Origin of the sequence: Curtobacterium sp. HSID17257, from assembly GCF_003989515.1 — a bacterium.
Classification (GTDB): domain Bacteria; phylum Actinomycetota; class Actinomycetes; order Actinomycetales; family Microbacteriaceae; genus Curtobacterium.
The window spans coordinates 1-81,333 of the sequence record NZ_RBLU01000003.1 but is presented as its reverse complement, the minus strand read 5'-3'; the positions used below and the strand labels follow the sequence as shown (position 1 = coordinate 81,333).

At 70.3% G+C, this 81,333-nt stretch carries 74 protein-coding genes; 29 read left to right on the top strand and 45 right to left on the bottom strand.

Going from position 1 to position 81,333, the window contains the following annotated elements; all coding sequences use genetic code 11:
* Positions 1–1,090, bottom strand: a 1,090-nt coding sequence (gene purM, locus D8M35_RS01410; protein ID WP_126890193.1) for a phosphoribosylformylglycinamidine cyclo-ligase, incomplete at its 3' end; no start/stop codon positions are given.
* 71 nt (positions 1,091–1,161) lie between these two features.
* Here purM and purF point away from each other — a divergent pair.
* Positions 1,162–2,619 carry an amidophosphoribosyltransferase gene (gene purF / locus D8M35_RS01405; RefSeq protein ID WP_126890192.1) on the top strand — a complete coding sequence of 486 codons (1,458 nt, stop codon included), beginning with the start codon at positions 1,162–1,164 and terminating at the stop codon, positions 2,617–2,619.
* An 85-nt stretch (positions 2,620–2,704) separates the two neighbouring features.
* Here purF and D8M35_RS01400 read toward each other — a convergent pair whose 3' ends face one another.
* Positions 2,705–3,133 carry a hypothetical protein gene (locus tag D8M35_RS01400; RefSeq protein WP_126890191.1) on the bottom strand — a complete coding sequence of 143 codons (429 nt, stop codon included), beginning with the start codon at positions 3,131–3,133 and terminating at the stop codon, positions 2,705–2,707.
* 202 nt (positions 3,134–3,335) lie between these two features.
* On the opposite strand from D8M35_RS01400, the gene D8M35_RS01395 reads away from it, so the two are divergent.
* Positions 3,336–5,927: a LuxR C-terminal-related transcriptional regulator gene (locus D8M35_RS01395; RefSeq protein ID WP_126890190.1), complete on the top strand. Its 2,592-nt coding sequence runs from the start codon at positions 3,336–3,338 to the stop codon at positions 5,925–5,927.
* Positions 5,928–6,229: 302 nt separating this feature from the next.
* Here D8M35_RS01395 and D8M35_RS01390 read toward each other — a convergent pair whose 3' ends face one another.
* Positions 6,230–6,592 (bottom strand): sterol carrier family protein, encoded by a 363-nt coding sequence (locus tag D8M35_RS01390; protein ID WP_126890189.1) that lies wholly within the window; start codon positions 6,590–6,592, stop codon positions 6,230–6,232.
* A gap of 57 nt (positions 6,593–6,649) precedes the next feature.
* Between D8M35_RS01390 and purD the strand changes: the two genes are divergently transcribed.
* Together purD and D8M35_RS01380 are read left to right on the top strand one after the other, a co-directional pair.
* A complete protein-coding gene (purD, locus tag D8M35_RS01385; protein WP_126890188.1) occupies positions 6,650–7,918 on the top strand; it encodes a phosphoribosylamine--glycine ligase in 1,269 nt (422 codons plus the stop codon).
* The gene (locus tag D8M35_RS01380; protein WP_126890187.1) at positions 7,915–8,784 is read left to right on the top strand and encodes a phosphoribosylaminoimidazolesuccinocarboxamide synthase; all 870 of its coding nucleotides are present in this window, start codon (positions 7,915–7,917) and stop codon (positions 8,782–8,784) included. The genes purD and D8M35_RS01380 overlap by 4 nt, the downstream gene beginning before the upstream one ends.
* 244 nt (positions 8,785–9,028) lie before the next feature.
* Here D8M35_RS01380 and D8M35_RS01375 read toward each other — a convergent pair whose 3' ends face one another.
* The gene (locus tag D8M35_RS01375; protein ID WP_126890186.1) at positions 9,029–10,225 is read right to left on the bottom strand and encodes a PP2C family protein-serine/threonine phosphatase; all 1,197 of its coding nucleotides are present in this window, start codon (positions 10,223–10,225) and stop codon (positions 9,029–9,031) included.
* A 145-nt stretch (positions 10,226–10,370) separates the two neighbouring features.
* Here D8M35_RS01375 and D8M35_RS01370 point away from each other — a divergent pair, with 145 nt between their 5' ends.
* Positions 10,371–10,691: a hypothetical protein gene (locus D8M35_RS01370; RefSeq protein WP_126890185.1), complete on the top strand. Its 321-nt coding sequence runs from the start codon at positions 10,371–10,373 to the stop codon at positions 10,689–10,691.
* Positions 10,692–10,760: 69 nt separating this feature from the next.
* Here the strand turns inward: D8M35_RS01370 and lepB are convergent, their stop codons facing one another.
* Positions 10,761–11,390, bottom strand: coding sequence for a signal peptidase I (lepB, locus tag D8M35_RS01365; protein ID WP_209679981.1), 630 nt, complete (start codon positions 11,388–11,390; stop codon positions 10,761–10,763).
* Positions 11,387–11,911 (bottom strand): hypothetical protein, encoded by a 525-nt coding sequence (locus tag D8M35_RS01360; protein ID WP_126890184.1) that lies wholly within the window; start codon positions 11,909–11,911, stop codon positions 11,387–11,389. The genes lepB and D8M35_RS01360 overlap by 4 nt, the downstream gene beginning before the upstream one ends.
* Positions 11,912–12,020: 109 nt before the next feature.
* Here D8M35_RS01360 and D8M35_RS01355 point away from each other — a divergent pair, with 109 nt between their 5' ends.
* From D8M35_RS01355 to D8M35_RS16490, 3 genes are all read left to right on the top strand, one after another.
* Positions 12,021–12,812 (top strand): SDR family oxidoreductase, encoded by a 792-nt coding sequence (locus D8M35_RS01355; RefSeq protein ID WP_126890183.1) that lies wholly within the window; start codon positions 12,021–12,023, stop codon positions 12,810–12,812.
* A gap of 42 nt (positions 12,813–12,854) precedes the next feature.
* Positions 12,855–13,727: a VOC family protein gene (locus tag D8M35_RS01350; protein WP_126890198.1), complete on the top strand. Its 873-nt coding sequence runs from the start codon at positions 12,855–12,857 to the stop codon at positions 13,725–13,727.
* Positions 13,728–13,852: 125 nt separating this feature from the next.
* The gene (locus D8M35_RS16490; RefSeq protein WP_161972554.1) at positions 13,853–14,419 is read left to right on the top strand and encodes a GNAT family N-acetyltransferase; all 567 of its coding nucleotides are present in this window, start codon (positions 13,853–13,855) and stop codon (positions 14,417–14,419) included.
* Between the two features lie 134 nt (positions 14,420–14,553).
* On the opposite strand, the gene D8M35_RS01340 is transcribed toward D8M35_RS16490, so the two are convergent.
* Entirely contained in the window at positions 14,554–16,080 is a 1,527-nt protein-coding gene (locus tag D8M35_RS01340) for a catalase (RefSeq protein WP_126890181.1), read from the bottom strand.
* A 113-nt stretch (positions 16,081–16,193) separates the two neighbouring features.
* On the bottom strand, positions 16,194–16,637 hold the full coding sequence (locus D8M35_RS01335) for a Fur family transcriptional regulator (protein ID WP_126890180.1): 444 nt from the start codon (positions 16,635–16,637) through the stop codon (positions 16,194–16,196).
* 206 nt (positions 16,638–16,843) lie between these two features.
* Here D8M35_RS01335 and D8M35_RS01330 point away from each other — a divergent pair, with 206 nt between their 5' ends.
* Positions 16,844–18,184 (top strand): acyltransferase, encoded by a 1,341-nt coding sequence (locus D8M35_RS01330; protein WP_126890179.1) that lies wholly within the window; start codon positions 16,844–16,846, stop codon positions 18,182–18,184.
* Positions 18,185–18,439: 255 nt separating this feature from the next.
* Positions 18,440–19,261, top strand: a complete 822-nt coding sequence (locus tag D8M35_RS01325; RefSeq protein ID WP_238638044.1) for a cytochrome c oxidase assembly protein — start codon at positions 18,440–18,442, stop codon at positions 19,259–19,261.
* 333 nt (positions 19,262–19,594) lie between these two features.
* On the opposite strand, the gene D8M35_RS01320 is transcribed toward D8M35_RS01325, so the two are convergent.
* Positions 19,595–21,139, bottom strand: a complete 1,545-nt coding sequence (locus D8M35_RS01320) for a DHA2 family efflux MFS transporter permease subunit (protein ID WP_126890178.1) — start codon at positions 21,137–21,139, stop codon at positions 19,595–19,597.
* Positions 21,136–21,744 (bottom strand): PadR family transcriptional regulator, encoded by a 609-nt coding sequence (locus tag D8M35_RS01315; RefSeq protein ID WP_126890177.1) that lies wholly within the window; start codon positions 21,742–21,744, stop codon positions 21,136–21,138. The genes D8M35_RS01320 and D8M35_RS01315 overlap by 4 nt, the downstream gene beginning before the upstream one ends.
* A 146-nt stretch (positions 21,745–21,890) precedes the next feature.
* Between D8M35_RS01315 and purS the strand changes: the two genes are divergently transcribed.
* From purS to D8M35_RS01295, 4 genes are all read left to right on the top strand, one after another.
* Entirely contained in the window at positions 21,891–22,142 is a 252-nt protein-coding gene (purS, locus tag D8M35_RS01310; protein WP_066652126.1) for a phosphoribosylformylglycinamidine synthase subunit PurS, read from the top strand.
* Positions 22,143–22,147: 5 nt separating this feature from the next.
* Positions 22,148–22,843, top strand: coding sequence for a phosphoribosylformylglycinamidine synthase subunit PurQ (purQ, locus tag D8M35_RS01305; RefSeq protein WP_066657734.1), 696 nt, complete (start codon positions 22,148–22,150; stop codon positions 22,841–22,843).
* Between the two features lie 38 nt (positions 22,844–22,881).
* Positions 22,882–25,263: a phosphoribosylformylglycinamidine synthase subunit PurL gene (purL, locus tag D8M35_RS01300; RefSeq protein ID WP_238638043.1), complete on the top strand. Its 2,382-nt coding sequence runs from the start codon at positions 22,882–22,884 to the stop codon at positions 25,261–25,263.
* A gap of 170 nt (positions 25,264–25,433) precedes the next feature.
* Complete coding sequence (locus D8M35_RS01295; RefSeq protein WP_126890175.1) at positions 25,434–26,354, top strand: 2-hydroxyacid dehydrogenase; 921 nt, start codon at positions 25,434–25,436, stop codon at positions 26,352–26,354.
* A 59-nt stretch (positions 26,355–26,413) separates the two neighbouring features.
* On the opposite strand, the gene D8M35_RS01290 is transcribed toward D8M35_RS01295, so the two are convergent.
* Genes D8M35_RS01290 through D8M35_RS01280 form a run of 3 tightly spaced genes read right to left on the bottom strand, consistent with a single transcriptional unit; the run spans position 26,414 to position 28,274 of the window.
* A complete protein-coding gene (locus D8M35_RS01290) occupies positions 26,414–26,839 on the bottom strand; it encodes a GNAT family N-acetyltransferase (protein ID WP_126890174.1) in 426 nt (141 codons plus the stop codon).
* Positions 26,836–27,957, bottom strand: a complete 1,122-nt coding sequence (locus tag D8M35_RS01285; RefSeq protein WP_126890173.1) for a beta-propeller fold lactonase family protein — start codon at positions 27,955–27,957, stop codon at positions 26,836–26,838. Before D8M35_RS01285 ends, D8M35_RS01290 begins: the two co-directional genes overlap by 4 nt.
* Positions 27,954–28,274, bottom strand: coding sequence for a chorismate mutase (locus D8M35_RS01280; RefSeq protein ID WP_058729807.1), 321 nt, complete (start codon positions 28,272–28,274; stop codon positions 27,954–27,956). Before D8M35_RS01280 ends, D8M35_RS01285 begins: the two co-directional genes overlap by 4 nt.
* A gap of 88 nt (positions 28,275–28,362) precedes the next feature.
* Here D8M35_RS01280 and D8M35_RS01275 point away from each other — a divergent pair, with 88 nt between their 5' ends.
* Positions 28,363–28,770 (top strand): DUF1304 domain-containing protein, encoded by a 408-nt coding sequence (locus D8M35_RS01275; RefSeq protein WP_174234669.1) that lies wholly within the window; start codon positions 28,363–28,365, stop codon positions 28,768–28,770.
* 291 nt (positions 28,771–29,061) lie between these two features.
* Here the strand turns inward: D8M35_RS01275 and D8M35_RS01270 are convergent, their stop codons facing one another.
* Positions 29,062–30,078, bottom strand: a complete 1,017-nt coding sequence (locus tag D8M35_RS01270; protein ID WP_238638042.1) for an iron-siderophore ABC transporter substrate-binding protein — start codon at positions 30,076–30,078, stop codon at positions 29,062–29,064.
* A gap of 58 nt (positions 30,079–30,136) precedes the next feature.
* Here D8M35_RS01270 and D8M35_RS01265 point away from each other — a divergent pair, with 58 nt between their 5' ends.
* Positions 30,137–31,003 carry a shikimate dehydrogenase gene (locus D8M35_RS01265; protein ID WP_126890172.1) on the top strand — a complete coding sequence of 289 codons (867 nt, stop codon included), beginning with the start codon at positions 30,137–30,139 and terminating at the stop codon, positions 31,001–31,003.
* 44 nt (positions 31,004–31,047) lie between these two features.
* Here D8M35_RS01265 and D8M35_RS01260 read toward each other — a convergent pair whose 3' ends face one another.
* Positions 31,048–31,431 (bottom strand): YchJ family protein, encoded by a 384-nt coding sequence (locus tag D8M35_RS01260; RefSeq protein ID WP_126890171.1) that lies wholly within the window; start codon positions 31,429–31,431, stop codon positions 31,048–31,050.
* Between the two features lie 70 nt (positions 31,432–31,501).
* On the opposite strand from D8M35_RS01260, the gene D8M35_RS01255 reads away from it, so the two are divergent.
* The gene (locus D8M35_RS01255) at positions 31,502–32,233 is read left to right on the top strand and encodes an SOS response-associated peptidase (RefSeq protein ID WP_126890170.1); all 732 of its coding nucleotides are present in this window, start codon (positions 31,502–31,504) and stop codon (positions 32,231–32,233) included.
* A gap of 255 nt (positions 32,234–32,488) precedes the next feature.
* Positions 32,489–37,393 carry a tandem-95 repeat protein gene (locus tag D8M35_RS01250; RefSeq protein ID WP_126890169.1) on the top strand — a complete coding sequence of 1,635 codons (4,905 nt, stop codon included), beginning with the start codon at positions 32,489–32,491 and terminating at the stop codon, positions 37,391–37,393.
* Between the two features lie 90 nt (positions 37,394–37,483).
* On the opposite strand, the gene D8M35_RS01245 is transcribed toward D8M35_RS01250, so the two are convergent.
* Entirely contained in the window at positions 37,484–37,813 is a 330-nt protein-coding gene (locus D8M35_RS01245; RefSeq protein WP_126890168.1) for a hypothetical protein, read from the bottom strand.
* On the opposite strand from D8M35_RS01245, the gene D8M35_RS16300 reads away from it, so the two are divergent.
* Positions 37,812–37,958 (top strand): hypothetical protein, encoded by a 147-nt coding sequence (locus D8M35_RS16300; RefSeq protein ID WP_153257420.1) that lies wholly within the window; start codon positions 37,812–37,814, stop codon positions 37,956–37,958. The genes D8M35_RS01245 and D8M35_RS16300 overlap by 2 nt on opposite strands.
* Here D8M35_RS16300 and D8M35_RS01240 read toward each other — a convergent pair.
* Complete coding sequence (locus D8M35_RS01240; protein ID WP_126890167.1) at positions 37,939–38,265, bottom strand: hypothetical protein; 327 nt, start codon at positions 38,263–38,265, stop codon at positions 37,939–37,941. The genes D8M35_RS16300 and D8M35_RS01240 overlap by 20 nt on opposite strands.
* 271 nt (positions 38,266–38,536) lie before the next feature.
* Between D8M35_RS01240 and D8M35_RS01235 the strand changes: the two genes are divergently transcribed.
* Together D8M35_RS01235 and D8M35_RS17160 are read left to right on the top strand one after the other, a co-directional pair.
* Complete coding sequence (locus D8M35_RS01235; protein ID WP_161972552.1) at positions 38,537–39,427, top strand: VanZ family protein; 891 nt, start codon at positions 38,537–38,539, stop codon at positions 39,425–39,427.
* A gap of 52 nt (positions 39,428–39,479) precedes the next feature.
* Positions 39,480–39,608, top strand: coding sequence for a hypothetical protein (locus D8M35_RS17160; protein ID WP_274542755.1), 129 nt, complete (start codon positions 39,480–39,482; stop codon positions 39,606–39,608).
* Positions 39,609–39,686: 78 nt separating this feature from the next.
* On the opposite strand, the gene D8M35_RS01230 is transcribed toward D8M35_RS17160, so the two are convergent.
* From D8M35_RS01230 to D8M35_RS01170, 12 genes are all read right to left on the bottom strand, one after another.
* A complete protein-coding gene (locus tag D8M35_RS01230) occupies positions 39,687–40,244 on the bottom strand; it encodes a sortase (RefSeq protein ID WP_126890165.1) in 558 nt (185 codons plus the stop codon).
* A gap of 432 nt (positions 40,245–40,676) precedes the next feature.
* Entirely contained in the window at positions 40,677–42,437 is a 1,761-nt protein-coding gene (locus tag D8M35_RS01225) for a DUF4012 domain-containing protein (protein WP_161972551.1), read from the bottom strand.
* A gap of 131 nt (positions 42,438–42,568) precedes the next feature.
* On the bottom strand, positions 42,569–43,030 hold the full coding sequence (locus D8M35_RS17155) for a DapH/DapD/GlmU-related protein (protein WP_126890163.1): 462 nt from the start codon (positions 43,028–43,030) through the stop codon (positions 42,569–42,571).
* A gap of 651 nt (positions 43,031–43,681) precedes the next feature.
* Positions 43,682–44,845, bottom strand: a complete 1,164-nt coding sequence (locus tag D8M35_RS01210; protein WP_161972550.1) for an oligosaccharide flippase family protein — start codon at positions 44,843–44,845, stop codon at positions 43,682–43,684.
* A gap of 62 nt (positions 44,846–44,907) precedes the next feature.
* Positions 44,908–45,999, bottom strand: a complete 1,092-nt coding sequence (locus D8M35_RS01205) for a glycosyltransferase family 4 protein (protein WP_161972549.1) — start codon at positions 45,997–45,999, stop codon at positions 44,908–44,910.
* A complete protein-coding gene (locus D8M35_RS01200; protein ID WP_238638046.1) occupies positions 45,992–48,295 on the bottom strand; it encodes a glycosyltransferase family 4 protein in 2,304 nt (767 codons plus the stop codon). Before D8M35_RS01200 ends, D8M35_RS01205 begins: the two co-directional genes overlap by 8 nt.
* Complete coding sequence (locus D8M35_RS01195) at positions 48,288–49,682, bottom strand: O-antigen ligase family protein (protein ID WP_126890158.1); 1,395 nt, start codon at positions 49,680–49,682, stop codon at positions 48,288–48,290. The genes D8M35_RS01200 and D8M35_RS01195 overlap by 8 nt, the downstream gene beginning before the upstream one ends.
* A gap of 26 nt (positions 49,683–49,708) precedes the next feature.
* Positions 49,709–50,635: a glycosyltransferase family A protein gene (locus D8M35_RS01190; protein WP_126890157.1), complete on the bottom strand. Its 927-nt coding sequence runs from the start codon at positions 50,633–50,635 to the stop codon at positions 49,709–49,711.
* Entirely contained in the window at positions 50,632–51,780 is a 1,149-nt protein-coding gene (locus D8M35_RS01185) for a glycosyltransferase (RefSeq protein WP_126890156.1), read from the bottom strand. Before D8M35_RS01185 ends, D8M35_RS01190 begins: the two co-directional genes overlap by 4 nt.
* Entirely contained in the window at positions 51,780–53,246 is a 1,467-nt protein-coding gene (locus D8M35_RS01180) for a sugar transferase (RefSeq protein ID WP_238638041.1), read from the bottom strand. The genes D8M35_RS01185 and D8M35_RS01180 overlap by 1 nt, the downstream gene beginning before the upstream one ends.
* Before the next feature lie 13 nt (positions 53,247–53,259).
* The gene (locus D8M35_RS16295; protein WP_153257419.1) at positions 53,260–54,207 is read right to left on the bottom strand and encodes a hypothetical protein; all 948 of its coding nucleotides are present in this window, start codon (positions 54,205–54,207) and stop codon (positions 53,260–53,262) included.
* A 15-nt stretch (positions 54,208–54,222) separates the two neighbouring features.
* Positions 54,223–55,671, bottom strand: a complete 1,449-nt coding sequence (locus D8M35_RS01170) for a polysaccharide biosynthesis tyrosine autokinase (protein WP_126890155.1) — start codon at positions 55,669–55,671, stop codon at positions 54,223–54,225.
* A gap of 153 nt (positions 55,672–55,824) precedes the next feature.
* Here D8M35_RS01170 and D8M35_RS01165 point away from each other — a divergent pair, with 153 nt between their 5' ends.
* Complete coding sequence (locus tag D8M35_RS01165) at positions 55,825–56,544, top strand: CPBP family intramembrane glutamic endopeptidase (protein WP_126890154.1); 720 nt, start codon at positions 55,825–55,827, stop codon at positions 56,542–56,544.
* 95 nt (positions 56,545–56,639) lie between these two features.
* Positions 56,640–57,638 carry a nuclease-related domain-containing protein gene (locus D8M35_RS01160; RefSeq protein ID WP_126890153.1) on the top strand — a complete coding sequence of 333 codons (999 nt, stop codon included), beginning with the start codon at positions 56,640–56,642 and terminating at the stop codon, positions 57,636–57,638.
* Between the two features lie 63 nt (positions 57,639–57,701).
* Here D8M35_RS01160 and D8M35_RS01155 read toward each other — a convergent pair whose 3' ends face one another.
* Both D8M35_RS01155 and D8M35_RS01150 read right to left on the bottom strand, forming a co-directional pair.
* Positions 57,702–58,259, bottom strand: a complete 558-nt coding sequence (locus tag D8M35_RS01155; protein ID WP_238638045.1) for a low molecular weight phosphatase family protein — start codon at positions 58,257–58,259, stop codon at positions 57,702–57,704.
* Between the two features lie 2 nt (positions 58,260–58,261).
* The gene (locus D8M35_RS01150; protein WP_126890151.1) at positions 58,262–59,566 is read right to left on the bottom strand and encodes an adenylosuccinate synthase; all 1,305 of its coding nucleotides are present in this window, start codon (positions 59,564–59,566) and stop codon (positions 58,262–58,264) included.
* A gap of 184 nt (positions 59,567–59,750) precedes the next feature.
* On the opposite strand from D8M35_RS01150, the gene D8M35_RS01145 reads away from it, so the two are divergent.
* Positions 59,751–59,924, top strand: coding sequence for an antitoxin (locus D8M35_RS01145; protein ID WP_126890150.1), 174 nt, complete (start codon positions 59,751–59,753; stop codon positions 59,922–59,924).
* A gap of 58 nt (positions 59,925–59,982) precedes the next feature.
* On the opposite strand, the gene D8M35_RS01140 is transcribed toward D8M35_RS01145, so the two are convergent.
* From D8M35_RS01140 to D8M35_RS01120, 6 genes are all read right to left on the bottom strand, one after another.
* Positions 59,983–61,116, bottom strand: a complete 1,134-nt coding sequence (locus D8M35_RS01140) for a hypothetical protein (protein WP_126890149.1) — start codon at positions 61,114–61,116, stop codon at positions 59,983–59,985.
* On the bottom strand, positions 61,113–62,177 hold the full coding sequence (locus D8M35_RS01135; RefSeq protein WP_161972547.1) for a polysaccharide pyruvyl transferase family protein: 1,065 nt from the start codon (positions 62,175–62,177) through the stop codon (positions 61,113–61,115). The genes D8M35_RS01140 and D8M35_RS01135 overlap by 4 nt, the downstream gene beginning before the upstream one ends.
* Positions 62,174–63,064 (bottom strand): glycosyltransferase family 1 protein, encoded by an 891-nt coding sequence (locus D8M35_RS01130; RefSeq protein ID WP_202976507.1) that lies wholly within the window; start codon positions 63,062–63,064, stop codon positions 62,174–62,176. The genes D8M35_RS01135 and D8M35_RS01130 overlap by 4 nt, the downstream gene beginning before the upstream one ends.
* A 131-nt stretch (positions 63,065–63,195) precedes the next feature.
* The gene (locus tag D8M35_RS17265) at positions 63,196–64,299 is read right to left on the bottom strand and encodes a glycosyltransferase (RefSeq protein ID WP_126890146.1); all 1,104 of its coding nucleotides are present in this window, start codon (positions 64,297–64,299) and stop codon (positions 63,196–63,198) included.
* A 119-nt stretch (positions 64,300–64,418) separates the two neighbouring features.
* A complete protein-coding gene (locus D8M35_RS16290) occupies positions 64,419–64,589 on the bottom strand; it encodes a hypothetical protein (RefSeq protein ID WP_153257418.1) in 171 nt (56 codons plus the stop codon).
* A 139-nt stretch (positions 64,590–64,728) separates the two neighbouring features.
* Positions 64,729–68,388 (bottom strand): S8 family serine peptidase, encoded by a 3,660-nt coding sequence (locus tag D8M35_RS01120; RefSeq protein WP_126890145.1) that lies wholly within the window; start codon positions 68,386–68,388, stop codon positions 64,729–64,731.
* Positions 68,389–68,547: 159 nt separating this feature from the next.
* On the opposite strand from D8M35_RS01120, the gene D8M35_RS01115 reads away from it, so the two are divergent.
* The 3 genes from D8M35_RS01115 to D8M35_RS01105 are packed head-to-tail and all read left to right on the top strand — an operon-like array spanning position 68,548 to position 72,019.
* Complete coding sequence (locus D8M35_RS01115; RefSeq protein ID WP_238638039.1) at positions 68,548–69,240, top strand: TetR/AcrR family transcriptional regulator; 693 nt, start codon at positions 68,548–68,550, stop codon at positions 69,238–69,240.
* Positions 69,237–69,953, top strand: a complete 717-nt coding sequence (locus tag D8M35_RS01110) for a hypothetical protein (RefSeq protein ID WP_126890143.1) — start codon at positions 69,237–69,239, stop codon at positions 69,951–69,953. Before D8M35_RS01115 ends, D8M35_RS01110 begins: the two co-directional genes overlap by 4 nt.
* A complete protein-coding gene (locus D8M35_RS01105) occupies positions 69,950–72,019 on the top strand; it encodes a YhgE/Pip domain-containing protein (protein ID WP_126890142.1) in 2,070 nt (689 codons plus the stop codon). Before D8M35_RS01110 ends, D8M35_RS01105 begins: the two co-directional genes overlap by 4 nt.
* Positions 72,020–72,226: 207 nt before the next feature.
* Here D8M35_RS01105 and D8M35_RS01100 read toward each other — a convergent pair whose 3' ends face one another.
* Complete coding sequence (locus tag D8M35_RS01100; protein ID WP_161972546.1) at positions 72,227–73,129, bottom strand: endonuclease domain-containing protein; 903 nt, start codon at positions 73,127–73,129, stop codon at positions 72,227–72,229.
* A 280-nt stretch (positions 73,130–73,409) separates the two neighbouring features.
* Here D8M35_RS01100 and D8M35_RS01095 point away from each other — a divergent pair, with 280 nt between their 5' ends.
* Positions 73,410–74,429 carry a LacI family DNA-binding transcriptional regulator gene (locus D8M35_RS01095; protein ID WP_126890140.1) on the top strand — a complete coding sequence of 340 codons (1,020 nt, stop codon included), beginning with the start codon at positions 73,410–73,412 and terminating at the stop codon, positions 74,427–74,429.
* A 34-nt stretch (positions 74,430–74,463) separates the two neighbouring features.
* Here D8M35_RS01095 and D8M35_RS01090 read toward each other — a convergent pair whose 3' ends face one another.
* The 4 genes from D8M35_RS01090 to D8M35_RS01075 all read right to left on the bottom strand — a co-directional run bounded on the left by D8M35_RS01090 (position 74,464) and on the right by D8M35_RS01075 (position 77,212).
* Positions 74,464–75,165 (bottom strand): TrmH family RNA methyltransferase, encoded by a 702-nt coding sequence (locus tag D8M35_RS01090; protein WP_126890139.1) that lies wholly within the window; start codon positions 75,163–75,165, stop codon positions 74,464–74,466.
* 70 nt (positions 75,166–75,235) lie between these two features.
* Positions 75,236–75,547 (bottom strand): DUF4190 domain-containing protein, encoded by a 312-nt coding sequence (locus D8M35_RS01085; RefSeq protein ID WP_126890138.1) that lies wholly within the window; start codon positions 75,545–75,547, stop codon positions 75,236–75,238.
* 58 nt (positions 75,548–75,605) lie between these two features.
* On the bottom strand, positions 75,606–76,472 hold the full coding sequence (locus D8M35_RS01080; protein ID WP_126890137.1) for a DUF3592 domain-containing protein: 867 nt from the start codon (positions 76,470–76,472) through the stop codon (positions 75,606–75,608).
* On the bottom strand, positions 76,469–77,212 hold the full coding sequence (locus tag D8M35_RS01075; protein ID WP_126890136.1) for a TetR/AcrR family transcriptional regulator C-terminal domain-containing protein: 744 nt from the start codon (positions 77,210–77,212) through the stop codon (positions 76,469–76,471). The genes D8M35_RS01080 and D8M35_RS01075 overlap by 4 nt, the downstream gene beginning before the upstream one ends.
* 137 nt (positions 77,213–77,349) lie before the next feature.
* On the opposite strand from D8M35_RS01075, the gene D8M35_RS01070 reads away from it, so the two are divergent.
* On the top strand, positions 77,350–78,147 hold the full coding sequence (locus D8M35_RS01070; RefSeq protein ID WP_126890135.1) for an HAD-IIA family hydrolase: 798 nt from the start codon (positions 77,350–77,352) through the stop codon (positions 78,145–78,147).
* 69 nt (positions 78,148–78,216) lie between these two features.
* Here the strand turns inward: D8M35_RS01070 and D8M35_RS01065 are convergent, their stop codons facing one another.
* From D8M35_RS01065 to D8M35_RS01055, 3 genes are all read right to left on the bottom strand, one after another.
* On the bottom strand, positions 78,217–79,638 hold the full coding sequence (locus tag D8M35_RS01065) for an NAD(P)/FAD-dependent oxidoreductase (protein WP_126890134.1): 1,422 nt from the start codon (positions 79,636–79,638) through the stop codon (positions 78,217–78,219).
* On the bottom strand, positions 79,635–80,531 hold the full coding sequence (locus tag D8M35_RS01060) for a UbiA family prenyltransferase (RefSeq protein WP_126890133.1): 897 nt from the start codon (positions 80,529–80,531) through the stop codon (positions 79,635–79,637). The genes D8M35_RS01065 and D8M35_RS01060 overlap by 4 nt, the downstream gene beginning before the upstream one ends.
* An 81-nt stretch (positions 80,532–80,612) precedes the next feature.
* Positions 80,613–81,333 (bottom strand): L,D-transpeptidase (locus D8M35_RS01055; protein WP_148113326.1); only part of this gene is annotated, 721 nt, incomplete at its 5' end.

Genomic DNA, 81,333 nt, shown 5'->3' with positions numbered 1-81,333 from the left:
AGGAACCGACGAGCCGGACCGCGCCGCCGTCGACGCCCTTGGCACCCTGCTCGAACCCGTCCAACTCGCGCGCCGAGGTCGACACGGTGCCGACCGTCCACGCGGGCAGCCCGGCGGCACGCAGGTCCTCGAGCACCGCCGACGCCGAGGCCGCGTCCACGACGGCGAACATCCCGATTCCGAGGTTCCACGTGCCCTCGGTGTCCTCGACCGGCGTCCCCGCCATGTCCGCGAGCACCCGGAACACCGTCGGGGGCGTCCACGTCGAACGGTCGACCTCGACCCAGGTGCCGACGGGCAGCACGCGCGCCAGGTTCGCGGCGATGCCACCGCCCGTCACGTGGGAGAGCGAGTGGACGACACCGGGTCGGGCGTCGAGCAGGTCGAGCAGCGGCGCGGTGTACAGGCGGGTGGGCTCGAGCAGGGCCTCGCCCACGGAGACGCCCGCGCCGAACTCCGGCAGCTGGTCGGTGTAGCCGATGCCCTTGCCGGACAAGATGTGCCGCACGAGCGAGTACCCGTTCGAGTGCAGCCCGGACGACTCGATCGCGACGACGACGTCACCGTCCTGCACCAGGTGCGCACCGAGCTGCCGGCCGGCCTCGACGACACCGGTCGCGGCACCGGCCACGTCGTAGTCGTCCGGCCCGAGCAGCCCCGGGTGCTCGGCGGTCTCGCCGCCGACGAGCGCGGTCCCGGTCGCCGAGCAGCCGCGGGCGATGCCGGCGACGATGTCGGCGATGCGGTTCGGCACGACGCGGCCGCAGGCGATGTAGTCCGTCATGAAGAGCGGCTTCGCACCGACCACGACGATGTCGTCGACGACCATCCCGACCAGGTCCTGGCCGATGGTGTCGTGCTTGTCGATCGCCTGCGCGATGGCGACCTTCGTGCCGACGCCGTCGGTCGAGGTGGCGAGCAACGGTCGCGCGTAGTCCTTCAGGAACGAGACGTCGTAGAGCCCTGCGAAGCCACCGACGCCACCGAGCACGGAGGCGTTGTGCGTCGCCGAGACGGCGGACTTCATGAGCTCGACGGCCAGGTCACCGGCGGCGGTGTCGACGCCGGCGGCAGCGTACGGGTTCGGCATGCGTGGTCCTCCGCGGAGCATGGCAGACTTGTTCGGTACCACCCGATCCTACGGTCTGGAGCACTCCGCGAATGTGCGGCATCGTCGGCCTCGTTGCGCAGGGGCCCGTCAACCAATCCATCTACGACGCCCTGTTGCTCCTGCAGCACCGGGGCCAGGACTCGACGGGCATCGCCACGGTCGAGGGTCGCGTCCACCACATGCACAAGACCCGTGGGCACGTCCGCGAAGCATTCCGCACCCGTGACATGCGTGCCCTGCTCGGCACCATGGGCCTCGGGCACGTCCGGTACGCCACGAAGGGTGCCGCGAGCAACGAGGAAGAAGCCCAGCCGTTCTACGTGAACGCGCCCTACGGCATCGTGCTCGTCCACAACGGCAACCTCACGAACACCCGCGAGCTCACCCGCGAGCTGTTCGACATCGACCGCCGTCACCTGAACACCACGAGCGACACCGAGCTGCTGGTGAACGTCCTGGCGCACGAGCTGCAGGGCCAGGTCCGTGGCAGCGAGCTCGACGCCGGTCAGGTGTTCGACGCCGTCGAGCGTGTGCACGAGCGCGTCGAGGGCTCCTACGCGACGATCGCGACGATCGCGGGGCACGGCCTGCTGGCGTTCCGCGACCCGTACGGCATCCGACCGCTGATCCTCGGGCACAAGTTCGACGAGGCCGGGCAGCCGGAGTGGGTCGTCGCGAGCGAGTCGCTCGTGCTCGAGTCGGGCGGCTACGAGATCGTCCGGGACATCGCCCCGGGCGAGGCTGTCTTCATCGAGATGAACGGCCAGATGCACGCCCGGCAGTGCGCGAAGGACCCGCGTCTGGTGCCGTGCTCGTTCGAGTACGTCTACCTCGCACGTCCCGACTCCGTGATGAACGGCATCTCGGTGTACGACGCCCGCCTCCGCCTCGGCAACCGCCTGGCGGACACGATCGCGCAGTACGCCCCGACCGGGGACATCGACGTGGTGATGCCGATCCCGGACTCGTCGCGCCCCGCCGCCATGCAGGTCGCGCAGAAGCTCGGCATCGACTACCGCGAGGGCTTCTTCAAGAACCGCTACGTCGGCCGCACGTTCATCATGCCCGGGCAGGCCGAGCGCAAGCGTTCGGTGCGCCAGAAGCTCAACGCGATGTCGTCCGAGTTCAAGGGCAAGAACATCCTGATCGTCGACGACTCGATCGTCCGCGGCACCACGAGCCGCGAGATCGTCGAGATGGCCCGTGCCGCCGGTGCGAACGAGGTCACGTTCACGAGCGCCGCTCCCCCGGTCCGCTACCCGCACGTGTACGGCATCAACATGCCGACGCGCGCGGAGCTCATCGCGCACGACCGGAAGATCCCGGAGATCAACCGCGTGCTCGGCAGCGACCACCTCATCTACCAGGAGGTCGCGGACATGCGTGACGCGATCATCGAGGGCTCGGACGTCACCGACCTCGAGATGAGCTGCTTCACCGGCGAGTACGTCACCGGCACGGTGAGCCCGGAGTACCTGTCGTGGGTGGAGGCGAACCAGCTCAGCTGAGTCGCGTCCCGACGCGCCACGCATCGAACGGGAGGCCCGGTACCAGCTGGTACCGGGCCTCCCGTCCGTCGTGTGGTGGCGACCGTCAGCAGTCGGTGCGCTCCACGGGTCCGCTCGCGTCGCCGTGCTCCTCGACCTCGCCGTCGACGGTCTCCTCCGCCGGCTCGACCTCGACGCGCTCCGCCGTCAGGCGGGCGGCGCGGCGGGCGAACACCCGGTCGAGCACGATCGCCACGACGGCACCCACGAAGGCGCCGATCGTGACGCCCCAGAGCGAGAAGTAGCCGACCAGCGTGCCGAAGTCGGCGTCCTGCTGGTCGCCGCGGTCGATGTCCATGGTGAGCGTCACGACGAGCAGCGTCGCGAGGAAGCCGAGCACCGCGCCGCCGACGATGAACACGCCGAACTTCGGTGCGCGTCGGATGGTGACCTCGTCCGGCGAGCTGACGGCGCTCGGAGCCGGCGTCGCGGCCGGCGCTGCCGGGCGGTCTTCGGGTCGGTCGGTGTCGCTCACCAGACCATTGTCCCCCACTGTGGGAGGTGCCGCGGCCTGTTGCTCGTCGGCCGATCCAGGGCATGATGTCCCTACCGGTCGGTATCCACGGAACGCATCCCGTCGGACTCCGACCGCCCGGTCGAGGACGATGTCGGAGCCCGGGAACGGGATCCGCGAGCCGGGGGGAGCAGGCGGACGACCAGGAGCGGGAGGTGACGGGGTGCACGAGCAGTCCATCCGCGGGCGTCGCCGGACCCGCACGCCCGGACGTGTGCCGTGGCCGATCGTGCAGCGCCGCGAGGAGGACCGCGCGGTCTCCGTCGTCGCCGAGCACCGCTGGAGCGTCGCGATCGTCGGCGCACCCGGCCTCGGCAAGACCTCCACGGCCGCCCGCGTGACCGACCGGGTCGCCCGCCGCGACACCACCGGTCGCACCGTCGTGGTGCCGATCACCGCGGTCGCCGCCGGCCGGTCGATGCCGTTCGGTGCCGTCGCGGACCGGTTCGGCGAGCTGCCGGCCGCCCTCGCGGACCTGGTCGACGACGCCTCGGCCGCGCAGCGGTTGCGCGACACGCACGACCTGGCCGACCGCGACGTCGTGCTGCGCGTCGACGACGCCGACCACCTCGACGCAATCTCGGCGCGCTACGTCGCCTGGCTCGTCCGTGACCAAGGTGCGCGCCTCGTGCTGACCTGCCGCGACTTCACCGCGCTGTCGGACCCGCTCCGCGCGCTGTGGCAGGACGACCTGCTCGAGCGCATCGACCTCGCACCGCTCGACCTGCACGAGACGGGCGAGGTCGTCGCGCAGGCACTCGGCGCGCAGCTCGAGACCGCCTCGACCGAGCGCGTGCACCGGGCGACGGCCGGCAACCCGCTGTACCTGCGCGAGGTGGTCCGCGCCGCACTGACGTCCGGGGCGCTCGACCAGACCGCGACGGGCTGGTACTGGCGCGGTCGGGTGACCGCGTCGAACAGCCTGGCCGACATGTACCGCACGGAGCTCGGCGCGCTGCCCGAGGACCTCCGCGACGTCGTCGACATCGTCGCGCTCGCCGACCCGATCCCGCTCGCCCGCCTGCTCGGCCTGGTGTCCGGCGGTGACGTCGACCGGGTCGTCGCGCTCGGGCTGGTCGCCGTCGACTCCGCCGAGGACGGCACGAGCATCGTCCGGCCGTCGCACCCGCTCGTGGGCGAGGTCGTCCGTGGGCTCGTCCCGGTCGCTCGGCGCACGGCGCTGTTCGCCCGGGCCAACGCCTTCCGGACCACCCGGCCCGAGGGTGCGCCGCCCGCCGCTCGGCTCCGCGCCGCGCTCTGGTCGCTCGAGTGCGGTGTGCTCCCCCCGGTCGGCCAGCTGCTCGACGCCACGCAGGTCGCCGTCCGGCTGCAGGAGCACGAGAGCGCCGTCGCCCTGGCCTCCGCTGCACTCCGCACCGCGCTCACGGCCACCGAGCGGGTCACCGCACACTGCCTGCGGTCGATCGCGCACTCGTACAGCACCGGTCGCGAGGCCGGTCGGGTCGACGCCGAGGCCGCGTGGGACCTCGCCCGGAAGCGCGCCGGCGAGATCGACGACGCCGTCGTGGTCGAGGCGTGCGAGACGCTGGCGAACATCCGCCAGTTCCACGACGACGACGTCGACGCCGCGGTGGCGCTGACCGAGGCGCTGATGCCGCTGGTCGGACCGGAGACGGCCGAGCACGTGCGGCTGCTCCGGCTCGCCCACCTGGGGTGGGGCGGTCGGTTCGCCGGGGTCCGCGAGGAGATCGAGCGGTCCCGCATCCTGCAGCAGCCGACGGTCCCGGTGTCGTTCCTCTGCATCGCGCCCTGCGTGACGATGGCCCTCGCGACCGAGGGCCGACTCGAGGAGGCCGCTGCCTTCGCCCGTCGCGCGATCGCCACGGCCGTCGAGCACGTCGAGGCCGCTCCCTGGGGTGTCGGCGAGAACGTCTCGGTGCTCCACCAGGTGCAGGTGTGGCGCGGGGACATGGCCGACCTGGTCACCGAGATCCCGGTCCGGCGCGGGAGCCCGTTCCTGAAGTACGACTTCACGCTCGAGCTCATCGGGCTCGGCAACCACGCGATCGGGCAGCGCCGGTGGGACGACGCGATCGCCGCGTTCTCCGCCGCGTGCGAGCGCTACGACGTGGCCGACCACGGCGGGTTCGCGGCGTACCCCTGGGCCCGCCTGGCCATGGCGTACGCCTACGCCGGCGACGCGGAACGCGCTGCCGAGGCCCTCGAGCGCGCCCGCACGACACCGGGCCGTGCCATGCGGATCACCGGCGAGCAGGTCGCGGTGTCGATCGCCTGGACCGAGACCGTGCTCGGGAACCCGGCGGGGCTGCGGCACGCCGACGAGATCATCGAGCGCAGCACCCGTGACGGGTCCTGGCTGCACGTCATGTACGCGACGACGCAGTACTACACGCACGACATGACGACCGGACGGGACGCCACCGCGTCGCTCGTCCGCATGCGTGAGGCCGCTGTCCGGGTCGACGGGCCCCTCGCCGCGGCGGTCGTCGAGTACGCGGACGCCGTGCTCGCCGACGACCGGACGCGGATCGTGGCGGCGCAGGGGGTGCTCGCGTCGCACGGCATGGCGGTGTCCGCCGGCCGGGTCCGTCCGCCGCTGACGAACCGGGAGTACGAGGTCGCCGAGCTGGCCGCGCAGGGCCTGAGCAACCGACGGATCGCGGAGATGCTGAGCCTGAGCGTCCGGACGGTCGACGCGCACATGTCGCGGATCTTCGCGAAGTGGGACGTGCACGCCCGGTCGGAGCTCGTCGAACTGCTCGGTGCCCGCTGAACGGGCCGACTCCCCGCCGCAGAACCTGACGTCCGATCAGGAAAGGTCCCCGAAGGGACCACGATCGTTGCGGTTTGCAGCACGACTCGCCGCACCGGTTGACAACGAACGCAGTATGTCGCGTACCTTTGACCCTGTCGCCGGGTTCGGACCCGTTCGGGTCGGGTCCGAATCCCGGCGGCTTCAACGCTACGCGGCGGCTCCTCCCGATCACATCGGTAGGACCTACCTAAGTCAGTGAGCCAGGCTGCACGACCGCGCCGGCTCGACCGTCAGGCCGCCAGGTGTCAGGCCGCCAGGTGTCAGGCCGCGGTCCGGACCGGCAGGAACGCCGTCAGGTCCGCGCGCGACCCGGACGCACTGACCCGTGCCGCTGCGAGGGCCTCGTCCCACCGCAGCTCCCCCTGCGCCAGGGCCAACCACGTCACGGCGTCGGTCTCCACCACGTTCGGTGGTGTCCCGCGGGTGTGCCGCGGCCCGGGCACGGCCTGCACCGCGGCGAACGGCGGGACGCGGACCTCGACGCTGTTCCCGGGGACGTCGTCGGCCAGCCGCTGCAGGGTCCAGCGCACGGCCGTCGCGACGTCCGACCGGACCGACGACCCCGCACGGACGGCCGCGAGCGCGGCGCGCCCCTCGGCGTCCTCGATCCTCCTCGGCGGCATGTCCCCAGGCTAGCCCTCGCATCGCGGGCGGCGTGTCGCGCTCGGTAGGCTTGCCGCGTGCGAATCCTCGTCCTCGGTTCCGGTGCCCGCGAGCACGCGATCATCACGGCCCTCCTCGCGGAGCAGGCCGGACACGTCATCACGGCAGCACCCGGCAACGCCGGCATCGCCGCCGACGTCGAGACCGTGTCGCTCGACCCCACGAACGGCGAACTGGTCGCCGAGTACGCGATCGAGAACGGCGTCGAGCTCGTCGTCGTCGGGCCCGAGGCACCGCTCATCGCCGGCGTCGCCGACCCCCTCCGGACGCGGGGCATCCCGGTGTTCGGGCCGAGCCGGGCCGCCGCGCAGCTCGAGGGGTCGAAGGCGTTCGCCAAGCGCATCATGTCCGAGGCCGGGGTCCCGACCGGGCGCCCGGTCTCCGCCGGCACCGTCGACGAGGCAGTCGCCGCGATCGACGAGCTCGGCGCTCCGCACGTGGTCAAGGCCGACGGGCTCGCCGCGGGCAAGGGCGTCCTGGTGACGGAGGACCGCCAGGCGGCGATCGACCACGCCACCTACTGGCTGCAGCACGGCCGCGTCGTGGTCGAGGAGTTCCTCGACGGCGAAGAGGTCTCGCTGTTCTTCCTGAGCGACGGCCACGACGTCCGTGCACTCAGCCCCGCGCAGGACCACAAGCGCCTGGGCGACGGCGACACGGGGCCGAACACCGGTGGCATGGGTGCCTACTCCCCGCTGCCGTGGCTCGCCGACCGGTGGGAGTCCGAACAGGCCTTCGTCGCCGAGGTCACCGAGCTCGTCGCGCTCCCCACCGTCCGTCGGCTCGAGCACGAGGGCACGCCCTTCATCGGCCTGCTCTACTGCGGGCTCATCGTGACCGAGCAGGGCGTGCGCGTGATCGAGTTCAACGCTCGCTTCGGCGACCCGGAGACCCAGGTGGTGCTCCCCCGGCTGACCACGCCGCTCAGCGCCCTGCTCACGGCAGCGGCGACCGGCCAGCTCGCGTCGGCGCCGCAGCCGACGTTCAGCGACGACGTCGCGGTCACGGTGGTGCTCGCGAGCGAGGGCTACCCGGAGAACCCGCACACCGGTCGGGTCATCACCGGCATCGATGCCGCCGCAGCGCGCGAGGGCGTGTCCGTGGCGCACGCGGCGACCGCCGTGCTCGACGACGACCTGGTCGCGACCGGCGGCCGCGTGCTGAGCGTCGTCGCGACCGGCGCCGACTTCGCCCAGGCCCGCGAGCGCGCCTACGCCGGGGTCGGCGACATCGCGCTCGAGGGCGCGCAGTACCGCACCGACATCGCCGCGAAGGTCGCCCGGTGACCGCCGCACCGGAGCTGCCCGGCTGGCGGCACGTCTCGTCCGGCAAGGTCCGCGAGCTCTACGTGCCGGCCGGTGTCGACGACGTCGCGAGCGCGTCCGAGCTGCTGCTCGTCGCCTCCGACCGGGTCAGCGCCTACGACTTCGCGCTCGAGCCCCCGATCCCCGGCAAGGGCGAGCTCCTGACGCGGCTGTCGCGGTTCTGGTTCGACCGGATCGCCGACGTCCCGAACCACCTGGTGGCGCCGGGCACGGGCGGCACCGCGGTCCCCGACTCCGTGGCCGCCCGGTCCATGCACGTGCTCCCGCTCGACATGTTCCCGGTCGAGTGCGTCGTCCGGGGGTACCTGGTCGGCAGCGGTTGGGCGGAGTACCGCGAGACGCAGAGCGTGTGCGGCGTCCCCCTGCCCGCCGGGCTCTCCGAGGGCGACCGGCTGCCCGAGCCGATCTACACGCCGGCGTACAAGGCGCCGCAGGGCGAGCACGACGAGAACATCTCCTTCGAGCAGACCGTCGAGCTCGTCGGGCGCGAGGACGCCGAGGCCCTCCGCGAGCTCTCGCTGCGCGTCTACGGCGAGGCAGCGGTGATCGCCCGGGAGCACGACGTCGTCATCGCCGACACCAAGTTCGAGTTCGGACGCGATGCGGACGGCACGATCCGGATCGCGGACGAGGTCCTGACCAGCGACTCGAGTCGCTACTGGGACGCCCGTTCCGGCAACCGCACGGACTCGTTCGACAAGCAGATCGTGCGCGACTGGCTCAGCGCGAACTGGGACCGCCAGGGCACGCCACCGGTGTTGCCGCAGGAGATCGTCGACCGCACGGCGGCGCGCTACGCGGAGCTCATCGAGCGCCTCGGCGCCTGACCGCGACGTCGGCAGACCTCGCCGGTCGGACGGATCGCGGATCGGCGTGTGCTCGGCCGGGCCGTGCGATCACCGGTCGCACCCCGGTACGGACGTCGCATCCCGTCACGTCGGGGTGCGACGTCCGCAGCGGGGCGCGACGCGACCATCTGACGGTCGGGAGGCGCGTGGCGGGGCCGCCCTGCGCCTCCCGTCCGTCGGCCCGTTCCGTCCGTTCGCGTGGCGGGGCCGTCAGCCTCGCGCGTCAGTCGCGGACGAGCACCACGACCGTCAGGTCGTCACCGGGGTCGTGCTCGAGCGCCCGGGCGCGCACCCGGGCGAGGAACGCGTCGATGTCGGGCTCCTCGCGCCACAGGGCCCCGAGCCGCGAGAGCGACGTCAGGGTCGAGTCCCAGAGCTCGAGCGCGCCGTCGCTGACGATCACGAGCACGTCGCCGGGCTCGAGCTCGAGCGACCCGGAGGACCGAGCGAAGCCCGCGGGGTGCAGGCCGATCGGCAGGTCGTTCGACAGGAGCGTCCGCTCGCGGCCGTCGGCGCGCATCTGCAGCACGAGCCCGTGGCCGGCGTCGACGAAGTCCATGCGGCCGCTGGCTGCGTCGAGCCGACCGTGGAACATCGTCGAGAACGACTCGGCGCGGCCGAGGTCCGGCCCCACCTGCTCGTCGAGCGCGGCGACGACGCGCTCCGGGTCCTCCGCCGGCCGAGCGAGCAGGGCACCGCGGATCGTCGCGGCCAGCAGCCCGGCGGACATCCCCTTGCCCATCACGTCGGCGACGGTCAGGTGCAGGGCGTCGCCGACCAGGTGCCACTCGTGCAGGTCACCGGAGACCACCCCGTGCGGGACGGACATGCCGCCGATCCGGTAGCCGGGCACGGTCACCGGCGTCGGCTGCAACCCGGCGAGGACGCCGCGGAGCCGGTCCTCGTCGGCGCCGGTGGCGAGTTCGCGCTCCGCCCAGACGCCGAGTTCCTCGAGCAGCGCCAGGTCGTCGGCCTCGAGCGTGCGGGGCTGCGGGTCGACGAGGCAGAGCGTGCCGACCTTGACGGCGTCGTCGCCGACGCGGAGCGGGACGCCCGCGTAGAAGCGGACGTTCGGGTCCTCGACCACCATCGGCATGTCCGCGTACCGGTCGTCGGCGCGGGCGTCCGGGACGACCACCGGTCCGGCCTGGTCGAGCGTGCGACCGCAGAAGGTGTCCTGCAGCGGGATGGTCGGGCCGAACACGGCGTCGCTCTGCTGCGACTTGATGGTGAGGACGTCGGTGCCCGCGAGGTTGAGGAAGGAGCCCGAGACGCCGAACGCCTCGCGGGCGATGCGGGTGATGCGCTCGAAGCGTTCCTCGGGCCCGCTGTCGACGACGTCGAGCGCGGCGACGAGGGCAGCGCGGCGCACGGCGTCTGGTGCTGATCCGGTGGAGGTCGGTGAGGTCCCCTGGTGCATGCCGTCCACGGTACTGGTCCCACCCGGCAGCGCCCCTCCCCAGAACGGTGGACCCGGAGAGTGGAACCAGGACGGCGGACGCGGGACGGTGGGCCCAGGGCGACCGTGTCGGGTGGCCTCGCCGGACGCGCGTACCCTCGGCACGGTGATCCGTCGTGTCCCGCTCGTGCTCGCCCTCGGCGCCGCTGCCGCACTCTCGCTGACGGGCTGCGGCGCCCACGACTCGACCGGGCAGATCTCGGTGACCGTGTCGTCGAACGCGGGCGAGCGCCCGTACGAGGTGGAGGTCTTCGCCTCGACCGGCAAGCTGTCCGAGCACCAGCGGGTGTTCCCCGGGGGCACCGCGGACTTCGCCGGCGTCCCGCTCGGCGACGTCACCGTGCGTGCGGGGAACCTGTGCCCGGTCCGGACGACTGTGTCGAACGACGACGTGGCGCGGGTGACGCTCACCACGACCGGCTGCTGACCGGACGCGACCCACCCGGTCACCGCGGTCGGGCACCCTCACCCGGTCACCGCGGGTAGGCCCACCCCGTCACCGCGGGTCGGGCACCGCGTCCCACTCGTCGCCGTACCGCCCGAGCACACCCCACCGCGTGACCGGCCACGTCACGACGAACGCCCGCCCGACGACGTCCGCCGTCGGCACGGTCCCGTGGATGCGCGAGTCGGCGGACTCGTACCGGTTGTCGCCCATCACCCAGACGTGACCGGCCGGCACGGTGACGTCGAAGTCCTCCGCCGACACGCGGGTCACGTCGGCTGGCCGCACCACGTAGGGCTCGTCCACCGCGTGCCCGTTCACCGACAGACGCCCCTGCGCGTCGCAGCACGACACCGTGTCCCCGGGCAGCCCGATCACCCGCTTGATGAGGTCGTCGCCCTGCTCGCTGGTCAACCACCCGCCCGGGTCGCGGAACACCACGACGTCCCCCCGCCGGAGCGGCACGGCGCCCGGCACGAGCTCGTTCACCAGCACGTTGTCCCCGATGAGCAGCGTCCGCTCCATCGACCCGGAGGGGATCGAGAACGCCCGCACCAGGTAGGCCTTCACCAGGAACGACGCCAGCAGCGCCACGACCACGATGATCGCCAGGTCGCGCAGGAACCGCCACCCGGACCGTGCAGGCCGTTCGGCGCGGGACTCGTCGGTCTGCTCGCTCAATGCGTCAACACCACCTTCACCAGGCCGATCACGAAGGCCAGGGCGGCCAGGACGATGCCGCCCCAGAGCCCGAGGAACGTCGGACGCCGCCCGCTGAACCGCTGCAGGAACACCCCGACCATCCCGATGCGGACGACGAGGATGACGATCGCCGCCGTCTGCGCCCACTGCGTCGGCAACCAGCCCGCCCACGCCACGGCGTAGAGCACCGCGGGGATCAGACCGGAGGTCGCGATCGGGTTCGCGTCGCGCAGGATCGCCCCGATCGTCTCCCGGTGCTCGGCGTCGTCCCCCGTGTCACCGATGGTGTGCGCGACGAGGTGCGACAGGACGTGCGCCAGGTACGTCAGCACCGCCGTCGCGAGCACCGTCAGCACCGCCGCCCCGTGCTCGATCTGCTCCGGTCCCACCGCGATCGCGACGGCGAGCACGGTGATGTTGCCGTAGATGTACGACGACATGCGGTCGCGCAGGCGGTCGACGGGGAACGTCGCCGGGTCGGGTCGGCGGGAGGGCGGCATCCTCCCATCCTGGCCCTGCGCCGCCGTGCCGTGCCGTCAGGACACCGGGTGCGATGCCATCCTGGTCGGGCGGCGCACCGAGGCGCCGACCGGACGGGAGGCACGACCCATGACCGCCAGACAACCCACCAGCAGACCGCTCGCCCTGGTGACCGGTGTCGGTCGCCGCGCCGGTATCGGTGCCGCGATCGCCGCACGGCTCGCCTCCGACGGCTGGGACCTCGCGATCTCCTGGTGGGGACCGTACGACGAGCGCGTGCACGGCGGAGCCGACCCGGACGGGGTGGACGCGGTCATCGCAGAGGCCGAACGTGCGGGGGCGCGGGTGACGCGCCTCCCGGTCGACCTGGCCGACCCGGCACAGGCGGCCGCGCTCGTCGGCCGCGCCGAGGCGGAGGCGGGTGCCCCCGTGACCGCCGTCGTGATGTCGCACTGCGAGTCGGTCGACTCGGACTTCGCGACCACGACAGTCGAGTCCTTCGACCGGCACCTCGCGGTGAACGTCCGCGCACCGTTCCTCGTCGTGCAGGCGTACGCGCGGCGCCTCCGCGAGGGTGCCGCCGCGCCGGAGGACCGTCGGCGGATCGTGGCGCTCACCAGCGACCACGTCGGGTACAACCTGCCGTACGGCACGAGCAAGGGCGCCCTCGACCGCTTGATCGTCGGGGCAGCCATCGAGCTCGGCGACGTCCGGGTCAGCGCGAACCTCGTCAACCCGGGCCCGAACGACACGGGCTGGATGACCGAGGAGATCCGCGAGGCCGCGGTCGCCCAGACCCCGCTCGGACGGCCGTCGATGCCGACCGACACGGCTGCGCTCGTCGGCTTCCTGCTCGGGCCGGACGGCGGGTGGGTGAACGGGCAGCTGCTGAAGACGGACGGCGGGTTCAGCGCGAAGTGACGTTTGGTTGACGCGTCAACCATTCCGGCGCACACTGGGGGCATGCACACGCAGGACCTGCTCGCAGCCGACACAGGGATGGGCGCCGTCACGCTCCGGGTCGCCGATCTCGACACGATGGTCGCCTACTACCGCGACGGCGTCGGTCTGGCGGTGCTGACGAACACGGGCGGCACCGCGGTGCTCGGCCGCGGGACGACCCCGATCGTCGTCCTCGAGCACGCCCCCGCGATGCGGCACGCCGCGCCGCACGAGGCCGGGCTCTTCCACACCGCGATCCTGTTCGACACGCAGGCCGACCTGGCGGCGGCGCTGTACTCCGTCGCGACGAAGTACCCGCAGACGTTCACGGGCAGCGCGGACCACCTCGTGAGCAACGCGTTCTACTTCACCGATCCCGAGGGGAACGGCGTCGAGCTGTACTGGGACCGCGACCGCACCGAGTGGTCGTGGACGCACGGCATGGTCGACATGGCGACGATCTACGTCGACCCGAACGCCTTCGTGCAGGAACACCTGACCTCCTCGGCGCTCGAGTCGGCCAGCACGCGCCCCGGCCGTGTCGGGCACGTGCACCTGTCCGTCGGCGACGTCGCGACCGCGAAGGCGTTCTACGTCGACCGGCTCGGCTTCGCGACCACCGCGGCGATGGGCGACCAGGCGCTGTTCGTCAGCGCTGGCGGGTACCACCACCACATGGCGATGAACACGTGGAACTCCCGCGGAGCCGGGCGACGGCAGCAGGCCCTCGGGCTCGGGCTCGTGCGGATCGAGGTGCCGGGGACGGACGACCTCGGCGCGCTCGTGGCGCGGATGCACGACACCGGGGTGCAGACCGCCGACGACGGCCGGACCGTGGCGTTCGAGGACCCCTGGGCGAACCGCATCGAGGTCACGGCGCCCGGTCGCGGCTGAGCGGGCCGCTGTCCGAGACTCGGGCTGAGCGACACCTCTCGGGCTCGGTGGCACGAGGACTGTCGCTGCGCGCGAGACTCGGCCTGCCCTGCCGCACGTGCAGGGGGACCCGGCAGGATGGGACCGTGAGCGAAGACATCCGGTGGGAGGTGGTCGAGGAGAGCGCCCTGACGCTCCCCGACCACGAGGCGATCGCAGCGATGCTCGGGCAGGCGTTCCCGAGCTGGTCGCACTGGTACGTGGGCGGCCGTGACTACGCCGGCATGCAGCCCGAGCGCCGGGTGGTCGGCTGGGGTGCGGACGGCACGGTCCTCGCACACGTCGGGATCCGCCGCATGTTCGTCACGGTCGGCGGGCAGGACGTCCTCGTCGGCGACACCGGCATCGTCGCCGTCTCGCCGAAGCTGCAGGGCACCGGCGTCGGCCGGGAGCTCCTCGTCCGCACCCGCGCCGTCCTCGAGGGACTCCGCGTGCCCTACGGCTTCCTCGGTGCCGGCGAGGACCGCATCCCCTTCTACGCACACATGGGCTGGCACGAGCTCGACGGGGCCGTCGGCACGTTCTCGGCCTTCACGGCCGACGGGGTCGGCGTCAACGAGACCGAGCAGGGCGGCTGGATGGTCCTGCCGGTCGAGGCGCAGCTGGAGGACTGGCCGACCGGCGAGATCATGCTCAACGGCCAACAGGTCTAGACGAGAGGACCGGGCCCCGCCACCAGCCGGGCGAGACCAGGCGCAACGGCCAACAGGTCTAGGAAGCACTGAATGACGGACGGGAGGCCCGGTACCAGCTGGTACCGGGCCTCCCGTCCGTCAGGTGGTGGCGACTACGCCTCGACCGCGACCTTCTCCGGGTCCTCGTTCGAACCGGGCGCGCTCGGCGCGACCGCGGCGCGCACGCGCGCACCCAGGTCGGCGTCGACGCTCGTCCAGTAGGCGAACACGCGCTCGCGCAGGTCGTCGCGCGTCACCTTCGAGACGTGCCCGGCGATGTTGCCGACCAGGCGCTCACGAGCAGCGTCGTCGAGGACCTCGCGGTAGAGCGTGCCCGCCTGGCCGAAGTCGTCGTCCTCCGGGTGCAGCGTCGCAGCGGAGCGCTGCAGCGCGCCGTCGGACTCCCAGCCCGGGACGTCGTCCGTGGCGGTCGGGTCGGCGTGCGCGCCGCCCTGGGTGTTCGGCGCGTACACCGGCACCTCGGCCTTCTGGAAGTCGAAGCGCATGGCGCCGTCCTTCGAGTACGAGTGGACCTCGTTCTTCGGGGCGTTCACCGGCAGCTGCGCGTGGTTCGTGCCGACGCGGTAGCGCTGCGCGTCCGCGTAGCTGAAGATGCGCGCGAGGAGCATCTTGTCCGGGCTCGCCGCGATGCCGGGCACGAAGTTCGACGGCGCGAACGCGGCCTGCTCGATCTGCGCGAAGTAGTTCTCCGGGTTGCGGTTGAGCTCCATCGTGCCGACCTCGATGAGCGGGTAGTCCGCGTGCGGCCACACCTTCGTCAGGTCGAACGGGTTGAAGCGGTAGCCCTCGGCGTCGGCGTAGGGCATGACCTGCACCTTGAGGACCCACTTCGGGAAGTCCTGGCGCTCGATGGCCTCGTAGAGGTCGCGGATGTGGAAGTCGGCGTCCTCGCCGGCGATGCGGTCGGCGTCCTCCTGCGTCAGGGTCTTGTGGCCCTGCTGCGTCTCGAAGTGGTACTTCACCCAGAAGCGCTCACCCTCGGCGTTGATCCACTGGTAGGTGTGCGAGCTGAAGCCGTCCATGTGGCGCCAGCTGGACGGGAGGCCCCGGTCGCCCATGAGCCACGTCACCTGGTGCGCCGACTCCGGGGAGAGGGTCCAGAAGTCCCACTGCATGTCGTGGTTCCGGAGGTGGCTGCCCGGCAGGCGCTTCTGCGAGCGGATGAAGTCCGGGAACTTGATGCCGTCGCGGATGAAGAAGACCGGGGTGTTGTTGCCGACGAGGTCGTAGTTGCCCTCCTCGGTGTAGAACTTCAGCGCGAAGCCACGGGGGTCGCGCCAGGTGTCCGGGGAGCCCTGCTCGCCGGCGACGCTCGAGAAGCGGGCGAGCATCTCGGTCTGCTTGCCCGGCTGCAGGAACGCGGCGCGGGTGTACTGGGACACGTCGTGCGTGACGGTGAAGGTACCGAACGCACCGCCGCCCTTGGCGTGGACGACCCGCTCCGGGACGCGCTCGCGGTTGAACTGGGCGAGCTTCTCGACCAGGTAGTGGTCGTGCAGGGCGAGGGGGCCGTCGGCGCCGACACCCATCGAGTGCTGGTCGCTCGAGACGGGGGCGCCGGAGTTGGTCGTCGTGGTGGGGGTGCCGGCGGGGCCGGTGGGCGTGTTCTGGTCGGACACGGTTCCTCCTCAGGTGGAACGGTTGGTTCGGTCAGGGTGGTTCGGGTTGCTCGTGGGGCGCGTCGGGTGGTCGTGGCGCGCGGGGTCGTCGGGTCCGCAGGGGCCCGTCGAGGTCAGGCGGTGACGGCCTCGACGTCGTCGCGTTCCGCTGCTGCGCAACGCTCGCAGATGCCCCAGTAGGTGACCTCGGCGGTGGTGACCGCGAACCCGTGGGTCTCCGACGGCGTGAGGCACGGGGCGTGGCCGACCGCGCAGTCGACGTCCTCGACCGCGCCGCACATCGTGCAGACGATGTGGTGGTGGTTGTCCCCGGTGCGCCGTTCGTACCGGGCAGGGCTGCCGGCGGGCTCGATGCGGCGGACCAGTCCAGCCCCGGTCAGCGCGCCGAGGACCCCGTAGACGGCCTGGTGACTCGTCGTCGGGAGCTCGGCCGAGACCGCGGTGAGGATGTCGTCCGCGGTGGCGTGCGGCATCGCCCCGGAGGCACGCAGGACCGCCAGCCGCGGCGTCGTCACCCGCAGGCCGGCGGCCCGGAGCAGGTCGGCGTCGGCGTCCATCGGTCTCTTTCTCTTGCATCGGTCAAGACAAGCTCCACCGTACACCGTCGTCGGGTCGGAGCCCAGGGCGGTGGTGGACTGCGCGTGTCGGAGCGCCATGGCTCCGTCCGCTGGTGCATTCCGCTGCCGGCATGCGATGTGTCACGATCCGGTCGCGATCCGCTGGGACGACGCTGATCCCCGCGGTCCGGCGCTAGCGTCACGGCATGTCCACGAAGCAGGGGCCTTCGTCGCGGATGCATTCCGTGCCGGCCGACAGCGCTCAGGACGTCCGGGGGATCATCGCGCAGCGGGACCTGGTCGTCGACCTCATCCGGACGGCGTGCGTCGTCCTCGTCGTCGTCGTGCACGTCACGATGGTCGGTGTGGCGGTGTCGCCCGACGGCATCGGCGTGACGAGCCCCCTGCAGGACGCGGCCTGGTACGTCCCCGCGACCTGGGTGGGGCAGGTCATGCCGCTGTTCTTCGCCGTCGGTGGCTTCGCGAGCGCGGTCGGCTGGCGCAACACACTCGCCCGGGGCGGGGGCGCGCGCGACTTCGTGGCGACCCGGCTCGTGCGGCTCTTCCGCCCGGCGGTCCCGCTGTTCGCCGTGCTCGCGGTCGGTCTCGGGATCGCGACCGCACTCGGCACCCCGGCAGAGCTCCTCGCCGAGGTCGCCGTCGGCATCGGCTCACCGCTCTGGTTCCTCGCCGCGTACGGCATCACGCAGTGCTGCGTGCCCGTGATGGCACGCCTGCACGAACGGGCACCGTTCCGCACGCTCGGCGTCCTGCTGCTCCTCGCAGCGGCAGTCGATGCGCTCCGGTTCGCGACGGGGACCGCCGAGGTCGGGCTCCTCAACCTCGGTCCGGTGTGGCTGTTCGCGCAGCAGCTGGGGTTCCTCTGGGCCGACGGCTGGTTCGCCCGTCGCTCGAAGGTGCTGCTCGCGGTGGTCGCCCTCGCCGGCTACGCCCTCCTCGTCCCCCTGACGTCGGTCGGGCTCTGGGCGCCGGACATGCTGCAGGACCTCAACCCGCCGATGCTCCCGTTGGCGCTGCTCGCGGTCTCGCAGGTCTGCCTCGTGCAGCTCGTGCACCGACCCCTTACCCGGCTGATGCAGACCCGACCGACGCAGGCGGCGGTGTTCGTGCTCGGCCGGGACGGCATGGCGGTCTACCTCTGGCACCTGCCGCTCTACATCGCGCTGAACGGGGTCGCGCTGGTGCTCGCGGTGCCGTTCCCCGAGCCCGGTTCGGTGTCCTGGTGGGCGACGCGGCCGATCGCGCTCGTCGTCGTGCTGGCCGCGGCGATCGGTGTGGCCAGGGCACTGCGCCGGTGGGACCGTCCGCTCCCCCGGTTGTCGGACGGGACCGACCGGCCGGGGTGGCCCGTCGTGGCCGCTGCTGCCGTCTGCACGATCGGCCCGGCGTTCGTCGTGATGCAGTGGCACCTGTCGTTCGGCGTCGCGGTCCTCGGTGCGGTCGCCGTGCCGATCGGCGTGTGGCTGCTCGGACGGACCAGGCCCGCCGGGGTCGCTCCGGCAGCCGGGCGGACCACCCACAGCTGAGTCGATCCTCACCGCTGCCGCCCGTCAGCGCGGTCGTCGCGGGGGTCGAGGGGCGGAGGATGACGGTGCCGGCCCGTCTCGCGTTCCCGGCCCGTCCGGCTCGCCCTGCGCGTCCGGCCCGTCCGGCCCGCTCTGCGCGTCCGGCCTGGCCGGCCCGTCTCGCGCGTCCGGCCCGTCCCGCTCGCGACCAGGAGGCACCCCACGCCCGAACCCGCCGAGTTCTGGAGCACCTGGCAGGTCGATCCCCTGGCCGCGGTGCTGCTGGCGATCGCCGCGGTGACCTACGGCTGGTGGCTCGTCGGGGCTCGACGCCGCGGGGCCCGGTGGTCCACCTGGCGGTCCCTGTCGTTCCTGGTCGCACTGCTGCTCTTCGCCGTGCTCCAGTTCGGCGTCGTCGGCCGGTACGACCAGGAGCTCCGGTGGGCCTTCACGCTCCGGCTCGCGCTGCTGTTCTTCGCGGTGCCGACCTTCGCCGCGCTGGCCGCCCCGGTGTCGCTGCTGCGGCTCGGCGGCCCGGCACGGTGGTCCGCCGCCGCTGACCGGGCCATGCACTCGCGGCCGGTCCGGGTGCTCGGCAACGCGATCGTCGCCCCCGTGGTCGGCCTCGTGCTGTTCGCGGTGCTGCTCACCCCACTGTCGGCGGTCGTCCGCGAGTCGGGGGTCTGGGCAGCGCTCATCACCGTGCTCGTGCCGGCGCTCGGGTTCACGGTGCTCGGGCCGCTGTCCGAGCCGGGGGTCCTGCGGAGTTCGACCTTCGTGACGGTCGAGTTCCTGCTCGCCTTCGTGGAGCTGCTGCTCGACGCGGTTCCCGGCATCGTGCTCCGGGTGTCGAACCACGTGCTCGACGGGTCGCTCGTGCACGCCGTCGGGCAGTCGTGGTTCCCGTCGCCCCTGCGCGACCAGCACCTGGCGGGCGACCTGCTGTGGTTCATCGCCGAGGTCGCCGACGTCCCGGTCCTCGTGATGCTGTTCGTGCGGTGGCAACGGACGGACCGCCGCGAGGCCCGCTCGGTCGACGCCCTGTCCGACGAGGAGATGGCCGAGCTGACCCGGGCGCACCTGCAGCGCCGGGGGTGAGCGGGGCCGGCGGCGTGCGGCGCGCGGCGCGGCCGGCGTGCGCGGCGTGCGGCGTGTAGGGCCGTCGGTCTGCGGCGCGGTCGTACGACAGATGCGCTGTCGTACGACGACGATCCTGTCGCACCAGTCCCCGCCGTTCCGCGCTCTTCCGCCCTGGGCGGCAAGAACGACAGATGCGCTGTCGTACGACAGCGGTCGTGTCGTTCTGCATCGGCACAACGCGGACGGCTGCCCCACACGAGCAAGCCGCATGACCGACACACGAGCGGACCCCGGCGCCGCTCGACCGAGCGGGACCGGGGTCCACCGTGTGACGACGTCAGCGCAGCAGCGTCAGCGCGCCGCGGCCTCGGGCTCGGCCGCGTCCGGCTGCGTCTCGACCGCCCCGGTCTGCTTCCACGCTGTCGTCTGCTTCGGCTTCGCCAGGAACAGCGCCGCGACGATGGCCGCCACGAGCACCACGGCCGGCAGCACGAGCGACTGCCCCATCGCCGTGGCGAACGGCTGCTGCAGGAACTCGGGCAGCGCTCCGACCTGCTGCTCCGCGCCGCCCGAGCCCGTGCCCGCACCGGACGGGAAGTTCGCCGTGATGCGCGCCTCGATCAGCGCAGCGATACCGGCAGAGCCGAGCACCGCACCGATCTGCCGCGTGGTGTTGTAGACGCCCGACCCGGCACCCGCGAGCGCCGGCGGCAGGTTGCGCGTGGCCGACACCGAGAGCGGACCCCACATGCAGGCGTTGGCGAGCCCGAGGAGCGCGCTCGGCAGCAACGTCCAGCCCCAGCCGGCACCCGACCAGAGCAGGGCGCCGAACCAGAACAGCCCGCCGGAGAAGCACGCGAGGCCGAACGAGCCGACCCACCGCGGGTTCCACTTGTTGAGGTTCTTGCCGACGAGCGGTGCGAGCGCGGCGGACAGCACGGCCTGCGGCACGAGCAGCAGCGCGGCCTGGGTCGGCGAGAAGCGCAGCACGTCCTGCGCCCAGAGCATGATCGGCAGCGCGAACGACGAGATCGCCACGCCGACCGCCGTGATGGCGATGTTCGCGAGCGTGAAGTTGCGGTCCTTGAAGAGGCCGAGCGGCAGCAGCGGCTCGCCCTTCTGCACGCCCTGCCACACCACGAAGGCGGCGAGCACGACGATGCCGGTGATGATCAGCGACCACACCGAGATCGGCCCCGTGATGGTGCCCCAGTCGTAGGTCTCGCCCTCCTGGATGCCGAAGACGAGCAGGAACATGCCGACGGCGCTGAGCACGATGCCCAGGTAGTCGAACCGGTGTCCGTGCCGCTCGAAGCGAGGGACGAAGCGCTGTGCGAGCACGAACGCGACGACACCGACGGGGACGTTGACGAAGAAGATCCACTCCCAGCCGAAGCCGTCGACGAGCAGCCCGCCGACGATCGGCCCGACCAGCGAGGCGACACCGGCGACGGCGCCCCACAGGCCCATGGCTGCACCGCGGTTCTGCGGCGGGAAGATGCGCGTGATGACCGCCATCGTCTGCGGGGTCATCATCGCGGCACCGAGGCCTTGCACGACGCGGGCGACGATGAGCACCTCGATGGAACCGGCCAGACCGCACCACAGGCTCGCGAGGGTGAACACCACGAGCCCCGCCTGGTACAGCACCTTCGGGCCGAAGCGGTCACCGAGCCGCCCGGTGATGAGCAGCGGCACGGCGTAGGCGAGCAGGTACGCGCTGGTGACCCAGATCACGGCGTTGATGTCGGCGTCGAGCGCCTGGGCGATGGTGGGCGTCGCGACCGACACGATGGTCGAGTCGACGAGGATCATGAAGAAGCCGACGACGAGTGCCCAGAGCGCGGGCCACGGCTTCTGCCCGTGCTGCAGGTCGGCGGACGTGGTGGAGGTCATCGAGTGGAGTCCTGGTCCTTCTGTGGTGCTGGGTCGGGGACGGCGGGGCCGTCCCAGGGGATGTCGCCGCTCGCGATGCGGTCGGCGGTGGCGGTCAGCCACTCGATCTGCGCGGTGAGCATGCCACGGACGTACGACACGTCGAGCCAGTAGCGCTCGGCGAGCTGCTTGGCCTGGAGGCCCGTGGCGGCTTCGTCGTACCCCGCGCGTTCCGCACGGAGCGCCTCGGCGCGGGCGCGCAGCGCGGTCGCCGCATCCGTCGCGGTCAGGTTGTCGACGTGGGAGACCGCGAGCTGGAACTCGGGGTACTCGTCGGCGGGCTCGGCGATCATGCGCCGGAGCCCGGCGTCGAGCTCCGCACGGCCGTGGTCGGTGATGGCGTACGTGGTGCGCTCGGGCCGGTTGCCCTCGCGCGCGGTCCCGAGGGCCTCGGCGTACCCGAGGTCCACGAGCCGCCCGATCTGGTGGTAGAGCGTGCTCGGCCGGACCTTCACGTTCTGGTCCTCGTGCCGGTGGAGCATCGTCTGGAACATCTCGTACGGGTGCATGGGCGCCTCTGCGAGCAGGCCGAGCGCGGCGAACGCGAGGGGCGTGAGTGACGCCATCCGTGCCTCCAGACCGTGTTCCCGAGCGATTATTCGACTTGGAACATACGCTTTCGACGACTTCTCCACAAGCGGCCCGGCGCGCCGCGCGCGGCCCGTAGACTGGTGCCGTCCCACCCAACCCACCCAAGCGCTGGAGTGAACACGTGCCAACCATCGTCGTCGAGGTCATGCCCAAGGCAGAGATCCTCGACCCCCAGGGCAAGGCGGTGGGCAACGCCCTCGCCCGTCTCGGCAAGGCCGACCTGACCGACGTCCGCATCGGCAAGCGCTTCGAGATCGCCGTCGACGGCCCGGTCGACGACGCGAAGCTGGCCGAGGTCCGCGACATCGCGGCCGACGTCTTCTCGAACGCCGTGATCGAGGACGTCGTGTCCGTCACCGTGCAGGACGCGTGACGCGGATGCGCATCGGCGTCATCACGTTCCCGGGCTCGCTCGACGACCGCGACGCCCAGCGTGCGGTCCGCCTGGCGGGAGCCGACCCCGTCGCGCTCTGGCACGGCGACCACGACCTGCAGGGGGTCGACGCGATCGTGCTCCCCGGCGGGTTCTCGTACGGCGACTACCTCCGTGCCGGCGCCATCGCGGCGAAGGCCCCGATCATGGCCGAGGTCATCGACGCCGCCGGCAAGGGGATGCCCGTGCTCGGCATCTGCAACGGGTTCCAGATGCTCGCCGAGGCCCGCCTCGTACCGGGCGCGCACACCCGCAACGCGCACCAGCAGTTCATCCGCCGCGACCAGAAGCTCCGGGTCGAGACCGCCGGCACCGCCTGGACCTCCGGGTTCAGCGCCGGGCAGGAGATCACGATCCCGCTCAAGAACGCCGACGGCCGCTTCGTCGCCGACGCCGACGAGATCAAGCGCATCGAGGACAACGGCCAGGTCGTGTTCCGCTACGTCGGCGTGAACCCGAACGGGTCGATCGACGACATCGCCGGCGTCTCGAACGAGCGCGGCAACGTCGTCGGGCTCATGCCGCACCCCGAGCACGCGACGGAGCCCGGCTTCGGCCCGGACACCCCCGCGGCGATGGCCTCCGGCACGGACGGCCTCACCTTCTTCACCTCCGTGATCGAGTCGACGCTCGTCAAGTGACGACGGACACGACTCCAGTGACAGGGAACGACAACACCGTGACGACCCACGTTCGCCCGAAGCCCGACACCGTGCAGGACGCCGCTGCGACGCCCGACAAGGAGCAGCCGTACGAGGCGCTCGGGCTCAAGGCCGACGAGTACGCGAAGATCCGCGAGATCCTCGGCCGCCGCCCCACCTCGGGCGAGCTCGCGATGTACTCCGTGATGTGGTCGGAGCACTGCTCGTACAAGTCGAGCAAGAACTACCTCCGTCAGTTCGGCAAGAAGGTCACGCCGGAGATGACGAAGAACCTGATGGTCGGCATGGGCGAGAACGCCGGTGTCGTCGACGTCGGCAACGGCTGGGCGGTGACCTTCAAGGTCGAGTCGCACAACCACCCGTCCTACGTCGAGCCGTACCAGGGCGCCGCGACCGGCGTCGGCGGCATCGTCCGCGACATCATCTCGATGGGCGCACGCCCGGTCGCCGTGATGGACCAGCTCCGCTTCGGTGCGATCGACCACGAGGACACGGCACGCGTCGTGCACGGTGTCGTCGGCGGCATCTCGTTCTACGGCAACTGCCTGGGCCTGCCGAACATCGGTGGTGAGACCTACTTCGACCCGGTGTACCAGGGCAACCCCCTCGTCAACGCGCTCGCGGTCGGTGTCCTGCGTCACGAGGACCTGCACCTGGCGAACGCCTCCGGTGCCGGCAACAAGGTCGTGCTCTTCGGCGCCCGGACCGGTGGCGACGGCATCGGCGGTGCGTCGATCCTGGCGTCGGACACCTTCACCGAGGGCGGGCCGACCAAGCGTCCGGCGGTGCAGGTCGGAGACCCCTTCGCCGAGAAGGTCCTCATCGAGTGCTGCCTCGAGCTGTTCCAGGAGGAACTGGTCGAGGGCATCCAGGACCTCGGCGCCGCGGGCATCTCCTGCGCGACGAGCGAGCTGGCGTCCAACGGTGACGGCGGCATGCACATCTCGCTCGACGACGTCCTCCTGCGCGACCCCACGCTCACGGCAGAGGAGATCCTCATGTCCGAGAGCCAGGAGCGCATGATGGCGGTCGTCCGCCCCGAGAAGCTCGACGAGTTCCTCGCGGTGGTCGGCAAGTGGGAGGTCGAGACCAGCGTCCTCGGCGAGGTCACCGGCACCGGTCGCCTCGTCATCGACTGGCAGGGCCAGGAGATCGTGAACGTCGACCCGCGCACGGTCGCCGTCGACGGCCCGGTGTACGACCGCCCGGTCGCCTACCCGTCCTGGATCGACGCGCTGCAGGCCGACACCGCCGCCTCGCTCGAGCGTCCGGCCGACGGTCCGGCGCTCAAGGCGCAGTTCCTGCAGCTCCTCGGTTCGCCGAACCTGGCGTCGAAGAACTGGGTCACGAACCAGTACGACACCTACGTGCTCGGCAACACGGCGCTCTCCTTCCCCGACGACGGCGGCATGATCCGCGTCGACGAGGAGACCGGGCTCGGCGTCACGGTCGCGACCGACGCGAACGGCCGCTACTGCCAGCTCGACCCGAAGCAGGGCGCGCGCCTGGCGCTGGCCGAGGCGTACCGGAACGTCGCCGTCACCGGCGCCGTGCCCGCCGCGGTCACCGATTGCCTGAACTTCGGCTCGCCGGAGAACCCCGAGGTCATGTGGCAGTTCTCCGAGGCCGTCGAGGGCCTGGCGGACGGCTGCATGGAGCTCGGGATCCCGGTGACCGGCGGCAACGTGTCGTTCTACAACCAGACCGGCACGACCCCGATCCACCCGACCCCTGTGGTCGGCGTGCTCGGCATCATCGACGACGTCGCCCTGCGCGTGCCCTCGGGCTGGCAGGACGACGGCCACAACGTCTACCTGCTGGGCACGACGAGCCTCGAGCTCGACGGCTCCGCGTGGGCCGGCACCGTGCACGGGCACCTCGGCGGCCGTCCGCCGGCGGTCGACCTCGCGCAGGAGAAGGCCCTGGCCGAGCTCCTGCAGGCAGCGTCGGGCGAGCAGCTGCTCACGAGCGCCCACGACCTGGCGGACGGCGGCCTCGGCCAGTCCCTCGCCGAGTCCGTGCTGCGCTTCGGCATCGGCGTCCGCGTGGTGCTCGACGAGCTCGAGGAGCGCGACGGCGTCGACACGGCGACCGCACTGTTCTCCGAGTCGACGGGCCGTGTCATCGTGACCGTGCGCCGCGAGGACGACGTTCGCTTCCAGGGCCTGTGCGACGGCCGGGGCTTCCCGGTGCTGCGCATCGGTGTGACGGACGCCTCGTCCGGCACGCTCGAGGTGCAGGGCGCGTTCGAGGCGTCGATCGACGAGCTCCGTGGGACGCACGGCGCGACGCTGCCGGCTCGCTTCGGTGACGTGATCGTCGAGGACGTCATCGAGGGCTACGTCGGGCGCGGGCCGCTCGACGACCACGGCTCGTTCTCGCCGCGCACCGACAGCTGACACCGCCCGCCGACGGCTGACACCCTGGCGACAGGGGACGGGCCGACAGGCAGACAGGCCGACAGGCAGACAGGCCGACAGGCCGACAGGCCGAGAGCACCCGCCGACGGCGGCCAGCGCGAGCTGACCGCCGTCGACGGGTCCCGACACCTCAGGAGCACCACGCACCCATGCCGATCGTGACCCTGCCCTTCGCGGAGCTCGTCGAGCGGTTCGGCCCCGTGCCGGACGGCGTCGAGCTCGACGTCTGGGACGTCGAAGGCCCATACGACCGGCCCGGTGACGTGGCGATCACGCTGCTGCCGTTCTACTTCGCGGGTCGCCACCGGTGGCAGTACGTGCACGACCTGCCGAACCTCCGGCTCCTGCAACTGCCGAGCGCCGGGTACGAGCACGCGCTGCCGCACGCTCCGGCGCACGCGCAGGTCGCGAACGGCCGGGGCATCCACGACGACGAGACGGCCGAGCTCGCGGTCGGACTCGCGTTGACGTCGCTCCGCGAGATCCACACGTTCCAGACCGACCGCGCCGCCGGCGTGTGGGACGCCCGCACCACCCGGTCGCTCGCCGACCGTCGGGTGACGGTCGTCGGGTACGGCGCGATCGGAGCTGCGATCGCCACGCGCTTCGAGGCGTTGCGGTGCGACGTCACCGTCGTGGCCCGCACCGCGCGGGAGCAGGACGGTCGACACGTGCACGCCTTCGGGGACCTCCCGGGACTCGCGGCCCGGACGGACGTCCTCGTGCTCATCACGCCGCTCACCGACGAGACCGAGCACCTGGTCGACGCCGATCTGCTCGCCGCACTGCCCGACGGCGCCCTCGTGGTGAACGTCGCCCGTGGGCGGGTCGTCGACACCGATGCCCTCGTGGCGGAACTCCAGCGCGGCCGACTGTCGGCAGCGCTCGACGTCACCGACCCGGAGCCGCTCCCCGCCGGGCATCCGCTCTGGACGACCCCGAACACCGTGCTGACGCCGCACGTCGGCGGGAACACGGACCTCAGCGTGCCGCGGACCCTCGAGCTCGTGCGGGGGCAGGTGTCCGCGCTGGCAGCGGGTCGGCCGTTCGCCAACGTCGTGCACGGCTGACCCTCACCGGCACGCCCACACGAACACACGCGACAGCAGCAGCGCCGGACGCTCGACCGTCAGCGCAGCGGCAGCGCCATCCCCAGGCTCGGTGCCACGTCCTCGAACCCGAGTGACCGGTACAGCCGCTGCCCGGGCGGATCCCCGACGAGCGTGATGTAGGCCCCCTCGGGCGCCCGCGCCCGGATGTCCGCCACGAGCCACTCGACGACGACCCTGCCGAGCCCCCGGCGCTGGTGACCCGGGTCGGTGGCGATGTCCGCGATGTGGAAGTACCACCCGCCGTCGCCGATCGTGCGGCCCATCGCGACGGGCACGTCCTGACCGTCGACCACGTGCACGGCGGACCAGCTGCCCGCGATCGCGCCCGCGCCCTGCTCCGCGTTCTTCGGGGACAGGCCGGAGTCCCGCCGCAGGCGCAGGTAGTCGTCCAGCGGCGGCGGCCCGACCACGAGCCGGTACCCGTCGGCGAGCGACTCCGTCACGACAGCACCGGCACGATGCACGCGGGCGACCCGACGGCGATCTGCGCCACGGCCTCGCCCGGCACGCCGTCCGTCCCGACGGGCAGCACGGCGATGGCGTCGGACATCTGGTTGGCCACCAGCAGGTACCCGGGCACCTGCGCGAAGTGCCGCGGCCAGACCCCACCGCACGAGGCCGACCCGACGACCGTGAGCCCGTCGTCCGCGGTGTCGAGCACCACGACCAGGTCGCGACCACGCACCGCGACGACGACGCGTCCGGCCTGGTCGACCTCGACGTGGCTGAGGAGCGACTCCCCCACCTCACCCTCGAACGCCGGGGTCGAGGCGATCGGCTGCAGCGTCCCGGACTCGTCGCGGCGCAGGCGGTACACGCGACCGTCGAGCTCCCCGGCGACGACGAGGTCGGCGTCCGCCCCAGCGCCGAGCCAGGCCATGTGCCGCGGCCCGACCCCGGGCCCGAGGTGGTGGACGCGGACGAGGTCGATAGCCGGCTCCGCCGACACCCGGAACTCGTGGAGCGCATCGCCGCCGAGGTCCGCGACGAGCACCGTGCCGTCGGGCGTCGCGATCGACTGGTGGGCGTGCGGCCCTTCCTGCCGGTCCTCGACGGGCCCCTCGACGTCGGGCAGCACGCCGGTGACGACCGCTGTGTCGGGGACGACGACCCGGTCCTGGCTGCCGTGTGCTCCGACGACACCGTCGCTGGCCGACACGGACGCGGCGTGCGACTCCGCGGCCTCGAGCGACACCGCGGTCACGGTGCCGGAGACGTAGTTCGTGACGACGAGCGCGCCGGAGGGGTCGACCCGCACGTGGCAGGGGGCGTCACCACCAGCGTCCGCGTCCCACCGGTGCTCGAGCGAGCCGCCGGCGTACCGGAAGGCCGAGACACTGCCGTCCGCGGTCTCGGACACGGCGTAGACCCGGTCGCCGGACAGCGCGAGGAACGAGGGGTCGTCCATCACGGCGACGGTGGTCGCGGTCGATCCGTGCACGACCGAGATGCCGGTCGCGTTCCCGCCGCCCGTCGCGGTGTACGACCCGACGAGCAGGTGCAGGTCGGCGAGGTCCTGCGGGAACCCGTCGGCCGTGAACCCGGCAGCAGCCCCGCTCACCGCTCGCCGCCGGCGATGCGCTCGTGGTGGTGGATGACCTCGGCGACGATGAAGTTCAGGAACTTCTCCGCGAACGCCGGGTCGAGGTGCGACTCGGCCGCGAGCTGTCGGAGTCGCGCGACCTGCACCTGCTCGCGACCGGGGTCGGCGGCCGGCATCCCCGCGCCGGCCTTCAGGTAACCGACCCGCTGGGTGTACTTGAAGCGCTCGGCGAGCATGTGGATCACGGCGGCGTCGATGTTGTCGATGCTCTGCCGGATGCTCGCCAGCTCGGCGACCGCATCGTCGTGGACGGGCGTGGACTCGTCGGCACTCATGGCCCGAGCCTACTGGCCGTACCCCCGCCGCGAGGGCTGCGTGACGGACGGACACGAGCACTGCTCCGGGGCTGCGAGAATGGAGGCCATGTCGGTCCTGCTCGTGATCTCGGGCGTGTGTGCGGTCCTCGCGGGCCTCGTGCACGTGTACATCTTCTTCCTCGAGTCCGTTGCGTGGACGAGTCCTCGCGTGCGCCGCGTGTTCGGCATCGCCTCGGAGTCCGAGGCGCAGGCCACCCGCACCCTCGCCTTCAACCAGGGCTTCTACAACCTGTTCCTCGCCATCGGTGCGATCCTCGGTGTCGTCCTGGTGCTCGCGGGCAACGGCGCCACCGGCTGGACCCTCGTCGTGTTCTCGACCGCGAGCATGCTCGGCGCCGCGGTCGTCCTGGCCGGCACGGGTCGCCGCTACCTCAACTCGGCCTTCGTGCAGGGTTCGCTGCCGCTGATCACCCTGCTCTTCGCGTTCATCGGCTCCACCTTCACCGCCGCGTAGCCCCGCCACTTCCTCCCGAAGCGCGGCGTTCGAGCCCATCACGCGTGCAATGGGATGACGATCCGCGCATGGGAATCAGGAAGGACCTGCCTCCTTCGCGCGGAACAGCCCCCTACGAGCGGAACGGCCCCCCACGCGCGGAACGGCACCAGACGGCGGACGGGAGGCACGGTGCCAGCCCGCACCGCGCCTCCCGTCCGACGGCCGATCACCGCACCCCCGCGCGCAACGCGAGACGCCGGGTCGCGACTCGCGACCCGGCGTCTCCTGTACTCCCCCTGCGGCTGTCGGTCAGCCGACCTTCTTCGCGAACTCGTCCGGCAGACGGTCGAGCGCCCACTCGATGGCGGCGGTCGTGCCGAGCGAGAACGCGTTCGACACGTCAGCGTCGTCGACCACGATCGCGTGCCCGGCCTGCACCGACGGGACCTTCTGGAACAGCGGGTCCGACTCCGCCTTGGACGCGTCGACGAAGATCGGCAGGACGACGGTCAGGTCGGCGTCGAGCAGGTCGAGGTTCTCGTTCGACAGGCTCACCGAGAAGGCGTCACCGGCCTGCTGGTCGACGTCCTTCGGGATGGTGAAGCCGAGCTGCTGCATGAAGGTGGAGCGGCTGTCCTTCGAGGCGTACGCACCGAAGCCGTCCGCGGTGTACGACCCGACGACGGCGGTCTTGCCGTCGAACTCGGGGTGCGCCTTCCGCGCCGCGGCGTACGCGTCGTCGAGGTCGGTCAGCAGCTTCTTGCCCTCGGACTCCTTGCCGAGCGCGCGCGACACGAGGTCGACCTGCTGCTCGGTGGTGGTGAGGTAGTTCTCGCCGCCCTTCGGGATCGCCACGGTCGGCGCGATGGCCGAGAGCTTGGCGTAGCGGTCCTTGTCGCCCGAGCTCTTGGTGTCGAGGATCAGGTCCGGCTTGAGCTTGAGGATCTGCTCGTAGCTGGGCTCGAGCGTCTGGATCATCGTCGGCTTCTTCGTGTACGCGTCCTTGAGCCAGGGCCCCACGCCGTCGCCACCGAAGCCGAGCCAGTCGCTCGCACCGACGGGCTGCACACCGAGCTCGAGTGCCGTCTCCGCGTCACCCCAGCCGAGGGCGACGACGCGCTTCGGCTGCGAGGGGATCTCGGTCGTGCCGAGCGCGGTCTGGATCGAGACGGGGAACGCGCCGCCCGAGCCCGAGGCGTCGTCGGACGCGGCGGGCGACGAGGAGCCGGAGCTGCACCCGGCGAGGACGAGGGACGCGGCGACGACGGCGCCGGCGGCCGCGAGCACGCGGCGGACGCGGCGCACTGAGGGGGAGGTTCGAATCACACAGGTAAGGCTACCCTAAGCACTCCTCTCGTGGACGTCGAGCGGCTAGGCTCCGGACGTGGAGTTCACCGATCCCGACCGGACCCGGCTGGCCGTGCTGGGCTCCCCCATCGCGCACTCGCTCTCCCCCACGCTGCACGCGGCGGCCTACGACGTGCTCGGACTGCCGTTCACGTACGGGAGGCACGAGGTCGCCTCCGGTGGACTCGACGCGTTCGTCGCGGGGCTGGGTCCCGGCTGGCGCGGGCTCAGCCTGACCATGCCGCTCAAGCGCGACGTGCTGCCGATGCTCGACCGCACCACCCCGCTCGTCGACGAACTCGGGGTGGCGAACACCGTGGTGTTCCGGCAGGAGGGCGACCGGGTCGTCCTGGCCGGCGCGAACACCGACGTCGAAGGCATCGTCCGTCCGGTCGAGGCACTCGGGCACCTGCCTGGCGAGGCCACCATCGTGGGCGGTGGGGCCACCGCGGCGAGCGCCCTCGCGGCTGCCGTGCGGCTCGGGGCCGTCGACGTGCGGCTGTTCCTCCGCGACACCGCGAAGGCGGGGTCACTCGTGGAGCTGGCCGTGCGACTCGGCGTGACGCTCGAGGTGCTGCCGGTCGATTCGCTGCCCGGGACCCGGCACGGGTTCGTCGTCTCGACGCTGCCCGGTGGTGCCGCGGACTCGCTCGAGCTCGTGCCCTCGGGGTCGGATGCCGTGCTCGTCGACGTCGCCTACGAGCCGTGGCCGACGGCGGCGGCCGGACGCTGGGCGGCGGCAGGCGGCCGCGTGCTCAACGGGCTCGACATGCTCACGGAGCAGGCGATCGGGCAGATCCGGTTCTTCGTGAGCGGTGACGACAGCGAGCTGCTGCCGGACGAGGCCGAGGTCCGGCGGGCGATGCGGCGGTCGGTCGGGCTGCCGGACACCATCAGCGGCTGACGGTCGGCGGTCAAGCGACGACGCCGTCGCGGGTGAACCAGGGGTCAGGCGACGACACCGTCCACGTAGAACCACCGGCCCTGCTCGCGGACGAAGTCGCTCGTCTCCTCCAGCGTCCCGCGGTCGTCGTCGGACCGCCACCACGCGCGGAAGGCGACCTGTCCTGCGGAGTCGAACGGGCCTCCAGACCGGGTGGACACGATGTCGAGCCGTGTCCAGCGCTGCGTCGGGTCGAGCGTCAGCTCGGACGGCCGGGTGCGCGGGTGCCAGGTGAGCAGCAGGTACTCCGGCAACCCGAGGGAGAACGCACTGAACCGGGAGCGCATGAGCCGCTCGGCGGTCGGGGCCGCGGCGCCCGCGTGCAGGGGCCCGCAGCACGCGCCGTAGGGGTTGCCGCTCAGGCAGGGGCAGCGCTGTTCGTCGTCCACCCGGGCACGGTAGCAGCGGCCGTGCAGGCCGTGCTGCACCACTGTCGGCAGCGCCGGGCACACTGGGCGCATGTGTGGAAGGTTCGTCGTCTCCGACACCACGGCCGATCTGCTGCCCGAGCTCGTGGGTGAGCTCGCCGCGCGCACCGAGCACGTCGACGAGGACACCGGCGAGGTGCACGCCGGCCTCGCCCCGAGCTGGAACGTCGCGCCGACCGACCCCGTGTACGCCGTCCGACAGCGCCACGGGCAGCGCGAGCTCCCGCAGATCAGCTGGGGTTTCGTGCCGAGCTGGGCGAAGGACTTCCGGAAGCAGCGGCCGAAGCCGATCAACGCCCGCATCGAGACGGTGGCGACGAGCGGGATGTTCAAGCGGGCCTTCGCGACGAACCGCTGCATCGTGCCCGCCCTCGGCTACTACGAGTGGGTCGTCCGCGAGGACGGCAAGGAACCCCACTTCGTCCACGAACCAGGCGGCGCACTGGCGATGGCGGGCATCGTGAGCGCCTGGCCGGACCCGACGAAGCCCGAGGACGACCCGGACAAGTGGCGGCTGTCGCTCGCGATCATCACCCGCGACGCGCACGTCGCGCCCGGCGAGGTCCACGACCGGATGCCGGCGTTCCTCACCCCCGACGGCTACGACGACTGGCTCGACGGCGACCTGTGCTCGGACGACCTGCTCGCGCTGCTCGACCACGAGTCGCTCGCGGTCGCGGCGGGGCTCGAGCAGTACGAGGTGTCGCGCGCGGTGAACAGTGTCCGCAACGACGGCCCGCAGCTCATCGAGCCGCTGCGCTAGTCCACCGCGGGACGGCTCGGTCCCCCTCTTTGGGGACACGAACCCCCCGTCTGAGTCGGAGCTGAGAACACGTGTACCCCCTACTGTGATGAACGGTCGCGTACCCGACACGACCATGCAGCACGAAGGAACTCTGTGTCTCCCACACACCGTGTTCGTCCGCGCCGTCGCGCTCTGCGCGTCCTGGCTGCGACGACCATCACCACGATCGTCGCCGGAGGCCTCGCCCTCCTGAGCCCGCTGACGGCTTCCGCGATGGCCAACCTGCCCGTCTCCGGCCTGTACGCCACCGTGAACGGCGACTCGACGATCTACTCGGTGGACCGCGCGACCGGCGCGGCCACGCCGTTCATCAGCTCCCCCGGGAACGTGACCGGGCTGAACCAGCTCGGCATCTCCGGTGACGGCGGCAAGATGTTCTTCACGAACGGCTCGAACGTCTTCGAGTGGACGGCATCGACCGAGACGTTCAAGACCATCGCCCGGCCGAGCTCCCCGACCGTGGCGACCCAGATGGGTGGCGTCGACCCCAAGACGGGCCGGTTCTACTTCGGCGGTCTGGACACGACGTCGAACCTCTTCACCTTCCTCTACTACGACCCGGCGACGGGGGCCGTCTCGACGAAGGCCGTGTCGGTCACGCCGAAGTCGACCCCTCCGGGCGGAGCCGGTGACCTGGCGTTCGACCGCCAGGGCAACATGTACTTCATCTCGAGCAGCACGAGGTCGGCCCAGGTCTACCGCGTGAACGCCGCGGACCTCGGCGGCGGCAGCACGACCGCGACGCCGGTCGGACCGGCGATCGGTACGTCCGTGAACCTGACCTCGCTGGCGTTCGGCGACGACGGGTACATCTACATCAGCGGATCCGGCGCGAACACCTACATGCAGGTGGACCCGGTCACCGGTGCCGTCGGCACGGCGAAGTCGATCCGCTCCGGCGGCACGGCGCTGAACGTGTACGACCTCGGTTCGCGCGCACTCCCGTCGACGGGGCAGTCGCAGGGCGGCTTCACCGACGGCCGCGCGAAGCCGAGCGACGAGCTCACGACGACGATCAGCGGCGGCGGCATCCCGGACCCGGTGAGCGGGACGACCGCCCCCGGCAAGGACACCGTCACCGTGGGCCCGATCATCCTGCTGCCCGGCAAGACGTACCAGGTCGACCAGACCCCCGGGAACACCACGACCGATCCGAACGCCTACGACACGAGCTACGTCTGCACCAACCTGGTCGACGGGACCGTCGTCAAGCAGGGCAAGGGCACCTCGGCGTCGTTCACCGTCCCCGCGGGTGGTGGAGACGTGCAGTGCGTGTTCACGAACCCCGTCAAGCCGACCGTCGCGAACACCTCGTCGACGGGCAACACCCCCGGGCAGCCGGCGACCGTCGACCCGCTCGCGGGTTCCACGGGCACCATCGACCCGACGACCGTCACGCTGGCCCCGAACACGCCGGACTCGACCGTGTCGAACGGCGGCAAGCAGCTCACCGTCCCCGGTGAGGGCACCTGGACCGTCGACCCGCAGTCGGGCAAGGTCACCTTCACGCCGGAGAGCGGCTCCACGAAGAACCCGACCCCGGTCACCGACACGGTCGCCGACACCCGCGGCAACCAGGCGTCCGGGCAGATCGCCGTGACGTACAAGGGGAACGCGCAGCCCGACACCGCGAAGACCACCCAGGGCACGGCCGTGACGGTCGACGTCCTGGCGAACGACCAGGGCGGCACCGTCGCCTCGAGCGTCGTCTTCCCGACCTCCGGTCAGCCGAAGGGCGCGCAGGTCTCCGCGGACGGCAAGCAGCTGACGGTCCCGGGCGAGGGCACGTACACGATCCCGAGCACCGGGAAGGTCACGTTCACTCCCGACCCGGCGTTCCGCGGCACCGCATCGCCCGTGTCGTACCAGGTCGCCGACGCCGACAGCGCGACGTCCACGGCAACGATCACGGTCGCCGTCGCCGCGGTCGGCCCGACGGCGCACGACGAGACCGTCACGACGCAGCAGAACACCCCGACCACGGTCGACGTCGTCCGCGACGCCGCTCCGGGCGTGCAGGGCGGGACCCCCGTCGACCCGACGAAGGTCGCCTTCCCCGAGGACGGCCAGCCGGCCGGCGCCACGACGAGCACCGACGGCCGCCAGCTGACCGTTCCCGGACAGGGCACGTACACCGCTGACCCGACCTCCGGGACGATCACCTTCGCCCCGGCGCAGGCCTTCACCGGCACCACCACCCCCGTCACCTACCGGGTCGGCGACACCGGCGGCGCGACCGGCACCGGCACGCTGACCGTCACGGTCACGGCCGTCACCCCGACCGCGAAGGACGACACCGTCACGCTCGTGCAGGGCGACGCGGCCACGGTCGACGTCCTCGGCAACGACACCCCGGGCAACACGGCGACGCCGCTCGACCGCACCACCGTCACGTTCGCCGGCAACGGCACGAAGCAGCTCACCGTCCCGGGCGAGGGCTCGTACGCGATCGACCCGAAGTCCGGGAAGGTCACCTTCACGCCCGAGCCGACCTTCCGCGGCCCCGCGACGCCCGTGACCTACCGGGTCGCGGACGTCGACGGGCACACCGCGACCGCGACGATCACGGCCACGGTCACCCCGGTCGGCCCGGCGTCCGAGGACGACACCGCGAAGACCGAGCAGAACACCCCGATCGTGGTCGACGTCACCGCGAACGACCGGCCCGGCGTCGCGAACGGCACCCCGATCGACCCGACCAGCGTGGTCTTCCCGACCACCGGCCAGCCGACCGGCGCCACCGTGTCGAAGGACGGCAGGCAGCTCTCCGTCCCCGGCGAGGCCACGTACACGATCGACCCGAGCACCGGGAAGGTCACCGCCACCCCGGCTCAGGGCTTCACCGGCACGACCACGCCGGTGACCTACCAGGTCGCCGACAGCGGCGGAGCGACGGGGACCGCGACGATCAGCGTCACGGTCGCGGCCGTCCGCCCGACCGCGCAGGACGACGCCGCGACGATCGACCAGGGCAGCGCGACCACGGTCGACGTCCTGGCGAACGACACCGCCGGCAACGCGCAGACCCCGCTCACGCCGAGCAGCGTCGTCTTCCCGACGACCGGCCAGCCGAAGGGCGCACAGGTCTCGACCGACGGCAAGCAGCTGACCGTCCCGGGCGAGGGCACGTACACGATCGACCCGACCACCGGGAAGGTCACCGTCACGCCCGAGGCCACCTTCCGCGGTACCGCCACTCCGGTGACGTACCAGGTCACGGACCGCGACGGCACGACCGCCTCGGCGACGATCACCGTCACGGCGAAGCCCGTCGCCCCGAAGGTCGCGAAGGACACCGCAGCCACCACGTCGCAGAACACCCCGGCCACGTTCGACGTCGCCGGAGCAGCGAGCCCCGGTGTCCAGAGCGGCACACCGGTCGACCCGGCGAGCGTCGTGTTCCCCAGGGACGGCCAGCCCTCCGGCGCCACGGTGTCGGCCGACGGCAAGCAGCTCACCGTCCGCGGTGAAGGTGTGTACACGGTGGACCCGAAGACCGGTGTGGTGACCTTCACCCCCGCGCCAGGGTTCTCCGGCACGACCACCCCGGTCACGTACCAGGTGAGCGACACCGGTGGGCAGAGCTCGACCGGTCAGCTGACCACCACGGTCACCGCGGTGTCCCCGACCGCAGAGCCGGACGCCACCACGATCGCGCAGGGTGAGTCCGCGACGATCGACGTGCTCGGCAACGACCACGGCGGCAACGCGGCGACCCCGCTCGACCCGACCAGCGTCGTCTTCCCGGCCGCCGGTCAGCCCGCGGGCGCCGTCGCCACCGAGCACGCGGAGCAGCTCACCGTGCCCGGCCAGGGCACGTACGTGATCGACCCGGACTCCGGTGCGGTCACGTTCACCCCGGAGCCGACGTTCCGCGGCACCACGTCGTCGGTGACGTACCAGGTCGCCGACACCGACGGCACCACGACGACCGCGACGATCACGACGATCGTCACGCCCGTCGGTCCGGCAGCGAAGGACGACGACGCGACGACGGAGCAGAACACCCCGGTGTCGATCGAGGTCCTGCGCAACGATTCACCCGGCGTCGCGGGCGGCACGCCGCTCGACCCCGCGAGCGTCGTCCTCCCGGCGACCGGCCAGCCGAGCGACGCCACGGTCAGCACGGACGGACGGCAGCTGGTCGTCGCCGGCCAGGGCACGTACGCGGTCGACCCGACCACCGGAACGGTGACGTTCACCCCCGCCCAGGGCTTCACCGGCACCGCGGCGGCGGTGACCTACCAGGTCGCCGACACCGGCGGGGTCACCGCGACGGCGACGATCACCGTGACGGTCACCTCGGTCGTCCCCCTGGCGCACGACGACTGGGCCAGCACTGCGACGAACACCGCGGTGACGATGTCGGTCCTGGGCAACGACGACGCCGGGAACGCCGCGACGCCGATCGTCCGGACCACCGTGCGGCTGCTCGACGGCTCGGGGGCAGCGGTCTCCCGCATCGCGGTTCCGCGGAACGGTGTCTGGTCGGTGGACGACGCGGACGGGACGGTGACCTTCACGCCGGAGCCGGGGTTCTCGGGTCCGACGAAGGGGAACTACCGGATCACGGACACCGACGGGAACACGAGTGACGCGGTCATGACCGTCGTCGTCGGCACCCCGCCGACCGCGGAGGCCGACCACCGGGACGGCGAGCCCGGCGCCGCCACCGTCGTCGACGTCCTGGGCAACGACAGCGCCGGCACCGCGCCGATCGACCCCGCGTCGGTCCGCCTGGTCGAGCCGAGGACCGGCAAGCTCGTCGAGACGGTGACGATCGCCGGCGAGGGTACCTTCACGGTTCAGGGCTCCGGCACGGTCACCTTCGTCCCGGTCGACGGCTACGCCGGCACCGCGCACGTCGACTACTCGGTCGCGGGCGAGGACGGGAGCCGCGCCACCGCGACGGTCTCGGTCACGATCCCGGTCGTGCCCGGCATCACGCAGAACCCGGCGAAGGGCGGCGGCGTCATCGTCACCACCCCGAGCGGCGACCGGCTGGCCTTCACGGGCAGTGACGTGCTGTGGCCCGGCCTCGGTGCCTCGTTCGTCCTGATGGCGATCGGCCTGGGCATGGTCCTGGTGCACCGCCGCCGTACGGCACAGGAACGCTGACCCCCGAGGGGCTGACCCACAACGGCGGAGGGCCGGGACACCAGACGGTGTCCCGGCCCTCCGCCGTTCCGAGCGGTTCGTCGGAACAGGTCAGTCGAGCGTGCGGCGCACGTCCGGCAGCAGGTCGTGCAGGCGCTCGGCCAGGCGGTCCTGTGCCTCGTGCAGCGAGCGGAAGTCACCGACGTACTGTCCGTACGTGTCGGACACGAAGTAGTGCGCGCCCTGCTGGTCGATCACACCGCCGTAGTAGCCGCCGTAGTTCGCGGCCCAGAGCCCCGAGTCGGCCTCGGACCAGACGACGTGCGCCCGGGCCGGTGCATCGGGGGACACGACGCCGGCTGCGATGCCGGTGATGACCTCGATGGTCGCCGTGTCCACGGTCACCTCGGCCTGTTGGCTGTTGGCGACGCTGGTGCTCATGGTGGTGCTCCTCGTGCTGCTGTGGTGCTGGACGGTGCTGGTGGCGCTGATCGTGCTGGTGATGCTGGTGCTCCGGGTCTGGCTGGTGGGTTTGGCCGCGGTCAGTGCCGGATGGTCGTCGGGCACTACGCGATCGGGCGGATGACGGACGGCAGCATCACGTGGAGCTGGTCCGAGAGCTTCGTCTGGGCCTCGTCGAGGGTGGCGAAGTCGCCGACCACGAGTCCGAAGGTGTCCGAGGCGACGTAGCGGCCGTCGCGCTTGTCGACGCTGCCGCCGAAGTAGCCGCCGTAGTTGGCGATCCACTCGCCGTCGTCCTCCTGCGACCAGGTGGTCTTGGCACGTGCGGCGCGGCCGGAGTGCTCTGCCTCGGCCTCGAGGATCGCGATGACGTCGACCGTGTCGGTGTCGAGGGTGACCTCGCGGGTGTCGGTGGTGACCGTGGTGCTCATGTCGCTCTCCTTCGCGATCCGGGGTACATCTGCTGTTGAGACAACCGTACGAGAGCGTCCCCCGGCCCCGCTAGCGATGCCCGCCCTTTCACGGGTTCCGTGCATACGCACCGGGGTACACCCCCGGATTTCCGGGCCAGGGGGACACGAGAACGGGGTACAGGGGGACGATCGGGGTACTCGTTTCGTGGATGAACTGGTTTCTACGGCTTCTCGAGGTGCCCTCGCGTCCCGCCCGGCCGGGAGGCACGGCCCACTACCGTCGTTCCCGATGACCACCACGACCAGGACCACCATCGTGCGCAGCGGGATGCTGGCTGCGGTCGCGCTCGTGGCCCTGGTGCTCCTGGTGCCCGGTCTCGCCGACCGGGTGCGGTCCGCTCTGCTCCACGTCGTGGGCGCGCTGCGCGCGCTCGGACACGGCACCCTGACACTCGGTGACGGGTTCGTGACGGCGATCGCGGTGTCCCTGGTGACCGCCGTGCTGCCGGTGCTGCTGGCGAGGGCGAGCCGGGCCTCCCGGCCGGACGGGGTCCTCCGGCGCGCGCTGGTGAGCGCGGTCGTCGTGCTGGTGGCCGCCGCCGTCGTGGCGGCGCAGTCCGCGACGCCGGGTGGGCGCTTCCGGTCCGTCGCGCTCGCCGGCTTCGTCGGCGTCGCGATCGGGTCGCTCGCCGATGCCGCGTGGCACGCTCGCTTGCGGGCGGCGCACGCATCGGGTCGCACCAGGCGGGTGGCGTGGACGCTCGCGGCCGCCTACGCGCTCGTCGTCGTGCTGGTGGCCACGGCGGGCTCCCCCGTCGACGGCGGGATCCACCCCTGGCTGGTGCGGGCGATCGCGGCGGGGCACCGGCTCGGAGCCCCGGGGTGGCTCGGGTACGACGCGGTCGAGTTCACGGCGAACGTGGTCTTCTTCGCGCCGTTCGGGTTCTTCGTGCTGCTGCTCTTCGGGGCGCGGGCGTGGTGGGTCGGCATGCTCGGCGGGTTCCTGGCGAGCTGCGCGATCGAGACGGTGCAGGCGCTGTTCCTGCCGGCGCGGTTCGCGTCGGTGGACGACGTGCTGGCGAACACCTCGGGGGCGGTGCTCGGGGTGTTGGTGGGGATCGTGGTGCTCGGTCATGCCCGCGTGAGTGCGGCTCAGGGACATCCGCGCGCCGCTGCATGAAGATCTGGAGACATTCGAACCACCCCGGCACACTGCGACCTACTGTCGGCACATGGACCCGAACCCGAATCGGAAGCAACCGCGCCCCTACCGGCGACCCTCGATGTTCCCCTGGTGGCTGTGGGTCGTCGCGCCGCTCGCCGTGGTCGCCGTCGTGGCCATCGCGCTGATCGTCACCTGACCCGCCCCGTCGCCCGCTGACGACGCAACGAGGCCCCCGGCACCGAAGTGCCGGGGGCCTCGTTCAGTCGAGCTGAGCTCAGGCGGCGTCGTGCTGACGACGGACCGACTTGCGGACGACCAGGAGGCCACCACCGAGGACGATGGCGCCGCCGGCAGCCCAGAGGCCGAGCGTCGAGATGGTGCCACCGGTGAAGGCGAGCTGGCCGGGGGTGCCGGAGTTGCCCGTCGAACCGACGGTGCCCGCCGTGCCAGCCGGCGCGATGGTGAAGTCGGCGCGGCCGGTGACACCGGAGCTTGCACCGGTCGCGGTCAGGTTGTAGGTACCCGAGCCGCCGGCCGGGAACGTGACGCGCACGGCGAGCGAGCCGTCGGCGTTCGCGGTGTAGTCCTTCGAGACGGTGGTCGTCGGCAGGGCACCGAGCGTGACCGCACCGGCACCGGTGACCTGGACACGAACGGTCTCGCCATCGATGAAGGCGCCCGGAGTGAAGCTGACGACAGCAGTGCCGCCCGCGACGTAGTTACCGGAGACCGAGATGTCCGAGTCCGGCGTGTACCCGGCAGCGTTGGCGGCGGTCGGAACCGCGATGAAGGCTGCGCCCGCGAGGAGGGCAGCGGCGATGAGCTTCTTCATAGAAGTGTTTTCCCCTAGTGATCTGATCCGTCAGACCCTGACACCCAGAGCCCGTACACCGCTCGCAAGACCCGTGCTGCACACAGTTGCGATGACGAAGTTCCCTCAATCTAGCGGGAATCCTCAGGTTGTTGCCACCGGATTGAAAAGTTTCGATAGATGTAACGCAACGAGGACAACGCGGTGGACGCCGACCAGGGCCCGCCGGAGCACGGTGGACCTCGCGGTGCATGACGGGAAGCCCTGATCAGAGAAAGCTTTCTGCTCCTACTCGACCGCTCGCGGGGCCCCTGGGCATGCACTGTGCAGTGGTTCGCACGCACTCAGCCGCGCTTCGTGCCCCCTGTTCTGGGGACGCGTCGGACCGCGTCTTGCGGCGCAACACGACGAACGGTCCCCTCGAGACAGGGGCGACGGGTCTACAGTTCGCGCTCAGCCCGCAGGGATCGGCTTCGTGCAGTCGAACCGGAGCGGCAGGGTCTTCGTCTGCTCGACTCCCGGCGTCGAGACGACCTCGGTACCAGCGTGCGCGTTCTTCGCTTCACCGAGGAAGGCGACCCGGAACGTCGCACTCTCGCCCGGAGCCAGAACCGTCCGGAGCTGTGCGACCGGATGTCCGTCGTCGATGGCCGTCTGCACGCCGACCGCCTTGCCGTCCTGCGAGGCGCCGAGGAAGATCGCATCCTTCGGCGCGTAGATCGCGATGAGGGTCTTGATCTTGCCGGGCTCGGTCCCGAACGAACCGCCACCGGTGACGTACTTCGGCAGGCTCGTCGCGGCATCAGCAGGCGCGGTGTTCGTGATCGTGACCTCCACCGCGGAGGTCGGCAGACCGTCCTGCCGGCAGACCGACGAACCGACCGAGACGGTCTTCTCGAGGTAGTAGTCCATCTTCGAGCCGGTGCCGTCGTTCAGGTAGACACCGAACTGTCGGGTCTCCGGAGAGACGGTCGGCAACTCGCCGGCGAGCGAGGTCCCTGCGATGAGTCGCTCTTCGCCCTCGTCCGCACTCCAGAGCCGCAAACGGCCCTCACCCGACGCCTTCGTCAACGCGGCGACGAACCGCTTCGTGCCGAATCCGCCGCTCGAGACCTTCTGGAAGACCGAGCTCGCCGCCGATGCGAAGAATGCATCCTGCACGTCCGGATCCGGGTAGCGGGCGTAGGCCTCGTTCAGGAGCAACCGCACCGCGTTGTCCGACGTCAGCGTGTCGCCGGTCGGTAACGAAACCGGCCCGGTCGCCTGCAACAGGTACCCGAGGGTCACGGGGTCCATCGCGAGGACACCATCGACCTGGGTGCCGGTCTCGCGCTTCCACATCTCTCGAGCGAGTTCGGCTGAAACGTCGAAGCGCGGGGTGAGCGTGACGTCCTGCATGTAGCGGGCGGTGATGTCGCCGTACAAACCGTCCGTCGCGTCGTCGAGCGGTAGGACGGGCTCCGGGTACGGGCCGAACGACTGCCCGGAACGCTGCTCCTGCAGCGAGATCCCGCCGTCCTGCACGTTCAGCAGCGCCACGGCACCGGGGATGCCACCGCCCGCCCGGAGTTCGGCGTTGTTCTGGAACAGCAGCAGGTACCGCCGGTCGCCGTCCGCGCCGAGCATCGCGGGAGCGAGTTGAACGACACGATTTGCAACGTCGACCTGTCCCTCGACCGAGTGCAACGCATTCCGCAGCTGGTTGACGGCCGAGGTCACCGGTGAGAGCGTCCCGCTGACGTCGATCGCGCCAGCGTCCTTCGATGCCTTGCTGACCGCCGTCGCCGCCTGCTGCACCGGCGCTTGCGCGCGCTTGAGCGGTTCGAGGTCAACCTTGCCGTCCTTCGGAGCAAAGGAGTCCGACCCGAGCTCGCCGACGACGCCGGAGACCGGCGCGACCGCCCCGCTCGAGACGTCGTCCACGATCCCGGCGATCTGCCGCACGGCACGCAGGTTTGTTCCGAAGAACGGGACGTACTCAGAGGTGGCCCAGATCGGGTCGCTCGTCAGGGACCGGGCCGCCGAAGCCTCGTCCTCGAGCTTCGCAGCCGTCCCCTGCGCGCCGGACGTGTCCCCGCCACTCAACTGCGAGCGAAGCGTGTCGACGTCGGCGACCGCTCGCTCGAGGTGTCCCTTGGCCAGAGCGCCGCGCACCCCCACCCAGGCGACAGCGAGGATCAGCAGAAGGACGACGGCGAGGACGATCCACAGCACGGTCCGGGCCCTGTTCCCCCGGCGTACAGCAGTGCGTCGCGACTCGGGCTGGTCGGACATGAGGATCAGACTACCTTCTCGATAACGAAACGCTTCATTAGGTTCGTTTGGAATTTGGGACTCGCGGAAGGCTAGGCGCGCACGCCGCCGTTCCCGTTCAACTGGCGAATAACCCGAGCGGGCGCGCCTCCTACCACCGTGTCTGGAGGAACATCTGACGTAACGACGGATCCCGCCCCTACGACGCTATTCGCTCCAACCGTCACCCCCGGGAGAACAAAAGCTCCACGACCGATCCAGACATTGTCCTCAATGACGACTTGCTCAACCTTCACGCCGCCTCCCGCCTCGACCTCGTGACTCCCGGAGTCCGTTATCGCTGCGAAGGAACCAATCTTCACGTCGTCCCCGATCAGCACGAGGCTAGCCGCTGTGATCGTGACGCCGGAGTTGATCAGCGCACGCGCTCCGATACTGAGCCTGGCACCCGGTCGCACTTGCAACAACGTCCGAGCTTCAGCCGACACGAAACGCGCGCGTTCGCCGACCGCGAGCCGGCCCTCATTCTCCACGCGGATCCGGCTGTACTCCATGGTTGCACGACGCCCACCCTTCACCCCATGTGTCAAATAGCAGATAACTGCCCGGAGCACTCTTCCCTCACGTCGCGTTCGATCTAACAGGCTATTCAGCAGCAATCAACTCTCCGAACACTTCGTAATCAGCACAAAGAACGGTTCGGCCTAACCGCCTAATCACCCTGCCGGCCACCTCGATCATCTAACAGGAATGCGGGCACACCTCCGTACGACCCGGCAGATGTGAGCGAACGAGTGACAACTGCGTTCGCTCCGACACGGACATGGTCACAGATGTGAAGATCAGCGCGCTCACGCGTCACCACGACGCTCCCGGCCCCCAGTTCCACATCGTTACCAATCCGCAATAGTGTCGGACCACCGATTGCATCGGACACAGAGAGCGTGACACCATGCCAAAGCTTGACTTCCCGTCCTATCGACACGTTGGGGTGGATTACAACGCCGAAACCAAAGTGCCCTAGCTCGACCGGTGCCGCTAATGCGGCTTCCGGGGGCAATATGGCCCGAAACACAACAAAGTTGTAAAACTTGATGAGACGCGCTAGTCGCTTATGGCCTTTCTGGTGCAACCGGGTGGAAAGGTACCAGAGCGCGGATGGGTCAGCGATTATCATGCGACAGATTCCCTTGAGAAGATATGATTCAGACAGGCGCCGGTCGCGTGCGGTGGATGATGGCCCGCACCGCTAGCCGAACAGCCGCAAAGCCAACGAGTGCCCAAGCCATACTCAGACCGCTCAAATTGCCTGACATTCCAAGCAAGACCGCTACAGCCACGAGTACGACCATGCCACAAGCCGAGGCCCACATGAGAGCACTCGGATCACCGGACGCTGAATCTAAGTATGTTCGTAATTGCCACTGATCATTCATCGCTTGCGCGATGACCAGTACGCTCACTATCGGAAAAAGCCCATCGAAGGACGACCCGAACAACCAGTCGCCCCACAGCGCCACTACGACTACGATCAGTCCTCCCGAGAGGGCCGACATTGCGAGCCCTATGAACGTCCGCTTCCGGAGCATGGGCGCGTCATCAGAACCGATCGGGAGCGATGCGAAACGAGAGTAGGTGAGCTGATTCAAAGCCTGTGTGAAACCTCCCGCCGCCGAAGCGCAGGTGACCGCCACTGCGTATACGCCCAATTGGTTTGGGAGCACGCAAGCAGCAAGGATCAACTGATCCACGCGCGCTCCGATTCCATCGAACGCGGAGCCCCCCCAGTAGTGCAAGCTGAACCTCCAAGGCGCCGGAATACGCGTCCGGCTACGCAAAAGCGGAGTCGCCAACACAATACCGAGCAAAACCGAGAGCATCTGCCCCGAGAGGGTTATGACAAACGCAGACTGCAGGGTCAGGACGCCCGAGCCGAACGCGATGATGATAGCCAGAGATGGAAGAACGAGGTTCAGAGCGCGAGACAAGTTGACCGCGAGCAGCTGCCCGCGGATCAGGGCACGCTCAACGCCGACCGCGCCAAGCCCGGCCAGGACCAGCACGGACGCTGCCACCTTTATGTAGGTAGCGATCCGGTCGTCGCCGTTCGCCGCCGCCCCAGAGGCAATGAACGCGATGACTGCTGCGATCGGGCCAAGCAGCGTTACCACACGTAGGGCGTTCCGTGAGGCGTAGCCGTTCCGCAGTTCCTGCATAGCGAGGCCACGCGGGAGGCCTAGGAATGCGCTCCAGGACAATAGCTGAACCAGCACGAAGGCGGCAGCTAGAACGCCGCGACCGTCCGCTCCTAGTTCGCGAGCTAAGAGCGGGGCCGATAGAAGGCTCAGACCCATTCCGAGGTAGGTCACCCCTGCAGTCTGACCTAATCGGATCGCACGGCGAAAGTGACGACTCGCGGTCCCTCTTATCGTCATTGAACTCGACGCGCTTCCGCACGCCGGAAGCGACGCCTGGCCTCGGGATACAGCTCGTTGACCAGCCGTTCGCTACTTCCAAGGCGCAGCAGTGGATCAACCTGTCGTGCAGGAATCGCGTCATGGTCGACGGGCCCCCGCTCCAGAACGCGACGGAGAGAGGTCTTGAGACCGACCTCATCCGTGAAGATCAGTCCTTCCGCTCCATCGAGTTGGGACGAGAGGAAGTCTGAGCCTGGAGTATGTGTCGTGATCGCTGGGGTGCCAAGCGCGAGCGCCTCATAGACTGGTATGCCGAAACCTTCGTACTCCGAGGGAGCAGCCAGGACCCAGCTCGTCGAGATGAGTTCACGTACCTCCTGGTCTGACAAGCCACTGCGGTGGTCCACGTCCTCTGGCCAATTGGCGCCGTCATCCTCCGGGCCGACCACGACTAGACGGATCGGTAGAACAGTGTCAGACCGCAGTTCCTCGACGGCATTGGAGATCAACGAACCTCGCTTTCGGCCGTGGAAGGAGCCGATGAATACCACCGTGGGATCAGGGCTCCGCGCATCCGAGCGCCGGAGGCGGGATACGGGAGGCATGGCAGTGTCACAACGGAACTCTTCCTGCGAATCAGCACCAACAGCGATCTTGATGTCCGCACGCTGGGCACTGACATGCTCGAGCACACTGAGGATCAGGTGGTTCACCTTGCGCAAACCCCGTGAAGAACGAGCCTCTCGAAGGGCGGATCCATGGAAAGTCCTCACGAGCGGCCAACGGTGCCCGATCGCCCAATCATCCCCAAAACTGTGAACGACGTCCGGCGCACTCGCGCGGACGAGCTTTCGAAGGCGAAACGGAAGCAGGTAGTAGCGACCGAATCGTCCACTATCCCGCTTACAACGCATTACGTCGACCGTTTCCAGATCGGAGTCGTTGCCCGCAACAGTGACCACAGTGAGAGCGACCTCACGAGACAGCTCGCTCGCCAACCGGAAAGCGTAGCGTGCAACGCCGCCGGAATGCTCCGCGCCGGGCCATTCTGGTGTGATCAAAGTAACCCGCAAGGGGGCCGCGGGGTCACGTCGAGCATCAGCCACGGTACTCACCGTATGTTTCGATGTGCTTTCGAGCACAGATTGCCCACGAGAATCTTTCAGCATGAGCCCGACATTGCACCTCATCCGGGAGAACACCGTTGAGCCCCTCAATGATACGTGCAGACAATCCTTCTTCTGACTCCCTCGCGACTATGAGAGACGGGTCCAGATCCCTCACCGAATCAGGAAGGCCGCCACAATCCGTCACGATTGGAGCCTTCCCATGAGCCAAGGACTCTAGGGCTATAAGACCAAAGCCTTCTAGGGAGCGGCTCGGGACGACAGTCAACGCGCACTGCGCATACTCGGCTTCGAGGAGCTCATCGGACACCCGCCCGAGGAACGTCACTGACTTGCCAAGAGGGCCAGCCAGCTTCTCCAAGGCACAACGCTCGGACCCATCGCCAACGATTCGTAGCCGAGCGGAAGGGTGCGCCGCGAGCACCCTCCCCCAAGCCTGGATCAGCGTGTCGATGCCCATCCGACGCTCCAGCCGACGGACACACAAGACAATCGGGCCCACGAACTCCCGCGACGCATCGACGGTCCGCGCCCTTTCTGAGGGAATACGCACTCCCGGCGAAATGACGCGGACTCGCTCCGGACGGACGCCGTAGTTGTGAATCACCACCTCTTCAAATGCTCGCGATAACACCACGACGAGGTCGGCAGAGCGGTACCGGCGCCTCTCGATAGCTCGCTTGACCCAATTCGCGAAGGAGGAACCACCGGCAGCGGCGCTTTCAGCTGCCCACGGCCCATGGAAGTGAACTACCGAAAGCGGTCTGCGGGTCCTCCGGGGCGGCTTTGGATACACGCCGTAAAGGCAGAAGTGGCGATCTACGACATCGATATCATCCGTCCGCGCGAACGACTTGAAAAGCCGACGCAGCAGAGGAAGTCGCGTCGGCCCCCACGAACGCCCTCCGAGCGGAGCCTCGCCGAAAGCAACCGCGTCGACTTCTACACCCTCGAGTTCGCGCATCGCCGAGTAGAGCTCAATGAAGTAGCGGTTTAGGCCACCCGGACGGGACGCGAACCATTCCGATCCTGTCATTCGTACTTTCAAAGCGCCCCCTACTCTCGTTTGCTTCCGTGTCTCGCTAGTCAAATACTCCGCGGCTTCTGCGACAATCTCGGAGTCGGTGCGAAGTCCAGCTGTCCGGGAAGCGTTCAGGCCGAGGCGTAGGCGCTCTTTGTCATCCTCGACAAGATCAGCGATCGCATCTGCCAAATCGGCCAGGGACGTAGGCCGCACTAAACGGCCATTCTCTCCGTCCTTGATCCACTCGGCGGGCCCACCCTCATTCGCTGCGATGACGGCGGATCCACGAGCCAGATACTGGAGAACGTTCTGACCGAGAGGCTCGGGCCGCGTTGAGTACTGTACGCAAATGTCCATCCGGTCGATGAAAGAGTTGACATCGTCAACGCGTCCCTCGAACACCACCTTGTCGTCGAGGTCCAATTCTGTGACCAGATCGGCTAACTCCTGCCGATAGCTCTCGTGTCCGAACTCGGCCGCGCCGGCCACGTGGAGAACCACTGAGGGGACTAGCCCTCTGTCGGAGGCCAGCGCCAGCGCGCGAAGAACTAGATGTTGGCCCTTCCACGGATCAAGTCGCGCAACCATACCGATTCTCACAACGGTCGGGTCCCTGGTCTGCTGACGAGCTGCGAGTTGCTCAGGCGTGACGCGAACGAGCCCCGCAGGACTCTGCAGGACGATTGCTCGCGTACTCGGCTTCAGAAACCTTCTAGCCGAGGCCAGAGTGCTGTCCGAATTGGCTACGACTCCATCGGCCCGCCTGAGCGCCACACGCGTCATCGCAAGATAGCCGAGGCGCCCGAGCGCATCCTTCTCAACTCGATCGCGTAAATGCAGTATGAATGACGTTCTCCTTGGCCGAGGGGCGAGGGCTGCATACACCGCTGCACGAGAACTGTTTGCCCACACTACTTGAGGCTTCATCGACCAGACTGATCTCGTGACACTCAGGGACAGCCTCAACAAGCTGATTCCGAATCCGATAACCCGCAGAGAGCCCCCATTCGAGCTTGCACCGGACTTAGGAGGCGGACCGTAACGCAGAACGGTCGTATTACCACCCTCAAGACTATCGAAGGGCTCCGCAATTCGCTTAGATGCACGGCGTTGACGTGGCAGCAATAGAACCGCCCGCCACTCTTCGTTCGCTTGAAGTAGACGCGCGAGGGCGAGTTCGGCACCGCCGAACTCCACTGAATGGTTCACGTGCAGGACCAAAGGTCGACGTGCCGCTGCTGTATCAACCATCAGTCGCCTCCAGAGCGTGGCGCTCACTCCCTCGCCTCTGCTCACTTTCCACGGGAACCTGCAACGATCTGCGTCGCGCTGACCACTGAAGCAGCGTAGAACCGAATGCTAGCGCTATTAGTATCCCGTAGCCAGACAAAAATATGTTTCCACTCGCAGCCGTTACCAGGGCGAACACTGTGGCAACAGCCCCAGTTTCACCCACGCCCTTACGAAGATTAGCGATTGCAGCGACGGCCGAAAGAGTTAAGGCAAGGACGAGCCCAATCGCCGCGACCAGACCGAAGTTGACGAGAACATCAACGACGATGTTGTCATATCTGCCCCCAGCTGGACGACCGACGAGGTAGGCGCCCGGGTTGCGTAGCATCTCTAGAAGGGCAAGTCTTTCGCGGAACGAAGTGTCGGTAGACGCGTCGAAACCGGTATATCGACTGCCTGCGAAGAGCGTGCTAGTCGCTGAGAGCCGCCCCTGCACGTAGCTCAATGCAAAGAACATGACCCCGAGGAACAACAACGGCACAACGCGTGCGAAACCTCGGGCCCGAAAGATCAACAGCGCTCCGATAGCTATCGCAACGGCCAGAATCGCAGTCCGAACACCGGACACCAGCATTGGGAAAAGAAGGAAAATGGCTACGCCGGCGAAAACGAAGCGTCGGGGGCCCCCGACGGACAGTGCCTTGGCGACTGCGATCGTGGCACAAAGACCTAGAAGGAAGGCGTAGGGACCTGGCGCCTCGGAGGGGCCGAAAATGCGCACCTGCATCGGAATCGCTTGCCCAATACTTCTTAGCCCCGACGCCAGCATCCAACTCTTGTCCCAGCTCGGCAGATAGTAGAACTGGAACAGGCCATAAGCACCGCTGAGCACCCCGAGCACCGGCAAAGCTTTTTCCGCCGCGGCCCAAACGTCCGGCACCACTCCAGCCGCAATCGTTGCCACGAGCAGGAGGCAGACACAAACGGACGCCGCGCTGAAGATGGCATCTGCCGTTACTCCTCCACTCGCGCCGAAGCTAAGCGCGACCGAGAGGACGACTAACAGGACAAGTAGGTTGAGCCCCCGGAGTCCGTCTCGGGATCGCAGCCCGTCGCGCATTGAAGCGACCAGCACTAGAGTCGACGCCGCCAGCATCGCAATCGAGAGAGGGTCAACATCACCGCTGCCACCATCGGCGACGAGTCTTCGCACGAGAGGCATGAAAGGAATGAGTACGACCACCGCTTTGAGCACGAAGCGACGGTTGAAGAACGCCACAAGTGCGACAAGTAGTAGCAAAAACAGGGCCGACCTGAGCCCCGTCGTGAGGGAAACGAAAACAAGTCCGACCGTAGCGCCTATCGCCACGACGATCAGACCCCAACCATCGGCTCCAGAGTTCATCAACTGGCGGATGCTTCGCGGGCCGCTCATCCTCGAACAATCTTTGAGTACTTCGTGCGCGCTGCGGTACCTTTCCGGATTCCCTCGACCACACCCCGCACGTTGTACCACAGCTGCACGAAACCTCGGCGTGCTTGGAGAGAAAGCAAAAGGCCGGGTGCTGCGCGGTCACCAATCAATATTGCCCTGAGAGCGAAGGCGGCCCATCCAGTCGTCTGCCCTGCGTAGATGAACGCAGCAGCTTCATTCGCTCGACGAACGAATGTTCTTTGAGGATCAACGGTTACACGAAGATCACTTTCTGCCCGCCTTGCAGGGAAGTGATCCACCTGCAGGCGCGGGTCATAAGCGACTCGATACCCCTGTGCGCTGATGGCCAGACTGAGAACGAATTCGTTCCTTACCTGAGCCCCGCCTCCAGTCACGAGAAACGATAACGGTACGGCCTGTGCCTGAGCGCGTCGCATGCTCATGTTTGCACCCTTGACGTGTTGCACGTACCTGAACTCGCCTAGACCACGATGATGATTCCCGATGATTTTGCCCCGACGAATGCGCCCGACTGGGAGTCCGACGTCACCACTCGAGCGATCTCCATCTACGTTGTCGCGGCCACCAAGTAGACCAACCGACGGATCCGCCGCGAACGTATCGCTGATCCCTCTGAGCCAACCGGGCAGCGCCCGCGCGTCGTCATCGATGAAAGCCAGAACGTCTGCAGTCGACCCTCTGATCCCGGTTTCGATTGCTAATGCCAAGCCCGGCTGCTCGACGAGAACCACCCGAGCTCCGCACTCTGTCGCGACTTCGATCGTCTCCCTGTCCGCGGTTTGGGCCACAACTACAATTTCTTCGGCTGCGGGCTGTTGGCACTTCACCGACCGCAGGCACTCGTCGAGATCCTGTGGCCGCCCGACGCTCGCGATGACGACTCCGACTCCCGAATTGTTCATCCTTCGCGCTCCTCTCCACTCCTCGTCTCCGGCATGACAGCCCCAGCACTCTTTGATACGGCGGGGCGATCACGGAGCGCCCGGCTTACGACTGCTTCTATGCGGCTCAGGAAGTTTCCTCGTGAAAACTGCTCAGCATGTTGTCTGACAGCCTGACGATCCCAGTGTCGAGGGAAGGCATCGATCGAGCGAAGTATTCCTTCGATGGAATCATCTTCGAAGAATTGTCCGGAGACTCCTTCAGAGAGGGAATCGAGAAAGCCTCCGGCCCTCAGGGCCAGCACAGGCGTGCCGAAGGCGTTTGCCTCGATTGGAGTCAGACCAAAGTCCTCTCTAGAGACGCTCAGCAAGGCAGTGGCGTTCGCATACAGCCAGCGAAGCTGCGAGTCCTCAATGTTGTTCAAGACGGTCACATTCGACCCAGCCTGACGTTTGGTGCCGCCGACTACCACCAAGCGCTTGTCCGTCATCTTCTCGAAAGCACGAACCAATTGATCGGTGCCTTTGTATCCTCTGCGCCGTCCTACTGTGAGGTAGAAGTCGTCCGGCACTCCAGGTGGCCGTTCTCTGCCCGCTGAAACATCGATCGACGTGGGTGGAAATACGACGGTTGCACGTCGACCGTAAGCCTGCTCGATACGAGCCGCGACGGACGTCGAATTAGCAACATATTCGTCGACTGAGGCGGCTGCACGCTGGTCCCAGGCGAGAAGCAGCGGGCGCAGCATCCCCAAAGCGAGGCGAACAAGACCAGATCTGTCTAGGAGATACTCGTCCGTCTGGTAGAGCCAGCGCGGCGGGTTGTGGCAGTAGACTATCTTCTTTGTACCGGGACGAACTCGAACAGCATGAGCCCACCCTGAGGAGCTAGCAACGACAGCCTCAGCGTCAACCCGGCGCCGCAAGAGCCACGCGAGCGGAAGAAATGGCAGTGCAATCTGCGGATTCTTCCTGAACGCTGGGATGCTGTTGAGGAATGAGGCCGATATTCGGACTCGAGCGAAGTCCGGGAACGTCGACTTGGGCTCATAGAGCGCCGTGAGCATAGGGTGATCTGGGTACGCAGCTGAGAGCGCCAAAGCAACGCGCTCCGCCCCACCACGTTGCGTCACATAGTCATGGACAACGATCACGTCCGGTTGCATCAGTACGCTCCTCGACTGCTGCGGATAGCGTTGAAGGTTCGCCAGAGGATGATCAGGTCGCTCACCAAGGACCAGTTTTCGACGTAGTACAGATCGAGCCGCACCGAGTCCTCCCACGACAGGTCCGACCGCCCACTGACCTGCCACAGGCCGGTCATGCCTGGCTTCACGAGGAAGCGCCGATGGACGTGGGAGTCGTACCGCTCGACCTCGCTGGCGAGCGGCGGGCGGGGCCCGACGAGCGACATGTTGCCGAGCAGGACGTTGAACAGCTGCGGCACTTCGTCCAGGCTGTACCGCCGCATGAACGCACCGACACGGGTGACGCGCGGGTCGTTCTTCATCTTGAAGAGGACGGTGTTGCCCTCTGCTCGGTCGAGCGCGCTGAGTTCCTGCAGGCGGGCCTCGGCGTCGACCACCATGGAGCGGAACTTGATCATGTGGAAGGTCCCACCGTTGAGCCCGACACGTTCCTGGCGGAAGAAGACGGGCCCTGGAGAGCCGGCCTTCACCAGGATCGCGAGCAGGATCAGGACCGGGGAGAGCACGATGATGAGCAGCGCCGAGCCGACCAGGTCGAAGGCACGCTTCGTGTAGAGCTTCCGGCCGGAGTAGGTCGGTGTCTCGACGTGGATGAGGGGCAGACCCTGCACCGGGCGGGTGTGGATGCGGGGACCACCGATGTCCGTCAGGCTCGGTGCGACCACCAGGTGCTGCCGGCCGGGCTCGAGCGACCAGCTGAGCTGCCGCACGCGCTCCGGCGGCAGGTCGTCGGAGCTGGTGATGACGACCGTGTCGGCGCCGGTGGCCGCGAGGGCCTCGGCGACGTCGTCGATGCCACCGTGGCTCTCGATGGTGGAGCCGGGCAGCACGCCCCTCGTGCCGCTGGCCACGGCAGCGCCGACCACGCGGTAGCCGGCCTCCGGTGAGCGTGCGAGCTCGCGGCCGATGTGCAGGACGCTCGCGGTCGAGCCGACGAGCAGCACCCTGGCGGAGTACCCGCCGTGCTTCCGCTCGGCCACGAGCCACTGGCGCCACATCCAGCGGGACAGCAGCAGGACGAGGATGCCGACGGGGAACGCGATGAGGACGTACCCACGGGCCAGGTCGACGCGGAGCAGGTACGCCGCGATGGCGATGAAACCGAAGACGCGCACGCTGGCGTCGGCGACCAGGCGGTACTCCGTGCTGCCCACACCGATGACGCGCGGCCCTCGGGTGTCGTAGACGGCCAGGCCGGTCATCCACACGGCGATGACGACGATCGAGATCGCGAAGTAGCTCAAGCGCAGGTCGGCGGTGTTGGTCGTGAGGTTCGAGCTGAAGCCGAGCCAGGCGATCTGCACGCCGAAGACGACCCAGATCAGGGCGAGCAGGTCGGTGACCAGCACGCGGCGCGAGTACCGACGGCTCCACTCCAGCGTGCTCGCCGGAGTGGTCGCGGCGCGCTCGCCCTGCACGGTCACCAGGACCTCCGGCTCACCACGTCGTGCCGCCGTCCGTGGACACGAGCACCTCGTCACCCGCCCAGATCCAGACGGCCTGACCGGCGCGGTCGATCGCGATCGGCCCCTCGGTCCGCGCGTCACTGCACCCGACCGGGGTGGTCGGCGTCGCCGGCGTCACGCCGACCGCCGTCATCGTCTCGAACTGCACGCCGTCGCACTCCGGGTTCCCGATGCGCGCGAGCGTGTACGAGCTCCCGTCGACCGCGACACCGCGGACGCCGCCGAGCGGCACGTCCACCCACGCCGCGGTCCCGGTCCGCCACTCCACCTGGCCGTCGCAGACGACGACCGTGGTGGTGGTGCCCTGGAACGCGTCGAGCGGCTGCGGGCACGGGTTCGCCACCGTGGTGCTGCCGAGTCGCACGCCGTCCGGCGTGATGCCGGCGCCTGCCGCGCCGGCAGCGGCCGCCTTCCAGGTCGCACCGTCGTCCGTGGTCGTCCGCTCCGTCGGCGCGCAGTCGTCACCGACGGCCTCGAGCAGCGACAGCCCGTCGGTCGTCGCACGCATGCCCCACAGGGCGCGCACGTCCTCACCGAGCGTGACGGGCGTCCACGTCGCTCCCCCGTCGACGGTGTGCTCCAGCACCACCTGCGCGACGGGACAGGTCGCACTGGAGGCGCGCCATGCCTCCCGTCCGTCCACTGCGGACAGCAGGCGGCGGCTCTCCCCCGCCGCCTCGCCCTGTGCGGTCGCGCTCGGCGACGGGGTGGGGGACGCCGACGGCGTCCCCTCGGGCGACACCCCGAACGTGGGGGCGGGACGGGGTGTGCCGACGGCTCCGGGCGTGGTGTGGCCGAGCGCCATCGCGACGAGCACGACGTCGACCACGACGAGCAGCACCACCGCGACGGCGGCGCCGATCAGGGTGTTGCGTCTCGTGGTGTCGCCGAGGCCTCGGGCCCCCCGGCCTGCACGCATGTCGTCCCCCTGGTCTCAGCGGTCGGCTCGGCGCAGCGTGCCGAGCTTGCCCCGCGCCTTCTTCGGCGCCTTGGTGGTCGGCTGGGGCGGCTCCGCCTCGTCCAGGCCGTACCCGTAGCCGTAGCCGTACCGGCCGTAGCCGTACGCGCCCGGGCCCTTGACCGGCATCATCGTGATGACGAAGCCGGCGATCGGGGCGCCGACGTTCTCGAGCGACGCGACCGCAGCGGCGAGCTGGCCCTTGTGGGTCTTGCCGGACGCGACCGCGAGGATGGCGCCGGACGCCTTCTTCGACAGGATCGCGGCGTCGGTGACGGGCAGCAGCGGCGGTGCGTCGAACAGCACGTAGTCGAACTGCTGCTCGAGCGTCGTGATGAGGTCCTGCATGGCCTTCGAGCCGAGGAGCTCCGACGGGTTCGGCGGGATCTGACCGGCGGGGAGCACGACCAGGTTGCCACGGCCCCAGGGCTGTGCGACGTCCTCGAGGGTCGCACGACCGATGAGCACGTCGGTCAGGCCGACAGCACTGTCGACCTCCATGTACTCGCCGACGCGGGGGCGGCGGAGGTCGGCGTCGATCAGGATGACCTTGAAGCCGGCGCTGTCGAGCGCGATCGCCAGGTTCGCGACCGTGGTGCTCTTGCCCTCGGACTGCATCGACGACGTCATGACGAACGTGCGCGAGCCGGTGCCGAGGTCGAGGAACTGCAGGTTCGTGCGGAGCGTGCGGAAGGACTCGGCACGCGGGCTGCGCGGGTCGACCTGCACGATCAGGGGCCGCTCGGATGCCTTGCTGTCGAACGCGATGCCGCCGACGACCGGCTTGTCGCTGATCTTCTCGACGTCGGTCTCGACGCGGACGCGGTTGTCGAGCGTCTCGCGCAGCACGGCGATGCCGACGCCGAGCGCCAGACCGACGAGCAGACCGAGGGCGATGTTCACGGGGACGTTGGGGCTGACCGGCTTGAGCGGCACGTCGGCCTGCTTCACGCGGGTGAGCTTGACGGTGCTCGTGCCGTTCGCGTCCGTGGCCTCGATGTCCTGCACCACGTTCGTCAGGCTCTGCGAGGTCGCGTTGGCGATCTCGGTCGCCTGCACCGGGTCGGTGCCCTGCACGGTGATCGAGATGAGCGTGGTGCTCGTCGGCGCCGTCGCCGAGACCATCGTCGCCAGCTGGTCGGCGTTCATGTCGAGCCCGAGCGACGAGATGACCGGCAGGAGGACGATCGGCGTCTGCACCAGGTTCGAGTACGTCAGCACGCGCTGCTGCGTGAACGTGTTGCCCTGCGCCAGGTCGCTCGCGCTGCCCGACGTCTCGGTGGAGACGAACACCTGTGCCGAGGCGGAGTAGACCGGCTTCTTCAGCAGGGAGAACCCTGCAGCCGCCGCGACGCCCACCAGGGCGAGCACCACGATGAGCACCCACCCCTTGCGGAGCACAGTGATGTAGTCGCGCAGTTCCACGCGGCCCGCCTTCCCCGATCCTGGCCGTTCCCGTGGTCCCGCACAGGCTCCGCAGGGGTTCTCCCAGCAGTCGGCTAGTGAATAGTGTCACACGGATGAGGTCTGCTCGGCTGTTCTCGCCGATCTGCGTCGGTCGTCCTCTACGCTCGCCCCATGACCTCCGAGCCGGAAGCGGCCGCCACCGAGCCCTCGACCGCCCGGCAACGCGACCTCGTCGCCCTGCTGATCGCCCTCGTCGTTGCCGTCGTGCTCGCCCGGATCGTCAGCACCCTGACGCTGCGCGGAGCCGTCCCCGGCCCGGTGCTGCAGGTGCTGCTCGGCAACGTCGCGGTCTGGGTACCGCTGGTCTTCGGCATCATCTGGGTCGTTCGTCGCACGGGCCGCGACCTGTTCGGACGGTTCCGCATCGAGCTCGGCGACCTCGTGTTCGCACTCGGGATCGTCATCCTGGCGCGGGTGTTCGACGCCGTGCTGTCCCTGTCGTTCTCCGGCACGACCGGACTGCAGCCCGGGCCGTCGTTCGGGCCCCCGGACGTCGGGCTGCTGCTCGTGTCGGCGGTCGGCATCGTGCTGATCAGCCCCGTGCTCGAGGAACTGTTCTTCCGCGGGCTGTTCCAGCGCCTGCTCGCTGCCGAGCTCACGCCGCGGACGCGGTGGCTCGCCGTGCTCGTGACGGCGTTCCTGTTCGCGCTGGCGCACCTGTTCCTGGGGTCGGCGACGACGTCGCTCGGAGGGGTGCAGGTCTTCCTGACGACCTTCGTGCTCGGGCTGCTCACCGGCACCCTGGTCGCGATGACGAACCGCATCGGGGGCGCGATCGTCGCGCACGTGCTGTTCAACGCGGTGGCGGTCGTCGCGACCTGGCCGCGCTGAGCCGGACCGGCCTGGATGCGCTGACAGCACGGCGTCCTGCCGGACTCGCCGCAGCCCGCGACCCCGCGCGCGCTGCGTCGTGGTGAGGTGGTCCCATGACCAGCGACCTCGTGCCGTGGGTGGTTGCCGGGGGGCTCGCGATCGTCGTGGTCGTCCTGGTGATCGTCCTGCGGCGGACCCAGTCCTCCAACCGTGCCGCCCTCTCCGACGCCGAGGTCCGGCTGGACCACCGCACCGGCACCCTCGAGCGGGAACACCGCGAGCAGACCGCCGCCGCCGAGGCCGAGCACGGCCGCCAGCTCGCCGGTGCCGAGGCCGCCCGGCAGCAGGCCCTCACCGAGGCCGAAGCCGGTCGTGCCCTCGCCCGGACGGGCATGCGGTGGGAGGAGGCCTCGCAGCGCACGATCCTCGAGGTCTGCAAGGCCGCCGGGATCAACGGCGCGCTGCTGACCAACGTCGTCTTCGTGCCCGTGGCCCAGGGCGAGCGGGACCGCGACCGCAGCTACGCCGCTCAGCTCGACCACGTGCTCGTGTTCGAGTCCGGGCACGTGCTGGTCATCGAGAACAAGCGGTGGAACGGGATCGTGTTCGACGGTCGCAAGCCGAGCGCCGTGCACCACGCCTTCCGCAACCTGCTCGACGAGTCGTCGCTGACCGGGTCCTTCGCGATCCAGGTGCGCAGTCGTCGCGTGCTCGACCACGCTGACGACGTCGAGCACTGGTGGCAGGTCCGCGTGCAGTCCGGTGGGAACGCCCCGACCCGTCAGGTCCGCCAGCAGGCCCGACGCCTGCAGCGGTTCCTGGCCGACGCGGACGGCAACGGGCCGCAGTGGGTCGACTCGTGCGTGTTCTACTCCGGCGACGCCGCTGCGTACGTCAACCCGGAGGACCGCAGCACGAGCACCACACCGACCGGACGTTCGGCGACGACCGCCGTGGTGACGAACGACAACGAACTGCGCGGCCTCGTGACCGACCTCGCCCGGAAGCACGCCGTGCCGAACCGGGCACGCACCGACGCCGTGGTGCGACAGCTGGCCGGCCAGGGCGCGCACACGATCACCGTCGGGACGTACCGCCTGCCGGAGGCGTGAGCAGACGCGACGAAGCCCCCGCCACCGAGGCGGGGGCTTCGTCGTTCCCGGAGTGGGGCGGGGTCAGCGCAGCGCGCGCAGGGCGTCCGCGATGGGCGTGAGCGCCGCGTCGATCTCGTCGGCGACCCGCACGTGCGTGTCCTCGGACCGACGGTAGGGGTCGTCCACGTCGTCGTCCGCGGGGTCGGCGGGCGGCAGCACGGTCCCCCGGAGCCGAGCGACCCGGTCGACCAGGTCCTGCGCGGTCTCGATGCCGGCCAGGTCGCCCGGCTCGAGCCCGTCGAGCACCCGCGCGAACTGCTTGATCGTGAACGCCCGCTTCGCTGCCCGCGGCGCGAGCGACACCACGGCCGCACGGTGCGAGCGCTCCGCGGTGAGCACGAGGTCGGCCGACGCCGCGATCTGCTCGGTCAGGTAGCGCGACCGGTGCGTCGTGGGGTCACCGCCGAGTCGGGCGGACTGCGCCGCAGCCGTCCCGTCCATCAGGGCGCCGTCGTCGGCGATGGTGCCGGCCGACTCGACCGTGAACGCCGGGGCGTCCGGGCCGAGCCGAGCCTCGAGCACCTGGGCACCGAGGGGCGAGCGGCAGATGTTGCCGCTGCAGACGAACAGGATCCGCATGCTCACGCAGCAGCCTCGCCGGTGCCGAGCAGGTCGTGGCGGACCACGATCGCGTCACGGCCCGGGCCGACACCGATCGCCGAGATCCGTGCGCCGGACATCGCCTCGACCGCGAGCACGTAGTCCTGCGCGGTCTTCGGCAGGTCGTCGAACGAGCGGGCGCCGGTGATGTCCTCGGTCCAGCCGGGGAACTCCTCGTAGATCGGCTTCGCGTGGTGGAAGTCCGACTGGTTCACGGGGACCTCGTCCACGCGCTGGCCGTCGACCTCGTACGCGACGCAGACCGGGATGGTCTCGAGGCCGGTCAGCACATCGAGCTTCGTCAGCACGAAGTCGGTCACACCGTTGATGCGGGCCGTGTACCGGGCGATCGGGGCGTCGTACCAGCCGCAGCGACGCGGACGACCGGTCGTGGTGCCGAACTCGAAGCCGTTGGCGCGGAGGAACTCTCCCGACTCGTCGAACAGCTCGGTCGGGAACGGACCGGCGCCGACGCGGGTCGTGTACGCCTTGACGATGCCGATGATGCGCTCGAGCTTGCCCGGGCCGATGCCCGAACCGGTCGCGGCGCCACCGGCGGTCGCCGACGACGACGTCACGAACGGGTAGGTGCCGTGGTCGACGTCGAGCATCGTGGCCTGGCCGGCCTCGAACAGGACGGTGTCGCCCCGCTCGAGCGCGCGGTGGATCTCGAGCGCGGTGTCGGCGACCATCGGGCGCAGGCGCTCGGCGAAGGACAGCAGCGACTCCACCACCTCGTCCGCGTCGATCGCGCGACGGTTGAAGACCTTGACCAGCAGGTGGTTCTTCTGGTCGAGGGCCGCCTCGACCTTCTGCCGCAGGATGTTCTCGTCGAAGATGTCCTGGATGCGGATGCCGACGCGGTTGATCTTGTCGGCGTAGGTCGGACCGATGCCGCGGCCGGTGGTACCGATCTGGCGCTTGCCGAGGAACCGCTCGGTCACCTTGTCGACGGTGCGGTGGTAGTGCGTGATGACGTGCGCGTTCGCGGACACCAGGAGCTTCGAGACGTCGACACCACGGGCGCGGAGCGCATCGAGCTCCTGGAACAGGACCTCGAGGTCGACGACGACGCCGTTGCCGATGATCGGGGTCACGCCGGGCGTCAGGATGCCGGACGGCAGCAGGTGCAGCGCGTACTTCTCGCCGCCGACGACGACGGTGTGGCCGGCGTTGTTGCCGCCGTTGAACTTCACGACGTAGTCGATGCGCGAGCCGAGGAGGTCGGTTGCCTTCCCCTTGCCCTCGTCACCCCACTGGGCACCGATGATGACTGCTGCGGGCATGGAGGTTCTCCTCACGTTGGCGGAGGACCGCACCGGCGGGCTGGGCCGATGGTCCACCCGAGTCTATCGGCTGTCCACCTGCACGCCACCCGCCTGTGGAGAACCGGTTCCGCACCTGGGAGCCCGTCCGGCACTCCCGGCGCACCGTCGTCCGTGTCGGATCCGACGAGCAAGGGAGCACCACATGAGTGACCTCGGTGACAAGGCCAAGGACTTCGCGAACAGCGACAAGGGCGAGCAGGCGACGGACGCCGGTCTCAGCAAGGCCGGCGATGCAGCCGACAAGGCCACCGGCGGTGGCCACGGCGAGCAGGTCGACAAGGCCGAGCAGGCCGCCGACGACAAGATCGGCAAGTAGACCGCTCAACAGAACGGACGGGAGGCGCGGTGCCAGCTGGCACCGCGCCTCCCGTCCGTCACGACAGCGACAGACTCGGGCTCAGCCGCTCACCCGCTGCCCGCCACCGGTATGCCAGGAAGGCGACGAGTTCCACCACCGTCAGGGCACAGAGAACGACGAGGAGGCTGTGAGTCACGACCATCGCGATGGTCGCGGCAAGGACGCTGAGCGCGGAGAGAGCCCCTCGGAGCACCAGTACGTCGACCACCGCACCTCGTCGGCGTAGCGCTGCGAAGGGGATCGTCGACGGGATGCTCGCGACCTTCCAGACACAGGCGGCGACCAGTGTGGACGTGGTCATCGACCATCCTGCGCCGAACAGGAGCCGGGGGATGCCGACCGTGTGTGCCACGACCACTGTGGCCAGCGCCAGTGCCGACGCCACGGTGAGGACCGCGGTCAGCCGCGACGCGGCTCTCGCGAGCAGCACGGTCCGGAGGTACCCGAGGAGTGGCTGCAGGACGCCGAGGACGGTGAGGAGCAAGCGGAACGCCACTGCCGTCCCGGGACCGAGGATCGCCAGGACGAGCGCGGTCAGGACGAGCGGGACCGCTGCGACGACACAGGTCTCCGCTCCGATCAGCAGACGGCGGAGGCACGGGACCGGAAGGCCGCGTTCGACTGGGTGGACGGTGGCGCGGAGGGCGACGGGCAGGAACATCCCGAGCGCGAGGAGTCCGAAGGCGCCGCTTCCGATCACGGGGACGAGGACCAGCGCCGTCGAGCCGAAGAGCACGAGCAGCCCGGCTGCGGCTGACTCCGTGCGCCAGGAACCCAGGACGACGGAATCGGTGCGCCCGAGTTGCAGGGCGATCATGAGCAGCGGGAACCCGATGACGACCGTGACCATCTGCGGCGAGGTCACCATCGAGCCGGCCCCGAGGGCTGCTGCGAGTACCGCGAACCGAGACCCGGACGACGACCAACGAGCCGCGGCCGCGGCGTCCGCGAGTCGGGCTTCCGCCACGACGGCGTTCACCACGCCGCTGAGGAACGCTCCCGCGCTGAGCCCGACGGCGAGGGTCGCCTGGTCGGACATGTCGAACGTCCGCGCGGCCAGCGCCTGGACGAGGGCGGGACCGACCGGGAGCGCGGCACCGCTGACCACCATGCTGATGACCGGGAGGGGCGACGCGAACCGTGCCCTCACCGTCGATCCACGGCCTGCTGGGATCCAGCCAAGGAGCTGATCCGCCCGATGAGGGCCTGCCGCTCCGTCCGGAACGCCGCGAGGGCGGACATGACTGCACGGTCGTACCGCGCTCGGGACGAAGCGTCGGACACGAGGGCTGTGACCTGTTCCTGCACCGTGGCCGGATCGAACCCGTACACCGAGTGGACGTGTTCCGGCAGACCGAGATCGGCAAAGGCACCGAAGCCCTTCCGCTCGTAGGCAAGGTGGACCACCCAGTGCCCCGCTCGCAGCGCCATCAGCGCCGCGTGCAGTCGGACGGCCACGACGACACGACGGCCTCCGGTCGTGTACTCCTCGTGCCCGAGGACGCGGTCTGGTCCGCTCCGTTCCACGGCAGCGCTGTCGTCGTTCCCGGCTCCGGTGCTCTGGACCCAGCCGTCGAAGGGTCTCAGCATCGACACGACTCGCGACAGCCGACGTCGGCCAGCACGACGGACAGGGCGGACCGAGACGACGGGCTTCGCCACGCTCAGCGTTCCTCGTCGCTCGCTCCACCCGCTGTCGAGCAACGCCGTGTCGGGGAAGCGTCCTGCGTTGTCGAGCGCCAGCTCCGCGACAGATCGATCATCGCGGAGGCACACCAGGTCGACCTTCGCGAGCAGACGCCGCAGGACCGCCCGCACGACCGCTCCCTCCGGCCCGATCGACTGCGGCAGGTAGACCGTCGGGGCGGTCGTCCGCGCCGCCGCCAGCAGCTGGGGCAGGTGAGCGATGGCTGTCTTGGCCGATTCCACGAGCCCGCCGAAGCGCAGGTAGCCGCCGCCGACGCCGACGACGAGGTCGAAGTCATCCAGCGAGCGCAGGGCTCGGCAACCGGCGCGAGCTGCCCGCGTCGCCCAACGAGTCGAGACGAACCGTACTCGTGGACGCGCAGGGAACGACTCGGGGTACCGCGCGAAGACCGTGTACTCGCAATTGACGAAGGCCTCGTCGAGGAGGTCGACAGCGGCATCGACGAGGAGCCCGTCCCCGGCGTTCGACGCACTGTAGGCGTGCAGGATCGCGATCTTGGTCAACGGAGGACTTCCTCGTAGATCCGGAGGTGGGCTGCGATGCTCTGCTCCCATGTGAAACGCGACGCCCACGCTGGACCGGAACGTCGCAGGCTCTCCTTCCAGCGCTCGTCGGACAGTGCCGCGAGCACGTCACGTTCCAGGCCCTCTGCACTCAGGTCGCCGAGCGTCCGACTCGGGCCGGCGACCTCGGCGAGCGAACCCCGACGACTCGCGACGACGGGCACCCCCGCTGCCAGCGCTTCCAGCACCGGGAACCCGAACCCTTCGTAGAGGCTCGGGAAGGCGAACAACTCGGTGTGCTGCATGAGGGCCGCCCGCTCAGCGTCGTCGACGAAGCCGACGTACTCGCAGTTCACTGCGGTCGACAGACGCTCGAACGTCTCGCGGTACCCCCAGGCCGGTCGGCCAGCGAGGACCAGTCGGACGCCGGACCGACGGAGCGCCGGGCGCTCGAACGCCTCGATGAGCGAGCGGACGTTCTTCCGCGGTTCGATGTTCCCGAGGTAGAGCACGAAGGGCCGAGAAGCAAGGTGCGCCAGCCGCTCGCTGAGCATCGTCGGTACCGCGAAGGCGTCGTGGTCGATCCCGTGCGGGATCACGGAGATGGTCGAGGGGTCGACTTGGAACACCTCGGAGATGTCATCGGCCGCGGAGCGCGAGACGGTGACGAGCCTTCCGGTCGACCGGATCGCAGCGCCCACTCGGGACCGCCACACCTGCTCCTGCAGTGGGTTCCTGGCGGCGGTGATCCACCGGCTCGCCACGCCGTGCACCGTGACCACGCTCGGCACCGTGGTCGGGAACAGGGGGCCGGTGTCGGCTGAGTAGTGGATGACCGTGTCCTCGGAACGCCGCAGACCCGCGAACGTCTCCAACGCAGCAGTCACGACCGGGTGCCGGGCCCAAGGCAGGCACGCAGCAGCGTGACCCGCGGATTCCACACCCCCGACGAGCATGCGTGCGTACGTGGTGTTGCCACCCACGTGCCGATCGACGATCCGCCCCGGGAAGAGGACCCTCATCGATCCGCCGACGCTTCCGCTGCTGCACCGCCGTGCTGGTACAGCTGCGCGAAGGCAGAACGCTGCGTCTCATCGTTCATCGTCCGGAGGAGCGTCGCGCCCTGCCCCGCAACAGCGCGCGCGAAGGCGGGGTCGCGCAGACACGCGACGACGGTGTCCGCGAGGCCCGCTGCGCCGGCTGCTCGAACGATCGGGGTCCCGACGAGCGCAGGGATGTCGCGAGCGACGACCGGGACCTGCCGCGCTGACGCATCGAGCACGCTGATCGGGAAGCCCTCGTACCGCGCCGTGTGGACGACGACGTCCACGCGGTCGACCAGCGGTGCGAGATCGTCGGCCTCGACCCAGCCGGTGACCTCGATCCCGGCACCACGCAGACGCTCCTCGGCACCGGGGTCTCCGCCTCCGATCCAGACGGCTTCGAGGTCGGGTACCCGGCAGCGAACGAGTTCGACGACCTCGACGAAGAGGTCCGGATCCTTCTGCGGACACGCGCGCCCGATCATGGCGATGCGAGGCCGACGGGATCCTCGAGATCCGTCCGCCCCGACGCGCTCCCGGAGCGTCGGGGCGTTCGGGACCAGGACCGTCCGGGCGCGGGCGTGCAGTCGTCGCGTGAGGTGTTCCTCCCTCGGGGAGAGCACTGCAACGCACTGATCACGCCGAGCCAGGACGGCCTCCACGGCGAAGGCGATCACTGCAACGAGCGACCACCGACGTTCGAACGCGTAGCCGTGGGGCTGGTAGACGATGCGAGCGCCCCTCGGTGCGACGAGTCGCACCAGCACGCCCGCCCAGCTGGAGTGCGCGTGAACGATCGGCGCATCGTCCGACCGGACCGCTGTCCTGACGGCACGGAGCCGGCGGAGCGGGCCGCCGGCGAGGCGCTCGACGCTCGTGAAGTCGCTGTCGTGACGAGCGGCATCGAGGTCAGCGCCGTCGGCCAGGAGCCGGTGTTCGTGGTCGGGAGTGGCGCGGGCCGTAGCACGGACAGCTCGACTGACCCCTCCCGCGAAGCACGACGTCACGTGCAGGACGACGGGGCGCTTCGGGCTGTCGCGCCGGGGACGGACGTGAGACGGGTGCGCATCGAGGAGCATGTTCCGATTCTAGATCAAGAACATGACATTTCAATACGCGTGTCAGCAGAACGACGGACGGGAGGCGCGGTGCCAGCTGGCACCGCGCCTCCCGTCCGTCAGGTGGTCACGTTCCGCGATCAGGCGCGGAAGAAGTCCTGGTACGACGGGTCCCCCACCGGCTGGGCGTGACCCGGCTGTGCGAGGCGTTCCTCGACCATGGCCTGGAGCGCATCGGGCGGGGTCAGCCCACGGCGCCGCCACTCCATCGGGTTGGCCCGGAGCTGCATCAGGGAGGTGTGGGATCGCATGGCCTCACTCTCGCACCCATTCCCTAGTTCGCCTAACTACATGTCCCTTTGCCGCACTCCACCCCGCGTTCCTCGTCGGTCAGGAACGACGAACGCCCCGCCACACCGGGATGGTGTGACGGGGCGTCCGTGTCGATGACTACTTGCGGGGTGCCACCTTCGCGGTCTCGGCGGAGGTCGCCGTCCCGTCCTGGTAGCCCGTCGCCTTCGCCGTCACCGTGACGGAGAAGCGGTGGCCCGCGTCCGTCGTGCCGAGCGTGTAGCGCCGGTCGGTCGCACCCTGCACCGCGACACCGTCACGGAGCCACTGGTACGAGTACGAGACCTTCTTGCCGTCCCACGAGCCGGGGTTCGCCTTGAGCGACTTCCCGACCTTCGGGGTGCCCGAGATCGTGACGGCGCTGCCCTCGCGGAGGGTGAGCGTCGGCGCGGTCTGCGCGGCCTGGAGCACGTCCGCCTGGTCGCCCACCGCGTTGCCGAGGTGGAGCAGCAGGACACGGGCGTTGGTGGCGTCGGCCTGTCGCGTGACCTGCAGCGAGCCCGTGTCGGCGTAGAGCACACCGGTGGCGGTGCCCTGCGCGAAGGCGAGCGCCGGCTTCGACGGGTCGTACGTGGCCGACTCCGTCTCGTCCACGACGTTCGAACCGCTGGTGGCCAGGGCCGGGGCGTACGCCGACTCGGTCAGCACCGAGTAGTCGAACGCACCGGTCGCACCGATGGTCGACGCCGACACCGTCAGCACCTTGACGGCGCTGTCGAACGTGTTGACGTCCTGCCCCGCGGTACCGCCGTTGAGCGGCTGCGCGTCGACCGTCTTGCCGGTCGCCAGGTCCACCGTGGTGGCGAGCGTCGCGTCGATGGTGGTCGACTTGGCGTCGTACACCAGGAAGTCCGGCTCACCGTCGCGGTTCGTGTCGATGAGGACCTCGACGTTGGTCACCGCGCCGGGGTTCGCGTCGGCACCGGCGGTCTGGACGCCGAAGGCGAGCGTGTCGGACGCCTTGTCGTAGTTCGCGCCGTAGGCCCGGATGTCGGCGGCCTGCAGGGACTGCTGCGCCGAACCGGCGGGCAGCGGCTCCTGCGGGTCGGTCCCGCCCAGGACGAACGGTGCGACGACCGAGTGGTACCCGGTGACGGCGTCGCCCTGGTCGACCGAGCGGCCGGTGAGCGCGAGCTCCGCGGTCGTGGTCGAGCCCGAGAACGCGATGTCCTTCCCGTGCACGGCGCTGACCGGCTTCGGCGCGACGTACGCACCGAGGCGCATCGGGTTCAGCGACTTGTCGGTCGGCGTGAAGGACACGACGCCGGACGCCGCGGCGACGAACTCACGCTGGTAGCCGGACTGCACCGACTCCTGCGTGGGGTCGATGACTCGACGCAGCTGCGTCGGGTCGGCGATCGTGAACGTCAGCTTGACGGTCGCGGTGCCGTGCGCCGGAGCGGTGACCCGCTTCGTGCTCAGCGCGAAGGCGACACCCGGCTGGTCCACCTGGGCCTGGTACGCCACGTCGTACGTGTGCGAACGGCCGTCGGTGTTCTGGATCTGCAGGGTGCGCGACTCGGTGGTCTTCCCGCTGACCTCGACGACACCGTACGAGGCGGTGACGAGCTGGTCGTTCTCGATGCTGCGCACCGTGGTGCCGGCGGTGACCGCCTGCAGCGCGTCGACGCGGCCGGTGCCCTGGCGGAGCAGCGTGGCGTTCCGGTCACCCTGGCGCACGTCGTGCGTCGCGGTGTTCATCACGGCGGCCTTCACCTGCGGCGCCGTCCACGACGGGTGCGACTGGAAGGTCAGCGCGACGATGCCGGCCACGTGCGGGGTCGCCATCGAGGTACCGCTCATCGACATGCGGCCGTCACCGGTGCCGTTGGCCGCGGAGATCACGTTGACCCCGGGGCCGGCGACGTCCGGCTTGACGATGTCGCCGAACGAGCCGTGGACGCCACGGCTCGTGAACGGAGCGAGCGTGTTCACGTTCGCCTGGTCGGTCGCCAGCTGGAAGCCCTTGAGCTCCTGTGCGAACTGCACGTGCAGGGTCCCGGCCTGCGCGGCGGCCTGGAGGCTCGCAGCACTGTCCGAGGTCAGCTCGGCACCCGGGATGGTCGCGTTCCCCGCGACGCCCGAGTCGAAGCTCGTCACCGTCCCGGCGAGCAGGACGCCGACACCGCCGGCTGCCTGGACGTTGTTGAAGCGCACACCGGAGCCGCACTCGAGCGCCCCGTCGGTCCACTTCAGCCAGACGACCTTGCCCGTGACCTTCGCGGCCTCGTCGGCGCTGAACGCCTGGCAGCCGTCGATGTTCGTGGTCGGCACGACGACGTCGCCCTCGACCGGCAGGGTGCCCTGGTAGTTCTGCGAGTACTGCGCGCGGTAGGTGCCCGCGACGTCGGACGGCGCGGTGGCCTTGACGCCGTCGAACAGCGACTGGCCGGTGGCGCTCGCGGCGACGGTCAGGGCGCCCTCGGCGTTGCCCGGCGAGCCACCGATGTCGGTGAAGTCGTCGGCGTTGCCCGAGGCGATCACGGGCAGGACACCGCGGGCGGTGAGCGCGTCGATCTTCGCGTTGTCGGGGTCGTCCGGGGCGCCGTAGTCGGAGCCGAGCGACAGGTTGAGGACGTTGATGTCCTTGCCCTCGGTCAGCGCCTGGCCGACCCAGTCGAGCGCCGCACCGGTCAGGTCGGTCGAGCCGCCGCCGTCACCGAACACCTTGAGGGCGTAGAGGCCGGCCTCGGGCGCGGTGCCCGGACCGATCCACATGTCCTGGACGGACTGGTTCGTGAGCTTCGTGTAGTCGCCGCGGAACGTCTTCTTGTCCGCGGTCAGGCCGTAGCCCGCGGCGGTGCCGGACACGTGCGTGCCGTGGTCGCCGCCCTTGCCGTCGATCGGGTTGGCGTCCGGCTTGGGGGTCGGGTCGTATCCCGCGCTCGAGGAGTCCGCGTTGTAGGTGGGGCCGGCGAAGTCGTAGCCGCCGAGGTACTTCCCTGCGTCGTACCAGCTGGGGTCCGGTGCGCTCGTGCTCGCCAGGGCCTGCTCGTACGCGGCCGTGGTGCCCGGGCCGCCGAAGTCGGCCTGCGTGTAGTCGAGGCCGGTGTCGAGGACGGCGACGTTGACGCCCTTGCCGGTGCGGCCGGTCTGCTGCCACGCGTCGAGGGAACGCGTGTAGACGTCGCTCGCCGCGTTCTTCGGGCTGACGCCGTCCGCGCCCGGCTGCACCAGGTCGGGGTCGACACCGCTCGGGGCCTTCGACGCGTCGCCCGGGGTCGGGTCGACGATCTTCTTCGGGGTGAGCGGGATGATGCTCTCGACGTCCGAGCGGCTCGCGATGTCGCGCAGCGCGTCGACGTCGGCGACGACCGCGACACCGGGGACGGTGTACTCGGTCGAGTACAGCTCCGTCGCCTTGGCGTCGGAGCGCTTGACCGCAGCACGGACGGCGTCGACGGTCGACGTGATCGCCTGGACGCGCTCCTGCGCGGCGGACGACGGCGCCTTCGACTTCGTCAGGTCGCCGCCCTTCGCCTTCGCGTCGACCTCGAGCGCACCCTGGCCGGTCGTGCGCACGAACGCGGCGACCGTCTTCTGGGGCTTGGCGTCGCGCAGGGGCGCGGCGAGCTTGAGGTCGGCCGGGGAGACACCGGTCGGCGCCGCGTTCGCCGCTCCGCCGACGGCGAGGCCGCCGCAGGACAGGGCGACGGCGGCGATCCCGGCGGTCAGGAGGCGTGCGACGCGTGACCGCGTGGTGCGCTCCGTGATGGGTGGTTGCTCGGGTACTGCACGGTTGGGTGTTGCACGTGTCACAGGGCGCACTCCTCGGGCTCTGTCCGTGGTGGGAATTCCTGTGAAGTTATGCGCTCGTTCACAGGTGGAACAGTCCGCACTTTGGGGGACTGTCCCTCGTTCGGGGGTACGGAACCCGATAACTTGCACAGGGGTGTGCAGGTTATTACGCTGAATGCCGTGACCAGTACGACCAGTGGCGGGACCGCCACCGAGCAGCCCGGGCGCGCTCCCCGACGGGACGCCGCCGAGAACCGCGCTGCCCTGATCGAGGCGGCGAAGCACGTCCTGCAGCAGGACCCGGACGCCGGGCTCGAGACCATCGCGACCGCCGCCGGACTCTCGCGGCGTGCGGTCTACGGACACTTCCCCTCCCGCGACGACCTCGTGCGCGAGGTCGTGACCGCCGGCGCCGCACGGATCGCCGCAGCCATGCCCGACTCGTCAGCACTCGCTGCCCTGCCGCCGGCCGCACGACTCGCCGCCCTCGCGGTCGCGCTGTGGTCCGAGGTGTCGCACGTCCGCCCGATGGCGCGCGTCGCCGTCCGCAGCCCCTTCGCCGAGGCGGTGGCCGAGGTCTTCGCACCGCTGCGCGCCCAGGTCCGGCAGGCATGCGCGCTCGGCATCGAGGACGGCTCGATGCGCGACGACGTCGACGCCGCGTCGCTGGCTCGGCTCGTCGAGGCCGCGTGCATCGCCGTGCTCGACGAGGCCACCCGCTCCGGCACGAGCGACGAGGCGGGTCGGCACACGGTCGTGCTCTCCGCGCTCGGCACCGCCGGCATCGACTGGCGCACGGCGCTGCTGTCCGAACCGGCAGCCCCGGTCGCCCCCGCCCCCGCACCGCAGACCGAGCAGGAGACCCGCGCATGACGCTCGAACTCGACCACGTCGGCATCGGCGACGAGCCCGGCGCCGCGCTGCCCGTCGTCTCCGCCGTCGCCGCTCCCGGGCGGCCCGGCGTCGTCGCCGTCGAGACCGAGCAGGCACCCGTGCTCGCCTCGCTCGTCGCCGGTGGGCGGATGCGTCCCGACACCGGACGAGTGCTGCTCGACGGGCACGAGGACGCCGCTGCGATCCGCTCGGCGTTCGCGCTCGTGGACACCCCCGGGGTCGCCGAGCCGTTCCCGGTCATGTCGCTCCGGAAGATCGTGCGCGAGGAGCTCGCGTTCGCCGGGCAGCGTCCCTCTCGCGAGCACGTCGACACCGTGCTCGACGAGCTCGGGATGCGGGACCACGCCGACACGCACGTGCAGCGGGTCCCGACCGACGTGCGAGTGCGGCTGCTCGTGGAGCTCGCGCTGCTGCGGGACGGGGTCACGGGCATCGTGCTCACCGCGCCCGAGCGACACGGGGGCGCCGTGGCCGACTGGTTCGCGGTGGTGCGCGACGTCGCCCGCCGGGGCGTGACCGTCGTCCTCGTGACGTCGAAGGCCGCCGCAGCCACCGTCGAGCACCTGCTCGACACGATCCAGACCGAGGGTCCCGACGACGCGACCCGGACAGACGGGGGCGACCAGAGCCTCCAGTCCGACCGTCCCGACCCCGAAACTCCCGCAACCGTCCCGACGGAGGCACCCGCGTGACCATCCCCTCGCTCATCCGCGCCGAACTGGCGCGCCTCACCGCCACGCCGCTCGCCCGGCTGGCGTTCGTCGCCCTCATGGTGGTGCCGCTGCTCTACGGCGGTGCCTACCTCTGGGCGAACCGCGACCCCTACGCCAAGCTCGACCAGATCCCGGCCGCCATCGTCGACCAGGACGCCGGCGCGACGCTCGACGGCGACCGGGTCGACTACGGGAAGGACGTCACGAACGAGGCCATCGACGGCGCCGACTTCAAGTGGACGGAGACGACCGCGGCCGACGCGCGCTCGGGTGTGCGGAACGGGACGTACGACTTCGTCGTGACGATCCCGCACGACTTCTCCGAGTCCCTGGTGTCGGCGCAGGGCGACGACCCGAAGCGGGCCGAACTCGTCATGACGACCGCGGACACGAACTCGTACCTGGCCTCGACGATCGCGGAGCAGGCGGGCAAGACCATGCGCACGGCCGTCGCCGAGCGGGTCGGCAAGCAAGCCGCGAAGACGCTGCTCGTCGGACTCGCCGACGTGCGCGACAGCCTCGGCGACGCCGTCGACGGCGCCGGCCAGCTCGCCTCGGGTGCGACCACGGCGGCCGACGGTGCGGCATCACTCGCGACCGGGACCCAGCAGCTGTCGGCCGGTGCGTCGCAGCTCGCCTCCGGCACCGCCTCGTTGCCGGCGCAGACGGCGCAGCTGAACGACGGCGCCCAGCAGGTCGCGTCGGGTGCCTCCACCCTGGCGTCCGGGCTGCAGTCGGCCCAGCAGCAGACCGCGTCGCTGCCGGCGCAGACCGCGCAGCTGAACGACGGCGCGCAGCGGGTCGCCGCGGGGAACGCCGCGCTGGCCGACAAGGTCGACTCGGTCAGCCCCGGCGTCGACGCGGTGCAGCCGATCGACGCCGACGCGCTGCTCGCGCAGATCACCGCGAACCTGCCCGAGGGCGCCACGCTGACCCCCTCGCAGCAGGAGGCGATCGCGAAGGCGGTCGGCGACGTCAACAGCGCCGGCGCCTCGGCCAAGCAGACCTACGCGGCGACGAAGTCCGCCGTCGACCAGCTCCGCGACGGGTCGGCGCAGGTCGCGGCCGGCACGTCGGCGCTCGCCTCGGCGTCGCCGCAGCTGGCGGACGGCATCGCGTCGGCCTCGACCGGCGCATCGCAGCTGGCGTCGGGCTCGTCGCAGGTCGCCGCGGGCACGTCGAAGCTCGCCGCCGCGGCACCGACGCTGTCCTCCGGCGCGTCCTCGCTCGCGAGCGGAGCGGCGTCGGCGGCGTCGGGCGCTTCTCAGCTCTCGTCGGGAGTGGACCAGCTCGAGGACGGCTCGAAGGAGCTCGCCACGAAGCTCGACCAGGGCCGCACGAAGATCCCGGCCTCCACAGCGTCGCAGCGTTCCTCGCAAGCGTCCGTCATCTCGGACCCCGTGAAGGTCGGCGACGACAACGTCGCCGCGGCGTCGAACTACGGCGCGGGCCTCGCGCCGTTCTTCATCTCGCTCGCCGCCTGGATCGGCATGTACGCGCTGTTCCTCATCCTCAAGCCGATCTCCAAGCGGGCGATCACCGCCGTCAAGAAGCCGCTGCGGGTGGTGCTCGGCGGATGGCTCACCCCGGCGCTCCTCGGGCTCGTGCAGATGGCGGCGCTGTTCCTGATCGTGCGGTTCGCGCTCGACCTCGACGTGGTGCACGCCGGGCCGACGGTGGCGATCATGGTGCTCGCGTCGGCGACCTTCGCGGCGATCATCATGGCGCTGAACGTGCTGCTCGGCTCGGTCGGACAGTTCCTCGGCCTGGTGCTCATGCTCGTGCAGCTCGTCACGGCCGGCGGGACCTTCCCGTGGCAGACCCTGCCGGGGCCGTTGGCAGCGCTGCACTTCGCGCTGCCGATGACCTACTCCGTCGACGCGATCCGGCAGACGATGTACGGCGGGTCCTTCGCGGCGGTGTGGTCGGACGCGGGAGTGCTCGCGTGCTGGCTGCTCGGCGCGCTGCTCGTGTCGTACGTCGTCACCGCGCGGCAGACCCGCTCGCGGACGCTGCGCGACCTGCGGCCGAGCCTGATCGGGTAGCGGGCGGGGGCGCCGAGGCGGGGGCCGCGGCGCGCATTCATGGAGCAGAAGACGTCGGGTAGCGGTGACGTACCCGACGTCTTCTGCTCCATCGAGGGGCATACCCCGGCACCGTCGACCGGTCCGGGCGCGCGCAACGCCCGACCGAGCGCGGTTCCGGTCCGGCCAGCAGCGCCGGTCAGCAGCAGCGTCGCCCTGCGGCGGACGCTACGTCCGGCGCCGCAGCAGCCCTGCCAGCTCTTCGAGCGCCGCCGTCCGGTGGGTCGTCAGGTCACTCCGACTCCACCGCAGCACCGCCCACCCGAGACGCTCGAAGGCCCGGTAGCGCCGCAGGTCGGACTGCCACTGCGCGGAGTCGGTCCGGTGGTGGTCGCCCTCGTACTCGATGATGATGCGCTCGCGTCGGTACGCGAAGTCCGCGCGACCGACGAACCGCCCGTGTTCGTCGTGGATCTCGACCTGCAGCTCGGGCTCGGCGATCCCGGCACGGAGGATGCCCAACCGCGCCCGGGTCTCCTGCGGCGATCCGCTCCCCTTGCGGACCAGGCCGAGCGCCGCCCGGAGCTTCCGCGCGCCAGGGCAGCGGCCCCGTGCTGCCAACGCGGCTGCCAGCGCGTCCGTCGTCGTCGCGCACGCTCGGCTCGACAGCACCGCATCACCCAGGACGACGAGGTCGTCGAGACCGAGCAGCGACCCGCTCTCCACCCACGCGGCCGCCGGAGCGCTCGTCGGCATCCCCCACCGGGTCAGTACCGCGGCACGATCGTCCGTGGTCCGATGCCCGACGACACCCTGGCGCCGCATCTGGGCGGCCGGCCGGATGCTCGTCACGTGGACAGGATCGTCGCCGGGGTGCTCGCGCGGCAGCGGGAGGCCCCACAGGACCGCCGCGGACAGGTGGCTGACGAACTGGCCCGAGCCGAGCACGGGCCGGAAGGCACGGATGCGGTCGATCCCGGTCGGGGGCCGATGCCGGTGCCACCGGATCGACCGCGTCGGTCGCACCAGGTCCGACCGACGGAGTCGCTCGCGGTGCACACCTGCGCGGTCTGCAGAGCGGACGTCGAAGCTCCGCACGGACAGGCTCTTCGGCAGCGGTCGTGGTCGCACGCTCCGAGCATGGGTGCGTTGCGTTGGTCGAGCCGAGCTGCTCACCGATCCTGTGCACAGAGCAGCGCCCGAGTTGCCCTGTGCAGGACTCATGCCACCTTCGATGGAGCAGGAAACGTCGAATGGAGCCGTCGTACTCGACGATTGCTGCTCCATCAACTATGGGCACCGCGTGAATGCACGTGCCACCCCCATCCCGCGAGCACCGCCTCATGTCCTGACAACCGCGCGCGTCCGGCCCGCTACCATCGAGGGACACCACTACCGGTCGAGGGAGATCATGGGAGACGGCAGGTCCGCCACCGCAGACGGCAAACCGGCGACCATCTACGACGTCGCCGCACGCGCAGGCGTCTCGAAGTCCCTCGTCTCGCTCGTGCTCCAGCGCTCCCCCAAGGTCAGCGACCAGCGCCGCGAGGCGGTCCTCCGCGCCATCCAGGAACTCGACTACCGGCCGAGCACCGCCGCCGTCTCCCTCGCCGGCACCCGCAGTCGCACGATCGGCGTGGTGCTCGACGACTTCCGCAACCAGTGGTTCGTCGACCTGCTCACCGGCCTGCGCGAGGCACTGCAGGACCAGGGGCACCGCTTGGTCGTCGCCGACCGCTTCCTCAACACCGGGCTCGACGTCTCCCCCGTCGAGGGCTTCCTGTCCATGCGTGTCGAGGGCATCGTCATCGCCGGCGAGCCCGACACCGACCTCGCGATCCCCGCGAGCATGCCCGTCGTGGTCGCCGGCGGCCGCGCGGTGCTCCCCCGCGCCGACACCGTCGCGAACGACGACCGCGCCGGCGGCCGGATGGCAGCAGACCACCTCCTCGCGCTCGGGCACACGCGCATCGGCTTCGTCGGCGGACGCTCGGCTGCGTCCGCGGAACGACTCACCGGCCTGGAGGCACGGATCACCTCCGCCCCGTCGCCCGCCTCCCTCGTCACGCACGTCATGCCCGTGGAGCCCACCGAGGAGGCCGGGGCCGAGGCCGTCGGACACCTGCTCGACGCCCACCCCGACGTGACTGCGGTGTTCGCCGCGAACGACGTGATGGCGCTCGGCGCGATGTCCGGGCTCGCCGCGCGTGGGCTGCGAGTCCCCGAGGACGTGTCGGTGATGGGCTACGACGACACCCCGCTCGCGGCGTCGTCCTACGTCGGCCTGACGAGCATCGACGACCGCAGTGTGGAGATCGGCCGCGGCGCCGGCGAGCGTCTGCTCGCGCGCATCGCCGACCCGGGCGCTCCCGGGCAGGAGACCCTGGTCGAGCCCCGGCTCGTCGCCCGCCGCACGACCGCCGCCCACTGACGCGCACGCCCGCGACGCTCCTGCCGTCCGCGGGTCAGTCCGTGGGCAGGACCGCGTGCTGGACGACCCAGGCGTGCATGACGACGGCTGCCGCGGCCGAGGCGTTGATGCTCCGCGTCGACCCGAACTGCGTGATCTCGAGGTGCGCGTCGGCTCCGGCGACGGCGTCGTCGGTGAGCCCCGGCCCCTCCTGCCCGAACAGGAACACGCAGCGCTCCGGGATCGCCGCGGTCTCGATGCGCTCGGCCCCGCGGGTGTTGTCGACGGCGACGACCGGCCGACCCTCCTCGTGCATCGCGACCAGGAACGCCGCGACGTCCGGGTGGTACCGCACGTGCTGGTAGCGGTCGGTGACCATCGCCCCGCGCTTGTTCCAGCGACGCCGTCCGATGATGTGCACGGTGCCGGCGAGGAAGGCGTTGGCGCTCCGCACGATCGACCCGATGTTCAGGTCGTGCTGCCAGTTCTCGATCGCGACGTCGAAGGCGTGCCGGCGGGTGTCGAGCTCGGCGACGATCGCGTCCATCGACCAGTACCGGAAGCGGTCGACGACGTTCCGGGTGTCCCCCGCCGCGAGCAGTTCCGGGTCGAGTCGCGGGTCGTCCGGCCACGGCTCGGGGTGGGGCCCGACACCGTTGGTGGTGGCCTCGTGCGTCGGCGGGAGCTCCGGAGCGGTACCGGTGGGGCGGGACGGTCCCGACGGGACCGCGGGGTCGGACGGGAGGCGCTCGGTCACGTGACCAGCGTAGGGCGCGTGCCCCGTGCCTCCCGTCCGGCGGCCGTCATCAGCCGACGGCCGGGTGGGGTCAGTACGACGTCGGGTACGTGACCGACGGCTCGGACATCGCGACCGCGACGAGCGCGATGAAGAGCACGGCGTAGAAGACCGTGATCACCCCGCCGACGATGACCGCGGCGAGCGCCAGGCCACGGCCGCCCTCGCCACGCTTCTTCGTCTGGGACATCGCGACGAAGCCGAGGACGAACCCGACGATCGGCGCGACGAACGCCGCCACGAGCGCGATGATCGCGAGGGTGTTCGTGCGTTGCGGGGAGGCTGGCGCCGCTGCGTACGGCTGGTACTGGTCCTGCGGGGTCTGGGCGTTCTGTTCTGACACGGCTGACGAGCCTAGGAGCGCCGCGTTTTCGTGGAGAAGTGCCAACTTTCGACCGGCGTCACGTCGTGCCGGGGCGCAGGAAGCCCTCGGGCTCGTCGCCGCTCCCGGTCGTCGTGAAGATGCGCTTCCGGTCGCCGGGGCGGGCCGGGTCGTAGAGCACGGTGACCGTCCCGCCGAGCACCGGTGCCGCGCCGTGCGTGAAGCCCTCGGTCCGCTCGACCCAGCGCCGGACGCCGTGCAGGTCCACGAACGAGAACGTCCACCGCAGCAGCGTGCGCGACGCGTCCGGGCTCGTGCCGCCGCTGATGGCGGTGACCTCACCCGTCGTGCGTCGACCGTTCGCCATGACGTCGGTGAGCCGGGCGCGACGGTTCCCGCGGCCGACCCGCGTCGCACCGCCGGCCACGAGCGCGAGGGCCGTCACGACGGTGAGGAGCCCCGGCAGCCACCACACGGAGGTGTACCAGATCCAGGCGCCGATGCCCCACGTCTCGTCGTGTCCGAACGTCGGGTCGACGGCCACGCCGACGCGGTCCGGCGCGGGCCACTGCGTGGTCGTCGCCCACCACGCGTACAGGGTGGCACCGACCAGCCACAGCGGCAGTGGTCCGATCCCGACCAGGTCGGTGGTGCGTCCGGACCAGCGGTGGTTCCACCTCGTGTACCAGCCGATGGCCACCAGCGTGCCGAAGACCGCGCCCGGGGCCGCCCACAGGTGCGTCTCCGGGTCGGGGCTGTCGGAGAAGATGCTGTTGACCGTCATCATCCGGAAGCGCAGGACGAAGTCCGACACCGCGAGCCCACCGATCACGCCCGCGGCGACGACCAGCAGCGCGCCGACGACGGTCATCGTCAGGGCAGTGGTCGAGCCGCGGTACCGGGCCTCGCGCTCGCGTCGCGCCTGCTGCGGGTCGACGGTGCTCACGACGTCGCGGTGCCGTGCGCGCGGACACGGGCCTCGATGCCGGCGGTGATGATCTCGAGCCCGAGGGTGAAGCGCTCGTCGTAGGAGTGCTCGCCGAGGATCTCGCCGACGACGCGGTGCCGCTCGGGGCGCCCGGTCTCGGAGTCGCCGCGGCCGACCTGCACGCCGGCGTGCCCGACCACGAAGTCGTAGACCACGAAGAAGGCGTACATGGCCTCACGCTCGGGCAGCCCGGCCTGCTGCAGGGCACCGACGACCTTCGCCACGACGGCGTCGGACTCGGTGGACGCGAGCGGGGCGCGCTGGCTGTGCGACTCGAGCACGAGGGGGTGGGTGCGCATGAGGTCGCGGAAGGTGCACGCGAAGACGTGGAGGACGGAGCGCCAGTCGTCCGGCCAGACGAAGGTCGCGGTGAACTCGTCGACGGTGCGGCGCACGAGCTCGGCGTGCAGGTCGTCGAGGCCGCCGATGGTGCGGTGGACGGTCATCGGCGCGACGCCGAGCTTCGCGCCGAGTGCGCGGAAGGACAGGCGATCGAGGCCCTCCTCGTTCGCGATGGTGGTGGCGGCGTCGACCACCTGCTCGCGGCTCAGGACGTTCGGGCGGCCGCGGCGGCGACGGGGCGCGGTGGCGGCAGCCGGCGTCGGTGCCGACTCGGCGCCGCTCTGCGGTTGCGCGCGCAGGGTGGGGTCGGCAGTGGTCCGCGGCTGGACGGTCGGGTTGCCGGGGTCGACGAGCACAGGGGGCCTCCTTGATCCGGTACGTGTCCCGAAAATCGTAGCCCAAAGCCGAACGCCGCTCGGTGTCCGGTCGGCCAGTTCTCCACAGCCGGGTGACCACCGGGTCCGGCGCGAGGCAGCCCCAGTACGCTGAGGCCATGGCGACCCGCGACGAAGTCGAGTGCTGGCTGACCGACATGGACGGCGTGCTCGTCCACGAGAACCAGGCCCTGCCAGGGGCTCCCGAGCTCATCCAGCAGTGGCTGGACGAGGGGACCGAGTTCCTCGTCCTGACGAACAACTCGATCTTCACGCCCCGTGACCTCAGCGCGCGGCTCCGCTGGTCCGGGCTCGAGGTGCCCGAGGAACGCATCTGGACGTCGGCGCTCGCCACGGCGGACTTCTGCCGCTCGCAGATGCCCGGTGGGTCGGCGTTCGTGATCGGCGAGGCCGGCATGACGACGGCGCTGCACGAGGCCGGCTTCATCATGACCGAGACGGCTCCGGACTACGTCGTCGTCGGCGAGACCCGCAACTACTCGTTCGAGGCGATCACCAAGGCCGTCCGGCTCATCCGCGACGGCGCGCGGTTCATCGTGACGAACCCCGACGCGACCGGGCCGAGCGCCGAGGGTGTCCTGCCCGCGACCGGGGCGATCGCCGCGATGATCGAGAAGGCCACCGGCAAGCAGCCGTACGTCGTCGGCAAGCCGAACCCGATGATGTTCCGGTCGGCGATGAACCGGATCGGGGCGCACTCCGAGAACACCGGCATGATCGGCGACCGCATGGACACCGACGTGCAGGCGGGCATCGAGGCCGGGCTCCACACCGTCCTCGTGATGACGGGCATCAGCGACCAGGCCGAGATCGACCGCTACCCGTTCCGCCCGAGCGAGGTGATCGCGGGCGTGCACGAGCTCGTCCGTGCCGACCCGATCGAGGTCGAGATGTAGCGAGGGCGCGAGCGCGACGGCGCGAGCGCGAGGGCGCGAGCGCGAGGGCGCGCTACGGCGCGGGCGCGCTCAGGCCGGGGTCGACCGGAGCAGCCGTGCCGTTGCGATCATCGCTCCGCCGACGACCGCCGGGATCCCGCCACCGGGGTGCACGGATGCGCCCACCCGCCAGAGCCAGGGCCGCCACCGGTCGTTGTACGAGGGCCGGTGGAACGGGCCGCTCTGCCACGGCGGACGCGCGGCCCCGTAGAGCGCCCCGTGCGGTTCGCCCCCGGTGCCGTAGTACTCCGGGTCGAGGACCACGTGGTCGTCGAGCAGGTCCGTGATCGGACCGTCGAGGCCGAGCGCCGCCGAGACCCGTTCGACCTCGCGCCGCACGAAGGGGTGGTCGATGTCGTAGTGCCCGCCGTCAGCCGGCGCGGTGAGCAGCACCCCCACGGTGCCGTGCGGGTTCGGCGAGAGCTCCCCCGCGCGGTAGTGGTTGACGAACACCATGGTGTCCGCCGGCTCGTCCCCCGCCTCGAGGCTCCGGTGCAGTGCGTCCGGCTTCGTCGGCAGCACCACGCTGTGCGTCGCGAGGCCCGCCGGCAGTTCCTCGCGCAGCACGCCGTACAGCGCGACGGCGGAGCAGGAGAGCGCCCGGGGCCGGGAGCGTGGACGCGGCAGCGCGGGCATCGGGGACGGCCTGGTCAGCGCGGCCAGCCGGTCGGCGTCGAGCGCGCTGACCACGAGGTCGGCGGGGTGGAGTCCGCCCTCGGTGGTGACCCCACCGCGGTCGATGTGGGTGACGGCCTCGCCGGTGCGGACGTCGACACCCGCTGCCTCGGCCAGGCGTTGCAGGGCGAGCACGACCTCGTACACGCCGCCGTCCGGCACCCACGCGCCGGTCTCCGCCATGATCGCCGGCATGCTCGCGTAGAGCGCCGGGGTGCGTGCGGGTGAGACCCCCGCGTTCAGGGTGTGGATCGCGATGATCTCGCGCAGCCCGTCCGGCAGCCAGGGCAGCCCGTCGAGGTAGGCGCGCGTGGTGAGCCGCGAGCCGTACACCGAGAGCAGACGTCGGACGGCCGGCAGGGCGGCGCGGTCGAGCGGGTCGGCGAGCAGGAGCCGGGTCACGTCGTCTGCGAGCGGCGCGTGCAGGTCGGCGAACCGTCGCCACGCCGGGTACCAGGGGTGGTCGGGGGCCACCGGCAGCGCGGTCTCCTCGCCCCGGTGGAAGTACCGCCCCACCTCGGGCATGCGCACCAGGTCGAGGTGCCCGTCCTCGCCGGAGCGGCCGCCGAGTCGCCGCAGCAGCTCGTCCCACACCGCCGGGAAGGTGACGAGCGACGGCCCGGTGTCGATCCGGTCCGACCCGAGCTGGATGCGCCGGCTCTTGCCACCGAGCCGGTCCGAGGCCTCGAGCAGGGTCACCCGGTGCCCCGCACGGGCGAGCAGGGCGGCGGCGGTGAGGCCACCGATCCCGCCTCCGACGACGACGACACGACTCACCGCGTACCTCCGAGCACGATGGACACCAGGAGCAGCACCCCGGCGAAGGACCCCGCGATGTACGGGAAGGCGACCGACAGCCGGTACAGGCGGTGCCCGGTCTCCGGGGTCGGTGCACGGAGCAGGCTCACGACGAGGACGCCCGCGATGAGCAGGTTGACGGCGGCCACCGGGAGGCTCACCACGGCGAACAACACCGTCGAGACGATCCACCAGGCGCCGCTCCACAGCGCGGTCCCCCGGGGTCCGAGTCGCACCGCGGTCGTGGTGATGCCGGCGTCACGGTCCTCGACGATGTCCTGCACGGCGTCGAAGGCGTGCTTGGCGACGCTCCAGGCCATCAGCCCGACCGCGGCCGGCCACACCGGCTCGTCCCCGAGGGCGTACGGCACGATGACGAGCGGCAGCGCGTAGGCCGCGTTGCTCAGCGAGTCGAGGTACGGCCGGGCCTTGAACCGCAGTGGCGGTGCCGAGTAGCCGACGAAGACGGCGGCGTAGAGCAGGATCGCGACGTTCGCGAGCGGCGGCAGTGTCAGCAGGAACGCGACGAGGAACGGCACGTTGACCACGGCGACGGCCCAGACGATGAGCCGGACCTCGGACTGCCGGATCCTGGCGCCCTCGATCGACCCCTTGCGGGGGTTGGCGGCGTCGGTGTCCTGGTCGAAGACGTCGTTGACGCCGTAGATGAGCAGGTTGAACGGCAGGGTCAGCCAGATCAGGATCGGCAGCGCCCGGAGGTCGAACAGCGCGCCGGTCAGCCACACCGCGACGAACCCCGAGCCGATCGTGTTGATCCACAGGACCGGCCGCGAGATGTGGACCAGTCGACGCACGGTGGCACCGGCCCCGGACGGCACGGTCCTGGGCAACTGTCCGGTCCCGTCGGTCACCGGCCCGAGCGTACCCGGAGCGCCCGACCGCGGGCCGGGGTGCGCACCCGCACCCGCACCGGCACCGGCACCGGCACCGGCCTACTCCACCGTGACGAGCGTCCCGAGCGGCAGCGCGTCGATCGCCGCGACCCCGCCGGCCGAGAGCCGCACGCACCCGTGGGACACCGCACCCGCGGCGGCGGCGTTCCAGTGCAGGCCGATGAGCCCGCCGTCCGAGCCGCCGTACGGTTCGTCGGCCGCGCTCGAGTGCAGCGACGTCAGCTGGATCGGGTGGTCACCCGTCCCCTGCGCGGGGTCGACGTACCGCTGCTCCAGGTAACCCGTCACCCCCGTCGGCGTCGGGGTGTCCGACGTGCCGATCCCAGCGGGGAAGCTCCGGGAGACCTGCCCGGACGACGACACGATCGACACCGTCTGGTCGGCAGTCGAGATGACCACGTGCGACGTCGGCGCCGCCTGCTGCACGAGCGCATCCCGCGGCACCCAGGCGGCGGTCTGCGCGGCGGCGTGCCCGCCGGCCGCCGAGGGCAGCTCCTGCCGCGCCGGCGTGAGGACGAGCTCCCACGCCCCCTCGTGCCGCAGCCCCACGACCGTCGTCGGCTGGCCGAGGAAGTCGGCGGCAGCGAAGCGCGCGACGGGGTGCTGCCGGTCCGCACCGAAGAGCGGGGCGTCGGCGCGGAGTCGGAAGACCTCGGCGGACGACACGGTCCGGTCGACGGGCAGCAGGCCGCCGACCACGGCCGAGTAGCGGGCCTCGGGCAGTGCGGCGAGCGCCGCTGCGTCGACCGCGGGCACGTCA

Coding starts and splice junctions, on each gene's coding strand:
- purF (WP_126890192.1), top strand. CDS start 1,162: ATGTGCGGCATCGTCGGCCTCGTTGCGCAGGGGCCCGTCAACCAATCC.
- D8M35_RS01390 (WP_126890189.1), bottom strand. CDS start 6,592: ATGCCGCCGAGGAGGATCGAGGACGCCGAGGGGCGCGCCGCGCTCGCG.
- D8M35_RS01375 (WP_126890186.1), bottom strand. CDS start 10,225: ATGCACCAGGGGACCTCACCGACCTCCACCGGATCAGCACCAGACGCC.
- D8M35_RS01360 (WP_126890184.1), bottom strand. CDS start 11,911: ATGCCGCCCTCCCGCCGACCCGACCCGGCGACGTTCCCCGTCGACCGC.
- D8M35_RS01355 (WP_126890183.1), top strand. CDS start 12,021: ATGACCGCCAGACAACCCACCAGCAGACCGCTCGCCCTGGTGACCGGT.
- D8M35_RS01350 (WP_126890198.1), top strand. CDS start 12,855: ATGCACACGCAGGACCTGCTCGCAGCCGACACAGGGATGGGCGCCGTC.
- D8M35_RS01335 (WP_126890180.1), bottom strand. CDS start 16,637: ATGGACGCCGACGCCGACCTGCTCCGGGCCGCCGGCCTGCGGGTGACG.
- D8M35_RS01330 (WP_126890179.1), top strand. CDS start 16,844: ATGTCCACGAAGCAGGGGCCTTCGTCGCGGATGCATTCCGTGCCGGCC.
- D8M35_RS01320 (WP_126890178.1), bottom strand. CDS start 21,139: ATGACCTCCACCACGTCCGCCGACCTGCAGCACGGGCAGAAGCCGTGG.
- D8M35_RS01315 (WP_126890177.1), bottom strand. CDS start 21,744: ATGGCGTCACTCACGCCCCTCGCGTTCGCCGCGCTCGGCCTGCTCGCA.
- purQ (WP_066657734.1), top strand. CDS start 22,148: ATGCGCATCGGCGTCATCACGTTCCCGGGCTCGCTCGACGACCGCGAC.
- D8M35_RS01295 (WP_126890175.1), top strand. CDS start 25,434: ATGCCGATCGTGACCCTGCCCTTCGCGGAGCTCGTCGAGCGGTTCGGC.
- D8M35_RS01280 (WP_058729807.1), bottom strand. CDS start 28,274: ATGAGTGCCGACGAGTCCACGCCCGTCCACGACGATGCGGTCGCCGAG.
- D8M35_RS01275 (WP_174234669.1), top strand. CDS start 28,363: ATGTCGGTCCTGCTCGTGATCTCGGGCGTGTGTGCGGTCCTCGCGGGC.
- D8M35_RS01255 (WP_126890170.1), top strand. CDS start 31,502: ATGTGTGGAAGGTTCGTCGTCTCCGACACCACGGCCGATCTGCTGCCC.
- D8M35_RS01250 (WP_126890169.1), top strand. CDS start 32,489: ATGGCCAACCTGCCCGTCTCCGGCCTGTACGCCACCGTGAACGGCGAC.
- D8M35_RS16300 (WP_153257420.1), top strand. CDS start 37,812: ATGGTGGTGCTCCTCGTGCTGCTGTGGTGCTGGACGGTGCTGGTGGCG.
- D8M35_RS01245 (WP_126890168.1), bottom strand. CDS start 37,813: ATGAGCACCAGCGTCGCCAACAGCCAACAGGCCGAGGTGACCGTGGAC.
- D8M35_RS01240 (WP_126890167.1), bottom strand. CDS start 38,265: ATGAGCACCACGGTCACCACCGACACCCGCGAGGTCACCCTCGACACC.
- D8M35_RS01235 (WP_161972552.1), top strand. CDS start 38,537: ATGACCACCACGACCAGGACCACCATCGTGCGCAGCGGGATGCTGGCT.
- D8M35_RS17160 (WP_274542755.1), top strand. CDS start 39,480: ATGGACCCGAACCCGAATCGGAAGCAACCGCGCCCCTACCGGCGACCC.
- D8M35_RS01230 (WP_126890165.1), bottom strand. CDS start 40,244: ATGAAGAAGCTCATCGCCGCTGCCCTCCTCGCGGGCGCAGCCTTCATC.
- D8M35_RS17155 (WP_126890163.1), bottom strand. CDS start 43,030: ATGGAGTACAGCCGGATCCGCGTGGAGAATGAGGGCCGGCTCGCGGTC.
- D8M35_RS01200 (WP_238638046.1), bottom strand. CDS start 48,295: ATGGTTGATACAGCAGCGGCACGTCGACCTTTGGTCCTGCACGTGAAC.
- D8M35_RS01195 (WP_126890158.1), bottom strand. CDS start 49,682: ATGAACTCTGGAGCCGATGGTTGGGGTCTGATCGTCGTGGCGATAGGC.
- D8M35_RS01190 (WP_126890157.1), bottom strand. CDS start 50,635: ATGAACAATTCGGGAGTCGGAGTCGTCATCGCGAGCGTCGGGCGGCCA.
- D8M35_RS01185 (WP_126890156.1), bottom strand. CDS start 51,780: ATGCAACCGGACGTGATCGTTGTCCATGACTATGTGACGCAACGTGGT.
- D8M35_RS16295 (WP_153257419.1), bottom strand. CDS start 54,207: ATGCGTGCAGGCCGGGGGGCCCGAGGCCTCGGCGACACCACGAGACGC.
- D8M35_RS01165 (WP_126890154.1), top strand. CDS start 55,825: ATGACCTCCGAGCCGGAAGCGGCCGCCACCGAGCCCTCGACCGCCCGG.
- D8M35_RS01160 (WP_126890153.1), top strand. CDS start 56,640: ATGACCAGCGACCTCGTGCCGTGGGTGGTTGCCGGGGGGCTCGCGATC.
- D8M35_RS01155 (WP_238638045.1), bottom strand. CDS start 58,259: ATGCGGATCCTGTTCGTCTGCAGCGGCAACATCTGCCGCTCGCCCCTC.
- D8M35_RS01150 (WP_126890151.1), bottom strand. CDS start 59,566: ATGCCCGCAGCAGTCATCATCGGTGCCCAGTGGGGTGACGAGGGCAAG.
- D8M35_RS01145 (WP_126890150.1), top strand. CDS start 59,751: ATGAGTGACCTCGGTGACAAGGCCAAGGACTTCGCGAACAGCGACAAG.
- D8M35_RS17265 (WP_126890146.1), bottom strand. CDS start 64,299: ATGCTCCTCGATGCGCACCCGTCTCACGTCCGTCCCCGGCGCGACAGC.
- D8M35_RS16290 (WP_153257418.1), bottom strand. CDS start 64,589: ATGCGATCCCACACCTCCCTGATGCAGCTCCGGGCCAACCCGATGGAG.
- D8M35_RS01110 (WP_126890143.1), top strand. CDS start 69,237: ATGACGCTCGAACTCGACCACGTCGGCATCGGCGACGAGCCCGGCGCC.
- D8M35_RS01095 (WP_126890140.1), top strand. CDS start 73,410: ATGGGAGACGGCAGGTCCGCCACCGCAGACGGCAAACCGGCGACCATC.
- D8M35_RS01070 (WP_126890135.1), top strand. CDS start 77,350: ATGGCGACCCGCGACGAAGTCGAGTGCTGGCTGACCGACATGGACGGC.